The organism is Flavobacterium aquatile LMG 4008 = ATCC 11947 (assembly GCF_000757385.1).
Taxonomy (GTDB): domain Bacteria; phylum Bacteroidota; class Bacteroidia; order Flavobacteriales; family Flavobacteriaceae; genus Flavobacterium; species Flavobacterium aquatile.
In genome coordinates, this window is sequence record NZ_JRHH01000003.1 from 288358 (window position 1) to 403700 (window position 115343).

Here is a 115343-nt window from a genome sequence, read left to right on the forward strand (position 1 = left end):
GAAATGCATAAAAATGTACAATTTTTAAAGCCATTGGGTTTTAATGATTACAATGCATTGCAAATGCGTTCGTTTGCTGTTTTATCCGATTCAGGAACTATTTCTGAAGAATCTTCAACTTTAAATTTTAGAGCATTAAATATAAGAGATGCACACGAACGTCCCGAAGCTATGGAGGAAGCATCAGTTATGATGGTTGGCTTAAATCCTGAGCGCATAATGCAAGGTTTAGTTCAATTGCAATATCAAAAAATAGGTAAGGAACGAAATTTCAGATCTGTTGCCGATTATTCTATGCCCAATGTTTCAGAAAAAATGGTTCGTATCATTTTAAGTTATACTGATTATATTAAAAGAACCGTTTGGAGCGAAAATTAAAATGAAGGTACTTTTTCTAACTATGGTCAAAATTAATTCCTTTTCAGATAGAGGAATTTATACCGATTTACTTAGTAAGTTTCATGAAGAAGGGCATGAGGTTTTTGCCGTTTGTCCTGTAGAACGACGCGAAAAAAAGAAAACCGAGGTTAGAAAAGAAAAACAGGGAACTTTATTACAAGTACAAACATTGAATCTTCAGAAAACCAATATTGTTGAAAAAGGATTCGGAACTTTAGCCATTGAATATCAATTTCTAGCTGCCATTAAAAAGCATTTTTCTGAGGTGAAATTTGATGTTATTATTTATTCGACGCCACCAATTACCTTTTCTAAGGTTATAAATTTTGTAAAAAAAAGAGATTCTGCCTATTCCTATTTATTGCTGAAGGATATTTTTCCGCAAAATGCAATCGACATGAAAATGTTAAAAAAGAATGGAATTTTGCATAGAATGTTTGTCAAAAAAGAGCAGAAATTATACTCTATTTCAGATACTATCGGTTGTATGTCTGAAGCTAACAAAACTTTTTTATTACAACACAATCCTGACATTGATGCTGGAAAAGTAGAGATAAATCCTAATACTATTGAACCTTTTCTTTTTAATCAAAGTTTAGAACAAAAACAGACTATTAAATCGAAATACAATCTTCCTTTAGATAAAAAAATATTTGTCTATGGAGGGAATTTAGGAAAACCGCAAGGCATTGATTTTCTTTTGGATACCATTGCATCAAATACAAATAAAGCTGTCTTTTTTTTGATAGTTGGGTCGGGTACCGAATACAATCGAGTTGAAAAATGGTTTCAAAATTTTAAACCAAACAATGCTCTTTTGTTAGCAGGATTGCCAAAACAGGATTATGATTTGTTGCTGAATGCTTGCGATGTTGGGCTGATTTTTTTGCATAAAGATTTTACAATTCCCAATTTTCCATCAAGGCTTTTATCTTACTTAGAAATGAAAATGCCTGTAATTACTGCAACCGATTCTAACACAGATATTGGTGCTATAGTTGAAAAAAATAACTGCGGATACAAAGTCATTTCTGGAGATAGTAGCGCTATGCAAATTGCTATTGATAAAGTACTTTCTGACGAAGAGCACTATAACAAAATGAAAGAAAATGCCTGGAATCTTCTTCAAAATGATTATCTAGTTGCCCGTTCTTACAATTTAATTAAAGCTAAAATACATGTATAAATCGTACTTTAAAAATATACTTGATTTTTTTGCTGCATTAGTAGGATTTTTGCTTTTGAGTCCGATATTCATTTTAGTGACTATTGGTCTCTTTTTTGCAAATAATGGAAAGCCGTTTTTCTTTCAAACGCGTCCTGGAAAGAACGAAAAACTTTTTAAGATTGTTAAGTTTAAAACCATGAATGATAAAAAAGACGCTCATGGTACACTTCTTTCAGACGAACATCGGCTAACCAAAATAGGAAGTTTTGTTAGAAAAACATCTTTGGATGAAATTCCTCAACTACTTAATGTTCTCAAAGGCGATATGAGTATAATAGGACCACGCCCTTTATTAGTTAGTTATTTGCCTTTGTATAGTGACTATCAGAAACAACGGCATAAAATTCGACCTGGCATTACAGGTTGGGCGCAAATTAATGGAAGAAACGCTATCAGTTGGGAACAAAAATTTGAATATGATGTTTGGTATGTAAAAAATTGTAGTTTTTCATTAGATGTTAGAATACTGTTTTTAACAGTTAAGAAAGTTTTTATTAAAGAAGGAATAAGTCAAGAAGGACAGGCAACTATGGAAGTTTTTAAAGGTTCAAAATAATATAAAGTATGGAAAAAATTGTAATTGTTGGAGCAGGAGGTTTTGGTAGAGAAGTGAAAATGCTTATTGATCAAATTAATCGTGATGAGCAAAAATATGAGTTTCTTGGTTATTATGATGATGGATTTACAGTTGGGTCCAAGATCAATAATAATCTAGTACTGGGTTCCGTAGAAGATTTAGCAAAAATTAACAATAAAGTTAATGTGGTAGTTGCTATTGGTGCTCCTGAAATTAAAAGAAAAATAGTTGAAAAATTATCAAATCCAAATATTAATTTTCCAACCTTAATGCATCCTTCCGTATTAATAGGTAATGAATTTGTTTCTATTGGAACTGGCTGTATCATTTGTGCAGGAACGATTATTACTTGCAATATTGATATAAAAGATTTTGTAATTCTTAATTTGATGTGTACAGTAGGTCATGATACTATTATCAATTCTTTCGCATCGTTCATGCCTTCTGTAAATATTTCTGGTGAAGTTGTAATTCATGAAGAAGTTTATGTTGGAACTGGAGCCAAAATCATCAACCAATTAGAAATTGGAAGGCAAACTATAATTGGAGCTGGTGCAGTAGTTTCTAAAACATTACCTGAAAAATGTACGGCCGTTGGAATTCCAGCAAAGCCAATAAAATTTCATGATTAAATGATAATTAAGCGAATCTTTGATTTTATTTTTTCAATAATTGCTTTGTTCTTTTTTGGATGGATTGTTTTATTATGTGTTTTTATCGCAACTATTGACACTCAATCATTTGGAATTTTCACTCAAGAGCGTATTGGACAACATGGGAAAAAGTTTACCATTTTTAAAATAAAATCAATGAATGATCGTTTAAAAACCGTCACTTGGTTTGGGCGATTTCTGCGAAAATCTAAATTAGATGAGTTGCCACAGTTGTTTAATATTCTAAAAGGTGATATGTCCTTTGTCGGTCCAAGACCAGATGTGCCAGGATATTATGATTTGTTAGAAGGTGAAAACAGAAAAATTTTAGAATTAAAACCCGGACTAACGAGCGAAGCATCAATAAAATACAGAAATGAAGAAAAGTTGTTGCAAAGTGTAGTTAATCCGAAGTTCTACAACGATGAAGTGATTTTTCCCGATAAAGTTAAAATGAACTTAGAGTACTATTATAATCACAACCTACTTTTAGATATAAAAATTATTCTAAAAACCATTTTTGTGTAGTAATAATTCTACAAAGAAACACGTAGTTTTACGTGTATTTTTTTAGTTTTTTTTCTCTAATTTTGTAAAATCAAAAAAATGCAATGAATAAAGATAAAATCTGGTTGTCTTCACCTCATATGGGTGGTACTGAACAAAAATTTGTAAATGAAGCTTTTGCTACTAATTGGGTTGCTCCTTTAGGCCCAAACGTAACCGGATTGGAGCAAGATTTAGAGCATTATTTAAAGCAAGATAGCAATGTTGCAGCTTTGAGTTCAGGAACTGCAGCGATTCATCTGGGTTTAATTCTTTTGGGAGTCAAAGCTGGTGATGAAGTAATTTGTCAGAGTATGACCTTTTCGGCTTCGGCTAATCCTATTTTATATTTGGGTGCGACTCCTGTTTTTATTGACAGTGAAACTAGTACTTGGAATCTATGTCCGGTTGCTCTTGAAGCAGCAATTGTGGATCGAATTGAAAAAGGCAAAAAGCCAAAAGCTATAATAGGTGTTCATTTGTATGGCGTGCCTTACCAAGTTGATGCGGTTCATGCTGTTGCAAAAAAGTATGACATACCGGTACTTGAGGATAGTGCTGAAGCTTTGGGTAGCTCTTATAAAGGACAGAAATGCGGTACTTTTGGCGATTTTGGAGTATTATCGTTTAACGGAAACAAAATCATTACTACCTCTGGAGGTGGTGCTTTAGTGTGTAAAAATGCAGAAGACAAAGCGAAAGCTGTTTTTTTTGCTACTCAATCACGAGACACTGCACCCCATTATCAACATTCAGAAATTGGGTATAATTATAGAATGAGTAACATTTGCGCAGGAATTGGCCGTGGTCAAATGGAAGTTTTAGACCAGCACGTTCAAAAACGTCGTGAAATGCAGCAGTTTTATACGGCGCTTTTCAAGGAAATAGAAGGTGTTACAGTTTTTACCGTTCCTAATGACGATTATTTTGCCAATTATTGGCTGAGCTCTATTGTAGTTGATTCTAGCTTGACTAATGGAAAAACTAGAGAAGACCTACGAATTTATTTAGAATCCAAAAATATAGAAAGTCGTCCGTTGTGGAAACCTATGCATTTGCAACCTATTTTCGAAAAGTATCCTTATTACGGAACCTATATATCTGAAGGGTTGTTTAACAATGGATTGTGTTTACCATCAGGATCTAACCTTACTGATGAAGATAGAAATAGAATTCAAACTGAAATTCAAGCTTTTTTTAATTCCTAGTACGTTATTTAAAAATAGCTATTACGTTTAATTTTTGTAATACAATTATATCATTTGAAAAATTCATTTTTATCCAAATTTGCACCATTCAAATCTGATTTGATGCTCAGAATGAAATCCCTTACTGATTTTAGTAATTTGGGTTATCTACCTCGTTGGTTGATTCTAATTATCGATTTAGCAATAGTAGTTGTAAGTTTTTTATTGACGCACAAGCTGTTTTTAGAAATGGGCTTGCAGTACATGTTATTTTCTAAAATTGTATTTTATTTTTTTAGTTATCTAATTTTACACATAATCTTTTTTTGGGTTTTCAGAACGTATTCTGGAATTATAAGGCACTCTTCTTATATTGATGCCATAAAAATATTTACTTCTTTATTATTTGTACTGGTGCTTTGTGTGTTTTATAATATTATTCATACTTATTTTTTTAATGAAAAAGTATTTATGAATACGGGTTTATTTATAAACACCATATTTTCTTTCGTTGGATTGTTTATTTATCGTGTAGTAGTCAAACAAATGTTTGAGCATTATATTAAAGAAAAGAAGTCGGATCATCTAACTAGAGCTTTGATATATGGTTCTGACGCAAATGCTATCTCTATAGCTAAAGCCCTCGAACTGGAAACTCCAGGAAAATTTAGGATTGTAGGATTTTTAGACAAAGGCAATAAAAATGCTAGTAAACTTATTTTAAACCTTCCTATAATTAATGTCAAGAAGCGTATTCCTGTGATATTGCGCGCCATGAATGCTACTGCTTTGATTATGGCGGATAAGAATTTGTCTAAAAATGAAAAGCTAGCCATAGTTGACGATTGTTTAGAATACAATTGCAAGGTGTATACCGTGCCCGTTATTTCTGATTGGGAAAATGAGGAAGAAATTTCAAAAAGCATTAAAAGTTTTGAAATTCATGATTTATTAGAACGAAAACCTATTGTTTTGAATAACAATGCTATTTCTAAGCAATTATTCAATAAAGTTGTATTGATTTCAGGTGCTGCTGGTTCTATTGGAAGTGAAATAGTTAAGCAAGTTATTTCCTTTAATCCGAAGCATATTGTGTTATTGGATCAAGCTGAAACCCCTTTGCATCACATGAGTTTGGAGGTTGGCACTTATTTTCCAAAAGAGAAAGTAAGTTGTGTCATAGCCGATGTAAGAGAGCGTGACGGAATTAGGTCTGTTTTTCAAGAGTTTATGCCTGATGTGGTTTTTCATGCTGCAGCCTATAAGCATGTTCCTTTAATGGAAGACAATCCATCACAAGCTATTTTTGTTAATGTACAAGGTACCAAAAACATAGCTGATTTTTCTTATGAGTTTAATGTAGAAAGTTTCGTTATGGTTTCTACCGATAAAGCGGTTAATCCTAGTAATGTAATGGGCGCTAGTAAGCGAATTGCAGAGAAATATGTTCAAGCCTTGCATCACAAAGCCCTGAAAAATAATGATTGCACTACACGATTCATCACTACACGTTTTGGTAACGTATTGGGTTCTAACGGTTCTGTTGTGCCCTTGTTTACAAGTCAAATTGCAAAAGGTGGACCCATTACCATAACACATCCTGATATTATTCGTTATTTTATGACTATTCCCGAAGCTTGTCAACTCGTGCTTGAAGCTGGTGTTATGGGTAAAGGTGGTGAGATCTTTATTTTTGATATGGGTAAACCCGTAAAAATTATTGATTTGGCTCATAAAATGATACGCTTGGCTGGATACACTCCTGATAAAGAAATTAAAATCAAAATAGTTGGTTTGCGACCAGGAGAAAAACTATATGAAGAGTTATTGAACGATACTTCTAAAACCGTATTAACGCATCATGAGAAAATAACCATAGCTCAAGAAGAGTATGAAGACCTGGAATTAGTTCAAAGTTTGGTGAAGGAATTGATTAAGATATCCAAGGAATTTTCTAAAAATGAGATTGTAGCTAAAATGAAGGAAATTGTTCCCGAATTTAAAAGTATGAATTCCGATTTTGAATATTTGGATAAATAGGACTTTAGCAATAAAGCACTTCGATAGGCTCAACGCAACAGTTGATAGATTCACAAATGGTTTTATTTGATACATTTTGCTTTAATGTATCATCATTTCACTTAAATAAGTTTGAAAGTTGCTTGTAATAGCTTATAGTTTGTTAATTTATATTATGATTAAATAAATAGGATTATCTTTGCAAAAAAAAAATATTTATGTTAAAAAAGAATATTATAAGCTTCTTAGTAGTATTGCTGTTGTTAAATTCTTGCGCTTCAAGAAAAGATTTGGTGTATTACCAAAATGTAGATTCTGTTCAAATGGCTACTTCTTCTTATGAATCTATTTTACAACCAGATGATATACTTTCTATAATTGTAAGAGGAGATAATCCAGAGGCTGTAATTCCTTTTAACATGCCCAATGTTTCTTATGTTGGTAATGAAAGAAGTGGTATTGAAGTTCAACGACTTTTTACTTATTTAATTGATAATACAAGCAATATTAATTTTCCACTAATTGGTAAAATCAAGCTTGGTGGTTTGACAAGATCAGAGGCAGAACAAGTTTTAGTTACTGAACTATCTAAATATGTCACTAATCCTAAAATAGATCTTAAAATATTGAACTTTAAAGTTACAGTTCAAGGAGAAGTTATTAGACCGGGTACTTATCCTATAAATTCTGAGCGCGTTACTGTTTTGGAAGCCTTGAGTTTAGCAGGCGATTTAACCATTTATGGCAAGCGAAATAATATATTATTACTTCGTGAAGTTAATGGAACGAAAAAAGTGGTTCGTATGGATCTTACTAAAGCAGACTTTATAAACTCACCGTATTATTATTTACATCAAAACGACGTTTTGTATGTTGAACCGAATAAAACGAAGATAAATTCAGCTGTAGTCGGCCCGAATACTGGTGTCATTTTATCAGCAGTATCCTTACTTGTAACTGTAATTGCATTAACTATCCGATAATTTTATAATGAAAAATACTATTTATAACGACGAATCAGGTACTACGCAAGATAATTTTACACCCGATTTTAGCATCCGAGAAGAGTTAGATAAATATCTCTTTTATTGGCGGTGGTTTGTTTTTTCAGTTCTATTATCTTTTGTATTAGGGTATGTTTATTTACGATATACTACTCCTATTTACAGTGCGTCAACTACAGTGTTGGTGAAAGACGATAAAAAAGGCGGACTTGCTTCTGAGTTTTCAGGATTATCTGAAATTGGATTATTGGGTAAATCGAAATCTAATGTTGATAATGAAATTGAAATTTTAAAATCTAGAACTTTAATTAAGAAAACAATTAAAGATTTGCGATTAAATTATACTTACATAAGAGAAGGAATTGTTAAAACTGGCGAAGTTTACAAAGAAGCCGATGTTATAATTGACTTTACAACTACCATTGATGAAGGAAAAATTAGAACAAAAACAGTTAAAATAGAAGGTATATCATCTACAAAGTTTAATTTGTTTGGAAGTGATGGAAAAAGTATGGGTACTTTTAATTACAATCAAACTATTTCACTTGAAGATGGTAAACTAACTGTTGTCAAAAATCCAAGGATAGAAAGTAGCAAACGTTCTAATGAATTTTCTTTAGTATGTATTATCTATCCAGTTCATAGAGTTGTTCCTAAGTATACTCGAGGACTTTCGGTAGCATTAGTGGGAAAAAACACTTCGGTATTGCAATTAACTTTTCAAGATCCTGTACCGCAACGTGCTGAAGATTTTTTAAATGCCCTTGTTACTTTATATAATAATGACGCTATTGCTGATAAAAATTTGGTTTCAGAAAAAACTTCTGATTTTATTGCTAATCGTCTTCAGCTAATAACCGAAGAGCTTACAGTTGTAGAAAAAGATGTTGAATCTTTCAAAAAATCTAATAATCTAACTGACATACCTTCAGAATCAGTAATGTACTTAGAGAATTCATCGATGTATGAAAAAAGTATCATTGATACCCAAATTCAACAAAATGTAATAGCCTCTATTATCAATTTTTTTAAGAACAGTACTACTACTGATTTGATTCCTGCTAATTTGATTACCGGCGAATCAGATGCTAATGGATTAATTGAACAATACAATAAACTTGTTTTAGACCGTAATCGTGTTTCTAAAGGCGCGACTAATCTAAACCCAGTTGTTGCTAATTTGGACCAACAAATAAAATCCTTAAAGGTCAATGTTTCTCAAAGCTTAATGCGATTACAATCCAATTTAGAGATTAAACGTCGCAATTTAAATAACCAAGATAATCTATTATCTGGTAAAAAGAAAGCAGTTCCAACTCTTGAACGCAAGTTCCGTGTTATTGATCGTCAACAAAAAGTAAAAGAGGAATTGTATTTATACCTTTTACAAAAAAGAGAAGAAACAGCTTTAAGCTTAGCCGCTACCGAAAATAATGCTAAAGTTATTGACGTTGCTGAGGCTTCTAACATACCTGTTAGTCCTAAAAGAGCTAGTGTTTTTTTAATGGCATTCGTTTTTGGACTATTACTTCCTTTTATTGTTATTTACATTAAGGACTTGTTAAACACCAAAATTAAAACGCGTCTTGAATTAGACAAACGCCTTCAAATACCTTTCTTAGGTGACATACCACGCTCGGAGTCTCATGAAGAAATGATGAATACTAATAGTCGTTCGAGCTCTGCTGAAGCAATTAGAATTGTTCGTACCAATTTAGAGTTTATGTTGTCTAAAGTGGCGCCAGGAAAAGCTAAAACTATATTTGTTACCTCTACTATTCCTGGAGAAGGAAAAACTTTTGTGTCTGTAAATGTTGCAGGTACTATTGCGTTATCAGGTAAAAAAGTACTATTAATTGGATTGGATGTTCGAAATCCAAAATTGGCCGAATATTTACCAATTAATCCTAAAGGTGTAACCAATTATTTGTCAGGAAAAGAAGTTGATTTAGACAGTTTGATTACTCCATTAAAAAATTATAAGAATTTTGATGTATTGTCGTCTGGAATTATTCCTCCGAATCCAGTGGAGTTGTTGATGGATGATCGCATCACCAAAATGTTTGACGAATTAAAGTCGCGTTACGATTATATTATTGTTGATACGGCACCAGTGAGTTTGGTAACTGATACTATTCTGGTTGCTAATAATGCAGATGCATTTATTTATGTTGTAAGAGCTAACTATTTAGATCGTCGTATGTTGCGTATTCCAGAAATGTTCTATAATGAGAAGAAACTGCCTAATATGTCGATGGTTCTTAATGATACTAAATTAACCAACAAAGGTTATGGCTACGGCTATGGCTATGGGTATGGCAACGAGAACGAAACTAAAAAACCTTGGTATAAAAGCCTTTTTGGAATCTAAAATTCTAATAAATAAATAAAAAAAACTCCATTTTACATGAATTGTAGAATGGAGTTTTTTTGTTGAAAGTAGTTCTATTTAGAAATCGAAAAACTGATTTTTTTCCAGTAGTGCTTCTAATTCTTTAGATTCTGATATTATAAGTCTGGAACTAAAACTTTCTATATGTTTAGAGTGGTGAATGTCGGAGCCCGAAAACGAATACATCTTTTTTTGAAGTAAAGTATCGGCAATTTTAGCCACTTCTTTTCCGTAATAGCCTACAGTTGAAAGCAAGTTTAACTGAAACAAGCAACCCGAATGAATAAGTTTTTGGTATTCGTTAAATGACTTATGATAAAATAAATAGCGTTCTGGATGCGCTAAAACTGGTTGGTATCCGGCTATTCTTAAATCAAATAGAATTTCATATAATTGAATTGGTGGATTGATATAGGACATTTCTACTAATACATAATTCTCCTTTAACGTAAGTAGTTTTTCAGACTGAAATAATTTACTGAATTCCGAATCCATCATGTATTCTGCTGCTGCTTTGAAATGCCTATTTTCCTCTGGTAATTCGGGAACTGTAGTGTTTAAAGTATTTGTAATTGACTCATAGGTGTTTTCCCAAATACCGCTCATGATGTGCGGCGTAGTTATGCATTTAGAAAAACCCATTTGTTTCATTTTTCCATACAACATCTTGGTGTCATCTATGTTTTTGGCGCCATCGTCAATGCCAGGCAATAGATGGGAATGAATGTCAATGTAGTTAGAAGGAATTAATTCCTTCAAGATTGGTTTGGCTTTTTTAAAGAAATTCACGGTAATTTTTTTTCAAAGTAACAATTAATAATTATAATGAAGAAATCTAACGGAAATTATAGTAAAGTAGTATATTTGTTTTCAAATAATTTAAATAAAATCATTCATTCTACCGATGCAAAAGCAGGAAGATCAAGATTGGGATTTAGTCATAAAAGGACGTTCGTCACTTTTTGATCTACGACTTGGCGAACTTTGGAATTACCGAGATTTATTGGTCATGTTTGTAAAAAGAGACTTTGTGAGCTTCTATAAGCAAACTATCTTAGGACCACTTTGGTTTTTTATCCAGCCCATTTTTACAACTATCGTTTTTTCATTTGTGTTCGGAAACCTCGCAGGTATAAGTACCGATGGTGCGCCAAAATATCTTTTCTATTTAACTGGAATAACTTCTTGGGCCTATTTTTCTGACTGTCTTACTAAAACAAGTACTGTTTTTAAGGATAATGCCAGTATTTTTGGTAAGGTATATTTTCCAAGATTAATTATGCCTTTAAGTATTGTGGTGAGTAATCTAGTGCGTTTTGGAGTGCAATTATCATTATTACTTTGCATGATGACCTATTTTTATATTTTCCCTATGAAAGGTAGTAGTTTTCATGTGACATCTGCTTTAGTGTTATTTCCATTTTTGGTAATTTTAATGGCATTATTAGGTTTGGGATTAGGATTAATCATTACAGCTATGACCACAAAATATAGAGATTTAACTTTTTTAGTAACTTTTGGAGTACAATTGTTAATGTATGCCACGCCAGTAATTTATCCATTGAGTTACGCTAGAGAAAAGGGATACGCCACTTTGGTAGAATTAAATCCCATGACTGGGATTATTGAGACTTTTCGATATGCTTTTATCGGAACAGGCGAATTTAATTTATTAAGCCTAGGATATTCAGCACTAATAACTTTATTAATTTTAGTTATTGGAGTTATTATTTTTAATAAGACAGAGAAAAACTTTGTTGATACCATATAATGTAATCTACTACTCGCTAATGAATCAATTAAGACTGATATGAAAAAAATAATTGTAGCTCTTTACAACTACTTACGTTATCGTTTTTGGTTTTCGCCATTTAGAAGAAAGCTTATCGATTCTAATAATTCATTAGAAGGAACAATTACTTTATTCGATAAAAATTTTCATTATCATATTGGTTCAGCTTTTTACACAACTTACAAAGAGCTGTTTGAAAAAAATATTTATGAATTCAGATCAGATAATCCAAAGCCATTAATTATAGATTGTGGGGCTAACATGGGCTTAAGTGTTTTGTATTTTTCAAAATTATTTCCCAATTCAAAAATTATAGCATTCGAGCCAGATCAATCCGTTTTACCATTTCTTGAGAAAAATATTGTTGATCAGAAGTTGACTAATGTTACCCTTCACAAAAATGCAGTTTGGAGCAAAGAGGAAGAACTTACCTTTTACACCGATAAAAATATGGGCGGTAGAGTTGGAGTAGCCTACATTGATCAAACTCCGATAAAAGTTCAAGCGCTTCGACTTAAAGATTTTCTAAAACAACCAATCGAGATGCTAAAAATGGATATTGAAGGTGCAGAATATGAAGTGTTGGTTGATTGCGTTGATGAACTTTCTAATATAAAACATATCTTTTTAGAATATCACAGTTTTTATAATGAAGAACAACATTTAGATGATATTTTATCGATTTTAAAAAAACAAAATTTTAGATACCATCTTAAAGAATCTTTTTCACGTGGAAGACCATTTGTGAACAAAGGACTTGTTTGCGAAAAATATGATTTGGCAATAAATATTTATGCTTACAAAGAGTAATTTATACTTTTTCAATAAATACAACTATTAGTAATACAGACAAATTAGAATGACACCAGTAATAAAAGTCGAGAATATATCCAAAGCCTATCAAATTGGGCAAATTGGTACGGGTACATTATCGCGTGATGTAGATCGGTTTTGGAAAACTAAAATTTTAGGAAAGGAAGATCCGTTTCTTAAAATTGGAGAAACCAATGATAGAAGTATTAAAGGTGAGAGTGATATCGTGTGGTCATTAAAAGACATTAATTTCGACATTAATCAAGGTGATGCAGTAGGAATTATAGGAAAGAATGGAGCTGGTAAAAGCACACTTTTAAAATTATTATCACGCGTAACAAGTCCAACAACAGGTTCTATAAAAGTAAAAGGTCGAATTGCTAGTTTACTAGAAGTAGGAACAGGTTTTCATCCAGAATTATCAGGACGAGAAAATATCTACCTTAACGGTGCTATCCTTGGTATGCGTAAAAAAGAAATCACTAGAAAACTAGATGAAATAATAGATTTTTCTGGAGTAGAACGTTACATCGATACGCCTGTAAAACGTTATTCGTCTGGAATGTACGTGCGGCTGGCATTTGCAGTAGCAGCACATTTAGAAAGCGAAATTCTTATTGTAGATGAGGTTCTTGCCGTAGGTGATGCTGAATTTCAGAAGAAATGCCTTGGAAAAATGGGCGATATTTCAAAGGGCGAAGGTAGAACGGTACTGTTTGTGAGTCATAATATGGCGGCGGTAAAGAGCTTGTGTAATAAAGGGATTGTTTTAGAAAATGGAAAGGTTTTGTTCTCTGGAACTACTGATGATGCAATAACTCATTATCTGCAAGGTGATATGATTAATCAGCGTCTTATTGATATTAAACAAAGATCTGGGAATAGAAAAGTTATTTTTAAAAGTGTTAAAGTTTATGGTAAAGATGAAACTTTAAACCCAGTTACAGGAGATAAAATGACGCTGGAATTTGAGATTGAAAATCCACTAAATCTATCATCAAGTGATGTGCGATTTGATATGAGAATTGATGATAACTTTGGTCAGCGTTTGGCATGGGTAAGTACTTCTCTAAAAGATAATGTAGTAATTTTAAATACAAATAAAATAATTGTTTATTTCGATAAAAATCCTTTTGAGAGAGGTGTTTTCTTTGTAACAGTTTATTTAGGAGTGAATAATGAAGATTCAGATTTAATTGAAAATGCATTTTCTTTTGTAGTTGAAGAAGGAAATTATTTTAAAATAGGTTCGAAAGTTCCTGAAGGTCAGAGTAAATTGTTAATTGACTTCAATATAAAATACCAGTAAATTTAATTTAAGATGAAAAAATATATTTATAGACTTATAAATAAACTTGGTTATAAGATAGAAAACAGGCAACATACTTTAGATAAGGAAATGGTATATTTGTCTAAGTTTAAAATCATTGAAAATTCAAACTTGTTATATCGAGCAAGAGTCTATGTGAAAAAGATTGATAGTTTTTATCCAGATTTGAAAATTAAAAACCATTTAAACGGATTTATTTTTTCGTTTTCCGATGTTTCAATATTTGTCGAAAGTCCTGAAGAAATTTTTATTATAAGTGAAGTTTTTGTTGAATATGATTATAATTTTATTTCAACAGAAAAATGTATTGTGATTGATATTGGAGCTAATATAGGAATTTCTTCATTATTCTTTTCAAGATTACCCTTCGTTGATAAAATTTACTCTTTCGAGCCAGTTTCAGAAACCTATCAACAAGCAAAAAATAATCTTTCTTTAAATGAAAAAATTAATAAAGTTGAGCAATTAAATAATTTTGGGTTGGGTAAAAATAATAGATCAGAAATATTTATTTTTAATAAAGAAATGAAAGGAAATACTGGAGTTAGAGGTTTGTTAAGTCCAAGTTATGCTGCAAATTCAAATAATTTTATTGAAGTTGAAGTTTCAATTCGTGATACATCTGAAATTATTACTCAAATAAAAAATGAAAATAAAGTCGAGAAAATTGTAGTCAAAATGGATTGTGAAGGTGCAGAATATGAAATATTTGAAAATCTAACAAAAAGTGGTGTTTTAAACAATGTTGATATCTTTATGATAGAATGGCATGATAAAGGATCGTCAGTAATTGAGGAAGCTCTTAAAAAAGCAAATTTTAATTGTTTCTCAAGAAATTTAGGACCTAACTCAGGTATGATTCATGCCTATAAAAATTAATTAATGCATCCAATCGTTTCAATTGTTATCCCAACATTTAACCGTGAAAAGTTATTGGACGAAACTCTTATTAGTATTAAAAATCAAACCTATACTAATTGGGAATGTATTGTTGTTGATGATCAATCAACAGATGCTTCTTTGTTATTGTTAAGAAAGTTTGAAAAAGACGATTCAAGATTTAAAATATTTATTCGACCAAATGATAAATTAAAAGGAGCAAATTCATGTCGAAATTATGGGATTGAGAAAGTAACTGGTAAATTTTTGATGTTTTTTGATAGTGATGATCTATTGAAAGAAAATTGTTTAGAAAATAGAGTTACTGAGTTTAGTAAAAATTCGCAATATGATATGTTGGTTTTTTCAATGGGAATTTTTGATTATGATACAAAACCTCAAATTTACGAGCATCGTAAAATTATCAATTTTAATTTAAAATGTACAATAAATAATTTTATTTTTTCCGATACTTTACCTTGGAATGTATGTAGACCAATTTATAAAACTACTTTCATTAAAAATAGAATTGAATTTAACGAGAGAATACAAAATTTCCAAGATGATGAATTCCATCTAAGACTATTACATCAACTTAAACCAAATTATTTATCAATCGATTACACAGATTGCTTCTATAGATTTGATGCGGATAGCATAAATAAATACAACAATTTGAAAGGGAAACAAAATCTAGTTGATGCTCTATTCGAATATTACTCGACTGTTTTTGTTGTATTAAATGATGAAGTAAAGCATGAAAATAGAATTAAATTAATTGAAAAGTTATTTAATCAAATTCGCGCTTACGTTCAGCAAGAAGTGAATATTGAATCAGTAAATAAAACAATAAAATTATTTAGTAAAGAAATTAGCTTGAGTAAAAAGGAATATTATTTACTACACTTTATTAAGATTTTAAACAAATACTTCTTGAATACTAAAGGTTATTATTTTTTTTCAACAAAAACTAAAAACATATTACTTAATAATTAATTACTTAGTATGATTAATCCATTAATCTCAATAATAATTCCTACCTACAATCGCGCACTAATTATTGGTGACACTATTGCAAGCATAATGGCACAATCTTATATCAATTGGGAGTGTATTATTGTTGATGATGGAAGTACCGATAACACTGAAGAAATTATTGCTTCTTATTCTAAAAATAATCCTTCAATTTTCTATTATAAAAGGCCGAGCACCTTTCCAAAAGGGCCAAACTCATGCCGAAATTTTGGTTTTTCTAAATCCAAAGGAAGCATCATAAATTGGTTTGATAGTGATGATTTATATATACCCGATGCTTTTCAAACAATGGTAGCAAGATTTTCAGATGATGTTGATGTAGTTGTTGCAAAACTTGAAATTGTAGATTTATTGACAAAAAGAAAAATTAGAGAGAATATCATTGAGTCCAATCAAATTATAGAAGATTATTTTACAGGAAGAATTTCTTACTATGTATCTGGTCCATTTTGGAACAGATTGTTTCTTGAAAAACAGGATTTACTTTTTGATGAAAAACTACGAAATCTTGACGATTGGGATTTTAATATGCGAATGGTATTGCAAAATCCTAAAATCGTTTATCTTGATAAAGCACTAATACAATACCAATTTCATGAAAATTCACTTTCTCAAGAAATTAGGAAATTTAATTTTGAAGAAATTCAATCTGAGATTTATGCTAGAGAAAAAATGCTGAATATATTATCGAGTAACAGTAATTTCAATAAATCTATGGTTACTTTATTTTATCGTAATCGATGTAAGTACTTTTTGAAAGAAGCTTTACTCCAAAAACATCCAAAAAAATACTATTTGTTATTAAAAACTGTAAATTTACAATTCAAAAATTTACAATTCAAAGATGCTTTAAAAACTGTTTTTGGATTTACTTTTTTTAGTGTTTTCAACAAAGGATATAAATTAATCAAGCCATGAAAATTTTATTTATTTCAATGCCATCCATTCATGCCATTCGCTGGATGGAGAACTTGAAAAACACAAATAATGAATTGTTTTGGTTTGATGTTACCAACAAAGGTACAATTGATTCGCTACAAAACATTACTCAATTTGTGGATTGGAAACAAAGAAAGTTACCCACTTTTAAAGGTGAATATAAATTTTCTAAAAAGTTTCCAGATACTTACGCTAAAATCAAGCATCTCTTTGAGGTTACAGAAAACGAATATCTAGAAAAAATAATCAACGAAATTCAACCCGATGTAATTCATAGTTTCGAAATGCAATCTTGTTCGTATCCAATAGTAAAAGCAATGAATAAGTTTCCAAACCTAAAATGGATGTATTCTTGCTGGGGAAATGATTTGTTTTATTTCAAAAATTTTAAAAGCCATTTGCAGAAAATTAAAGCTGTTTTAAAAAGAGTTGATTACCTTCACACCGATTGTGAAAGAGATTATAGTCTAGCAAAAGAACTTGAATTTAAAGGCAAACATATAGGAGTAATTCCTGGAGGAAGTGGTTACGATTTAAAAGAATTAGAACAATATAAAACGCCAGTTCTAGATAGAAATATCATTTTAATTAAAGGCTATCAGCATATTTTTGGCAGAGCTTTAAACGTAATTAAAGCATTAGAAAATAGTTTAGAACATCTTGCCAATTTTGAAGTTGTAGTTTTTGGTGCGCATCAAGAAGTCATCGATTATATAAAAGAGAAAAATTTGCCATTTAATATTTTTCATAGAACTGAGTTGTCGCAATTAGAGTTAATTAAGTTGATGGGAAAATCAATGATCTACATTGGAAACAATATTTCAGACGGAATGCCCAATACGTTACTAGAGGCAATGATCATGAATGCTTTTCCAATCCAATCCAATCCGGGAAATGCAACTGCTGAAATTATTGAACGCGAAAAGAATGGTTTATTGATAAACGATCCTAATGATATAAAAAATATTGAAAGTTTAATAGTAGCAGCAATAAACGACAAAAGTCGAATTGCTCAAGCGGCCATAATCAATACAGAAATTGCTAAGCAGCGATTAGACTACACTAAAATTCAACCAAAAATTGTAGATTTATACAATCATTTATAGCAAATGCGAATAGGTAACAATCCACTTAAAGACCAATTTATAGAAAAATCTGATCATTTACATCAGATTATAATTCCTGTTTTTATACCTCATTTTGATGGTTATTTTAAGGACAGCTTTGCTATTTTAAAATTGTGTTTGCAATCGGTTTTCAATACGGTTCACAATAAAACCTTTATAACAATTGTAAATAACGGAAGTTGCTCTGAAATTAAAAATTACATAGACGAACTTCATAATGACAAAAAAATTCATGAAGTAATTCATACTGAAAATATAGGAAAACTTAATGCTATTCTAAAAGGATTAGCTGGAAACAATATCGAACTAGTAACGATTTCCGATTCGGATGTTATGTTTCTACAAGGTTGGCAAAAGGAAACAATAACAATTTTTAATGAGATTCCAAAAGTAGGTGTAGTCGGAATTGTTCCGCAATTTAACATGCACAAAGTCAATTCGTCCAACTTGCTTTTTGATACTTTTTTTTCGTCCAAAGTCAAATTTATTCCTGTAAAAAACAAGCAAGCACTGATTTCTTTTTATGATAGCATTGGTTGGAAACACGACTATAATCCAAATTATTTAGACTATATTTTAGGAATGGAAGTTACCAAAAACTTAAAAGTGGTTGTTGGTTCGGGTCATTTTGTTGCAACTTACAAAAAGGATATTTTTAGTGAAATTTTAAGTAACATTCCTTATAAAATGGGCGGAACTAGCGAACATTATTTAGATGATTTACCACTTAAAAAAGATTATTGGCGAGTTACCACAAATGATAATTTTGCCTATCATTTAGGAAATACACTTGAAGAATGGATGATTTTAGATTCAAATAAAATAGAAAATTCTTCACAAATTGAAGTGCCAAATGGTTTTCAAACAAATTCAAAATTCAGTAGTTTTAGTTACATAATCAAAAATAAAGTTTTTAAGAAACTGGTTTTAAATTCCTTCTGTTTGAAGTATTTTTACCAATGGAAGAAATTACCAAAATCGATGACAAAAAACTATTAAGATGGAAGATAGAAAGGTACAGTTTTCGATTTTAATAACCACCAAAAACAGACTACAAGATTTAATTTTTACATTAGATAAGATCAATTATTTGTTAGAAAGAGAAGATGTAGAATGCAGTATTTGTGACGATGGTTCTACAGATGGAACATTTGATTTTATCAAAGAAAATTATCCGAAAATTATAGTTTTTAGAAACGAAATTTCAAAAGGTTTAATTTTTAGTAGAAATCTGTTATTAGGTAAAACTACTGCAAAATATGCCATTTCACTAGATGATGATGCTCATTTTTTATCAGATAATCCATTAGAAGAAATAGAGAATTATTTCATATCAAATTCAAATTGTGGTGTAGTCAGTTTCAGAATTTTTTGGGGTAAAAATTCACCTTCTTCAACAGATACAGTAGAGCAACCTGCTCGAGTTAAAGGATTTGTAGGTTGTGGTCATGCCTGGAAAATGGAATCATGGAAATCAATTCCAAATTATCCTGATTGGTTTATTTTTTATGGCGAAGAAGATTTTGCAGGTTACCAATTATTTAAAAAAAATATTGAAATTCATTATTTGCCCTCTGTTTTAGTGCATCACCGAGTTGATGTTTTTGCTAGAAAAAAAAATCAAGATTATCAACTTCGATTAAGAAGAAGTTTTCGATCGGGTTGGTATTTGTATTTTATGTTTTATCCGTTTTCGGTTATTCCTAAAAAGCTGCTTTATACCTTATGGATTCAAATAAAAACAAAAACTTTCAAAGGCGATTTTAAGGCAACAATCGGAATTATTCAAGCACTATTTGATGTTATTCTTAATTTTCCTAAATTGCTGAAGCAAAGTAACCGATTGACAAATAATGAATATCAAGCGTTATTAAAATTACCGCCAACACAACTTTATTGGAAACCCGAAAATGAAAAATAAAACAATAGCAATAATTCCGGCTCGTGGCGGATCGAAACGTTTGCCTAATAAAAATAGTCTTTTGTTAGGGAATTATCCATTGTTGGTGCACAGTATTTTATTTGCTCAAGCCAATAACGAAATTATTGATGAAATTTATGTTTCTACCGATGATGAAAAAATCAAAGAAATTGCATTACAATTTGGAGCAAAAGTTATAGATAGACCAGAAGCAATTTCGGGCGATTTAGAACCAACAATTACAACATTACAACACGTTTTACAATCAATAAATGAAGTCGAAAATGTAGTTTTATTACAACCAACCAATCCGTTGCGACCACAAAATCTATTGAAGCAATGTTTTGAAAAATTTGTAGACAGCAATTCGGATAGTTTGTTTACAGTTTCACGAAATCATCATAAATTAGGGAAAATTAGCAACGATAAATTTGTTCCGTTCAATTATGAAATTGGCCAGCGAAGTCAAGATTTAGAACCACTTTATTTTGAAAACGGATTACTTTATATTACTAAATCAAAAGCAATTCTTGACAATAAAATAATTACCGAAAATGCGTTTCCTTACCTAGTAAATCATATTTTTGCCAATGTTGATATTGATACGCAAGACGATTTTAATTATGCGGAGTATCTTTTATTGAAGATGGGAGTTTGAAGATGGGAGTTTGAAGATGGAAGATGGAAGAAGAGATGTGGTGAAGATGCGATTGGTGCTTCTAAGTTCTCGATACATTTTTTATAAAATAGCTTGGTCGCTATTTTATAAAAAACACTCGAAGTGACGGTTGTTAAGTGTTAAGTAGATGGGAGATGGAAGTTTGAAGATGGGAGATGGGAGATGGGAGATGGGAGATCAAAGAGTGAATAGTGATTAGTGATTAGTGATTAGTATTTTTTTAAATTGAAGTTATGAACCCGTATATAGAAATTGTAGGAAGAAAAATTGGACCGGATTTTCCACCTTTAGTTATTGCCGAAATTGGTATTAATCATGAAGGTTCTTTGGCTGTTGCCAAGCAAATGGTTGATGCTGCAAAACGTGCTGGAGTTGAGGTTGTAAAACATCAAACCCATATTGTTGAAGACGAAATGAGTGGTGCTGCCAAGAAAGTAATTCCAGGCAATGCTGATGTTTCTATTTATGAAATTATGGAACGTTGTTCTCTTAGCGAAGCCGACGAATTAGAGCTAAAAAACTACGTAGAAAGTAACGGAATGATTTTTATTTCTACGCCTTTTTCTCGTGCTGCAGCCGAACGATTACGAAAATTTGATATTCCTGCGTACAAAATTGGTTCGGGAGAATGCAATAATTATCCGCTTTTGGAACACATCTGTTCTTTTGGAAAACCTGTAATTTTAAGCACTGGAATGAATACGATTGAAAGTGTAAGAAAGGCGGTTGCCATTTTTGATAAACACCGCATTCCCGTAGCTTTGTTGCACACTACCAATTTGTACCCAACGCCAATTCATTTGGTGCGCTTTGGCGCCATGACCCAGTTACACGAAGCTTTTCCTGATAAAGTTTTTGGATTATCTGATCACACTTTGAATAACAATGCTTGTCTTGGTGCTGTTGCTCTGGGTGCGAGTATTTTGGAACGTCATTTTACCGATCATATGCAACGAACTGGTCCAGATATTGTGTGCAGTATGGACGAAAAAACTACAGCAGAATTGATTGTATCTTCTAATGAAATGTGGCAAATGCGTGGCGGAACGAAAGAACCAGCCAAAGAAGAACAAGTTACTATAGATTTTGCTTTTGCGACTGTTTGCAGTATTGCCAAAATCGAGAAAGGCGAGAAATTTACTAAAGAAAACATTTGGGTAAAACGCCCAGGGACAGGAAAAATTTTAGCCGAACATTTTAATGATTTACTTGGGAAAGTGGCAACGAGAACTATTAAACATGACGAACAATTAGATTTTAATGACTTTAGCTAATAATAGACTTCGTGAATTAGATTTTTTAAGAGGAATTGCAATATTGCTTGTTTTTTTTAGGCATAAATATTTGATTTCCTATTTAGCTAAAATGGGTTGGATTGGTGTAGACTTATTTTTTGTTTTGAGTGGGTTTTTGGTTTCAAATTTGTTATTTAAAGAATACATAAAATTTGGCAATATAAAACCAAGCTTATTCTTAATTAGACGTGGTTTTAAAATTTATCCAATTTATTATATTTCTTATTTAATTTATCTTTACTACAAACTACCACTTGAAAAGGGACAATTAAAACTTGTACTAGCTGATTTAATTTTTTTACAAAATTATATTGTTGGTTTTGGCTTTGCTTATGTTTCTAGTTGGTCGTTAGCTATTGAAGAACATTTTTACCTTCTTCTAGTATTTATTTTATATTTTATTTATAATAGGAATGTTAAAATCGGTTTGTCAAAAATCATTTATGTCATTTTAATTTCTACACTTATACTACGAATTTTTACAAATTATAGTGTTGATAATGATGTGTTTAAATATACAATGACTCATTTAAGAATAGATTCTTTATTTGCGGGTGTATTAATAGCCTATTGGTGTAACTTTAAATTTAGTGCATTACAGAAATTTTATGATACTCACAGATTGAAGCTTTACGTAATAGCATTTTTAGTTTTATTGGTGACACCATTTTATGATTTTTCTGATTCATATTGGGTACGAACTTTTGGTTTCTCTTTCCTATATATTGCATTCGGAATTATCTTAGTTTCATTTTTATTGTCTAAAAATATAAATAAATTGTTGAATACTTTTTTCAGCGCTCCATTGGTAGATTTAATTAGTAAAATAGGCTACTGTTCTTATTCTATCTATATTATTCATATTCTGGTTTTAAAAACAGTTATTTTTGATATTAATTATTATTTACTCTTATTTTTGCAGTTAGCCATAACTATTTTGATTGGTTTTTTTATGACTTACTACATCGAGAAATATTTTTTGCAGTTGCGAGATAAATATTATCCAAAACGAAGTTTCTAATGAAAAATGATAAGAAAAAATTACTCTTTCTAACTGGTACTCGTGCCGATTTCGGTAAGATAAAGTCACTGATTTCAATTGCAGATGGAAGTTCCAATTTTGAAGTCCATGTTTTTGTTACTGGAATGCATTTGCAAAAAGAATACGGATACACCTTGATAGAAATTGAACGCTGTAATTTTAAAAACGTTCATACTTTCGAAAATCATACCCACGAAACTACGATGGACTTGACACTAGCTAAAACCATTGAAGGACTGTCGGCATATTGTAAAAAAGCACAACCCGATTTGATTTTGGTTCATGGCGATAGAGTAGAAACCTTGGCTGGAGCAATTGTAGGTTCGTTAAACAACATATTGGTAGCACATATTGAAGGCGGTGAATTATCGGGAACAGTAGATGAATTGATTCGTCATAGTGTTTCTAAATTGAGTCATATTCACTTTGTTTCTAATGAGGAAGCTGCAAAACGTTTGGTTCAAATGGGTGAAATGGAAACTTCAATTTTCACAATAGGTTCGCCCGATATTGATATTATGTTTTCTGACGATTTGCCTAATTTAGCAACTGTCAAAAAATATTATGAAATTGATTTTCAATATTTTGCAATCGTTCTCTTTCATCCAGTTACCACCGAAGCTAATGAGATGAATCATTATGCCGAAAATTTTGTCGCTGCTTTACAAAATGATACTCATAATTATGTAGTTATTTACCCCAACAATGATTTAGGAAGTCAGTTTATCATAGATGAATATTTAAAATTAAAAGATAATAAACGATTTAGAATTTTTCCTTCTTTACGTTTCGAATATTTTCTAACCTTACTCAAAAATGCCCAGTTCATACTAGGAAATAGTAGTGCCGGAATTAGAGAAGCACCTTATTATGGAATTCCGATTATAAATATTGGATCACGTCAGCAAAATCGAGCTGTTAATGCCGATATTGTGAATGTAGATTACACCAAGGAAAGTATTTTGAATGCTTTAAAAAATATTGATAGTCATAAAATTCAAAGAATTGATTCTACTTTTGGTGACGGAAATAGTACACAATTATTTGCTAATGCCATTGAAAATAAGGATATTTGGGAGATCAATCATCAAAAGCAATTTAGAGACTCGATCTAATGATTACATATTCAAATCTTGGAAAGAAAGGAAATCTAGGCAATCAGTTATTTCAAATTGCTTCGACAATTGGTATTGCCGAAAAAAACCACCAGGATTATTGCTTTCCATTTTGGGATTATAGCGAATATTTTGAATTCCAATTCAATGAATGCTCAACTGTTGAAAACTGGATCTCTGTAAAAGAAAATTCTTTTAACTATCATGATTGGGAAGTTTCAGATGGAAATTATGATTTGAATGGATGGCTGCAAACAGAACGTTATTTTTCTCCATCAAAAAGTAAAAGTATATTTCAATTTAAATCAGATTTTGAAAATAAACTTTTAGTAAAGTACAATTATTTATTCTCTAAAAAGACCATTTTAGTAACAGTTCGCAGAGGTGATTTTGTAAATAACCCCAACTATTTTCAGCTATCCTATAAATTTTATTTAACCGCATTATTACATCAATTTAACAATCTTCAAGAATATAATATTATTTTTACGAGCGATTCGATATCCTATTGTAAAAAGCACTTTTCATTTTTGCCCAATGTTTTTTTTCTAGAAAATTTAAAGCCAATTGAGCAATTGTGTTTGGGTTCTAAATTTGATCATTACATCATCAGTAATTCAACTTTCTCTTGGTGGATAGCTTGGTTCGGTGAAAAAAAAGAAACAAAAATAATTAGACCAATTAAGATTTTTGATGGTGCGTATTCAAAAATAAATGATGAATCTGATTATTTTCCACAAAGGTGGATATCACATGATGAAAATGAGTTTAAATTAGCAAATCGTTTTTGGAAGCTTAAAATTTATGGATGTCTATATGAACTTAAAGCCAAAATTAACTTCGAATTGAAGCGACAAAAAAAAATAATAAAGAATAGAATAAAGAAAGTTATTGGTTACAAATGAAAAAATTAGGTGTAGTTATTACCGATGGAGTAGGTTTTCGAAACTTTATTTTGAGTGATTTTTTGGTGGAAGCTGAAAGAACATTTGATGAGGTTGTTATTCTGTCTTGTTTGCCTAAAGAAGTATATAGTGGTTATGTAACTAATTCTAGAATAATTGAGTTGGAGGTTTTTGAAGAAACATTTTCAACTTGGTTTTTTAGAAAGGCCAAAGAAGTAGCTCACTTGCAACTTCATAAAAAAGATAATTTCGGAATTCAAGATAATTTACGCGCTAATGATTCTAAATCTAAAACAACAAGAGGTTATGCCACGCGATTAATTTTTAAATTAACTTCGGTTTTCCATTCAGAAAAATGGATTCAACTCTTTAATTTTTGGCAACAAAAAACATTTAGAAATAATCCAATAGTTGTAAATTACAAAACTATTTTAGAGAATGAAAAGTTTGATTTACTATTTTTTACACACCAACGTCCACCCTTTATTGCGCCATTGGCTTATCAAGCAGAACAGCTAAAAATTAAAACAGCTTCCTTTATTTTTTCATGGGATAATTTAGCTTCTAAAGGTAGAATGGCAGCTAACTTTGATTACTATTTGGTATGGAGCGATTTGATGAAAACCGAACTACAACAGTTTTACACATCTGTTAAAAAAGAAAGAATACAAGTCGTAGGAACGCCACAATTTGAACCTTATGTTTTGGATAGATATAAAGTTTCTAAAGAAGAATTTTTATTAAAATTCAATTTAGATGGCTCTTTAAAAACCATTTGTTTTAGTTGTGGTGATATTTCAACTAGTAAAAATGATGAATTGTATATTGAAGCCATTGCCAATGCTCTATTGGAAGAAAAAATACAAAATGTAAACTTAATTGTGAGAACATCACCAGCTGAAGATCCAATACGTTTTGCTTCTTTTGTCGAGCGATTTTCATTTATCAAATGGAACTATCCAAAATGGGATTTATCACGTGAAGGCCATCAAGAGGTTTGGTCACAACGTATTCCATCTGTTGAGGACGTGAAAGATTTAAGAAGTCTACTAGAGTTTTCTGATTTGAATATCAACATGTTGTCTACTATGAGTTTGGATTTTATTCAATTTGATAAACCCGTAATCAATACCGTTTTTGGTAACACTGAAAACGGATTATACAACGATCAACGTTTTTTAAACTATGCTCATATTGAAAATGTTGTTAAAAGCAGTGCTACAAAAATTGTAAAAAATCAAGAGGAATTGATTGCTGCAATTAATTTATATCTAGAAAATCCTAATTTAGATTCCCAAAATAGAAAACAATTATTGCAATTACAAGTTAGTAAATCTTTACCAAATACAGGAAAACGTATAGCCGAAACACTAGTAAAATGGATATAAACTCTAAGAAAATAGCCGTTTTATGTAATTATGAATTACTGCCAACACGAGTAGGTGGAATGGACTATTTCTTTTGGTTATTTGATGAAAAATGCAAACAGCATTCTATTGAAGTTGAGTGGTTTTTTCCAAACAAATCAGATCATGGTGCTTATTCTAAACTTCACATTATTGAAAGTAACTATCAAAATGTAGAAACTTTTTTTGCTCATTATTGTGAAAGGAATACGCAAAATTATAGTTTTATTATAACTCATTTTGTAGAGTTGTGCGCACCTGTTTTTAAAAAAATAAGCCAATTATCTAGTGCCAAAATTATTGCGGTAGATCATAATCCAAGACCATTAAACGGTTATCTACTCAAGAAAAAGATTGCAAAAAGAATCAAAGGCATATTTTACTCCAAATATATTTCTAAGTTTATAGGTGTTTCAGAATATACGACAAAGGAAATTCTTAACGATTTTGGAAACCATTTAAAGTCAAAGACACAAACGATTTACAATGGTGTTCTTATTGATGATATATTGAAAAGGAACAATAGAAATTTTAATAATCCTAGTTTCTTGGTCGCTTCGCATTTAAGAAAATCTAAAGGAATACAAGATTTAATTGATGCAGTTGCTTTATTATCAGAGGGAACAAAGTCTACAATTGCAATAGATATTTACGGTGATGGACCTTATAAAGCAGCACTATTAGAAAAAATAATAGAGAAAAAATTAGAAGAAAATTTTAATTTTAAAGGAAGTAAATCCAATCTCAAGGATATTTTTCACGATTATGATTATATGCTTCAACCAACACACATGGAGTGTTTTAGTTTGTCGATATTAGAAAGTTTAGCTGCAAATGTTCCTGTAATTACAACTAATGTAGGTGGAAATGAAGAGGTAATAACCAATGCAATGAATGGATTTATTTTTCCAGCAAAGGATGTAAAAGCTCTAAAAGAATTACTTGAAGAACTTGTAAATGGTACTAAAAAGATTGAGGTAAATACACGAAATTTGATTGAAGAGCACTTCTCGCTAGAGAAGATGGTTCAAAATCATTTTCAATTAATAGCAGTGACTGAATGATTACATTTTCTAAACTAGGTAGAAAAGGAAATATAGGCAATCAGCTTTTTCAGATTGCTTCTGTTATTGGTATTGCCAAAACTAATAATCACGAGTTTGCCTTTCCGAGTTGGAAATTTGCTGCGTATTTTGAAAACGATTTGCCGGTGTTAAAAGAAGATAATTTTAATCCTTTTTATGAAAAACATTATCATTATGAGCCGATTCAATTTGATGCTAAAAATTACGATTTAGAAGGTTGGTTTCAATCGGAAAAATACTTTGGTGATAGAGCAACTATTAAGGAATATTTTAAATTTAAAGAAGAATTAGTTTCAGAAATTAGACAACAATTTCAATCCTATTTTGACAAAAAAACTATTTTAATTTCGATTCGAAGAGGTGATTTTGTTAATCATAAGGATTATTTTCAGTTGCCAATTAATTTCTATTTGAACGCATTATTAGATCATTTTCCGAACTATAAGGATTGTTCTATTTTGGTTTTAAGCGATGATATCAATTATTGTAAATATCATTTTTCATCCTTAGAGAATGTTTTTTTTGGTGACTCTTTAAATGCTGTTGAGCAGTTAATTTTGGCTTCTTTATGTGATGATTTTATAATAAGTAATTCTACTTTTTCTTGGTGGTGTGCTTGGCTGGGAGAAAAAAAAGATTCAAAAATTATTCGTCCGTTGCATAATTTTTCGGAAGAAAAGCGACATACATTTGACGATAAAGACTATTTTCCTGATAGATGGATTGCTTATGATTTTGCTAATAAAAAAGTCAATCTTTCTAACGTAGCATTAGTTTTAAAAAAGCCAGATGCACTTTTAGAATCCTATGTAAAACACTATTTTAATTTTTTAAATCAGAATAATTTTGAGGATTATAAAGACAAGTTGGATGCATCATCAAGATTCATTTTTATAAACAATTGTGTGCCATCACCTGTGGCTATAAATCAAATTGCCACTTCAACTAGATATAGTATTTTTTATAGAAGAGGTAGCTGGCTCAAAATTTCGAAAGTATTAGACAAAGCTACTTTTACAAACCAGTTTGATTTCGGTATATTTGCGAGATTGCTTGGTAAAAAAGAATTGATTACTAATGAATTATTAATGATTTGCACTGAAAATGAAAAGCATTCCTTTAAAAATATACTTCAAAATGTAAGTAAGATTACGAACAATAATGAACGCGATTTTGATGTTAACTATTGTTTTTCAGGAAAGATAATTTCCTTTTTTGAATTCCGATTTTATTTGATTACTAAAATAGAGAAATGGATTAGAAGTGTAAAAAAGGATATAAAAAAACGCATTAATTATAAAAAGAAGTAGATGCATATTGCTTTTATTACCTCACATTATCCCTTTAAAGACGCCAAAAGTGTTGGTGGAATTGGTACAAGTATTAAAAATTTGGCCGAGGAATTAACGCATTTGGGACATAGCGTAAGTGTATTTGTCTATGCGCAAGAAAAAGACGATTTTGTAGTTGATGGCACAATTTCCATTTATAAAATTAAGAATGCTTATCTAAGAGGATTTTCGTGGTATTTGACTCGAAAAAAAATTCAAGAAAAAATAAATAGTGTAAATAAGACTAATAAAATTGATATTGTAGAAGCTCCAGATTGGGAAGGAATAACGTCTTTTATTAATTTAAAAATGCCAATAGTACTTCGACTGAATGGTTCTGATGCCTATTTTTGTTATCTTGATGGAAGAAAAAATAAATTCAAAAATCGATTTCATGAAAAAAGAGCTTTAGTTAAAGCAGATGGTATTATTTCGGTAAGCGATTTTACTGCAAAAATTACGCAACAAGTCTTTCATATTGATAAAGCTTATACCGTTATTCCAAATGGAGTTAATGTTGAAAAATTTACACCAACTACTATTGCTAGTGATGACAAAATCATACTTTATTTTGGTGGCATTATTAGAAAAAAGGGATTGCTAGAAATTCCTCATTATTTCAATATTGTTCATGAGCAATTGCCAGGCGCTGAGTTAGTACTAATTGGCAAAGACATGCCCGATATTAGTTCCGGAAACCCGTCAACTCAGGCAATGATGGAATCCTTATTTAGTAAAGAAGCACTAAATAAAGTAAAATTTTTAGGTTCGAAACCGTACGAAGAAATTAAAGATTATATCAATAAAGCAACCGTTTGTATTTTTCCTTCCTATGCAGAAGCGATGCCTGTTTCATGGCTTGAAGCGATGGCATTAGAAAAAGCAATTGTAGGCTCGGATATTGGTTGGAGTAACGAAATTATTGAAAACGGTAACAATGGCTTTAAAGTTAATCCTAAAGATTATACTACATTTGCTAACAGAATACTAGAGTTATTATGTGACAAAGAACTGAAAAATTCGATAGAAAAAGGAGCAAGAATTACCATACTAAAAACTTTTTCTACTCAAGTGACTGCATTGAAAACGTTAGAATATTATAAAAAAATAATAAGTAATTATTAATGATTGATTTTAAGGAGTATAAATCTAAAACTGGTGAAGTTGTACTATATGTTGGTACTCCAGATTTTGAAAAGTTGGAAACGCTAATTGCTGGTAATGGAGATATTTGGCATAGTTCTTTTGAGCAAGGATATAAAAATGCTTTTCAAGATATCGTTTATCAAACGGTAGTGTTTTTTTGGTATATCAACGATTTTGATAATCTCGATGAATGTATTAGTTGGCGACTAAATTCAAATTGCTTTGCAGTGCGAAAATCAGTTTGGGAGCAACTTGGCGGTTTTGATTCTGATTATACCAACAAACAACTTCAAGCATTAGATTTTGCTTATAATGCTTTAAGAAATTCGGCTGCTATTCCAATGTATGTCAATGGCTTATTTAAAGATACTGTTGTAGATAGAATTTCAATATCTGCAAAAGATAGGTATACTTTTTATATTAAAAATTATAAAATTGATCATTCCTTTTTTATGCTCTATCGCAAAGGTTTTTGGAAATTATCCGAATGGAATGCCTTATTTTATGCCAAGAAAAACTACAAAAAACGCGGAAAGTTACCTGTTGTTGCTCCAAGAAAACTCAACGAGATTCAAGGAAAGCCTGCAGTAAGTTATGTCATTCCAACGATGATGCGACAAGATTTTACATTGGCTTTATTGGAAGATTTAAAAAATCAAACTTATCTTCCCAATCAAGTAATTGTTGTTGATGCCACACCAGAACATAGTAGAGATGAAAGTTTATATGATGCTACTAACTATCCATTTGAAGTAATTTTCAAATGGCAAACCACCAAAGGAAGCTGTCGTGCTAGAAACGAGGCTATCGATTTGTGTAGTGGTGATTATATTGTTTTTGGCGATGATGATATTAGAATTCAACCCAATTTTCTTGAAAATCATATTAGATTACTTCAAACTTATAATGCTGGAGCTTGTAATGGTCTGGATATTATGGCCGAAAATATGCAACAAAATCTGGATGATTTAGCAAGACGGTTGGAGAAAATTGAGAATGAAAGGTGGTATGTTGGTGCAACACAGAGTTTTAGTAATGCTAATTCTTGCGTTAGCAGAGAATATGTTACCCAATTAGTTGGGAATGATATCAATTATGATGGAGGTTATGGTGAAGATAGTGATTTTGGAATTTCACTTACTAAAATTGGTGTGAGCGTTTTGCATAATCCTTTTTCGGTAAATTTACATTTAAAACCACCACAAGGAGGTTATCGATTTTGGGGAACACAAGCCAAAATTATGGGTAAGAAACGAAAAGCACAACCTTGGGAGTTGGATACTCCAGTTAAAAGAATTCGTCCTGTACCAAGCCCGACCATTATGTACCAAATTCACAAGCAATTCACTCCGCAACAGTTGATTGAATACAAACATAAATATTTTGCATTGTATCTTTTTAAAGGGAAAAAATGGTCAATTCCTTTAAAATTATTAAAATTGCCTTATCGTTTGTTGCAGTTTAATAAATCGGTTTTTTATGCCAAAAAATTAATTCAATTAGGGAAAAGAACCAAGTAGCATGATTGTAGTAACACTTCTTTCAAAAACAAATAAAGAAATTCGGAACTTAAATGTTCTCGAAAATAAATTGGTTATTAATTGTACTAAAGTTGCTGAAAACGCGAATTCATTTGCTATTGAAATTGTGTTTAATGCTAAAATTATTGGTTTTAGAGATCACGATTATACCTGGAAAGATCTAAAAGTTGACCTAAAAGCTAATGAGTTTACACCAAAAATTATAAAACTCGAAGACGGAAATTATGTTCAAGCCAATATCAATCAGGGTATCTGGGAAATTAGTAAAAAAAATCCGTATCAATTAGTATGGAAATTCAATCCAGAATTTTCTAAACCCATAACCGAATATGTTGGTACGACAGCTCAAAAACGGATTTATCAAGCCAGTAATCAAGTTGTTTTTATAGAAAATCCAACTTTACTTTTTTCTAAAAATGGTGCATTAGAAATCAGTCGTTCCAAAATTCCATTTTCTGCAACTGCCTGTTTTACGGATCATTGTGATTTTGATACTGCACAAAATTTGAAACTACAAAGGCAGCTTTTCAAAGAAAGTAATATTAAAGTCACTAAAGGTTTTTTCTTAAATCATTTTTCTAAAAGAAGCGATAATGCCTCTTATCAGAACGATAAAGACGAACTTAATTTATGGCAGTTAGATGGTCATGAACTGTGTTATCATTCGTTATCGCAATCTATAAAATCGGATGAAGAAAGCTTTTCGGATTTCGAAAATTTCGAAGCGCCATTTTATAGCAACGTTTGGATAGATCACGGATTTCAACCTTATAATTTTACGCTTTTCAAAAAAAACAGTATCGATAAAAGTGATTATGAGAATCAATTGTTTTCAAAGAAAATTAATACACTTTGGAACTACATCGATTCTGGTTCAGCGACAAAAGGTGTTTTAAATCAATTAAATACAAATCATTTTACTTTAAATTCGTTTTCGAAAGGAATAGAAAATTTCTCTTTTAAAACAAGGATTGTTCAGTTATTTAAGAATATTATTTTTCACTATGATAATGATGAACAACGTGTTCGGAATTATATTGATACCATTACCCACACCAAAAATGTGCTTATTAAACGAAAATTTAATAGTATTTTGCCTTTGATAAAAAATGCTATTCCACTTTTAAAACCAGTCTCTAAAGTGATTTTCTTTTGGAATTCTGAAAAAAATAAACCTTTTAAAGTGGCTCAGTATGCTCCATTAGTATTTAAACACACTATAGCTGAAAAAGAGTTTTATGTTTTTCAAACCATAGAATTGGTCGATTTTAAAAAAGCATTGCATCGGCAAAATATAGATTCGTTGATTGACGAAGCCGGGATTTTTATTGCACATACCTATTTTTCGGTTGACATGAAACACTATTCAGGGAAAATGTTTCATTCTGAAGGTAGATTTGATGAAGAAGTGGTGGCTAATTTTCATTATCTAGGTTCAAAAATTACCGAAAATAAAATTTGGAATCCAACGCTTTCCGAGCTAATTTCCTATTTTGAGGCCTATAATCAAACAATTATTTCGGTAGATGATAACGGAAATATCTATTTAAAAAACAACCCATCATTAGCAATAAGAACGATACACTAATGGAATTTTTATTTACTAGAGATAGCAATTGGTTAGAAAAATGGGATGACTTTCTCTTTAGGGAAGATTGTGGCAGCCATTTGTTATATACTGATTGGTTAAAGTCCTATACTTCCTACGGTTTTGATTATGAAGTTTTTTTAGTAGTAGAAAACGATACAATTATTGGAGGTTTTGGTGCTGTAATTGCAAAAAGCTTGTTTTTTAAGTTTTATATTATTCCTCATGGTCCGGTTTTTCTTCACAAAAATGAAACTGTTTTTCAAGAAGTAGTTCATAAAATGCAAATCCATGCTAAAGAAATTGGCTGTTGTTATATTCAATTTAGTTTGCCTGTTTCTGATGAAGCATTGGTTAATTCAAAGACATTTTCATCCGATTTTATAAAAACTCAAAAGCTTGAAGCAAAACAAGGCAATCTATTTAAGCATGTTTACAGTTCTTATGGGATTAACTGGGTTGATTTCAAAACCGTAAATTCATCGGATGAACTCTTAAATCAATTTACTGCTCAAGTTAGAAGAAACATCAATTTGTCGTATAAATGTGATCCCAAAATTCAATTTGCTATTACCGAAGAGGAATGTCGGAAAGCCTACCAACCGATAGAGGATAATGCTCTTGAAGGAAATTATAGTGTTCGTGAATTTGATGATTTTAAAAATACAATTATAGGATTAGTTACAAAGCGTAAGGCATTTTTACTCTATGTTATTGTTGATGGTGAAGTAAAAGGAGCAGGATTTGCAGTAGATTGTGGTAATTGTCTGACCTATATTTCTGGAGGAACAAAGAAACAAAAGCCTGATTTAAAATTGGGTTATTTAATTCATTGGGAATTTATTAAAAAGTCTATAGCATTGGGATATAATGGTTATAATATTTCAATGGGCGGTTCTAAAGGTGTAGTTGAATTTAAATCGAAGTTCAATACAACAACCATAAATTTTATAGGGCCACATTATCACTTAATTTTGAAACCATTTATTTTTAACATTTATACCATATTAAATTCTATTTTTGTTAAAAATAAAAAAACGATTTCTGTTTTATTAAAACGATTCAAATAGCAACAAAATGAAAATTGAGAATAAAGACTTTTGGGAAAAACAAGATATTATTGCAACTCAAGAAGTGCTTGTTAAGGCAACTAATTTTGAAGTTTTTATGTTTGAAAACGCTAGAGATCGATATCACAATGAAGGCGAAATTAAATCGGTTAAGATTTTTGGTTGCGGTACTGGAAGAGAAATTGAGTCTATTGCAGAATTTTTTTCACCTACTAAAATCGTTGCCTCAGATATTTCAGAAAACATGATTGCTAAGTGTAAAGAAAATCTGAAACAATGGAAGATTGATGGTATTACAGAAACTGTTGTTGGAGATGCCAAAGAGTACAATAAAGTAAATAATGCCTTTGATTTAGTAACTATTTTAAATAGTATGCTGACCTATGTCCCAAATAGAAATGATCGTCTTAAAATATTTGAGAATTCGTTTCAAATTTTAAAACCCAAAGCTACTATTATTGGAACAGTACACAACCAAGTAGGAAGTCCGGCAAAGACTTTATATTTCAAATTAAGAAGCTTATTTTCGTTTATTTTGGGTGATAAAGTAGGAAACAGAACAACAGGTTTTAATGGATTTAAAGTTCCAGGATATTATTACAATAAAAGAGGATTAATAAGGGACTTGTTAACCGCAGGTTTTAAAAATGTAGAAGTGTATTCGTTGGAAGATTACCATGCTTTAGATGACCAGTTTTATAATAGGAAAAAAGGATACAACAACCTTATTTTTGTAGCAACTAAACCTTAATAAAAGTGTCACATTCAACTAAATTTTCTTTAATAATTTGCACCTATATGCGTGCAAAGGCATTATTGAATTTATTGAATTCTATAAGGAATCAATCCGTTTATCCTGATGAAATTATCATTGTTGACGGATCTACAAATGACAAAACACAAGAAATTTTAGAGAAGAATAATTTTGTAAATCTTATTTACTATAAAGTTGATGAACAAAATCGCGGATTAACCAAACAACGTAATTTTGGAATTTCAAAAGTTGGTAGTGCATCAGAACTAGTTTGTTTTCTGGATGATGACACTATTTTAGAACAGGATTATTTTGAAAAGATTATTACTACGTTTATAGAAAAGCCAGATGCAATAGGTGTGGGCGGTGTCGCAATTAATGAGAATAAATGGAAAATTAATTCTCAAAACATTACTAAAAGCGATAAATTTTATATTTTAGAAAATTATTATATAAAAGAATCCTCCAGAAATTATTTAAGAAATTTGCTTGGTTTAGGATCTAATAAAATGCCTGGAGTAATGCCTGAGTTTTCTCATGGAAAAACGTGTTCCTATCCACTAAACCAAAAAACATATCCTGTCGATTTACTCGTTGGTATGGCAATGAATTTTAGAAAATCACTTTTTGATAAAATTACTTTCTCTACTTATTTTGAAGGTTATGGATTGTATGAAGATGCTGACTTTTCATTAAGAGCCTTAAAATTTGGTCAAAATTACATCAATACTTCCGCCAAATTAAGTCATTATCATGACAGCTCAGGACGACCAAATAAATATAATTATGGGAAAATGGTTCTTAGAAATGGCTGGTACGTATGGAGAATTAAGTACCCAAATCCAACTTTTAACAATAGAGTAAAATGGAATGCAATAGCTTTGCTACTAATCATTATTCGTTTTTCTAATACTTTTACAACAACACGTAAAAAAGAAGCCTTTACTGAAAGTGTGGGTAGAATAGTTGGTTGGTTCAGCTTACTCTACAATAAACCTTCGTTATAATGGATAAAATAATTAAATCTCAGTCTTTTATTGCATTCAATAAAAAAGCAGTTTCTTTCTTTGCAATTGCTTTTTTAGTTGTTAATCTAATTTTGCAGTTTCAGTTTTTTAAGTATTTCTTTTTAAATCCTTATAAAAATGGAGATGAGACAGGATATGTCTATTTAGTTACTAATTTGAAAACTTTTGATTTGTCGAATATCTCAAGTTTAAACGCCCAACCATTTGCTTTTGTCTGTTTTTTTTTCAATCAAATTTTTGATAATCCTAAATTTACAATTCGATTCGTTAGTCTACTAGCTTCACTTCTTTGTTTTGTTTTTGTTTTTAATTATTATAAAAAAAACAAATTCTGTTCATTAATTGGAGTTAATAAATTCTTGAATAATTTAGTTTTATTTAGTCTATTTTTCGGCATCTTTTTTATTGCATCAACTCATTTTGTTGGTTCATCAGATGGGTTTTCAGTAGCTTTTGCTGTCCCAGGATTTATTTTATTAACAGAGAATTTATTAAATAACAAGAGGCACCATTTTCTAGTTATTGGCTTATTGTTTGCCCTTTCTTTTACTTCAAGGCCAACTTTTATATTTGTTTTAGTTGCTTATTTGCTAAGTTTTATTCTATTTTTTCCGAAACAAATTTTTTCAAAAAAACTTATTTTTGCGGGTTTGTCATTTATTTTATTTACGTCTATTATTAATTTTAGTCCACTAATTAATACCGGGAAAATTGTTTTAGATGTAAAAGAAATTCCTGAAGAATTAGGAACTTCATGGTTTGAAATGAATTATCTAATGGCCAAAAAATGGGATGCCGGTGAAATCCCTAATACGCAATGGTTGTCCGCTTATGATGTAATAGCGTTTAAGAAGCAAAATCCCAACTTTATATTTCCTAAAAATCATTTAGATATTTTGAGAAATGATACAGGTTTATTTTTTCGTCAGATGGCTAGAATGTTTACTTTAGCTATGTATTCTTCGTTTAGATACATGTATTTTTTATTTCCTTTTTTACTGTTTTATGCATTTTTAAAAGAAAAAGGAACTAACCGTTTAGATGTAAGAAAAGTATATTTTACAGTAAGCTTTTATTTTATTTCTTTACTATTATTTATGATTTATGCATTTAAATTGATGGAATTCAGATGGATGAACATTTTGCTGGTCTTTTATACTTTTTATGCTATTGATTTTTCCAAAGGGATTTCAAATGAAAAAAGAATAGTTTTATTTAATAGTGTATTTGTAGTTGGAATTTCATTTTTTATTTTGAGAATATTAAAATAATTATTATCATGACTTTTTGCATCATAACTCACGTACTTCACACAAAATCCAATGGAGATTATTTTGGATATGCGCCGTATATTGATGAAATGAATATATGGTTAAAATATGTTGATAAAGTAGTAATTGTAGCGCCATTAAAGAATTTTGAAAATACAGCAATTCATCAAAAATACAAACATCAAAATATTGAATTTATAGTCGTTCCCGATTTTTCACTAACCAGTTTTGGAGCAATTTGTAAGACAATTCTAAACCTTCCTAAAATTCTTTTCTTGATTTTTAAAGCAATGAACAAGAGTGATCATCTTCATTTGCGTTGCCCTGGAAATATGGGATTGTTAGGAAGTTTAGTTCAAATTTTATTTCCAAAGAAGAAAAAAACGGCAAAATATGCTGGTAATTGGGATGCAAAATCTAAACAACCCTTTACCTACAGACTGCAAAAATACATTTTGAGTAGTACTTTTTTAACGAAGAATATGCAAGTCTTGGTTTATGGAACTTGGGAAAAACAAACAGGCAATATAAAGTCGTTTTTTACTGCTACTTATTTGGAATCCGATAAGGTTTTTGTTGATTCAAAAAGTTTAAATGATAGGATACACTTTGTTTTTGTTGGTTCGTTAACAGCTGGAAAGCAACCCATTGAGGTCGTTAAAATTGTTGAAAAGTTGAAATCATTAGACTATAATGTTGTATTATCTATTTATGGTGAAGGAGCAGAAAAGCAAAATTTAGAAGACTATATTGTTTCAAATAATTTATCGGAGGTTGTGTTTTTAGAGGGAAATGTAACTAAGGAAGCCATGAAAAAGGTTTATCAAAAAAGTCATTTTTTAATTCTTAATTCTAAAAGTGAAGGCTGGCCTAAAGTGGTTGCCGAGGCGATGTTTTGGGGTTGTTTACCGATTGCATCGCAAGTTTCTTGTATTCCTACCATGTTAGATTATGGAAATCGTGGTGTTTTGCTTACTAACTCTTTTGAGAATGATAGTATTGCTATTGAAATGCTCCTTAAAAATCAAACATTGTACGATTTAAAAATAAAAGAAGCCATAAATTGGTCTCGTAACTTTACAATTGATAAATTTGATAGCGAAATAAAGAAATTAGTTACTTCATGAGAATTCTTCAAATTATAGATTCGTTAGACATTGGCGGTGCCGAAAAAATGGCGATTAATTATGCTAATAGTCTTGCTAAATCTATTGAATTTTCTGGTTTGGTTGCCACTAGAAAAGAAGGGAATTTAAAAAATCAAATTAATGAAAAAGTCAACTATTTATTTCTCAATAGAAAAAGTACCATTGATTTTAAAGCCATTCTTAGGTTAAAAAAGTATTGCAAATCCAATAAAATCGATTATTTACAAGCCCATAGTAGCTCGTTTTTTACTGCTTTTTTAGTAAAATTACTTTATCCTAAACTTAATATTATTTGGCACGATCACAATGGGTTAAGTGAGTTTTTGAGCACTAGAAAATCGGTTGCATTAAAAATTGCATCCTATTTTTTTAAAGGAATTGTGGTGGTGAATTATCAGTTAAAAAATTGGGCAGAGCGAACATTGAATTGTAAAAATATTATTTATTTAGCCAATTTTACAATACTTAATCAGCATGAGCAAAAAGAAACTTTTTTAAAAGGCATTGATGGCAAACGAATTTTATGTGTAGCCAATTTACGTTTTCAGAAGAATCATTTTTTGTTGCTAGAGGTGGCGGAACAACTCAAAGAGTCGCATCCCGATTGGACGTTTCATTTAGTAGGTAAAGATTTTAACGATGATTATTCTGCCAAATTAAAAAGTGAGATTAATACGAAAAATTTATCTGATACTGTTTTTGTTTATGGTTCAAAATCCGATACTCAGAATTGTATTAATCAATCGGAAATAGCTATTTTAACATCACAATCAGAAGGTTTGCCTGTAGCGCTTTTGGAATATGGATTGAATAGCAAACCGGTTGTTTCTACAGAAGTTGGTGAAATTCCATTAATAATAACCAATGGAGTCAATGGATTTGTTGTTCCAAAATTTGATGCCAGCGTCTTTTGTTTATCTTTGATAAATTTGATTGAAGATGAGGCATTGCGAATAAAATTTGGCCAAGAACTTTACAAAACAATAGTTGCCAATAATTCGGAGCAAGCCGTAATTACAAACTATATAAACTGGTTGTAAGATATTTAGTATGCAGAATAAGGAAAAAAACTACCTTTTTTTAATTCTAATTCACCTTTTATTGGGTGTCCTGATTTATATTGCACCATTTGTTTCCAAGATTTATGGTTACGGTATTTTATTTGGAGGAATTTACTTTGTTGTGAAAACTCGAAACAAAAACAATGAAGTACTTCTTGCCGCCGCGTATATTGTTGGAAGTGAGGTGTTTTTGAGGATGACGGATGGAAACCCTAATCATGAGTTTTCCAAATATGGAGTAATGTTATTTCTTACAATGGGAATGTACTACAGTGGTTTTTCTAAAAATGCTGCACCTTATTGGATTTTTCTACTGTTGTTAGTTCCAGGAATTGTAATTGGCACACAAACGCTTAATTTAACAACATTAGACATTAGAAAAACCATCCTTTTTAATATATCGGGTCCTATTTGTTTGGGCTTTGCCTCCTTATATTGTTACAATAGAAAAATTAAAATTGAAGAGGTAAATAATCTTTTACTTGTGATGGGTTTACCAATTATTAGTTGTGCAATGTACCTCACTTTATTTACACCTGATTTAAAGGAAGCATTGGATGGTACAGGATCTAATGGATTGACCTCTGGTGGTTTTGGCCCCAATCAGGTATCCACTGCTCTTGGTTTGGGTATGTTTATTTTCTTCTCTAGAATTATACTTGCCTCTAGAACAAAACTGTTTTTTGCCATCAATTTGTTTTTAGTTCTTAATATTACTTACAGAGGATTGATCACTTTCTCACGTGGAGGAATGATTACCGGATTTGTAATGATAATTATTCTACTCGTTTATCTATATAAAATATCAAAATACCGTGGTAAAGTAAAATTGAATTATTTAGTGGTATTTATCACTGTTACTATGAGTCTAATTTGGGTTTATACTGAAAGTCAAACTGGCGGTTTGATAGGTAAAAGATATAATAACCAAGATGCTTTAGGTAGAACTAAAGAAAGTAGATTTACAGGTAGAGAAGAAATCGCTGCTACTGAAATTAATGCATTTTTAAAAAATCCATTTTTTGGAATTGGCGTTGCTAAAGGAACAGAATATCGATTGGAGGAAACAGGTGATGTGGTAGCCTCTCATAATGAATTGACTAGAATGTTAGGAGAACATGGATCCTTAGGTGTAGCAATGTTATTAATATTATTTTTTACACCAATTTTCTTGTATTTAGACAACAAGCAAAATATTTATCTATTTTGTTTTTTACTTTTCTGGTTATTAACCATAAATCATGCAGCGATGCGAACTGCTGCGCCCTCATTTGTTTATGCCTTATCACTTTTAAAAGTTAGATTTGAAGATGAAACACCTTCTGTACATAGGGAATAAACTTGCCGTTCATGGTAATACAGCAACTTCAATTGAAACTTTAGGGAGTTTTTTGGAGTTGGAAGGTTATCATTTGACGTATGCATCGTCCAAGAAAAATAAAATTGCTAGGCTTTTAGACATGGTTTTTGTGACCATTCAATCGTCAAAGAAAGTAGATTATGTTTTAATAGACGTTTATAGTACGCAGAATTTTTGGTATGCGTTACTTATAAGTCAGTTGTGTAGGATTCTGAATTTGAAGTATATTGCAAAATTGCATGGAGGTGCTTTGCCCAATAGATTAAAGCTAAGTCCATTGTTGTGCGATTTAATTTTTAAAAATGCCTATAAAATTACGGCGCCTTCTAAGTATTTACTGGAAGTATTTCAATTAAAATATTCCTCCAATTTAATTTACATTCCAAATACCTTAGAAATTGCAAAATATGAATTTTTAAATAGAGAAATTCAACATCCTAAATTATTATGGGTGCGTTCTTTTTCTAAAATCTATAATCCTAAAATGGCCATTACAGTTTTTTCTGAATTAAAAAAAGAATTTCCAAACGCTGAGCTTTGTATGGTTGGACCAGATAAAGAAAATCTCATTGAAGAATGTAAGGCATACGCTACTAGTTTAAATGTAGCTGTTACTTTTTCAGGTAAATTATCTAAAGAGGAATGGATTACTTTGTCTAAAAATTATACTGTTTTTATCAATACAACTCATTTTGACAATACTCCGGTAAGTGTTATCGAAGCAATGGCTTTAGGTTTGCCGGTTGTTTCTACCAATGTGGGCGGAATTCCTTTTCTTTTAGAAGCTAATAAAAATGCTTTGCTGGTTAATGATAACGATGTTGAAGCCATGGTAGATGCCATTAAATTGTTAGTGACTGATGTTAATTTGGCTTCAACTATTATACAAAATGCTAGAGATTATGTGGAAGAATTCGATTGGGAAAAAGTGAAATATAATTGGTTTGAAATCCTTACTTGATTTGAATAATTCAACCCAGATTTACTAACTTGCAGCTTTTAAAATAAAGATGAACAGCAATAAAAAAATACATTTTGAAGTATCCGAAAGAAAAATTCTTCTTAAGGGTTTTGATATTATTTTTGTTTTAGTTGCCTTATACTGCGTTAGTTCCGTATTTGATTTTAAATATTTCACGTTTTCTACCACCAATTTTTATTGGACTATCGTTTTAGCGTTTTACCTTCATGTATTTGGTTCTGTTTTTGAAATGTATAACTTACAAACATCAAGCAATCAGTTTCAAATTATAAAAAGCATTATATTAACGAGTTCTACTACTGTTCTAGTTTACCTGCTTACTCCATTATACACGCCAGTTTTGCCTTCTAATCGATTGCAAATTATATTTTTCTTCTTGGCAATCTTTATGGCTTTGTTGCTTTGGAGGATTTTTTATGTGAAGTTTTTAGCATCGCATCGATTTTATAAAAATGCCATCTTGGTGTGCGATAAAGAGCAACTTCAAGAATTAATATCCGGACTTCAAAATGCCGATCCACATTATAAAATTATTGGATTTGTGAATTCTGATGGTGAAGATTCTTTCGATATAAATCTAGATGGAACCGTAAATATTAAAGCAGACGAATTAGAATTTTATGTTAGAAACAATTCCATTTCAGAAATCGTAATTGCCTCTCAAAAAACCGAAGGAATTACAGTGAATTTATACAACCAATTAATTCATCTTCTAGAAAACGGAATAACCATTAAAGAATACACTCAAGTATATGAGAATTTAACGCAACGTATTCCTGTTCAATATGTTTCAAGAGATTTTTATAGGTATTTTCCATTTAGTCGTAGCAATCAAAATCAACTTTATCTATTAATTACAAGACTAATCGAAATTGTTTTTTCACTAATCGGATTACTAATTGGCTTGTTTGTATTACCACTAATTTTAATCGGAAATTTTATTGGAAACCGTGGCAACTTATTTTACATTCAAGAGCGAGTAGGCAAGAATGGGAAAGTATTTAAGATATTCAAATACCGCACTATGGTTAAAAATGCCGAAGCCAATGGTGCTGTTTTTACCACATTAAATGATCACCGAATAACACCTTTCGGGAAATTTATGCGTAAAACTAGATTGGATGAATTCCCACAATTTATCAATATCCTAAAAGGCGATATGGGTATTATTGGTCCGAGACCAGAACGACCATTTTTTGTACAAGAAATAGCGACAGTCATGCCGTTTTATGAAACACGTCACATAATTAAACCTGGGTTAACCGGTTGGGCACAAGTTAATTATGCCTATGGAGATTCTATAGAAGACAGTCTTGTAAAGCTTCAATATGATTTGTATTACATCAAGCACAGAAGTATTTTTCTCGATATTAACATCACTATAAAAACCTTTAGTACAGTACTTTTTTACAGAGGTCAGTAGATTTTTTTAAAACGAATGGCTAGTGAATTCTTGGTTTCCATTTTCCTGCTGTCCATTCTATCTTTTTCTTTAAGAACAATAAAGAAAAAGGATGCCATTCCCATCAGGGTTAATTAGTCAAATTTTTGGACTTTCTTGTAATCTCTCAAAAACCTCAGTAATAAAAATCCGTGAGCAAACATAAACGGAAGCATCAGAACAAAATGGGGTTTGCCAATCATAACTCCAAAGTAAATTAGCAACATTACTGTGCTTATTAGAATTAAATTTTTAAACCATTTTCCACTCAAAAAAGGCAAAATCAAAAACAACGGATTAAATAGTAACGCATTGTAATTCCACAAAAGTTCTTTGTGCAATGAATACAATCCTACCAAACAAAAGAATAATCCAAGCAAACCTATTATAAAAATATACGTAAAAGTCACTACGCGTTTGTTTACCAAAACAATTATTAATAGGAGTAAAGCAATAAAATAAATACTATTCACGAAAGAAAAACCCGATTCAAGCGGACTTCCTTTTACAATAACTTCCGTTTTAGTAACCAACGGCTTTCCATTTACAGCTGCTTTGTCAAGACTGTGCATTAACTCCACAGGAAGAAATAATTTCTCAGCTTTGCTATCTGTTTTTGCTCCAAAGATACTATTGATTCCGAGTTTGTAATAAAAGTGATTTTCAAAAAATGGATACAACAATGTTCTGTAAGAAATCGTTTTATCATCCACTTTCTTGATTAAATCGGTTCCAATGGTTTCATTGACCTTGTCAACCACCATTGTGGTACAATTCTTATCGATAAACTTGTAAGTATAATTGCGTTCTTCAGAGAATAAAGAAGCATTTAGTTTTTCGAATAATTCTTGCTTTTTTACTCGCGATAAATTCAATGTTTGCTCTACAACTTCTCTGTTCTCGTTGTAATATTCTACAATAAAATCTTCATACGAAGTCGCATTTATAAAATATTGTAAATCGCCTTTTACAAATTTTAAATAGAAATTGGGTGCTCTAAAATCGAATGCTCCATAATTGTAAACAACGTCTAGATTGTTGGTTTCATCTTTAATTCTAATAGCGGTATGACCGAAAGTGGTGTATAATTCATTTCCTCGTCCGCAAGTAAAAATACTAACCGCTGCATTTTCTGAAAGTGGCGGATTTTGAGCAAAACTTAAAAATTGGAAAAATAAAAACAGAAGACAAAGTAGTAGTTTTTTCATCAGAAGAATTTTATCTAAAAATACTCAAATCCACTTTAACCGAAAAAATATTAGAATACAAAGCCGCACTTTGATCTCCTAAATCGGTCAATGAATAATCAATTTGAATACCTTTATACTTGAAACCAATACCAATATTGGGCTGAAAACCTATTTTTTTAGAATTATCAATTTGCGTAACATTTTGAAAATTTCCAACTCCAGCTCTAAGAAAAACTAAGTTGGTATAGCCATATTCAAATCCGATTGCTGGATCAATACTCACAACATCAGTAGATATAATATCATTAGTTTTTGCAAACTGCATGTTCAAATTTGCAGCAGCAAGCAATGATGTTTCATTATGAAATTCAAATAATTTTGACATTCCGAGTTGTGCTTTTGGCAAAGTAATCTCAGTACTTTCTGGCAGTTCTTGATTTTCACCGGGAATAGCATCTTTAATTTTATTGTATTCGTCTTCGTCAATAGCCCAAATATTGTAGGTAGTTGTAATATCGCGAAGCATCAAACCATATTTCCAATTATTGCGTTCGAATTGTAATCCGAAATCAAAACCAAAACCCCAAGAATTAGCAAAGTCACCAATCACACGACGAATAACTTTGGCATTTACACCATATTGAAATCCGGGAACTTGTAGTTTTCTTGCGTATGAAAAAGTCAAACCATAATCGGCTGTAGAAAATAAACTAATTCGGTTATAATCAATATTTCCTTCGTTATCAATAAGTTGGGTTGTATTTAAGATGTCATCGACACCAAATCTTATTAGAGAAATTCCCCAAGCACTTCGGTCGTCAATTGGTTTTGCATAAGCTATGTAATCGTATTGAGCAATATTGGCAAAATAACTAGCGTGCATTAATGCCACTTGTCCGTCTTCAAGATTTATTAATCCAGCCGGATTCCAATAAACCGAGTTTACATCACTAGAGTTGGCAACCACAGCATTAGACATTCCCAACGCAGCAGCATCAACACCAATATTCATAAACTCATTAGAATACTTTCTAACTGCTTGACTATAAGCAACTGAGTATCCTAAAAAGAGGATTAAAAATAGAATTTTTTTCAAAGCAAATATTTTTTCAAAAATAGAAATTTTTATTGAGCTATCACGATTTACAATTCATAATAATTTCTCAACAAAATCTCTATTTACAAACGTACTTATGTATAAACTTATTGTATTACATTTGTCATTACAAAAAATAAAAGCATGAACATTAAAAAACACATTCCCAACTTAATTACCTTAATCAATCTTTTTTGCGGTTGTATTGCTGTGGTTTTTGCCTTTAATCAAAACGTTGAGATGGCTTTCTTCTTCGTTGCTTTAGGTATCTTTTTTGATTTTTTTGATGGATTTTTCGCGCGTTTATTTAATGTTACAAGTCCGCTAGGATTGCAATTGGATTCTTTGGCAGATATGGTTACAAGCGGTGTCGTACCCGGAACCATTATGTTTTTTATGCTTACCAATGCTTTGAATATCGATATATCGAATTTTGAAATCACTAATATAAACTTTTGGTTTGCCCTAAGTGGTTACCTAATTACTTTGGGTTCTTGTTTTAGATTAGCAAATTTCAACATCGATACACGTCAAACCGATTCTTTTATTGGTTTACCAACGCCAGCTAACGCACTTTTTATATTGAGTTTGCCTTTAATTTTGAAAAATACCGATTCGTTAATAATCTTAGGATTGTTAACCGATAAATGGTTTTTGTTGGTAGTAACACTTTTTAGTGCTTACATCCTGAATGCCGAAATACCGCTTTTTGCTTTAAAAATTAAGAATTTTAGTTTTCAGAAATACAAACTTCAAATTGGTTTTGTAGTATTTTCAATTATTATTATTGCTATGTTGCAGTTTCTTGCTATTCCGTTAATTATAATTAGTTATGTTTTATTATCGGTTGTAAATAATATGTTGGCGAAAAAATAGTTATTAAGTATTCAGTGTTCAGTGTTAAGTATTACGGTTTTTTACAATGTGATAACGTTTGGATTTTGGAATTTTAAACTTTGGAATTTCACTTATTTATGACAAAAACTACTACCCGAAAACCACCAGTTCGTAAAAAAACTACCAAGAAAAAGAAGTCTTTTTTTTCTACAAAATTTGTAATTATTAGTGTTTTGCTTCTAGGATTTTTCTTTGGAGTTTATCATTATCGCAATGCTATTTTGTATTATTTTAGTTTCAAATCAGATAAAGTTCTGAAGGCAGATAAAGTAGCGCAAGCTAGAATTTTCCAAATATTAGAAGATCACAAAAATCTAACTTTTGGATTAGATGTATCACAGTATCAAGGCGATATTAATTGGAAAGAAGTAGATTCTGTTGAAAATAAATTTCCCTTGCATTTTGTTTTAATTCGGGCAACTGCTGGTGATGACAAAGAAGATACCCAATTTGATGCCAATTGGAAAGGAGCAAAGGAGCATAATTTCATTCGTGGTGCCTATCATTATTATCGTCCCAATGAAAACTCCATTGATCAAGCCAATAATTTTATAAAAACCGTAAAACTTAGAAAAGGCGATTTGCCACCAGTTTTAGATATTGAGCAACTTCCTAAAAACCAATCTATTGATAGTTTGAAAGTGGGTTTAAAGCGTTGGCTAAAAAAAGTCGATGCACATTATAAGGTAAAACCTATAATTTATACAGGCGAACGCTATTATGAAGATTTTTTAAAAGAAGAATTTGAAGGCTATACTTTTTGGGTTGCCAACTACAATTTTTTTGAAGAAAACATTAAAGACGATTGGCTATTTTGGCAATTTACAGAAAAAGCGGTAATTAAAGGAATCAATCATAATGTGGACTTGAACATCTACAACGGAACTCCAAAAATGCTGGAATATTTGACTATCAATTAATTACTTTTTAGTCATAAGAATTATAAAAACTACAAATCCGAAAAAGCACAACATTCCAACAAAAAATAAGTAGGATTTTGGGTGCGCGAAATTTAGTGTTGCACCAAGATTTGGGTTCTTTTTATCAACAAACAATCGCTTGTCTTCTTTATTGTAATAGCATAAGTTCCACTTCCAATTATTTGGATCGTTGTGCCATTTTTCGAGAGTTTCTTTGCTTGGCGATTCCATGATTTATAAGTCTAAATCTACTTTCGGAGCGTTGAAATCGATTTTCGTTTTACGAAGTTCAAAATTCTGACCCAAATAAACTCTTCTTACCATTTCGTCTTCCACTAATTCTTCTGGTTTTCCAGCTTTTAGAATTCCACCTTCAAACATTAAGTAGGTTTTGTCGGTTATGGCCAAAGTTTCTTGAACGTTGTGATCGGTAATTAAGATTCCGATGTTTTTGTTTTTTAGTTGGGCAACAATTCGCTGAATATCTTCAACCGCAACTGGGTCAACTCCGGCAAACGGTTCGTCTAGTAAAATAAATTTTGGATCGGTTGCCAGCGCACGAGCAATTTCGGTTCTTCTACGTTCACCACCAGAAAGCAAGTCGCCACGATTGGTTCTGATGTGTTCCAATCCGAATTCGTGTATTAAACTTTCCATTTTTGCAACTTGCTCTTCTTTAGATAATTTGGTTAGTTGCAATACACTTAAAATGTTATCTTCGATACTCAATTTTCTAAAAACGGAAGCTTCTTGAGCCAAATATCCAATTCCGTTTTGAGCACGTTTGTACATTGGATAATCGGTAATATTCATGTCATCAAGAAAAATATTTCCCGAATTTGGCTTCACCAATCCTACAATCATATAGAAAGAAGTAGTTTTTCCGGCACCATTTGGTCCGAGTAATCCAACGATTTCTCCTTGATTTACTTCCACAGAAATGCCTTTTACAACGCTTCTTCCTTTGTAGGTTTTAACTAAATTTTCGGCTCTTAATTTCATTTTTTAGTTTATGAGTTTAGAAGTTTATGAGTTTAAAAGTATCGTATCGAATGAATACAATCACAAATAAACAAATAATCGTTTTATCTACTTAATAATTAACAATAATTTAGTTGCAAAGATTGGAAACTTCAAGCTTCCAACTACTAACTTCCGGCTTCCAATTCTTCCCAAAACTCGTAAGCTCTACGCAAATGCGGAATCACAATTGTACCTCCAACAAGCGTTGCAATTCCCATAGCTTCCATCATTTCTTCTTTGGTAACGCCTTCTTTGAATGATGTTTCCAAATGGTATTTCACGCAATCATCACATCGTAAGACAGTTGATGCTACTAATCCTAAAAGTTCTTTGGTTTTTACATCAAGTGCACCTTCGGCATATGCATTAGTATCTAAATTGAAAATTCGTTTTACAATTTTATTATTATCAGCTAATAATTTTTCGTTCATTTTAGAACGGTATTCGTTGAATTCTTTAACTTGCTGGCTCATTTTTTAATTTGTTTTTTACTACAACAGCCGATATAAAAATACTGGCTTCGTAAATTAATAACATTGGAATAGATACTGTAATCTGACTTACAACATCTGGTGGAGTTATGATTGCGGCTACAATTAGCACAATTACAATGGTGTATTTTCTGTTGTTTCTTAAAAATGTTGGTGTTACTAATCCTAATTTGGTAAGAAAATAAATGATAATTGGTAATTCGAAAAACAATCCGCTGGCAATAACCGACGTTTTTACCATACTGATATAGGATTCTGCTGTAAACGTATTTTCAACAATATCACTAATTTTGAAAGTAGCTAAAAAGTTAACCGACATTGGTACGATTACAAAATACCCAAAGGCAACTCCCATAAAGAATAAAATCGATGCCACAAAGATAAAAACAGTCGCATTTTTCTTTTCTTTTTCGTACAAAGCTGGACTGATAAATTTCCAGAATTGCCATAAAATATAAGGAAAAGCCATTATGAAACCTGCCATGATACATATCCAGACAAATATATTTACTTGTCCTTCCATTTGTGTGTTTATTATCTTAAAAGGAAGTTCGGTGACACAAATGTTATCGGCAAATCCTAAATAATTGGACGCATCACAAAAAAATCTGTAAGTGATAAAATCGGTTTTTGTTGGACCGAAAATCAATACGTCGAAAATATAATCTGCAAAAAAATAGGCAACTATTCCCATTACCAAAATTCCTGCAGAGCAACGCACTAAAACCCATCTCAATTCTTCAAGATGGTCTAAAAATGACATCTCTTTTATTGTTTTTTCAGTCATTATACTATTCCTTCTTTTAAAATATCATGCAAATGAATTACGCCTTTGTATTCGCCATTATCTACAACAACCAATTGTGTTATCGAAAAATCTTCAAGAATATTAAGTGCATCAACAACCATATCGGTTGATTTTATCGTTTTTGGATGAACCGTCATAATATCTTTGGCTATCAAACCAGTAATAGTTTCGGTTTTATTTAGCATTCTTCTAATGTCACCATCGGTTATAATTCCGACTACTTTATCATTTTCAATAACTGCTGCAACTCCAAGTCGTTTTTCAGAAATTTCAACAATAACATTTTTAATGCTAGAATCTGGATTGACGAACGGTTTTCTTGTTGTATCGAGCATGTCTTGAACGCGCAACAATAATTTTTTACCCAATGCGCCACCAGGATGGTATTTTGCAAAATCTTCGGGTTTAAAATCGCGCATTTCCATTAGGCAAACTGCAATGGCATCACCCATAACTAATTGCGCTGTTGTGCTATTAGTTGGAGCTAAATTATTAGGGCAAGCTTCACTTTCAACATAAGTATTCAAAGTGTAATGTGCTTCTTTGCCTAAAAATGAAGTTGTATTTCCAGTAATGGCAATTAATTTATTTCCGAATCGTTTCAATAACGGAACCAAAACTTTAATTTCTGGACTGTTTCCGCTTTTAGAAATGCAAATCACAGCATCGCCGTCTTGAACCATACCTAAATCGCCATGAATTGCCTCAGAGGCATGTAAAAACATGGATGGCGTTCCTGTAGAATTTAAAGTAGCTACAATTTTTTGAGCGATAATAGCGCTTTTTCCAATTCCGGTTACAATTAATCTTCCTTTAGAATTGTATATTTCTTGAACTGCATTTACAAACACATCATCAATAAAATCGGTCAGTTTTGCAATTGATTGACTTTCAGATACTATCGTTTTTTTTGCTGCAGTTATTATATTTTCTCTTGTTATCAAAATTGTTTTGTTATAAAATTTGTGTGAATAAAAGAAAGTTGTATATTTATGGTTGCAAATTTATGTAAAAATACCATTAAGTCAGAATGAATTCAAACGAAATTGACATACACAAAGAATTAAAAAAATATTTTGGCTTTAGCCAATTCAAAGGTTTACAGGAACGTGTTATAAAAAGTATTTTAGCAAAAGAAAATACTTTTGTGATTATGCCAACAGGTGGCGGAAAATCATTGTGTTACCAATTACCTTCATTAGTTCAGGAAGGAACAGCTATTGTTGTTTCTCCGTTAATTGCATTGATGAAAAATCAAGTTGATGCTATTAGAAGTGTTTCCACAAATGATGGAATTGCTCACGTATTAAATTCGTCTTTAACAAAAACTGAAATAAATCAGGTTAAAAAAGACATCGTTTCTGGAATTACCAAACTTTTATATGTTGCACCAGAATCATTAACCAAAGAAGAATATGTCGAGTTTCTTCAAAGCGTTAAAATATCTTTTGTTGCTATCGATGAAGCGCATTGTATATCAGAATGGGGACACGATTTTAGACCAGAATACAGAAATTTAAAAAATATAATTAAACAACTTGGCGATGTGCCAGTTATTGGACTAACTGCAACGGCAACGCCAAAAGTTCAGGAAGATATTCTGAAAAATCTAGATATGTCTGATGCAACTACTTACAAAGCATCATTCAATCGACCAAATTTATTTTACGAAGTACGTACCAAAACCAAAAATATTGAAGCCGATATTATTCGTTTTATCAAACAAAATAAAGGCAAATCGGGAATTATTTATTGCTTAAGTCGAAAAAAAGTAGAAGAAATTGCTCAGGTTTTACAAGTAAACGGAATTAGCGCTGTTCCTTATCATGCTGGTTTAGATGCCAAAACGCGAGCCAAACATCAAGACATGTTTCTTATGGAAGATGTTGATGTTGTTGTAGCGACAATTGCATTCGGAATGGGAATTGATAAACCAGACGTTCGTTTTGTAATTCACCATGATATTCCAAAATCATTAGAAAGTTATTATCAAGAAACTGGTCGCGCTGGTCGTGATGGTGGCGAAGGACATTGTTTAGCTTACTATTCGTATAAAGACGTAGAAAAGTTAGAAAAATTCATGTCGGGTAAACCAGTTGCCGAACAAGAAATTGGATACGCACTTTTGCAAGAAGTAGTTGCTTATGCAGAAACTTCCATGTCGCGTCGTAAATTTTTACTACATTATTTTGGTGAAGAATTCGATAGCGAAACCGGTGAAGGTGCCGATATGGATGATAACGTTCGTAATCCAAAAGCCAAAGTCGAAGCTAAAGATAATGTCATTAAATTACTTCAAGTTGTTCGTGATACCAAATATTTATACAAGTCCAAAGAAATTGTTTTTACTTTGATTGGAAGAGTGAATGCAACGATAAAAGCACACCGAACCGATGCACAAAGTTTCTTCGGATGCGGAAAAGACCAAGAAGAACGTTATTGGATGGCGTTAATTCGTCAGGTTTTAGTTGATGGAATGCTTACAAAAGATATTGAAACTTACGGAATTTTAAAAGTTTCTGATAAAGGACACTATTATATTAAAAATCCAACATCTTTCATGATGTCTGAAGATCATGAATACAATGAAGCCGAAGATGATGCAATAGTTACAGCAGCAAAATCATCTGGAACTGCCGATGAAGCTTTGATGGCAATGTTACGTGATTTGCGTAAAAAAGTAGCCAAAAAACTTAGCGTTCCGCCATTTGTTGTGTTTCAAGATCCATCATTAGAAGATATGGCTTTGAAATATCCAATAACTATGGATGAATTAATAAATATTCATGGTGTAGGTGAAGGAAAAGCTAAAAAATATGGAAAAGAATTTGTTGAATTAATCAATAGATATGTAGAAGACAACGATATTATTCGTCCCGATGATTTGGTTGTAAAATCTACTGGAGCCAATTCTGCCAATAAATTGTACATCATTCAAAATATTGATAGAAAATTATCATTAGAAGATATTGCCAAAGCTAAAGGTATGAATATGGATGCTTTACTGAAAGAAATGGAGCAAATTGTCTATGCCGGAACCAAATTAAACATAAGCTATTGGATTAATGAAATGCTCGATGAAGACCAACAAGAAGAAATTCACGACTATTTCATGGATTCTCAAACCGATAAAATTGAAGATGCTTTAAAAGAATTTGATGGCGATTACGACATTGAAGAACTTAGATTAATGCGAATAAAGTTTATCTCAGAAGTAGCTAACTAAAGTAAAATTCCAATTTTTTAAATTCCAAATTCCAAATTCCAATAGATATAGTGTTGGAATTTGGATTTTTTTTGAATCTAAACAGTGTAAAGTTCACCTCGATGTGGCTTCAACGCGTCACGAACCTGAATCATATTTTCGTCGGTAACTACCATAAAGGCTATTGCGTACATTTCGTTATACACTTCAAATCCAGTAATTTCTATTGTTAATTTCTCTATTGCGATGTATTCTTTTAAATGAATTTCATGATGTTGCGCAGTTTTCTCAGATGCTGGTCCACGAAAATCCCAAATAAGTTTTATTTTTCTTGACATATATTTTTTGTTCTACGGCAAAATTACAATAACAATTTTCAAATTACTATTTTTGTCAAAAATCTAATTATGCCTCGCGAAATTCAAACTCAAGTTGCACCCGAAGTTGCTCACAACGAATCATTGCTTAATGAACATGTTGCCAAGCTATTCAATACTTCTGTAAAGGAAATTCAAAAGGTTATTGTGCTAAAACGTTCGATTGATGCACGTCAAAAAGCTATAAAATTTAATATTAAAGCGGATGTTTTTTTTGCTGGAGAAGAATTTGTAGCTCAAAAAATAGCACTTCCAAATTATAAAGATGTTTCCAATGCACAAGAAGTAATTGTAATTGGCGCTGGTCCAGCCGGATTATTCGCTGCTTTACAATTGATAGAATTGGGTTTGAAACCAATAGTTATTGAGCGTGGAAAAGATGTTCGTGGTCGTCGTCGCGATTTAAAAGCCATCAATGTTGATCATATAGTAAATGAAGATTCTAACTATTGTTTTGGTGAAGGTGGAGCAGGAACGTATTCTGATGGAAAACTATACACGCGTTCTAAAAAACGTGGTGATGTAGATAGAATTCTAAAACTATTAGTTGCTTTTGGAGCTTCCGATGATATATTGGTTGAAGCACATCCGCACATTGGAACCAATAAACTACCTCAAATTATTCAAGATATTCGTGAGAAAATTATCGAATTTGGCGGACAAGTTTTATTTGAAACTCGCGTCACCGATTTTATTGTAAAAAGTAATGAAATTCAAGGAGTTGTGCTGCAAAATGGCGATATAATTTCTGCTAATAAAGTTATTCTTGCTACAGGACATTCGGCGCGTGATATTTTTGAATTATTAGATAAAAAGAAAATTTTTATTGAAGCAAAACCATTTGCGTTAGGCGTTCGAGCAGAACATCCGCAGGAATTAATTGATAAAATTCAGTATTCTTGTGATTTTCGAGGTGACTATTTACCGCCATCGCCATATTCTATTGTAAAACAAGTAAATGGTCGTGGCATGTATTCGTTTTGTATGTGTCCGGGTGGCGTAATTGCTCCTTGTGCTACAAGTAATGGTGAAGTTGTAACTAACGGTTGGTCGCCTTCTAAACGTGATCAAAGTACTGCTAATTCTGGAATTGTAGTCGAATTAAAACTAGAAGATTTTAAACCCTTTGCAAAATTTGGTGCTTTAGCCGGAATGGAATTTCAAAAATCAATCGAGCAAAAAGCGTGGCATTTGGCAGGACAAACTCAGAAAGTTCCAGCCCAACGAATGGTAGATTTTACCAAAAATAAAGTTTCCTCAGATATTCCAAAGACTTCTTATGTTCCTGGAACAACATCGGTAGAAATGGGACAAGTTTTTCCGGGTTTTCTTACTCAAATTATGAGAGAAGGATTTAATGAATTTGGCAAAACTATGCGCGGTTATTTAACCAACGATGCCATTCTTCATGCACCAGAAAGTAGAACTTCATCGCCAGTTAGAATTCCAAGAGATAATGAAACCTTAGAACATGTTCAAATAAAAGGTTTGTATCCTTGTGGAGAAGGCGCAGGTTATGCAGGTGGAATTATTTCGGCAGCAATTGATGGAGAAAAATGTGCTTTGAAAATTGCCGAAGTTTTAAAAATTTAAAAATAAAGTAGGGTGATTGATTTTTGAGTTGTCTTAGCTTTAAACACTAAAAATATAAATTATTATGAAAAAATTAAAAATCCTATTTTTGTTTACAGCTATTTCTTTAGCCACTTTGAACTCTTGTACCGATAACGATTCTGTTCAAAATGAAGTAGAAACTAAAAAAAGTTTTTCTTTAAGAACTACTTTGAATGAATTAAAAAAAGCCAACAATATTTCAGGAAAAAATACTGCAACTACACCAGCAGATCCATTTTGCTTTGAATTTATTTTCCCTTTAAATTTATCATACAACAATGGTACAGTAGTTTCTGTTTCTTCAATAAATGGAATTTTAGATTTATTAGTTAATGAAACTGCAACACTGTATATTGAGGGAATTGAATTTCCTTTTCAGGTGAATGTAGCTACAGCCGATTCTGCAAATCCATTAACAATTAATAATGAAGCCGATTTCGAGGCTCTAATTGAAAGTTGTGGATTCGAGAATTACGAAGACTATGTTGCCACAGGAATATGTTATGATTTTGTTTATCCCTATTCGATTGTGAATCAAGCTGGTGATACGATTGTTATTAACAGTGAAGCAGAATTATTTGCTGAAGTTAGTACAACAACAGGAAATGATATCTATGATTTAGTGTTTCCAATATCGGTGACTTATCAAGGACAAACGGTTGTTTTAAATACTGTTTATGATTTGGTTGATATGGATAATAATTGTGTAACGTCAACAGATCCATGTGATTGCGATTTAATTTATGCGCCAGTTTGTGTTGCGACAACAACTGGAATCGTTGAATTTCCAAATGCTTGTATAGCAGAATGTGAAGGATTTACTACTGCCGATTTTGTTAATTGCACTTCTTCACCTGGTCCTGGATTTGATGGACTTGGTACTTGTTTTACAATTCAATATCCAGTTCAAGTTCAATATCAAGGAGCATTGGTTACTGTAAATGATGATAATGAATTATTTAGTTATGCTAATACAACTACAGGAGAATTACCTATTAATTATCCAATAACAATTATTTCATTTGCAACTCCTACAACTCCAAGTCAAACGTATACTATTTCAAGCGAAGCTGCTTTAATAGATATTACAGCAACAATTTGTAATTAATTTTTTTAAATAAAGTTGGGTTAATTGAATTTCATTGCCATCTAATTTGAAAAAGAAATTAGGTGGTAATGATTTTAAAAATATGGATACATCAAATACAATATCTACTTCTTGTTTATGTTCTAATGCAGTTTTTAAATCGATTTTCGAATCGAATTATAAACTAATTAGAAACTATTTGATATACAAATATAAAGATGTTGATCGAGCTGAAGATGTAGCCCAAAATGCCTTTGTAATTCTGTGGGAAAATTGTTCAAATTTGAAGCCAGAGCAAGCCAAAAGTTTTCTTTTTACAACAGCAATTCGACTTTCGCTCAATGAAATTAAGCATGATAAAGTGGTTTCTAATTTTGAATTATTTTCTAATAAAAATGAATTAAATTCAGAATCACCTGAGTTTTTATTAGAAGAAACCGAGTTAAAAAAGCAACTTGAACTAGCCATAAATCAATTGCCAGAAAAACAGAGAGTAGTATTTTTAATGAATCGATTTGATAATCAATCTTACACCGAAATTGCTTTGTCATTAGGATTGTCTGTTAAAGCAATTGAAAAAAGAATGCATTTGGCGTTACTAACTTTAAGAAAAGTGATGAAAAGCATCTAATTACACTTTTTAAAAATTACAAAATGGAACATAATAACGATACATTTCTATCCGATTGGTTGGCTGATAAAATTTCAGACGATCAATTAAAGCAGTTGGTTTCTAATGAGGATTTTGTTGCTTTTCAAAAGCTGAAAAACGCTCTTAGTAATTATACTGTTTCTAAACCTGACATGGAACAAAGTTTTGCCAAAATCCAACATAAAATTGAAAGTAAAAAGACGAAAAAGCAACCCAAGATTCTTCATTTGTGGAAATATGTAACTGTTGCTGCCAGTTTGCTTTTGTTTTTTGGATTGTATCAAACGTTTTATTTTTCAAATAAGGTCGCAACCGATTTTGGTTCGACGGAATCAATTACTTTAAATGACAATTCGAAAGTTACTTTAAATGCCAAATCGGAATTGTCTTATCCTAATTTTTTTCTTTGGAATCGTTCCTTGAAATTGGAAGGCGAAGCTTTTTTTGAAGTGCAAAAAGGAAGCAAATTTACAGTAGAAACATCTCTTGGTAAAATAACCGTTTTGGGTACAAAATTTAATGCAACAAGTTTCGATGATTTTTTTGAAGTGGTTTGTTATGAAGGTAAAGTTAAAGTAGAAAATAAGGATAAAACTACTATTTTAACCCAAGGAGAAACGGTTAGAGTATATCAAAATTCGTATAGCAATCATCCTCAAAAAAATGCTCAGAAGCCAGAATGGATTTTGGGAGAATCGTCTTTTAAAAATGTTCCAATTCGTTATGTTTTAGATAAATTTGAAATGCAGTTTAATATCAAAGTTGACTATCCTAAAACTATAGAAAACATTAAATTTACAGGAAGTTTTAGTAATAAAAATATGGATACTGCCATTAAAACAATATGTATTCCATTGCATTTAAAGTACGTAATTAATAAACAAACCATCTCGTTATCTGAATGAAAAAACTACTCCTTTTTTTATTCATGAATCTTTTTCTTCAAAATTTATGGGCGCAAAAAATTGAGAAACATCAATTTTCCTATTCTTCCGAAGCATTAGATAAAGTGGTACTTGACGTTGAAAATAAATTCAGTGTCAAGTATTCTTATGTTGACGAAATTCTAAATGATAAAACGATATCATTAGTAAAAAAGAAGTATTCTTTAGACGAAATTAATTTAGAAATTGAAAAACAAACGCACTTAAAAATTGTAAAAATTGATAATAGATTTTACTCTTTAGTTAAAAATGAAGAAGAAAATAGTGAAAAAATCACTTACCTCGATGTTATTTTAATTGAAGGTTTTCTCGCTAAAGGAATCAATAAAACTAACGAAAAATACATCATCTATCCTCAAAAAGTAGAAACGCTTCCGGGCGTAACTGATGCTGATGTTTTATTGTCTTTGCAACAACTTCCAGGTGTAAAAAGTCCGAACGAAACTGCTACAGGTTTGCATGTTCGTGGTGGTACTTCCGACCAGAATTTGGTGCTTTGGGACGGAATTAGATTGTATCATCCAGGACATTTATTTGGAATGATTTCTGGCATTAATCCTGCTATTTCACAATCGGTTAATTTTTACAATAAAGCTGTTAATCCCAAATTTGGGGAACGAATTTCAAGTATAATCGATATAAAATCATCTGATAAAATTGTTGGCCAATTGGAAGGAAATGCTGGCTTGAATGCACTAAATGCTGACCTAGATATAAAAGCACCTTTGTTAAAAGAGAAGTTAGGTATTCAAGTAGCGGTAAGAAAATCAGTAACAGAATGGTTTCAATCGCCTACTTTTAGACAATTAGAAGACAAAGTTTTCCAGAATACCGTTTTTAATAATTTTGATGATCAAAATAAATTTCAGTTTCAAGATTTCTCTACCAAATTGAATTTTAAACCTACTGAAAATGCATCGATTTCTTTGTCTGGAATTTATATCGATAATGATTTGAAATACACAAATAAAACCAAAGATAGTTCGACAGATAATCAGCAAATGAATATTTCCAACTATGGTTTTAGCATTAATTGGAGTCAAAAATATTCTTCTAGATTCCATCAGAAAGTACTGCTTTTTTATTCAAATTATGATTTTGATTACGAAAAAAAAGAACAATTTTCTCCATCAGAATTTGAAGCCTATAAAAAGGTAAATAGAATAACAGATTCGGGTTTAGAAGCTAATTTTAATTATCTTTTTAATTCTAAATTTACTCTTGATTTTGGTTATCAGTTGTTTGGTAATGATGTGTCGCATTTATTCAATACATTCAATCAAGATTTGGGCGTTGTTTTGAGTTTGAAACAAGTTTATACCATCAACCATGTTGGTTATTCCTATTTAAAATTTGATGCTAAAAATTGGAGCCTGTATTCGGGTTTTCGATTGAGTAAATTCAGTACTAATGGCACTGTTTTTGAACCAAGAGTTTTAGTTCAAAAAAGATTTTCCGAACATTTTATTTGGCAAATTTCTTATGAAAGGAGAAGTCAGATTTTAAGCCAAGTTCGTGAGAACACGATTAATGATTTGAGTTTAGAAAATTATGTTTGGGCATTGTCAGACAATTCTAGTTATCCGATTCAAAAAGCTAATCATTTTGCTACAGGAATCATTTTAAAAAAGGACAATTGGCTATTGGATTTAGATATTTATCGTAAACAAATTGATGGAATTACTACATCTACTTTTGGATTTTCGAATCAGAATGTAACTTCAATTTACAAAGGAAACGGATTTACAAATGGTTTAGATTTATTGCTTCAAAAAACCGCTAGAGATTGGAGCGCTTGGATGACTTATACTTTTCAAGATTCACAAAACAGATTTGAAACCATCAATAACTTCAATTATTTTTTGGTAAATTCTAATGTAAAGCATGCGCTGAATTTGTCATTTAATAAAAAATGGAACAAGTATTCGGTAACAGCAGGATGGTTTTTGCATTCGGGAAAACCATACAGTTTATTGGATGAAAATGAACAAGCAACCGACTTAAATGCTAAAACACTTCCGGCTTATCACAGACTTGATGTGTCAGGATTTTATCAGTTTTACAACAAGGATAACAAAAACTTAAAAGTTGGTTTTTCAATCTACAATTGTTACAATAACCGAACAGTAATCAGTAAAGAATTTGAAAGAAAATTTTCTGATTTTGGTGATTTTGCAACTCCGAGATATGCTGTAAAAGATTATTATTCTCTCGGAATTACTCCTAATATTTTTGTTAGAATGAGTTTTTAAATCTTCCTTTATAAATAATTCATTTTAATTTTTAATACATCGTTTTAGTTAATTTCTTTCTATGTATTGATGTTCAACATATTCGTTTATTGAGTAATTTTATAAAAAATAAATTTTATGAACGCAATACCATTAGAATATCAAATAAAAGAACCATTTATTCAAGACACTTATTTAGTAAATGGCGTTTTAAAAAAATGGTCTGGCGAATTTACTTCAGTTTATTCAACTATTTCATCTACAGAAGAATATGCGCCAACGCTCTTAGGTAGTATTCCAGCAATGGGTGAAGCAGAAGGAAATGAAGTTACCAATGCAGCATTTGAAGCCTATGATAATGGTCAAGGTCTTTGGCCAACAATGAAAGTAATCGATCGAATAAAATGTATGCAAGATTTTGTCACGCAAATGAAAGCTACTCGAACTGAAGTAGTAAAATTGTTAATGTGGGAAATTGGAAAATCATTAGCCGATTCGGAAAAGGAATTTGATAGAACAGTCGATTACATTTATGATACAATTGAAGATTATAAAGAATTAGATCGAACCAATGCACGTTTTACTAAAAGTCAAGGAATTAATGCGATGGTTAGACGAGGACCGCTTGGCGTTGTGTTGTGTCTTGGACCTTATAACTATCCGTTAAATGAGACATTTGCTTTGTTAATTCCGGCAATAATAATGGGAAATACTGTTATTTTTAAACCTGCTAAACATGGCGTTTTATTGATTTCACCATTATTAGAAGCTTTTAAAAGTAGCTTTCCAAAAGGAGTTGTTAATATTGTTTACGGTAGAGGTAGAGATGTTGCATCGCCAGTGATGAAATCTGGAAAAGTGGCAGTTTTAGCTTTGATTGGAAATAGTAAATCAGCGATAGCGTTACAAGATCAGCATCCAAATAAAAATAGATTACGACTTGTTTTAGGATTAGAAGCTAAAAATCCAGCAATCATTTTGCCCGATGCTGATTTGGATTTGGCCATTCAAGAATGCGTTGCAGGAACATTGTCTTTTAACGGACAGCGTTGCACTGCTTTGAAAGTTTTATATGTTCACGAATCCATTGCGGCTGAATTTAACAAACGATTTTCAGAAAAAGTTGATGCATTACCTTTCGGAAATCCGTGGGAAAAAGGCGTGTTTTTGACTCCGTTGCCAGAAAAAGACAAACCAGCTTACATTCAAGAACTGATTGATGATGCTACCAGTAAAGGCGCTAAAATTTTAAATAAAAAAGGTGGTGAGCATTCAGAAAATTATATTTTTCCTGCCGTTTTATTTCCTGTGAATAAAGAAATGCGAGTATATCATGAGGAGCAATTTGGTCCAGTAATTCCGGTTTTATCGTTCAAGGATATTCAAGAACCATTAAATGACATGGCTGAGTCTAATTATGGTCAGCAAGTGAGTTTGTTTGGTAGAGATATAAAAACCATTGCACCACTAATTGATACTTTGGTAAATATTGTATGTCGTGTAAATTTAAATAGTTCTTGTCAACGTGGTCCAGATGTTTATCCTTTTACTGGACGAAAAGATTCGGCAGTAGCCACATTGAGTATTCATGATGCCTTGCGCTCTTTTTCAATCCGAACGTTTGTTGCATCTAAAGATAATGCTTACAACAATGAGATTTTGCAAGCTTTATTAAATAGCAAGGAATCTAATTTTATAACAACAGATTATATTTTATAAAAAAAGTCTCCGTTTGTAGCGGAGACTTTTTTCTTATTTTTTCTTCAATCGGTTTTTGAAAACTTTTTCAAATTTTTCTATTTTCGGTTGAATTACCATTTCACAATAAGGTTTGTTTTTATTATTTTCGTAATAACCTTGGTGGTATTCTTCGGCTTTATAGAATTTTTTTAATGGTTCAAGTGTTGTCACAATTTTATTAGAAAACACTTCGTTGTTTAAATCTTTAATCAAGTCTTGAGCAACTTTTTTCTCGTTTTCATTTTTATAGAAAATTACTGATCGGTATTGTGTACCAACATCGGCTCCTTGGCGGTTTAATGTTGTAGGATCGTGAACAGTGAAAAATACTTTAAAGATTTCATCCAAATTAGTTTTGGTTTTATCGTAAGTAATTTCAACAACTTCTGCAGCACCAGTTCTACCTGTTGAAACTTCTTCATAACTTGGGTTTTCAACTGTTCCGCCTGCATAACCAGAGTACACACTTTTTACACCATCAAGATTTTGATAAACCGCTTCAACACACCAAAAACATCCGCCGCCAATCACTACAGTCTCAAAATCTCCAGAAGTAGAAACTACACCATCTGGAACAAAATCAAGAGAAATTGCGTTCATACAATATCTTTTTCCAGTTGGCTCAGGACCATCGTCAAATAAATGACCTAAATGGCTGTCACATCTTCCGCAATTTGCTTCAATTCTTCGCATTCCATACGAATTATCGTCTTTAAAAGTGATGCTTTCTTTACTGGTTTGTTCAAAAAAGCTTGGCCATCCACAACTGCTTACAAACTTTTGGTCTGATTTAAATAGTTTATTTCCGCACGTTGCACAGTAATAGGTTCCTTTAGTTTCACTTTTCCACATAGTTCCTGTAAAAGCTCTCTCTGTATCGGCTTCACGAGCAACAGCATATAAGTCTGGAGATAGAATTTTCTTCCATTCGGCATTCGGAACATTTAATTTTTTTGTGTCGGTATTTGAGTAATACGGATTTTCAGGTTTGCTGATAACGTTTTCCATTGCAATTGTTTTTGTTGTTGTGTTTTTTTGTTTGTTATTCGATTGACCGCAGGCGTTTAAAACAAACAGCGGAATGATAACTAAAAGATTCAAGATTTTTTTCATAACAATCTTATTTAAATAGAGTACAAATTTACAACAGATATACGCTGTAAAATGTCTTACAGATTACAAAATGAGTGGTTTTAAGTAAAGTTTAACTGTTGTTGAAAATTTAAAAATAACATAGCAATTCTTTTTTTGTATTTTTGACCATCATAAAAAATCTATGAAAGAAGAACAGGTAATATTAGTTAACGAAAAAGACGAACCCATTGGTTTGATGAATAAATTGGAAGCTCACGAAAAAGCAGTATTGCATCGTGCCTTTTCGGTTTTTATATTGAATGATAAAAATGAAGTGATGTTGCAACAACGCGCTCATCACAAATACCATTCGCCTTTGTTGTGGACTAATACTTGCTGTAGTCATCAACGTGCTGGAGAAACCAACATCGAAGCTGGTAAAAGACGACTATTTGAAGAAATGGGTTTTAAATCGGAGCTTAAAGAACTTTTTCATTTTATCTACAAAGCACCTTTTGATAATGGTTTAACCGAACACGAACTCGACCACGTGATGATTGGTTATAGTAATGAAGAACCTAATGTTAATGAAGAAGAAGTCGAAAGTTGGAAATGGATGACCATTGAAGACATCAAAGACGACATGATTGTAAACCCACATATATATACGGTTTGGTTCAAAATTATATTCGATGAATTTTATCATTATTTAGAAGATCACAAATTATAAAATTTCAAAATTTAAATTCCAAATTCCAAAACATGAAAGTTACAGTTTCTAGAAAAGCACATTTCAATGCCGCACATCGATTGTATCGAAAAGATTGGACGATGGAGCAAAACGATTTGGTTTTTGGCAAATGCAATAATCCCAATTTTCACGGACATAATTATGAGCTTATAGTTTCTGTAACTGGAGAAATCGATCAAGAAACTGGTTTTGTAATTGATGTGAAAATTCTTTCCGATTTGATAAAAGCGCACATTGAAAACGCATTCGATCATAAAAATCTAAATTTAGATGTTTCTGATTTTGTCGATTTAAATCCAACTGCCGAAAATATCGCGGTTGTAATTTGGAACAAACTTCGAAAATTTATTGATGCCAATAAAGAGTTAGAAGTGGTTCTTTATGAAACACCTCGCAATTTTGTAACCTATAAAGGAACCTAAAATGGCACTAAAAGTAGGCGATAAGCTACCCAATTTTAAAGCGAAAGATACCAACGGAAATCTCTTTGATAGTCAAGATTATATAGGAAAACAACCGCTTGTGATTTATTTTTATCCAAAAGATGAAACCAAAGTTTGCACCGAACAAGCTTGCAGTTTTAGAGATAATTACGAAGAATTTAAAGAATTTGGTGCAGAAATTATCGGAATTAGTGCCGATTCGGTTCAGTCACATTTAAAGTTTAAGAGTAAATTCAACTTGCCTTTTATCTTACTTTCCGACAATGATAAAAAAATCAGAAAACTTTTTCAGGTAGAAAACGATTTTTTAATTATTCCGGGTCGTCAAACTTTTGTAGCCAATAAAGAAGGAGAAATTGTCCTGGTTTTTAATAGTATGTCGGGAAAAATTCATATCGAAAAAGCATTAAAAATAGTGCAGAAAATGACAAAATAGTATTTTTAAAATTTTGCATCTTTGTATTTTATAACTATCAAATGAAACTCTATCCATTGCAATTCCAACCCATTTTAAAAGACAGAATTTGGGGTGGAACAAAACTAAAAACTTATTTAAACAAACCCATAACTTCAGAAATCACTGGAGAAAGTTGGGAGATTTCTACTGTAGAAAATGATGTAAGTGTTATTGCAAATGGTTTGTATGAAGGAAAATCGTTGAACGAATTGATAAATGAATTTCCAGAAGCTGTTTTGGGGACAAAAGTTTTCAAGCAATTTGGGAAACAATTCCCTTTACTTTTTAAATACCTTGATGCCCGTGAAGATTTATCAATTCAAGTACATCCCAATGATGAATTGGCTAAGAAACGACATAATTCATTCGGCAAAACCGAAATGTGGTATGTGATGCAAGCGGATAAGGATGCAAGATTGATTGTTGGTTTTAAAGAAAAGTCTTCTCCAGATGAATATTTAGAAAGTTTAGAAAATAAAACGATAATTGATATTCTCGATACTAAGAAAGTAAAAAAAGGTGATGTTTTCTTTTTGGAAACCGGAACCGTTCATGCTATTGGTGCTGGAACTGTAATTGCCGAAATCCAACAAACATCGGACATTACCTATAGAATTTACGACTTCGATAGAGTTGATGCATCAGGAAATTCGCGTGAGTTGCATGTTGATTTGGCTTTGGATGCCATCAATTATAATGTTGTTAACGCTCAAAAAAAATATTCAAAAGAAAAAAATAAAGCTAACGAAGTTATAAATTGTCAGTTTTTTACAACGAATTTCATTCCGCTTGACGGAAATTTAAACGTTTCTAAAAACAAAGAATCATTCACAGTTTACATGTGCGTTGAAGGAAGTTTTGATTTGAAGTTTAAAGGAGAAACTTTTCATTATAAAACAGGAGAAACTATATTAATTCTAGCAGAAATGACACAATTTGAAATAGAAGGTACAGCTTCTCTATTAGAAATATGCATTTCTTAACTTGAATTTGAAAGATTATGCGTAATTTTGCATCAAATTTTAAAAAATAAAAGAAAATGCCAAGCGTTAAAAATTTAAAAAAAGACATCAACTTCGTTTTAGGAGATATTATTGAAGCTGTTTATATTCACGAGATGACAAGCGAAGGAAAGCCTACAGAAGCTACCAATGCTGTTATAGATGAAGCAATTACATCTTTTGATGCTTTAATCGTTAAGGTTAATGCTAAAAAAGTTGAAAATAAGAAAGCACATTTCAAGCAAATCAATGCAGAATTGGAACAAACTGCTAGTCAATTGGTTGCTAAAATCAATGCACTTTAATTGAAAAAAATACGAAAAAAGTGTAAAAATATTTTGGAGATTTAAAAATCGCTATTATATTTGCACCACTAAAGAGTTGCCAGCGTAGCTCAGTTGGCTAGAGCAGCTGATTTGTAATCAGCAGGTCGTGGGTTCGAGTCCCTCCGCCGGCTCTTCGTAAAACCATCACAGCAATGTGGTGGTTTTTTTTATTTTATAAAATTTGAAAATAAAAAAAGACTTCAAAACTGAAGTCTTTTAATGAATATATTCAAAATTCGAATTTATTTCTCGTTTGCTTTTCTTTCTTTGATTAAAGCGTCTAATTTCTTTCCGTAAATCGATTTAGATACCTTTGGAGTTAATGATTTCTGAATTGTATCAAGGTATTTCAAATTGATATCGTAAATTTCTGCCAAAGCTAAATAGGGTGCAACCTCAGAATCTTTGTGATTTACTGCAAAGTTGGTTGTAAATAAATACTTTCTCTTTAATAGATTTTCTTGTTGTGCGTTGATAGTTACCACTTCCTCTGTTTTACCATCCTTATAGGCATTAAACTTTTTTTCTAATAATGCTAAATCTTGATCGATTAATCTAGAAGCTATTTTTTTATACTCTTCATAAACGTCATGATTTTTAGATCCTGTAATTTTTGTATCGGCTGTGAAAAAATCTAATGAAGTTTCGATATTTATTTTACCTTTTTCGGCAAAGAATGCTATGTTGTTATCTATTGAATTGGTAACACCTCGGTCTAAATAAAGATAATACATCTCTGGAGATTCAATATCCAATTCGCTTGTAAAATGAGAATCACCATTTATTTTAATAGTGTCAAGCGCCACTAAGGTTGTGTCTTTTAATTTTTGAATGTAAAGTGTACCTTTTTTTAATCCTTTAACGTATCCGGTAATTACTAAGTCCTTTTCCTCTTTTTTTTCTGAACAAGAGCTCATAAGAGCTACAGATAGTAAAGCTATAATTGTTTTTTGCATGGGTGGTTTTATTTTTGGCAAAATAATAAAAAAATCCCCAATCTATAGCATAAATTGAGGATTTAAAAATGGATATATTCAAGTTTATCCTTTTAACCAAGCTTGTTTTAAATTATTCTTGCTTGCATCAGCGGCGTTGTAGCCTTGTGATTCTGTGATTGGAATTATTGCTTTTCCAGTAAGTGTTTGTTCTTTTCCAGCTCTTTTTATTTTCATTGTAACTGTTTCTCCTTCTTTCCATGCTTGAACTGATTGCATCATTTCTGAAATGGAGTCTAAATTATAGTCCTTACCATTTAAAGAAAGAATAACATCTTCTCCTTTAGCACCGATATTTGTCAGAAATGGTGTCAAATCTGTATTAGCTCTAACAACAATTTCTTTTGTAGCAGGAATTCCAGATATACTTGGTGATGTACCATTTAAAAATGGATTACCCGGTTTTTTAATAGTGGTATTTGCAACTCCAACTTTAGCAAAATACTCATCATACGGAATTGGAGTTTCGCCATCTACATAAGTAGTTAGAAACGTTCCAACTTCTGGATAAGTTAACGCTACAATTTTATCGAATAATTCGTCGTCGCTAAAAGGTTTAGACGACCCAAATTCGTTAGATAATTTTTGCATTAAATCTAAAATTCCTCTTTCTCCATTACTTTTTTCTCTAATTGTGATATCGATACACATTGCAATTAAAGCTCCTTTTTCATACACATTTAAGTATTGGTCTTTGTATGGCTTATCAAGAACATTGGCGCTCATTTTTGTGAACGGCATTTTGTCATTTAGTCTTTTAGCGTTTTTAATTTTACTAACCATTCTTTGGTAGAAATCGTCTTCATCAATTAAGCCTTGATTTATTTGAAATAAATTGGCAAAATATTCAGTAACACCTTCATACATCCACAAGTGTTTTGACATTTTTGGTGTGTTGAAATCAAAATAGTGAATCTCGTTAGAATGCACACTTAACGGAGTTACAATGTGAAAAAATTCATGCGAAACCACATCTTTAATTTGTTCTCCAAGTGAACCTGCTGGCATCATTTCTGGAAAAACAACCGTTGTAGAAGTATTATGTTCTAGAGCTCCAAAGCCTTTTGCGTCTTTCTTTTTCATATCAGAAAGATATAAAAGAACCGTATATTTTTTATTGCTGTTTATCGGACCAAGGAATTTCTTTTGTGCACGCATTGTTTTCTCTAAATCGCCCGAAAGTGATTTTGCAGTATGCTTTCCATTAGCAGAATAAACACTGAAAAGTATTTCCATTCCGTCTACAGTAAATGAAGTGAAATCTGGTTTAGAATACATAATTGGATTGTCAACTAAATCATTGTAACGTTGTGTTACAAATAAATCTGAAGTCGCACTTGCATCAGTATCGGTTAACGAAGTTGCACCAAAAAGTGTTTCAGGATGTAAAACGGTTACTTTATAAGTTAAATCTTTTTTATCTGAAAAATAACCAACAAATCCGTGGTTGTTCAACATGAAATTTTTCCCTGCATCGATATTTGTTCCGGCAGGAGAGAATACTTCGTTACCACCAAAACCACCACCTTTTTCAATATCGTAGGTGTCGTTTACTAAATAAGTTACTTTATCAAGGTTTTTTGCATCGGCAATGGTCCAAGAATTCACATCTTTTTTAGTAACTGCAATCGGATTTCCTTTTTTATCAAATGCTTTTAAATCGTCAATATATTTACCATAATCATCTTCAGAATACGTTCCTGGGATAATTTTTGGCAATTGGTATACAATTTCATCCGACGTTATAGTTGGCACTTTTACAGTAACTAAAACTTTATCATCTACTACATTATTCAAATCTATTGTAACACCAATTTCGTTTATTTCTTTTTTCGAAACGGTATTGGAACCCGATTTACAACTTAAAACCAAAGCTGCAATTGTTAAACTTAAAAGTATTTTTTTCATTAGTGTATCTTTTATTTGTCTATTGGTATTTCAAATTTAGATTTTGTTACAAACAGAATAAATTATTTTACCTGAATTTTTATCCAATTTACTATTTCATTCAAAGCAGTTGGAGAAAATGTTTGTTCAATTTTATCATATTCACTAGGAGCACCTGTTGTACATTCTTGAAACAAATGATTTAGATTAGGAAGTTCTTTGGTTGTAACTTTTTTGTTTTTTGATTTAGCTAATGCATTTTTTATGGCTTCCAAATTTTCTTTTGCTGGAACTTGCAAATCTTTTGATCCATTCAGTGCAAGAACAGGGCATTTTACTTTTTCTAAAGCAATACTTGGGTCTAATTTTATAAAATATTTCGTCCAAATAGTAGTATATTCACTTATTTGAAATTTAATGTATTGTTCTTTGGTCATTCCTTCTGGATATTTCACATCAGGAGTTTTACTAATTGCCTCTTCAAAAAGAATGGTTAAATCAGTATTAAGTTTAGAATCATCAGTAGATCTAATTATTAAATCAAATATTTTTTCATTGAAAATTTTTGCTTCATTTATGTTTTCTTCAGTTGCACCTTGAACTCTCGCAATTAATTCTTGTTGTAATAAAAGAAGTTTATCTCCTCTTAATCCAGTTCCTGCTAGTAATACTATATAACTTATATTCTTATTTCTACTTGCTACCATTGGAGCTACAACACCACCTTCACTATGACCAATTAGTCCAATGTTTTTTGTGTTTATTTCTTTTCTGCCTAGTAAATAATTTACTGCTGCTTCTGTATCATAAGAAAAATCTAATGTAGTTGAAGCGTTATAGTTGCCTTTTGAAGCTGCAGTTCCTCTGTCATCGTAACGTAAAACACCAATTCCGTTTCTTGTTAAATAATCTGCAATTACCAAGAATGGTTTATGGCCAAGAAGTTCCTCATCTCTATTTTGCGGGCCACTTCCTGAAATTAAAACTACAACAGGAAAGTTTCCTTCTTTATTGGGTAGCGTTAAAGTTCCAGCTAGAGTTACTCCATCTTTCTTGTTTTCAAAAGTTACCTCTTCGCTATAATAAGGATATGGTTTTATTGGTTCTTGAGGTCGAACTAATGCTGTCTTTTTAATTTTTTCTCTAGTAAGTTCCATTGGAAATGCTTGTCCAGCTTGCTTGAAAACTCCTTTTATTTTATTATTTTCAAACGTTCCTTCATATTCAATTCTGCCAGCTGGAATAGCAAATTTGAATGTAGTATTTTCAAAACTAGTTGTTGCAATTGGTATGTCAAATGCTTTTTGATCTGGGCTATCCATAGTTGATTTATATCCAGTATCAGTTTTAGTTACATTGATTTCAATAGGTAATTGTGTACCTGGAACTTTTAATAATCCATACCATTTGCCTGTGATATCTTGTCCGAAAGTTGTTACTGACAAGAAGAATGTAACGATTGTTATTGCTATTTTTCTCATTTTATTTAATAGTTTAAGTTTAATATAATAATTTTTGATGCCACTTCTGCAAGAATTATTGCTAAAGCAAAAAGCAGTATATGTTTGGTTTCTTTTAAATTAGTTGCAGTTCTAAACCCATTGAAAAGTAAAGCAATAGACCAAATTAAGCAAGCAAATGTTGTGATACCAGAAGACATCAGGAAAATAATATCTGGTGTTTCAATATTTGTTGGTTTATTAGTTGAAACCATTTTCATTAAATTTTCAGTAACCAAAAACATTTTATTGTTTATGTTAAAAAATAGTAGAAAGAAAAAAGGAATTTTAGAAATAAAACATGTAGCTAAAATGTCTATTAATCGTGTTTTCTTATTTATCACTTTACCAAAAAGAAACAAAATTGATGCTAGTATAGAAAAGCTTATTATTAAATCAAGTGCTGTTGTTGCAATCGTAGTTTTTTCTGTAAAATGTAAATCAAGTACACCGTCGAATCTTCCATTAAATAGTAATGATAACAAACCTCCGATTACTGTTGCTGAAATTCCAAATGCTATTAATTGTTTCTCTGAAAATTTTTGAAAAGGATTAAGTATTATTGTTTTCATACCCATTATTTAGTTTTTAATTGATTGATTTTGTTGATAATATCATCCAGTTTATTTCTAACCGTTGGATAACTATTCCCCATTTGAGTTGCCATTTCTTTCAAACTACCACTAGTTAGAAAGAACTGTAAGATAAAGTTTTGTTCTTCTTCAGTAATTTGAAGAAGTAAAGGAAGAGTATAATTGCCAGAAACAGAAGTACTGCAATTGCTGCAACTTAATTGTGTTACAGAAAGGGAACTTTCACAACTTGGGCATTGTATTGGAAGTTTTGGTTGCATATTATTAAAGTTAGAATAAATAAAATTAAATAATATTTAATTATTAATTAATAAAATTTATATTTAATTTAAATAAATTAATAAAATTATTTTTTTTAAGCAACTAAATAGGAGATTAATAGGAATAAAAAAAGCGATAATTTCTTATCGCATCGTTATTATATTTTGTCTTTGAAGTAACAAGTTAATCTAACTTATTTTTCATGTAGTATTTGCCGTCTAGTTCATCAAAGTCATCGTCAACCATAGGTTTTGGCTTCGGTTTACTTGCTGCAACTTTTTTCTTCCAAAGTTCAAATTTGTCTTTGGGCAATCTTTTTCGCATTAATTCGGTCACTTCATTTTCGGTGATGCCAAATTCAGCTTTTAATACTTCAAAAGGTTTTCGTTCCTCTTGCGCCATACTGACAACACGTTCTAGCTGTTCGCTGTCAAGTTCTACTCTTTTACTTTTTTTCATTAGTTGAAAAGCCACAATTATTGTTAATTACTTCTTTTATTCTCAAATTGTATACCAATATTAAGAAAAAAAATAATCACTTTTTAAAATGGAGGTTAATTTTTACACATTTTGTGCAGAACGAGGTTTTTGAAACGGAATTTTAAGCAAATTTTTCAGTCGATTATTTTCCTCTGGATTCATGTGTGTGTCCACTCCGTAAATTATTTTTTCTCGTTCAAGATACAAGAATGTGCCAAAAATTCGATCCCAAATAGAAAAAATATTTCCATAATTACTATCGGTGTAAGGCAATTGATAATGATGGTGAATTTTGTGCATGTCTGGGGAAACCATAAAGTAGCTAAGGTATTTGTCAAACTTTTTCGGCAGACAAATATTGGCATGTGTAAATTGTGTTGCTACAACAGAAAGTGTTTGGTATAAAAAAACCATCCACATTGGACATCCAACAATTAAAACTCCAAAAGTTGTAAAAATAAATCGAATGACACTTTCTCCAGGATGATGTCTGTTTCCAGATGTTGTATCGATATAAGTATCGGTGTGATGTATCAAATGAAATCGCCAGAGAAATTTAACTTTATGTTCTACAAAATGGGCGAGATAAGCACCAAAAAAATCAAGTAAAAGTAATCCGATAATGGTATAAATCCATAAGTTGAATTTGGGCAACCAATTCAGAATTCCGAATTTATGTGTTGTAACAAAATCGGCAGATTGTAATAGAATAAAAGCTAAAGCAAAATTGATTACAATTGTTGTAAGTGTAAAAAACAGATTGATTCCTGCGTGTTGCCATTTATTATATTGGAATTTAAAAAACGGATAAGCACTTTCAATCAACCAAAATAAAGCAATTCCGCCAGACAAGATTAAAGCTCTATGTACTGACGGAATTGATTCGAAATAGCTAATTATATTTTCCATAAAATTGATTTAGAATCAAATATAAGGAAACTTTTAATTCAATTTCTATACGTTAAATAAAAATAACTGGCTTTGTTGCTTTTGGAATTTTGTAGATGTGAAATGGTTGCGTTATAACTGTAGTAGCAAATCCTTCTGAACCAGTTTTTACTATAGAAACGATATAGTTGTCTTCATTTTCAGCAATTTCGTCAATAGCTATTGTATAACCACCGTAACCTTTTATTTCATCAAAGATTGCAATTACGTCATAGTTTTGAAAATCAATAGTTGTTTCTGCAAAGCCTTCTGATACTGGATTAACGCTATCCATGCTGTCTTTTAGTGCATTCCAGTCTGCAACATTTGTAATAAGTAATCGGCTTTCTTCAATTCCCTCGTCACCATTACCATATAAATCTCCACCAGAAATTTCGGTTGCGGTTAAAGCAGGTGTTTCATTATTGTCGTCAGAATTGGAACAACTAATGAAAACGGCTGCGAATAAGATTAATACTAATTTGTTCATGTTTTTTTGTTTTTGTTTGTAGTATTAAGATGTAAAAAGTGAAAAAAGGTTGCGTCAAATTTACTTTATAATTCTGAAAGTTAGATTAATTCTTGATCCAATAGGCTTTGCTGTTTTCGGAATTTGATGCTTCCAAAAGTGCTGTGTTTCACCTTTCATCAGTAGGAGACTTCCGTTTTCTAATGTAATTTTTTGCTTGGCATCTGGAATAGAATTGTGTTTTAAATGAAAACTTCTTTCAGCTCCAAAACTCACGGATGCAATTATTGGATTTCTGCCAAGTTCTTTTTCGTTGTCGGCATGCCAACCGTTGCTGTCTTTTCCGTCACGGTATAAATTTAATAAAACAGTTGTGAAATTTTCATCGCAAATAGTTTCAATTTCATTTTTAATAAACATCAAAATCGGATTCCACGGATTTGGTTGCATTATAATATTAGAATAGGAGTAAGGTTTACCCTCGTTTCCAAAAAGTGCCGTTAACCTTGGTTGTGGATGCGTTTTTCCAAAAATGGTAATGTAGTCCAATTGCCACGGAATTTCATTCAATAATTTAGCAAACAGTTGTTCTGAATGAGATGTGTCAAAGAAATTTGGATAATATTCTATTGAAGCATTAGGTAAATCGAATGAAATTTTTTCTTTTGGAAATAGCGAATTCATATTTCAAAAGTATAAAAAAACGACGAATATAAAATCCGTCGTTTTAAAAAAAATGGTTAGGTCTATTATTCGTTATCTGTTTTTTGCATTAAATTTTTATAAATCAATCCGGCAACGATAGCTCCCAAAATTGGTGCTACCCAAAACAGCCAAACTTGACCCATTGGCTCGCCCTGTACAAAAACCGCTTGAGATAAAGAACGCGCTGGATTTACAGATGTATTTGTAATTGGAATGCTAATTAAATGAATTAAAGTTAATCCTAATCCAATTGCAACACCGGCAAATTTTCCGTTAGCAAATTTATCTGTTGCACCAAGAATTATTAATAGGAAAAACATTGTAAGAACGAATTCTGCGGCAAAGCATGAAATCATAGAATAACCTTCGGGCGAGAATTTATCATAACCGTTAGATGCAAATGCACCAGCTTTGGTATTATCAATTACATTTCCAGTCTTTCCAGACCAAATAAATAACAAGGTTCCTGCGGCAGCAATAGCTCCAGCACATTGAGAAAGAATGTAAGGAAGCAAATCTTTGGCAGAAAATCGTCCTCCAGCCCAAAGCCCAAAAGATACGGCAGGATTAAAATGTCCGCCGGAAATGTGACCAACAGCATAAGCCATTGTTAAAACAGTAAGTCCGAAAGCCAGAGAAACTCCAGCAAAACCTATTCCAAGATTTGGAATTCCAGCTGCAAATAGTGCGCTTCCGCATCCGCCAAAAACCAGCCAATAGGTTCCGAAAAATTCAGCAAATAGTTTTTTCATAATGTAATTTGTTAAGTTAGTATTCAGTTTTATTTTAGGTGTATTGATATGCCCAATAAATTAATATAAATTGAAGAGGCAATCGCAATAATAATATCCAAGTTGGTATTCCTAAACTGGCTTTTTTATTAATTGTCATGTAAATATTTGCAGGAAAAATGATGACTAAGAGTCCAATAATAGACCATGCAGCTAAATTTGAAAACATAGGAATGAATAAGTAAATTCCGAATAATATTTCAAGAAATCCCACTAATTCATTAGTGTAATTTTTATAAGGAATAAAGGGTGGAATTATTTTTTCGTAAAATTTCGGTTTTCTAAAATGATTTAATCCAGCGAGTATATAGAGTACCGCCATAAGATATAAATGCCAAGGTTTCTCCATGCGTATTTACTTTTATATAACGAATATATAAAAATATTAACATAAAAAATGAGTTTGTAGTACAAGTTCTACAAATTTATCGATTATTTTGTATTTTTTGAAAGTTTAAGTTCATAATAACGATAGCCGCAATTATTAAAACTATTCCAATCCATTGCATGAAGACTACTTTTTCATTCAAAATTAAGTACGCCATTAAGACCGAAACAGGCAGTTCTAATGCAGAAACGATACTTCCAAGACCAATTCCTGTTATAGGAAAACCAGCATTCATAAGTAGTGGCGGAATGATGGTTCCGAATAGGGCAAGAAAGATTCCCCATTTTAAGAAAATAGCAAAATTGAATGGTGTATTTTGAGTAAATAATGCAAATAAAAACACAATAATTGCGCCGCCAAGAAGCATGTACAAACTTCGTTGTGCAGATGAAATTCCAACTGCAACTCTATTGGCAGTAAACATTGTTGTTGTAAAAGAGGCTGCTGCCAATAATCCCCAAACGATTCCTCTCCAATCTATGGTAACGGAATTATTCAAGATATTTGTTGCTAAAATTGTACCCAGTAAAACTATGAATACTGCAATAGTTTTTTGCGATGATGGCTTCCTTTTCTCAAGAAACCATTCTAATAAAACGCCCATCCAAACGGTTTGCATCAATAAAACAATCGCTATCGAAACATCTATATAGCGAACACATAAATAATAGAAAACACTTGTCATTCCTAACGAAGTTCCAGCTAACATCAATTGAAAAATATTTTTTGAAGTAGCTTTTTCGACAGGTAGATTGTTTTTTGCTTTTTGAAAAGCATTAACTATCAACATTCCAAGAATTCCGTATATAAATTGAGAGGTTGTAACTTCTGCAGTAGTAAATTTCTCATCGTAGGCCAATTTCACAAAAGTGGCTAACATTCCGTAACTAGATGCACCAAGACCAACTAAAAAAACTCCTTTTACGATACTATTTTTCGACATTTTTTAATTTTTAAAAAGCCGACAAAGATAGTTGTTTGTTTAAGGGTTCAAAACTTTATCAGATTAAATTTAGAATAATCCTTCAATAATTTTGTTGTTGATGCCAATTTTTGTGTAATCAAAATTCATTTTTTGTTGTAGCAAAGTGGAATAAACACTTCTAAAATCAATTTGATGTTTCAAATCGCCATTGTCTAAATCAGATAAATTTGGATTAGTTCCAATAACATTCGATTTGTTGTTTCCTCCAATAATAAACATGGGTGCAGCGGTTCCGTGATCGGTTCCATTTCCATTGTCTTTTACTCTTCTTCCAAATTCAGAAAAGACAACAATAGTTACATTTTGAAGTAATTGTGCTTTCTTCAAATCGGTGTAAAAACTAAAAATTGCATCGTTCAACTCGGTTAATTTTCGTTTATGAATTTCTAATTGATTGTCGTGTGTATCAAATCCACCAAGTGATGTGTAATAAACTTTCGAGTTCAAATTTCCTTTCACCAAACGAGCAATCCATTCTAAATTTTTTGCCAAACCAGTTTTCGGATAACTAATTTCAGAAGTCGATTTTGATAAAGCTTTCTGAATATCATCTGAACCTTCTGTAACAGAATTGGCAATTTTTCTAACAAAATCCAATTGCGGATTATCAGATAATTTTACATTCTCATCTTTATCATTTCTAATTTTGAATTTATTAGGATCTTTAACTGTGATAGAATTTGGTTCAACACCTTTCAAAGCTAAATTGTCGATTGAATCTAAGTTTATTCCAGCTGTTGGTTGGTGTTCATTACATTGTAAATCTAAATATCTGCCAAGCCAACCTTCGTTCAAGTATTTATTTGAATCGGTCGCTGTTTGCCAAATTTCTTGACTTCTAAAATGTGAACGAACTGGTTCTGGATAACCTACATTTTGAATTACTGACAAATCACCATTTTGCTGTATTTGAGCAAAATCTTTCAAAGCTGGATGAAACGCCATGCCTTTATTTTTACCGATAACTTCATTTTTATTGATAGCGATTTTAGTTCGAAGATCATAATACAATGGATTTTCATACGGAATAAAGGTATTCAAACCATCATTTCCGCCATTTAATTGGATAAAAACCAAACATTGTTCACCAATAACCAAATTGTTTTGAGAACCAAAAGCATGTAAAAATTCAGGTAGCACAAGCATTCCACCAGTAAAGGTTCCCGTAAGCGATAAAAAGTTTCTTCTGTTCATATTTTTAGCTTTAAATCAGTTGGTATTCAGGCGTTTTTGTAATGTAATTGAATAATCTTAAAACGGCATAATTTGCATTTTCGCTTTTCGGATCAAAATCATATTTTAATAGGTTTTCCATGTCTTTTTGCATGGTTTCATCTACTTTAAATAGCAATCTGTTGGACAATTCCGTAATTATTTGTTTGTTATTTCCATTTTTATCAAAATCAATTTGGACGTTAATTTTCTCCAATTTAATTTCAGGTTCTTCACCTTCTTCTGGCATTTTTTCAAATACTTTTCTGCTGATGTTACGTCCATTGCAAAGTAAATCACTAGCATTATTTCTTTGTAAGTAAATTTGTGAAGTTAGCCAAGAATTTCCGCCATCCCAACCTTTTACATTGGGTTGATTGAATAAATCCATACCTTGCTGTTTTAAGAAAAAAGGAATCAAAGTAGTATTAGAGTTTGCAATATTTAATTCATCTGTTAGTTGAAATAAATAAGTTAACGGATCTTTTATTTTACTTCCAGAATTCTCTTTTGCATATTCTTCCGTAAAAATTTTGGTCAGCAATGGCTTGATTTCGAAGTTCATTTTTCTGAAATAATCACCATAATAAATTACCAGATTTTCTGATGGATTGTCGTAAATAAACCATTTTAATATTTTTCTTGTAATTAAATAAGGCGTATTTTTTTGTTCGAATATGATGTCAACTAAATCATCTGCTTTAAAATTTCCTTGTTTTCCAAAATAGGTTTTTGTCGAATTATCTTCTAATAATCTTCTGTAAACGGCGCTTTCTTCCCCAAGATTTAATCCGGCTAATGCTTTTGCACCTTCTTTAATATCGTTTTCAGTATAATTTCCAATTCCGATGGTGAAAAGTTCTAATAATTCTCTACTTAAATTTTCATTGATTTTATCTTTTCGATTGTCAACATTATCTAAATAACGAACCATTGCATTCGATTTTACAATCATCTTCGTTAGCTCTTTGAAATTTCCAAAGGCATTTTCACGCAAAATCATATTGTGTTGGTAAATCCAATAAGTAGATTTTACTTTTTGAGAAGTCGCGACAAAATGATTGTGCCAAAAGCAGGTCATTTTTTCTCTCAACGGATATTTTTCGGTAAGAAATTTATCAATCCACCATTTTTTTAGTTCGGTTGCATTTTTAATTTGCTTCTTGATGACTTTCTTTTGATCATCAGCAGAACCATTTTTAATTGATTGTCGGTATTCTCTAAGTTCGGCGATAGTTTTGGGTTCATCCTCAAGAAAATTTGGAAGCGTTTTATCAAAAGTTGTAGCGAATGATTTATTTAGGAATTTTTCAAATCCAATTTCCTCAATAAGTTGCGCTTGTTTTCCCGAAAAACCTAGTCGTAGTGACCACAGATTGCTTTTGTTCATAACCAATGATTTGAATTATAAATTTAGACTTTATTTAACAAGAAAGGTTTAAATATAATTCAAATTTTAACGTTGAATAATGATAAAAATACTCCATAATATGAAAAATAGTTTACTTGTTTTATTCTTGAGTTTTATTTGTTGTAACAATACCAAAGTTGAAACTCCAATCAAAGATTACAGTTCAAATAATGCAGTAGCATTAGAGTATTGCAAGAAAAATGAATTTAATGAAGACTATTATTTTCTAGTGGATTTAAGTATTCATCCAGGAAAAAATCGATTTTTCATTCATGATTTTAAGGAAAATAAAGTTTCAGATAAAAATCTAGTTACTCATGGAAGCTGTGATCAATTGGAAGAAAATCCAGACAAATGGGAAAAAGTAAAATACAGTAATACAGTTGATAGTCATTGTTCGATGAAAGGAAAATATAAAATAGGAAAACGTGATTACAGCTCTTGGGGAATAAATGTGAAGTATTGGTTGCACGGATTAGAGAAAACCAATGAAAATGCTGTTAAAAGAGTGGTAGTTTTACACTCGTGGGATGCTGTTTCAAATGGAGAGATTTATCCGAAAGTGTCGCCTTTAAGTTGGGGTTGTCCTGCAGTTTCTAATGCATTTATGAGAAAACTAGACGCCAAATTAAAACTTACCAAAAAGCCAGTATTACTTTGGATAATTGAATAAAAAAATCCCACAGCCTTTAATAACTATGGGATTCACTCCAATTTAATATTCGTAACCTTTTATCTTCTATTTCTTACTTTTACTCTATTTGGACGTTTTTTTACTTTGACAGCTTTCACAGTTCCATTATTGTTTTTTCTAACTACTGTTGTGCCACGACGATTATGAACTATAACTGTTGAGGAATTTCTTCTTGGAGAATATACTTTTCTCGCTACAACAACGCGGTTTACATTCGTTCTGTGGTAGTAAACTCTATGTGGTGCACATCTTGTGTAAAAAACTTTGTATCGATAGGGTTTCCAAGGTTTCCACCAACGCGGATAAACATTCCAACGCCAAGGTGAACGCCAAACTACATATCCAGGTGAATAAATATAGCGAACGCTTGGCCAAAACCAAACATTAATAATAATTGGTGTAGTAGTGATTTCAAAATTATTCGGACCTTTAGATTTTACCGCCTTTTCATCAATGTCTAATGGTTCAACTATGGTATTTACTGCATACAATTCCTCGTCTCCAATGATTTGTAATTGCGCTTGTTCATTACCGGTTTTTTCTATTCCAATAGTAGCAATGTCTTGTTTTTCAGTTTCATTTATATAGGAACTTAAAACGATGACGTGAGTTTCACCATCTTTAATATCTTCTACTGTAACATAATCAATTTCGCCATCGCCATTGAGATCAATATTATTTACATTATTGTTCTCTTCGTTGATTGCTTTTTCAAAATCTTCAAGGGATTTGGCATTTTTAAATAGTGCCAATGCGCCTTCTAAACTAAAATTATCGCCAGTATTTTCTGGACGATCATCTTCTTGACCAATTACTGTTGTTATTGATAAAACAGCAAGCATTAAAGTGAGTGTTTTTTTCATAATAAAATAAGTTTTCTTATAAGACAATGAAAGATATAAATGGTTTAATTTGTTTTATCTTTTTCAATTAAATCACTTAAATGAACGCGTAAGGCGTTTACAGAAATGCTAATTTCCCAGAAAGAAATTCCCAACGAAGCTAATAAGCACAGCATACTTGCGCCAAAAATATAGATACCAATAAGTTGCCATTCGACAAATAAAACCAACATTCCAAAAACAGAAAGAAACAAACTCAATACACCAAATAGTTGCATATATCGAATTAAAGTCAGCCGTAAATTAAGGTTTTTAATTTCTATTAAAATGCTTTTATTGTGTTCCATATCGTAGGTTTTTTTAAGTCCGCGCACGATTTGTGCAATAGTTAAAAACCTATTGGTGTAGGCTAACAAAATTAGAGATGTCGCTGAGAATAGTAAAGCAGGTGTTTCTATATTTAATGTCATATAAAGTTGTATTAAGCATTTTTTGATCTAAAAAACCTGCAAATTTTCACTTGCAGGTTTTTTAGATTTTTTTAGATTATGATTTTAATTTCATCCATAAATAGGAAAAGTACAAAGCGTTGAATTTGGCTCTTTGTTCGTTGGTTGATGAACCTCCATGTCCACCTTCGGTATTTTCGTAATAATAGATTTTGTGTCCCATATCTAGCATTTTTGCAGCCATTTTTCTGGCATGTCCAGGATGCACACGATCATCTCTTGTTGATGTCATAAAAAATACTTCGGGATATTTTGTGTCTTTTTTTAAGTTTTGGTATGGAGAATATTTTTTTATAAAATCCCAATCGCTCGTATCTGGATTTCCGTATTCACCCATCCAACTTGCTCCAGCTAATAATTTATTGTAGCGTTGCATGTCTAATAATGGAACTTGACAAACTACCGCATTGTATAAATCTGGACGTTGTGTGAAGGCAACTCCCATTAATAGTCCGCCATTGCTTCCTCCCATAATTCCGAGATGTTGGCTTGATGTAATTTTTTTTGCAATTAAATCTTCGGCAATTCCATGAAAATCATTGTAGATATTTTGTCGTTTTTCTTTCAAACCTGCTTGGTGCCATTTTGGACCAAATTCTCCGCCACCTCGAATATTTGCCAATACATAAACGCCACCTTTATCAAGCCAAGATTGTCCAATTCCACCAGAATACGATGGTTGCATTGAAACTTCAAATCCTCCGTAAGCATATAATAATGTTGGATTTGTACCGTCATACTTAATGTCTTTTGAGGCAATTACAAAATAAGGAATCATTTCACCATCTTTCGACTTCATCTTATATTGATCTACTTTGTATTTGCTACCATCGAAATAATTTGAAAGTGACTTTACTTTTTGAACAGTATTATTTTTTGCATTGGCGCTAAATAAAGATGTCGGAGTTAGAAAATTTTGATAATTGAAATAGTAATCATCACTAAATTCATCGGTTGCTGTGATTCCGATAGTTCCGAAATCTGGAGCATCAATTTTTGTTTTTGTCCATTGTCCATTTGCGAAAGCACACGAATAAAGTTCGTTTTTTACATTGTTTAAAATATTCAACAACAATAAATTTTTAGTACTTGAAATTTCGTCAATGCTACTGTAAGTGTCTGGTTCGTAAACTAGTTGAAGCTCTTTTTTTCCTTCAAGAAGTGCTGTGAAATTGGCACTAATTGCCGAACCTTGCTTGTAGGTTTTGCCATTTACAGTCCAATCTGATTTTAACTTTACTATCAATTGATTATTTAAAATGGTATTGATGTTTGCGTCTTCCGGAAGGTCTAATTTTATAAGTTTATCGTTGAGGTAAACAAATGTTTTAGATGAATAAAAGGTCTCACCTTTTCCAATCATAAGATAACTTTTATCACCATCACGCATCAAGTAACCTGAGTCAGAAACATCGGTGGGATCGCCTTCATAAATAGTTACTGCATTTGATAAAGGTGTTGCTCTTTTCCAAAGTTTTACAACTCTAGGATATCCCGAAGTAGTCATGCTTTTATCACCATAATTAGTGCCAACAATAACTGTATTTTCATCAAGATAACTTATATTAGTTTTAGATTCTGGCAAAGTAAATCCATTTGGCATGAATTTTTTAGTTGTGGCATCATATTCTTTTACAACAACAGCATCGCCGCCACCTTTAGAAAGATAAACTAAAAACTTATTGTATTTGGGATACAAACCTTGTGCACCCTTAAATACCCATTTGGTTCGTTCTTCTTTGCTTAATGCATCAATGTCTAAAAGTGTTTCCCACACTGGATTTTTTGTGTTATAACTAGCTTTAGTAGTTCTTCTCCAAATTCCTCTCACGTGGTTCTTGTCTTGCCAAAAGTTATATATTAAATCTCCGTAAATTCCTGGATAAGCAATTTTATCAGTATCATTTAAAATGGTTAGATTTTTATCGTAAATCTCTTGATATTCTTTTTGTTTTGTTAAAACATCGAGCGTTGCATTATTTTTTTGTTCTACAAAATCTAGTGCTTTTTTTCCATCAACTTCTTCAAGCCATAAATAGGAATCTTCTTGTGCCATTAAATTGAAAATATTAGTGAGCAGTAATAAGGTTATTAGAATACGATTTTTCATATAAACTAGTATTAAATATTGGATATCAAATGTAATAAAAAAACCTGCAAGTTTTCACTCACAGGTTTAAATCTTCCATCTTCAAACTTTCGTCTTCCGACTATTTTATTAACTCAAAACTTCTTTTTACGAAAGCGGTTAGTTCTTCTCCTTTTAAAAGTCCTTGCGAAATTTTGGCTAAATCTAACGCTTGTTTTACCAAACTTTTTTGAACTGATTTGTCAGATGTATTTAAGATTGTTGTAGCTAATTCTGAATTAGTGTTTACCACTAAATTGTACATTTCTGGGAAATTACCCATTCCGAACATTCCGCCACCGCCAGATTGACTCATTTCTTTCATTCTTCGCATGAATTCTGGTTGCGTAATTAAGAATGGCGCAGCATTGCTATCCATTGGTTCTAATTGCACAGAATAATTGGTTTTTGGAACAATTTCTTCTAAAACTGTTTTTAGATTTCCTTGCTCATCTTCCGATAATTTAGAAATTTGAGTTTCTTCTTTCTGAATTAATTTTTCGATAGAATCACCATCGACACGAACGAAAGTTAGGTTTTCATTATCTGATTCTAATTTCTGAATTAAATGCGATATAATTGGTGAATCCAATAGTAATACTTCGTATCCTTTATCTTTTGCAGCAGCGATATAACTGTGTTGTGCATCTTTGTTAGAAGCATAAAGTATTACTAGTTTTCCGTTTTTATCGGTTTGATTTGTCGTTAAAGCTTCTTTCAATTCTGATAACGTATAGTATTTGTCATCAACTGTTGGATACAAAACAAAATCGCCTGATTTTTCGTAGAATTTAGGTTCCGATAACATTCCGTATTCAAGAACAATTTTGATGTCGTTCCATTTTTTCTCAAAATCTTCGCGGTTTTCATTAAACAAACCTTTAAGTTTGTCGGCAACTTTTCTAGTGATGTAGTTAGAAATTTTCTTTACATTACTATCGGCTTGCAATCCAGAACGCGAAACATTCAATGGAATATCTGGTGAATCAATTACACCTTTTAACATTCCTAAAAATTCGGGAACAATTCCTTCTACATTATCAGTTACAAAAACTTGATTCTGATACATTTGAATTTTGTCTTTTTGCAACTGTAAATCGGCACTCATTTTCGGAAAATACAAAATACCAGTTAAATTAAACGGATAATCTACATTTAAATGAATATTGAACAACGGATCTTCAAATTGCATTGGATACAATTCGCGATAAAATGATTTGTAATCTTCATCAGATAAATCCGTTGGTTGTTTAGTCCATGCTGGAGTTGGATTGTTGATGATGTTATCTACTTCAACTTCTTCTGGTTTAGCATCTTCTGCAGCATCTTCTGCCAATGGGAGTGCTTCTTTTCTAGTTCCAAATTTAATTGGAATAGGCATGAATTTGTTATATTTTGTAAGTAATTCTCTAATTTTAAATTCTTCTAAAAATTCTAATGAATCTTCAGCAATGTGAAGAATAATTTCGGTACCACGTGAAGTTTTGTCAGAAGGTTCTAAAGTAAATTCTGGGCTTCCGTCGCATGTCCAATGTGCTGCTGGTTCGTCTTTGAATGATTTTGTTATGATTTCAACTTTTTCTGCAACCATAAACGCCGAGTAGAATCCTAATCCGAAATGACCGATAATTCCTGAATCTTTGGCAGAATCTTTATATTTTTCTAAAAATTCTTCAGCTCCAGAAAATGCAACTTGATTGATGTATTTTTCAACTTCGTCAGATGTCATTCCTAAACCTTGATCAATAATGTGAAGTTTTTTTCCTTCTTTATCGATTTTTACTTCAATTATTGGGTTGCCATATTCTACTTTGGCTTCACCAATACTTGTTAAATGTTTTAATTTTAAAGTTGCATCTGTTGCATTTGAAACCAACTCACGAAGAAAAATCTCGTGGTCATTGTAAAGAAATTTCTTAATTAAAGGGAAAATGTTTTCTACTGAAACATTAATTTTTCCTGTTGACATATTTTGAACTTTTAAGTTAAACAATTTTCAAGTAGTAGTCAAATTCAATACCAAAACTTCTTTTCTGACAAAATGACGTAGTAGTAATTCTACAATTTTTGAATATAATTGTATAAAAAGTTTCCGTAAATTTGCAACTATATTTGTAGTATAAAATTCTAAAACTTAATTTATATGAAAAAAAGTATTTTTTTAATGTTGTTTTCAATATTTATTATGGGTTGTAAATCTAAAACACCTGTAACAAGTACTGTAGTTGACAACAAAACAGAGCGAGCAATTAAAGGTAATTACGTATTATCTTCTGTGAGTTATCCGGGTTCAGATTATATCAAGGTTTCATCATTTGATGTAGCCGATTCTAAATGTTTTGTGGGAAGTAAATGGAAATTTGTTTCTAACAATAACAAAGGAAATTTCGCATTGGACAATGCAAGTTGCACTAGTTTTGTATCAGATATTACTTGGTACATTAATAAAGACGGTAAATTTGTAATGAAAATTCTTAACGATAGCAAATCGAAAAAATTAAAAGAAGGTTATATTTTGAGAGTTCAAAATGTAACAGAATCTTCATTTCAATTGGTTGATTTAGGCGATGTAGGTGGAAAATCGATAGATATAGTTTATCAATTTCAAAGAAATTAATAATTTAAATAATAAATAGATATGAAAAAAGGTACGATATATTTTTTAGTAAGTGTTTTTGCTTTCGGTACAGTTTTTACAAGTTGTGAGGCTGTAAAAAATACAAACAACACACAACGTGGTGCTGGAATTGGTGCTGTTGCCGGTGGAGTTCTGGGAGCAGTTCTAGGAAATAACCTTGGAAAAGGTGGTAACGGAGCAATGGGTGCCGTTCTTGGTGGCGTTATTGGTGGTGTTGCTGGTGGAGTAATTGGTAACAAAATGGATAAACAAGCGAGAGAAATTCAAACTGCTTTGCCTGGTGCACAAGTAGAGCGTGTTGGTGAAGGTATTCGTTTAGTACTGGGTGAAAACGCAGTACGTTTTGATACTAATAAATCTACGTTGACAACTGCTGCTAAAGCAAATTTAGATAAATTGGTTCCTGTATTTCAAAGTTATGCAGATACTGATATTGTAATTTATGGTTATACAGATATTACTGGAAAACCTGAATATAACTTGACTTTATCTGAGCAAAGAGCAGCTTCTGTAAAAGCCTATTTAGCTGGTAAAGGATTAAATACTTCACGTATTAATACAACTGGTTTAGGTATTGCAGATCCAATTGCAACTAACGATACTCCAGAAGGAAGAAGCCAAAACCGTCGTGTAGAATTTGCAATTACTGCAAATGCTAAAATGGTGGAAGAAGCTAAAAAAGAAGCAGGAAACTAAAGAAAATAGTTTACATAAATGAAAGCGTTCCTAGAAATTAGGAGCGCTTTTTTGTTTTCAAATATTTTGAACGACATTTAACAAATATTTTTGTTTACTTTATTTCTCTATTAGTTAAACAATAACTAACTTTACATCAAATTCAATAAAATGGAAACTACAAAGAAAACAACTGCAAAGAAGAAACTGATTGATGATAATCAAATCATTTCTAAGTACATGGATTATGTGTTGGAAAAAAATGAAGAACCAAAAAATGTTTTTTCGTTTTGTAAGGAGCATAAAATTGAGGAAAAAGATTTTTATACTTTCTTCGGATCAATTGATTCTTTAAAACAAGAAATTTGGGTGAAATTTTTCGAAAATGCTGTAGAAACTATATCTAAGGAAGAAGCATTTGAAACATACACCGATAAAAATAAATTGCTAACGTTGTATTTCACTTTGTTTGAATTACTTACACTAAATAGAAGTTTTATCTTATTTAACTTGAAGGATAATAAGGAAGGTTTAAAGAATTTGAAAAATTTAAAACTTTTTAGAAACCATTTTAAAGATTTTATCGTAAATATCATTAATAACAACGAAACTATAGTTAGTGATAAAGTTACCAAAATCACTAAACCTGTATTTTCTGAAGGTGCATGGATTCAGTTCTTATTTTTATTGAAATTTTGGATGGATGATACTTCAAAAGGTTTTGAAAAAACGGATGTTTTAATTGAAAAATCGGTGAATACAGTAGTCGATTTATTAGATACAAAACCATTAGAAAGTTTATTCGATTTAGGTAAATTCCTTTGGAAAGAAAAAATGAATTAGTACATGAAAACATTAGATAAAATTCCAACAGGAAAAATAGAGCGCGCCAGTCAATTAGTAAAAACCGGATTTAAAGTTGGAGGAAATTATGTTGCTTATTATGGTGAGAAAATTGTAAATCCGTCTTTAAATCGTGATAAATTAAACGAAAGTAATGCCGAAGATATTTATGACGGATTAAAGAATTTAAAAGGAAGTGCGTTGAAAGTTGCTCAAATGTTGAGTATGGACAAAAGCATTATGCCGCAGCAATATGTAGACAAGTTTTCGTTGTCGCAGTTTTCGGTTCCGCCATTGTCTGCGCCATTAGTTAGAAAAACATTTAAAAAATATTTAGGTCAATATCCAGAGAACTTATACGATTCATTTACGCCAGATGCTATGAACGCTGCGAGTATCGGTCAGGTACATAAAGCGACCAAAGATGGGAAAAATCTTGCTGTGAAAATCCAATATCCAGGTGTAGCTGATAGTATAAGTTCGGATTTGGCTTTAGTAAAACCGTTTGCCATCAGAATGTTTAACATTAAAGGAAAAGATTCTGATAAATATTTTAAAGAAGTTGAAGATAAATTATTAGAAGAAACCGATTATAACTTAGAATTAAAACAAAGTTTAGAAGTTTCAGAATGGTGTAAGCATATTACGAATTTACGTTTTCCAAAATACTATCCAGAATTATCTTCTGAGAAAATATTGACAATGGAATGGATAGATGGAGAACATTTATCAGAATTTGCAGCACAGAATGAAGATAGAGAAAAAGGAGATAAAATCGGTCAGGCACTTTGGGATTTTTATATGTATCAAATGCATCATTTAAAACAAGTTCATGCCGATCCGCATCCTGGAAATTTCTTGATTGACAAAAATGATATGTTAGTTGCAATAGATTTTGGTTGTATAAAACACGTTCCGTTAGAATTTTATGTTCCGTATTTTGAATTGGCAAAACCAGAAGTAATTGATAATTCGAAGTTGTTCAATGAGAAATTGTACGAATTAGAGATTTTAAGATTAGACGATTCAAAAGAAGAAATCGTATATTTTACAAAGTTATTTCATGATTTATTGAGTTTGTTTACCAAACCATTTCATGGCGATTATTTTGATTTTTCAGATGATGATTTCTTTGGACAAATTGCCACAATGGGTGAAGAATTTGCAAAAGACACGCAATTAAGAAAAATGAATGGGAACAGAGGTTCCAAACATTTTTTATACATAAATAGAACCTTTTTTGGTTTGTATAATTTACTTCATGATTTAAAGGTTAGAGTAGATACCAAAGCTTATGAGAAGTACATTAATTAATGATTAGTTTGTTTATTGGTTAGGTTGAAAGAGCGGTTCTCTACTTTAGAATCGCTCTTTCTTTTTTTTAAATTACTACTTTTGCAGTATAGAATCATCAAGAAAATGCTCCAAGTAAAATCCATCTCCTTTTCGTATTTAAAAGAAAAAACCATTCTAAATGCTTCATTTTCGCTAGAAAAAGGAAAATCACTTGCTATAATTGGCGAAAGTGGTTGCGGAAAAAGTACGCTTTTAAAATTAGTTTACGGTTTGTATGACTTAGATGAAGGAGCCATTTTTTGGGAAGATACCGAAGTTTTAGGTCCGAAATATAATCTTATTCCAGGAATGGATTTTATGAAATACCTCGCACAAGATTTTGATTTAATGCCTTACATAACTGTTGCAGAAAATGTTGGAAAATATTTATCCAATATCGATTCTGATAAAAAATGGAATAGGGTAAAGGAGCTTTTAGAAATTGTAGAAATGGAAGATTTCTTTGATGTAAAGGCCAAATATTTAAGTGGCGGACAAATGCAAAGAGTCGCCATTGCTAGAGTTTTAGCGCTGGAGCCAGAAGTTTTATTATTCGACGAACCTTTTAGTCACATCGATAATTTCAGAAAAAATAGTTTGCGAAGAAAGTTGTTTGCTTACTTAAAAGAAAAGCAAATTACTTGTCTGGTTGCCACTCACGACAGCACCGATGTTTTATCATTTGCAGATGAGGTTTTGGTAATGAAAAATGGTGAAATCACAGAATACGGAACTCCAAAAACATTATACCAAAATCCAAAATCCAAATATATTGCCTCACTTTTTGGTGATGTAAATGAGTTGAAAATTGATGGAAAACAAAAATATATTTATCCGCATCAATTCGAAATTGTCGATAAATCGGATATAAAAGTCGAAGTTCTAAATTCCTATTTCAGAGGAAGTCATTATTTGATTGAAGCAAAATTGAATAATGAAATTCTATTTTTCGAAAATAATTCTGAAATTAAAAAAGCAACGCAGGTTCATCTAAAAATAAAATAGACCTTTAAAAATGATTAAAGGTCTATTCTCTATTTTCTATTCTCTCTTTTTAGTTTTTCAAATATTTTTCTAAGAACTGATCTTGTTCCCAAAGCAAGTGCAAAATGTTTTCTTTAGCAGCATAACCATGTGATTCTTTTGGTAAAATCACCATTCTTGTCGGTGCGCCCAAATTTTTCAATGCTTGAAAGTAACGCTCTGTTTGCAAAGTAAAAGTTCCCGGATTATTATCGGCTTCACCGTGAACTAAAAGTAAAGGTGTCTTCATTTTATCGGCATTCATAAAAGGCGACATTCCGTTGTAAATGGCTGGAACATCCCAATAATTACGTTGCTCGCTTTGAAATCCGAAAGGCGTTAAAGTTCTGTTGTATGCACCACTTCTTGCAATTCCGCAAGCAAATAAATTAGAGTGTGTAAGTAAATTTGCGGTCATAAAAGCACCATACGAATGTCCGCCAACAGCTACTTTTTTACGATTGATGTATCCTAAATTATCGACAGCATTTATTGCAGCTTCGGCATCATCAACCAATTGCGTAATAAAAGTATCATTTGGTTCTGTTGTTCCTTCACCGATGATAGGAAACGATGCATCGTCAAGAACGGCATAACCTTTAGTAACCCAATATACAAACGACCCATAATTCGGAAATGTAAATTCATTCGGATTTTTGTCGTTTTGTCCAGCCGAGTTTTTGTCTTTAAATTCTGCAGGATAAGCCCAAATTAACAACGGTAATTTCTCTTTTTTAGTTCGGTCATAATTTGCAGGCAAATATAAAGTTCCCGATAAATCTACACCGTCTTTTCTTTTGTACTTAATCACTTCTTTGTACACATTTTTGATACTTTCAAACGGATTTTGAAAAGCAGTAATAGGCGTCAATTTACCCGATTTAATATTTCTGAAATAGTAATTCGGATAATCATTTTTAGATTGAATCATAACCAAAACATCACCTTTTTTAAAATCTTCAATCGACATCAAATCTTCTTTTTTGTCTTTAATTTTTGAGGTGTAAAGTCGTTTCGTTTTTAATGTTTTCAAATTCATTTCATCAATAAAAGGAAACTGACCTTCTTTGGTATGTCCATCACCAATTAAATAAGCATTTCCGTTTTCTGTTGCAATAACGTATCTTCCAAATTCATTTTTCTTGGTTTCAAAATTTCCTGGATCAGAATAAATATCTTGCGAATTTCTATCCGAAATTACTTTTGGAACTTCATTTGGATTGGATGGATTTAGCAAATAAGTTTTCGTATTTCTTGTATCGTACCAACTGTCATAAGCAATTGCAAACGAATCATTTCCCCAAGTTATACCACCAAAACGTTGTTGTGTCTTCATCATTGAAGTTGGAGCCGAATTAAAAGGTGCATTCCACTGAAAAACTTCATCTCTGTAATCTACTTTTTTAGCTTGGTCACCTTCATCAAGTGCTTCAACGTAAACCAAAGTTGCTGGTTTGTCTGCTCGCCAACTCATGCTTCTTTTTCCTTTTCTAACCGATGAAAAACCTTTTGGCATAATTTCGGTTAGCGGAACTTCGTTTACTTGTTTCACCTCTTTTCCAGTCAAATCATAAACTACAGATTTCTGAGGAAAACGGCTCAAAGGAACAATGTAAGAATAAGGTTTCTGGATGGTTGTTAGCATCAAATAATTTCCATCTGGCGAAAAACTTTCTCCGGCATAAATATCGGCCGATTTAAATAAACTCGCTGTTCCAGAAGTAGTGATTTTATACAATTCAGAAGTTACTAATGCATCAAAATTTGCTTCATCCGATTTATTTTTCAGCAAATCTTGATACGTTCTATTTTGCGATTTTGAACCATCACTTACAGAAACTGTTGGTCCTTTTGGCAAATCTTTTTTCTCATCAATTAAAGCTGGTCGGTTTTTAGGCAATACTTTTACTAATAAAGTTTCGTTGTCTTTCATCCAGCTAAATGGACTTCCTAAATTGGCATTTAGATTATCAGAAGTTATTTTTTTTGCAGCAGCAGAAGCTACATCAATAATCCAAAGTTCTACTCCAGAATTAGTCGTGTTGGTAAAAGCAATTTTCTTTTCGTTTTGCGACCAAGCTACATTCGAAATCTTAGCATTTGATGGTAATCCACTAACTTGAGTTTCATTTTTATCGCTAATTTTTCTAAGTTTCAAATTGTTAACATACGTAACCGTACTCGAAATATTAGTCACAGGATTAATACGTAATCCACCCAAACGCATTTCTTCTTGATTCAAATCGTCTAGCGTTTTGTAAGTGTTTCTGTAACTCAATAGCATGTATTCTTTTTTAGAATCCATACTTACAGACGGTGCTCTTTCATAATCGGCAAGTGCCATAATTTCGGACGAAGGCTTTTTATAAGTAAGATTCTCTTGTGCAAAACTTGAAAATCCTAACCCAATTAAAAACAATGATAAAATTCTTATTTTCATGGACGTTTGGTTTTAGTAAAAAATATTGGTCTAAATTACTATAATTGTGTTACAAATTGAACGAAGTTTTAGTTAAAAATTAAAATCAAAAAAGAAGTTGTAATCGTTCATAGTAATCCAATTTTTTCTAATTTTATAAAAAAATTGAAATGAAAAAAATTACTTTCTTGATTGTGTTGTTTACCAATATTCTAGTAGCGCAATACACATGGAATCCATTAACTTCAATTCCTGCTAATGGTGGCGGACAGCGATTTGACGATGTTTTTTTTCTCGATGAAAACTTGGGTTGGGCTGCCAATGGCGGATTTGCAGCAGTTTATAAAACTACAGATGGAGGTGCTAATTGGACGCTTCAAGCCAATAATACAACTTTAGGAAGCAGTCATTATTTTAGAAATATTGAATTTCTAAACAGTAACATTGGTTTTTTAGGAACGCTAAATAATAAATTTTACAAAACTGTTGATGGAGGAACCAACTGGACTTTGGTCAACAACATTACACCCAATCCGCAAGCAATATGTGGTTTAGATTGCGTAGGAACTTCTACCGTTTATGGTTGTGGCGCCTATTTTTCTCCAGCGTATGTTATAAAATCTACCGATAGCGGCGCAACTTGGCAATACATCGATATGAGTGCTTATGCCAATGCGTTGGTCGAAGTTTTATTCGTAGACGAAAACATCGGTTACGTATCTGGGAATAATAATTCTGGAGCTGTAATTTTAAAAACCACGAATGGCGGATCAACTTGGACGACAATTTACAACGGAACAATTCCGGGTGAATATGTTTGGAAACTTCAAATTTTGGCTAGTAATCCCAATGTGTTTTTTGGTTCAATAGAATCGATTGCACCCAATTCGGGAAAAATGATAAAATCTACCGATGCTGGAGTTACGTGGATAAGCAAGAATTTTCCAGATGTCGATGTTCAAGCCATTGGTTTTGTTACTGAAAATCATGGTTGGATGGGCGGACACAATTCGGGATTTTACGAAACTTTCGATGCTGGAACCACTTGGACCAATACGTCTGTTGGAAGCAATTTAAATAGAATTTTCTTCATCGGAGATATTGCTTATGCTTCGGGTACAACCATTTATAAAATGTCAAATGCCTTGTCCAATGGCGATTTTCAAGAAGTAGATAGAATTCCTTTAAAAGTTAGAGTTGCTCCAAATCCAATCAAAGATAAATTGAATTTAGAAATTGATTTTCTTGGAACCGATCATTTACTTCTAGGCTTATATTCCATCGACGGAAAATTAATCAAGCAATGGAAACCAGAAGAAATTACCACAGCTGGAATAAGAAAATACACCTTTGATTTTCCTTATCCAAAAGGAGTTTACATTCTAAACTTACACACCAATACAGGAAGACAATCGGTTAAAGTAATAAAATAACGGAACACTTTTTCAAGTAGCTATTTCCTGCTTTCCACTACAAGTCCTCAGTACAACAACAATTTTTCTAAGCTGTAAAAAGAGCTTCCGTTGGTCGCTTTTTTACAGCAAGAAAAATAAGTTGTTGTACTTCCGGGCTTTTCGTTGCAATCAGGGCTAGGCTTTTACGTAGTAAAAAACTATTTTTTTTAAAAGATATTCTGTTTTAAAGTTTAAAATAAAATTTGGAAAGTAAGAGATGTTTTGGGGTTTTTGAATAGTTTACACTTTTTGTATTATTCTTTTTGTGTGCACCAAAATGAAGATTGAGCTAGCTATACGTTGGCTCAGATTATAATTTTAAGATTTCATAAAGGATAATCATGATGCCAAACATCGCTAATACTAACGCTCCTAAAAAAACTTGAAGCTTTGTCGCGAATAACATATCACTAGTTTTATATTTATAAAATTTATATTTTCTTAATAGAAAGATAGCAATAATTAACGAAATAATTCCAATTAGTAAAAAGTTATAGCTCATAATTAATTCTTTTTTATTTACACGTTAGCCCAGATTTACAATCCGTTCCTAATAAAACATCATCAACAAATCTAACAAAATAATCCTCAATAGATTTACAAATCTTGTAGAATTAATTCGATTAATTTGCTACTTATAAATTGTTTTCTTAATTTTATTATCCAATTAATAATCAAACAAATACACTATGGGAAAATTTGTAATTACAACTCGTAAAAATGGAGAATTTCAATTCAATTTAAAAGCTGGAAACGGTCAAACTATTCTTGCAAGTGAAGGTTATTCAACAAAAGCTGCTTGCGAAAACGGAATAGAATCGGTTAGAAAAAATTCACAAGATGATGCTCGTTATGATCGTCTTGAAGCTAAAAGTGGTCAAGTTTATTTTAATCTAAAAGCTGGAAACGGTCAAGCCATCGGAAACAGTGAAATGTACGAAAGTGCAGCTTCAAGAGAAAACGGAATCGAATCGGTAAAGAAAAATGCACCAGATGCAACTGTAGAAGATCAATCGGCATAATATTTATAAATAGCTTATAAAAACCATCTTTTTTAGGATGGTTTTTTTATTTTTACACTGCATTGTCAATTAACAAATCTAAAATTTAAGCCAATATTTAATCGTATTTTTTAAAAGATAACTAAATTTGTGCTGTCAATTTTGCTAAAAATATAATATATGTATCATTCAAAAATATCGGGATTAGGATTTTATGTTCCTGAAAATGTGGTTACTAATGATGATTTATCCAAACTTATGGATACCAATGACGAGTGGATTCAAGAACGAACCGGAATTAAAGAAAGACGTCATATTATTCGTGGTGAAGATACCACAACATCCATGGGTGTAAAAGCCGCCGAAATAGCTATAAAAAGATCTGGTGTTGCTAAAGAAGACATCGACTTTATTGTTTTCGCTACATTAAGTCCAGATTATTATTTTCCTGGTCCAGGAGTTTTGGTACAACGTGATTTAGGTTTAAAAACCGTTGGCGCATTGGATGTTAGAAATCAATGTTCTGGATTTATTTATGCTTTGTCGGTTGCCGATCAGTATATTAAAACCGGAATGTATAAAAATATTTTGATTATTGGTTCAGAAGTACATTCCACAGGTCTTGACATGACCGATAGAGGTAGAGGCGTTTCTGTAATTTTTGGTGATGGAGCAGGTGCGGCTGTCTTGAGTAGAGAAGAAGATTTATCGAAAGGAATTTTGTCAACTCATTTACATTCAGAAGGATTGCATGCTGAGGAATTGATTGTAAAAGCACCAGGAATGGGCGATCGTTGGGTTACCGATATTATTGCAGATAATGATCCAAGTGATGACAGTTATTTTCCTTACATGAACGGACAATTTGTTTTTAAAAATGCCGTGGTGCGTTTTAGTGAAGTTATTATGGAAGGATTAACTGCCAACAATTTGCAAGTATCAGATATTGACATGTTGGTACCACATCAAGCCAATTTGAGAATCTCGCAATTCATTCAGCATAAGTTCAAACTGTCTGATGATCAAGTTTTTAACAACATTCAAAAATACGGTAATACAACTGCAGCTTCCATTCCAATTGCTTTAACAGAAGCTTGGGAACAAGGAAAAATTAAAGAAGGCGACACACTTGTTTTGGCTGCTTTTGGTAGCGGATTTACGTGGGCAAGTGCTATCATTAAATGGTAATAATTCAAATTAATTTATAAATTCAAAACTCGGAAAGTAATTTTCGAGTTTTTTTATTTTTAGAATAACATCAATTAAATCTATCACATTAAGTTGAAATTCGTGCAATCTGTATCGAAAATTCGTTCATTTTTCCAATAAAATCCTATCTTTGCAACCTTAAAAAAATAACAAAATGTCACTACAAGAAATTCTAAATCCGAGTATTAAAGAAGCTGTTCAAAAAACATTCGATATCGCTATCGAAAAAATTGAATTTCAAGCTACTAGGAAAGATTTTGAAGGTGATATTACAATGGTGATTTTTCCATTATTGAAAATTATCAAAGGAAATCCGGTTGAAATCGGAACTAAAATCGGGAATTATTTGGTTGAAAATGTTGCACAAGTGGAGAAATTCAATGTGGTTGCAGGATTTTTAAACATCGTAATTTCGGATGCTTATTATGTCAATTTCTTTAACGAAATTCAATCCAATGACAAGTTCGGATTTGGTACTGCTTCCGCAAATGATAAAGCGGTTATGGTAGAATATTCGTCTCCAAACACCAATAAACCCTTGCATCTTGGTCACGTTCGAAACAATTTATTAGGCTATTCTGTTGCTGAAATTATCAAAGCATCAGGAAAAAAAGTATATAAAACGCAAATCATCAACGATAGAGGAATTCACATTTGTAAATCGATGTTGGCTTGGCAGAAATTTGGAAACGGACAAACTCCAGAAAACTCAGGTTTGAAAGGCGATAAATTGGTTGGAAATTTTTATGTAGAATTTGATAAAGTTTACAAAACCGAAATTGCGGCTTTAATGGCCGAAGGAAAATCAGAAGAAGAAGCTAAAAAACAAGCGCCAATTATTCAAGAAGCACAACAAATGCTACTAGATTGGGAAGCTGGAAAACCAGAAGTTATAGAACTTTGGAAAACTATGAACCAATGGGTTTACGATGGTTTTGCTCAAACGTATAAAAGTTTAGGCGTTGATTTTGATAGTTATTACTACGAATCAAATACGTATTTGCTTGGGAAAGAAGTTGTTCAATTTGGACTAGAAAAAGGTATTTTCGAAAAAGATGCTGATGGTTCGGTTTGGATTGATTTAACGCCAGACGGATTGGATAGGAAAATCGTGCTTCGATCTGATGGAACTGCGGTTTATATGACGCAAGATATTGGAACCGCTATTCAACGTGTGAAAGATTTCCCAGATGTTGGCGGAATGGTTTATACCGTTGGAAACGAGCAAGATTACCATTTTAAAGTTTTGTTTTTAATTCTGAAAAAATTAGGTTTTGAATGGGCAGAAAACTTGTATCATTTGTCTTATGGAATGGTAGAATTGCCATCAGGAAAAATGAAATCTCGTGAAGGAACTGTGGTTGATGCCGACGATTTAATGGAAGAAATGACTACAACGGCAAAATCAATTTCGGAAGAATTAGGAAAATTAGACGGGTATTCTGATGAAGAAAAAGCCAATTTATACAAAACCATCGGACTAGGAGCTTTAAAATATTTTATGTTGAAAGTAGATCCAAAGAAATCGATGATGTTCAATCCAGAAGAATCGGTTGATTTTGCTGGAAATACTGGACCATTTATTCAATATACTTATGCGCGAATTCAGTCTATTTTGCGTAAAGCTACCTTTGATACCACTCAAAAAGTAACTATCGAATTGCATCCGAAAGAAAAAGAATTAATCAAACAAATTGAGTTGTTTCCAGAAATAATTCAGAATGCTGCTCACAATCATAGTCCGGCTTTAGTTGCCAATTACACTTATGATTTGGTGAAAGAATTCAATTCGTTTTATCAAAATGTATCTATTCTTGGTGAAGAAAATCAAGATAAAAAAGTATTCAGAGTTCAATTGTCTAAAAAAGTAGCCGATACTATAAAACTAGCATTTGGACTATTAGGAATTGAAGTTCCTGAACGAATGTAAATACCAAACCCGATCAGTAAAATTACTCATCGGGTTTTTTTAAACAAAAACAAAAACTAAAATAAAACTAACTAACTTTCTCCTAATATAAATTGGGTAGATAATTTAACTTCTTTAGAAATTTTGTCTTTTACCAAACTAGGAATTTCTATATTGTAATCGGAAAGTTTAACTGAAAAATCTGATTGTGCATTCACTTTGTTGGCATCTTTACTCAAATAAATTTTGGTTTTTATTTTTTTTGTGATACCGTGAATGGTTAAATCTCCTTCAAGTTCATAAGCGGTTTTAGAAGTTGTAAGCTTAGATTTATCGAAATTCAGAACTTTTCCTTTAAAGGTTGATTTTGGAAATTTAGAAGATTCTAAGTAGTTTTCATTGAAATGTTCTTCCATTAAAGGCGATTTAAATTTGAATCCTTTTACAAGAACTAATGTTACAAAATCTCCTGTTGTTTCATTGAAAATGCAAGAAGCTGTTGCATTAGAACCTGCTATTTCCTCAAGAGCGGATGGCATTGTTGCTTCAAATTTTACTGCTCCATTTCGCGTCAATAATTTTTGCGAGAAAACAGTAGTTCCTGCTAAAAAGCATAGTGTAATAATTGCTATTTTTTTCATTTTGTGTTTTAATTTAGTTAACATATCCTTGCGTTTTCCATAGTTTAATCATATCAATTGTGGTTTGTGGCATTCTACCAGTTGGCGGCATAATGTTGTCACTAAAACATTGCGACGGATTATCAATATAGCACAAAACACCACCTTCGGCTGGATTAGTGTCAACGCTTAGTTTCACTTCGTCATAAGTTGTTAAATTTGGAAATTGATCATCGTTTTTATGACAAGTAACACACTGAGAATCAAAAAGCGGCTTAATGTTTTTTGTATAAGTAGGATTGGTTACAGTGGAAATCTCGGAGTAGGTATTTGATTCACAAGAAGTTGCTGCAAATACGCATAATAGTATAATCGCCAGTAATATTGTTATTTTTTTCATTTTTAAATTATTTTAGTATTAAAAAACTCGGTACATGTTAAATCCAAAATAGATGCCACCACCTTTTGTTAAACTCCAATCTCCTTTAGTATTTGAAAATACGGCAACGTCATTCATAGGTTGACTATTAGAGAAAATCATTTGAAAAACATGGCCACCAGTTTCAATATCAAATCCTACAGAAAGAGGATTATTATAAGGAGAATCGAAATCTTTAGAAGTATTTAATCGCGCTGCATATTCCATATTTAAACTTATTCTTTTTGATAGTTTATATCTTCCTCCAGCACCAATTAAAAATAAATCTTTTTGCTCCGTGAAGTCATCATATAAGTTTTTGTGAACATAGATAGGAGCAACTTCAAATGAAAATGATTCAGAAAATTTTCTAGATATAATTAGTTGAGAAGTATACGCTAATCGGTTAGAAAATTTTAATCCTGGATTAACCTCTTTTTTCAATTCACTGTTGATGTCCATTGTGTTATAACCAACAATTGTAAAAGGAAATCCTTGGTCAATTTGGTTTACCAATTTATATTTTGCAGCCAATTCATAGGTTTTATTATTTCTATGTCTCGATGCACCAATTGACAACCAGTTAGTTGCGCCATAAATTGCACCAATTTTTGTAATGGCTTCGTCTAGTCCAAAGAAGTTTTCAAATCCGTTGGTTACATCACCAAATCGATGTGAAATTAGGATATACCATTCTCCTTTTACAGGCAACTTTGTTGATTGCATGTTGCAAATTTGTAATGCTTTAAAAGCGTACGGAGTAATTGTCTTTTCTTTGGTTTTTAATGAATCTAGTTCATTTAGTAAATCATCTTGTGCGATTGCAGTTCCAGTAAATAGAAATACTAAAGCAATAGTTAAAAAGTTTTTCATGTGTTTTATTTATTAATTATTTGGCATTGGTCAAGTTTTACTTCTCCCATTAAATCATCAAATCCAACAATTCTACCTTTGATAGTTACTTCTTTGTTTTGTTTTATTGTTGCATTACTTTCTTTTAAATTGCAGATTACGGTGTTATCAAGAATGACTTCTAATTCAGAGATGTTTGTAATTTTACCTGAAATTGCGACCGCTTTTTCTAAATACTTTTTATTAGATATTTCAGTGGTATTGATAAATTCGTTAGTTATATTTTTTGCTGTTGTTGTAAAAACGGTCTCTTCAGAAGATACATCTCTTGCTCCGCCATGCATGACATAATTGTAGCCGAGAATACCTATAAAAAATAGTATAAAAAGGCCGATTGATAGTTTTTTAAATTTACTCATAGTTGTTAAATAGGAATTGTTAAGTTATTTGAAAATAGTATGATTTGCAGTTGTTATCTTGAAGATATCAAGTGATAAATTATTTATCAATAATCACTTCATAGTTAGAAATTCCATAATCGTTTTCTAAACTAATAACATAATTTCCATTACTTAAATTAGTAAGGTCGAGTATTTTTATTGTTTGATAAGAAGGCGTAATATTGTTTTCAGAATAAACAATTTGTCCTAGAAGATTAAAGACTTTTATGTTTTTTAAATCATTTTTCAGACTTAAATTAAAAATTCCAGAAGATGGAACAGGATAAATTACAACAGATGGTTCTTGGAATTGAACATCTGCAACAGAAAGCGCGGATGGAACCCAATCTATAACCACACCATTTATATAAGTGTCGCCAGTTGGTGTTAAATGCACACTTGCTGGACCTTTTGTAAAAGTAAAACCAATTAATTCGTTATGATTATTAGACCCAGAATCTACCCAAGAGCTTTCAACCCAGACTTTATAAGTTCCGTCTGCGACTGTTGTTCCATTAATTGTTCCAACTACATTTTTTCCATCCCAAGTTATTGTTTTAGTTCCAAATGCGGTTGGTCTAATTGAACCTGCAGGAATCGTTCCTGCTGTAGTTGCTGTTGCCGTGCAAGTCGCTCCAGAAATAGCATCGGTAGTATTGCAAGTTGCTGTAGTCGCATTTGTTAACGCACCACCAGATTTTACTGCCCACGTTGGTAAATGGTCTTTAGTTGAATTCGATACAAACCTGTATTTGGTTTTTATAAAAGTTCCAGTGCCATTCTCAATCCAAACGGCTAAAACGTTTTTAATTCCTGCATTTGGTGCAGGACTTGTAGGTTGCGGTTGATTGTAAGTAAAGGTTAAAGTTCCCGGAGTTTGTGCATAAGCACTAAATGTAACTAAAAAAAGTGCTGTACAATTGATAGCTTTTAACAAAGTTTTTTTCATAATTAGAAAGATTAAATTTTAGAAATAGGTTTTATTGTGCGACTAAATTTTAACGTATTTAGTTGCTACTACTTAAAAACATTTCCATTAATTTTAACCCTACTAAGTATTGCTTAAGATTGTATTAAGATCGTTTAACGACACATTTCATTTAAAAATTGTACCTTAAAAAAGCATTAAAAGTTCTTTCTAAGGCAAAAGTATTTACTTGTTCAATAGAATTCGTATTGGTATTTACGCGGTAATTTTGATTGATTATAATTTTAGAATCCAATAAATTTTGGACAGAGAATCCGAAAAGTAAATTCGATTTTTCACTGATTGAAATTTTATAACTACTGGAGAAATTCATTTGAAAATAGTCTTCAAGATTAGTAGAATTTGGTTCTTGATAGCCAATTTGGGGATTGTCTGGCGTGTTAAATATTGGTAATGAACTTGAGGGAAGCGTGTTGGGTTTTCCGGTAAACCATCTTGAACCAAGAGCTATTTTTAGTTTTTGATAATCATAAATGACTGCCATTCCTACATTGTGATTGATTTCATAATTATTCGGAAAAGCATTAGTTGAAAAACTTTCGAAATTGTAATTGTTATTCGTGTAAGTGTAACTTAGCCACGCTGTGAAATTGTAAAACTGCTTTTGAATTAAAAATTCTGAACCTAGAACGGTATATTTTCCGTTAATTCTTGAAAATTCCAATTGGTTTTGAAATCCTTGACTCATGCTGGTAATTCCGTTTACCGATTTGTAAAAATTGTCTAAAGTTAGTAGCCAATTGTTCTTTTTAAAAGTAAATCCAACCGAAACCTGATTGCTTTTTACTACAGGAATTGTTTCGTTATTTGCTAAAATCCAACGACGTTTTTCTACACCAAGAAAATCTTGCTGCAAATCGACAATTTGTGAAGTTACTTGGCTTTTTCTCTCGGCTAAAATTTCTGCAAAAAACGATTTAGAAAATGAATAATTAAATTGTAATCTTGGTTCAAATAAATATTCTTCGAGTTGCGTAATGTAGGTTTGACGTAAACCAACAGCAGTTCTAAGTTTTTTATTTTGAGAGGAATACTGTAGTTCTCCAATTAACGAATGACTGTGTAAAACATCTTTAATTCTTCTTGAAAAAATGGGGCTGTTGATTCGGTCAAAATTTCTAATTCCGATTTCGTTGAATTGATAACCGTTGTTGAATTTCCAATTTGTAGCGATTTGATGACTATTTTTAATTTTAATTCCAGTATCTAAAATAGTATTTTCTTGATTCAAAATTTGATTACTTTGTATCGATTCATTTTCAGATTCAATAGTGTAATACGAAGTATAAACATTTATTTCTGATTGGTTTTTCTTATTCCAATTCACTTTTAAAGTAACATTTCCTCCAAGAGTATGTTGTTCTAAAGAACTATTTTTAGCAATTAAAATAGCGTTTTCTTGCTTGGATTCATTAAACTCTAAAAGATTATTAATTGAAATTAAATCGATGTTGAGATCCATTTTCGAATTAATTTTTTGGTCAAATTGTAATGAGAAATCGTAAAAATAAAAATCTTCATTGTTCATGTAATTAATTACTTCATCGTTGGTAAGATTGGTTACGGCTGTATTTTGAAAAATTCTATTGTAATAGTTTTTGTAAGTTGGCGAATTGATAAAATCGGTATGTGAACGGCGCGCACTTAATTCGAGATTTGAATTTTGTGAAATTTTAAATTTGGCGTTAACATCGGCACTAATCATATTTATTCCAATAGAACCGTTGGTTTCCTCAGATGTATTTTTGTGAGTAGAAATATCGACAACGCTTGAAACGCTTTCACCATAAAAAGGAGAGCTTCCGTTTTTAGTAATTTTAATGGTATGCGCCAAATTCGGATTTAAAGCAGATATCAATCCGAAGAAATGTCCTGTTTGAAAAAGTCGAATTCCGTTCCATAAAAACAAATTTTGATCATGTGTTCCGCCACGAACGTTGAGGTTCGAGATGGTTTCGTCTGTACTTGCAATTCCGGGAATTTGTTTTAAAGTTTCAAATACATCTGGCTCAGTTAAGCCAGGAAGAAGTCCGAATTTTTTAGGTTTTATTTCAAAAGTTCCGTCTAGTTTTTTTGTAATTCCCTTAGTTAAATAGGTTTGAGTTACAACTTCAGATAATTCATTTAAAACAGGTTTTAATGTTAAAGTCGGACACTTATTTGTGTATAATTCAATAGATTGTATTGTGAGTTTTTCGTAATTTACGTGAGAAAACTCTATTGGATTTATTGATTTTATGTTTAATTCAAAATATCCATTTTCATTACTCGATGTTGAATAGTTTGTTCCAATTACTTTTATGTTTGCATATGCAATTGGTTGATTAGAAAAAACGTCTACAATAAAGCCGCATAAGGGTTTGTCAAGGTCTTTATTGTTAACAACAGCTATATAACTTTTAGATGTAAATTGAAATTTTAAGCGCGTTTTATCTGAAATATAATCGAGTTTTTCGTTTAAAGTTAGAGCGTTTTTTGGAGGAATAATTTTGAAAATAGCAATTTCTTCATCTATATAATTAAAATTCACACCATGTTGTTGCTCTATTTTTTCAAGAATTTTTATCAATAAAATGCTATCGCTTCTATCTTGAGCATTTGCACTCAAAACACAAACAAAGCACATCAACAAAGACGCAAAATACTTTTTTATTTTCACTTTATTTCTTCAATAACATAGTTTGAATTAGTAGATTTTGAATACTTTAAGTGATAGATTGAGGTGATTGTTTTTAATGCTATATCAATATTGTTCGTCGGAATTTTACCCGTAAACAATTGATCTGATTTGATGTTTTTAGCATCAATTGTAACATTATATTGTCGTTGAATTTCTTCTAAAACTGCCGTTAATTTTTCTTTTTCGAATGATAATTCTTTAGAAAGCCATACTGGTTTCGCATCGGAAATAGTCTTGCTTACAATTTTTTCATTGCCTTCAAATGAAACCATTTGACCTGGAGTTAAAATTACTTCTTGAGTGTTGAAGTTTACTTTTACTTTACCTTCGAAACAAACTACGTCAAATCGATCTTTTCTTGCTTTAACATTAAATTGTGTGCCAAGGACACTTACCTTTCCAAGGTTGGTGTTGACTTCAAACTTTTTTCCTTTGGCAACTTTAAAGTAGGCTTCGCCATTTAATTTCAACTTTCGATTACTATCCCAGTTCCATTTTTTAAAATCAATTTGCGAACCAGAGTTTAATATTACTTCAGAATTATCTGGTAATAAGAAGGTGGTTTGTTTTCCATTTTCTGCCAATTCTGTTGTAGGAGTGAAAGTATTAAAAGCAAAAAATAATCCAAATCCTATTACTAAAACAGCAGCAATTCTCATGAACCAATTTGGTTTTAAAGTAACAACTTTTGGAGTTTGTTTTTTGGTTTCTAATACCGTGTTCAATATTTTATTTTCATCAAATTTAGGTGTTTCTAATTGTGATGAATATAATTTTATTTTTTCATATAATGGGAAGTCAGGATCAGCTTGAAATTCTTTCAATTCTGCATCAGTCATTTCTCCATCAAGCCATTTTGCTAATTTATAATTTTCTTCCATTTTTTTTCTTCCTTATTCGAAGGTATCGAATTGTTATTTAATTTACAAATTCAGCTTATTTTTTTATAAGCTTTATTGTTTTTTGATTATTGTTTGAAACCAACCTACAAATGTACATTCCGCTATTTACGTTTGATAAATCAAGTTCATTATTAATTTTATTAAGTTTCTTTTCTAATATTAATTTTCCAGAGACATCATAAATTGATAGATTTGAATTATTTTCATTTTCGTAGAGTTGGATATTTACTTTATCTGAAAATGGATTTGGATAAACTTTTGTATTCTTAAAAATGTCCTCTTGATTTGATAATACTACAGGATTGTAGTGGTATACAGTCATATTATGCTCACTTATTGCAAAAAGACTTTCGTCGTTAGCAATTTTGCAATATATTCCGCTTCCACCATAGATATTTGGTGTACTTATCCATTGTTGGACTCCATTGTTACTATATTTTAAAACTACCATTTGAACTGTTGACATAGAAGTACTGGCTGTTGGTCCGCCTTTACCAATCACTATTGGTTCTCCAAGTGTATTAGTTGTTATAAAATAGGGAATTTCATCAACACTACTAACGGCGTCGTATACTGTATTCCATAATAAATTTCCATCGGTATCAATTTGTAATGTTCTCCAATTGGGTTCAAAACCATATGAAGCCGAAATAATGCTGACTTTATTTCCTCCGAGTGAAAATCGTTGAGGAAAATCGTTTCCTCCAAAATCGTAATTTTGTTGCCAAAGTAATGTTCCAGTTGAACTTACTTTTTGAACTAAAATATCAATATTATTTGTTGGAACTGACATTGAATGATTGGTTCTTCCTAAAATATAAATATTTCCCGAATCGTCAACTTCTAAATCTTCACCAAAACCACTAAAAAAGCCAGGATTGATATTGTTAACATGAATGAATCCTGCGGAAAAAACTAGATTTCCCAAAGTATCCCAAACTACTAATGGAGTTCCATGAACAGTATCTCCTGATCCGGTCATGTATATTTTGTCATTTTTTAATCGCATTGATCCAAAACCATAAGCACTATTTGTAGCATTACTTGTTTGAAATACTATTGTACCACTTGGATTTAGTTTTATCAAAGTTAAACCATATGGTGTTAATTGAGATGTTCCAATATATAAATTTCCATCAGCATCAACTTCACTTCTTAAGGTGAAACTTGGAGAAATTCCAACAGTTGATGCTGTAACTGGAATAGTATTTTTCCACAGTAAAACTCCTGAAGGATTATATTTTAAAACTACAATTGCATTTGCATATTCTTGAATCCCAGACGATGTAGTACTAAATGTATATCTTTTTCCAACAACGTATACGTTTCCATTTGAATCACAATTGCTCCAAATAGGTTTTTGATAATTGCTAGCAATTCCTGACGCATCTGAAACTTCCCATAAAAAAGTCCCTGAAGGAGAATACTTTCGGGTATAAATGTTGCTATGAAGCCAATGACCTGTCACAAATGCATTATTAGAATTATCAATAGCCATCATTACAGCCGATTTATTATATTCTGATGCGTCTTGCATCCAATCAAAAGTATATTGAGCAGAAATTATCTGACTTGTAAATAGCGATAAAACAATAATAAGTAAAGTTTTTTTCATGATTGAGCTAATTAAGTTAGGAACTAATTTGTTTGTTGCTAAGTTTATAACAAATCAAAATATAATTACCCTACTTAAAGTTTTCAAATTCTTTTCGTAATTCAACTAGAGCTAAATGAATACGTTTTTCTACAGCTTTTACACTAATATTTAGTTCCTCGGCAATTTGAGCATATTTTTTTCCGTCTATTCGGTGCATTAAAAAAGCGACACGCTGCGTTTCATTCAATCGATCAATGGCATTTAATAATTTAGATTTAAATTGTTCTTCCTCTAATAAAAATTCTGGATTTTCATTGGATCTGTCATTTAGAGAATTATTCTTTTGATAATTTACAACCACTTTTTGATGGGCAATTACATTTAGAGATGTATTATTTGCAATAGTGTAAATATAAGATTTGGCTTTTTCTAGAGGAACATCAGCACAATTTTGCCATAGTTTAATGAAAGCTTCTTGTGTTGCATCTTCTGCCTGATCTTGGTTGCCAAATTTATAAAGCAGAAAATTTCGTAACTGTTTTACATGGTTTTTAAAGAATTCTGAAAAAACATTTTCTTGGCACGTATCACTCATTTTATTTCTATGGAATTTAATGATGTATAAAGTAGCGTAAATATAATTATTTTTTTTATTTTTCGGTAGGGTTTTATTTAAGTCAATTGTTTTTAATTAAATACGTGCATATTATGAAAGCGAGTCAATTTATTTTTCTAGGTTTTTTATCCATTTTATTTTTCTCTTGCCAAAAAGAAGAAAACGAAGTGATACAAGATCCAACACAAAATCTAAATAAAACTTCACCATTAGTAAATTTATTATCGAGAGTTTCTCAAAATGCTACTTCGCAGGATAATGTTTTAGATAATTCTAGTTGTTTTAGTGTTCAATTGCCAGTAACAGTTATTGTTAATGGTGATAATGTAGTTGTTCAAACCGAAGCTGATTATCAAACGGTTCAAGATGCCATCGACGCTTTTTCTGATGATGATGATATTGTGAATTTTATTTATCCAATAACTATTCAGTATCAAAATTTTTCTACTCAAGTTATAAATAATTCTGATGCTTTAGATGATGTTTTGGACGACTGTGAGGACAACGATGACGATTTTGACGAAATTGATTGTATTACTTTAAATTACCCTGTTGTTTTAAATATTTATGATAGTAATAATCAATTAGCTAGTACATTGACAATAACTAATGATGTTCAGTTTTATAATTTTATTGAGAATTTAGATGATAACGAATTTATTGCAATCAATTATCCAATTTCTATTGTTGATTCCAACGGAAATAATATTGTCATTACTAGCAACAGTCAGTTAGAAGACATTATCGAAGAATCTATCGATGATTGCGATGATAATTCTGGTGGTGGCGGAAGTGCTGATTTCTCTGATGTTATTACAAATGGAACTTGGTATGTTTCTTATTTTTTCGAAGGCGATGATAATGAAACAAGCGATTATGTCGGTTATAATTTTACCTTTTCTGCAACCGGAACGATTACTATTGTTAAAGCTTCAACAACAACCAATGGAAGTTGGAGTAATTATATTGACAGTGGTGATGATATATTAAGCTTAAATTTTGATGATTCCAATTTAGATGAATTAGAAGAAGATTGGGAAATTACAGAATATTCTTCAACAGTAATAAAACTCAAACATATAAGTGGAGGAGATGGTGAAACCGATTATTTATATTTTACAAAAAACTAAAAACCAACAATAAATAAATTAATATTATGAACACAAAAAAACTAAAAAAAAGTACCAATTATTTATTAGAAAAAGGAAAAAAAATCGCTATTATTCCTTTTTTATCGGTCGTATTTTTTATGAATATGGCATCGACTTGTAGTAGTGATGATGATAACAATAACTCTTCTTCAGATCCAACTCCAGTGGTTAATACTGTAACTTCTGGAACATGGCGAGTAACCTATTATTTCGATACTGATTCTGATGAAACTAGTGATTTTGCAGGATACAATTTCACTTTTGGTTCGTCTAATGTATTAACGGCAACCAATGGAACAAATACTTACACAGGTTCATGGTCGGTTACAAATGATGATAGTAGCGATGATGATAGTCCAAGTAGTGATTTAGATTTTAATATTTTATTTTCATCACCAGCTAATTTTCAAGATTTATCAGATGATTGGGATATTGTTTCAAGAACTTCAACTAAAATAGAATTAATTGATGTAAGCGGAGGAAACGGTGGAACAGATTATCTAACTTTTGAAAAGAATTAAATTAACCTACATATGCATGCTAAAAACCATTCAAATTTTGAATGGTTTTTTTATAAAATAAATCCGTCAAGTTTTTAAACAAGACGAATTCATTCAACCTAAACAAATAAACAAAATAATTTAATTTTGTAGTTAATTATAAATGATTTTATAATTAATTTCTCCTGATTTTAAAAGTTGTTTTAGTGTTTTAAAATCTAATAAAATTCGCAATTCATTCAATTCATTTCTATTCAATAAAATAATGAAGTTGGATTGCAAAGTCGGAATTGGAATTTTCTTTTCATAAATAGAATTCTCATATTCTTTTTCCCAATAGTTTGTGTCAATTTTATCCAAAAAACTAATAAAACTAAACATTTCTGAAGGATCAAAATTGAATGTCAAATTGTTGAATGATACGTTGTAAAGATTCCTTTTCGGACAAAAAAGCAAAAATCCATTGCTCGTTCTGTTTATGATTTTAAAATGGCACATAATTATAATGGTTTTATTTTACTATAAAACGGTCAATAATTGCATCAACTTCTGCTTGTAACGCATCTGGTTTTAAATCGAATAAATAAGAATAAAGTGGTTTTCCATCCACTAATTTTTGTAATGATAAATCGTTGTCTTTTTGGTAAACCAATTCCCATTTGTTTCTAACTTTTAACCAAAGCTCATTATTTTTTTTCCAATAATTTTTAGCAACTTGACATTTGCTATCATCTACTTTCGTGTAAACATCAATTCCTTTTTCTTGTGCTAATAACACATCGTTTCCTTTGTCATCTCTAACAATCTTGTCGTTATCTTGCTCGTGAATCCAGCCAAAGTTGGTAATTTCATGAATGTTTCTTCTTTTAAGAACATTATAATCGTTACGAATGGTATGCTCTCTTCTTGGTAAAGGTGCGTCGGTAGTGTTTTTCCAATACGTACTTCCATCAACCATTACCCAACTTGCGGTTCCTTCATATCTCGGACTATCATCAACTTGATATACTTTTTGTGTCCATTGACCTTTTACGTTTTTAGCTGATAATTTTTCAAATTTCCAAGTTCTTTCTTTAAAGAAATCGTAGAATTCAGTGTTTTCATACAACCAATCTTGACGCCAGTGTTTTACAATTGCATCGTCAGTTTTTCCAACAATTAGTAAATGTTGAAGCACAATTTTATTCGATTTGTCTTCAACTAATTCTACCCATTCTAATCCGGAATCGTGTTTGGTTTTAGATGGTTTGTAGCCAATTGAGTCTTTAGAATACTCGAAAGTTTCAGCAAAATTGAATTTTACTTCATAACAGCCACACATCGATTTAATGGCTTTAATGTCTTGTTGTTTTTTTAAATCTTGACTTTTTCCAGATAGGCTAGCCAACAAAAATGTAGTTAATAATAGAATGGATTTGATTCTCATAATGATATAATTTAGTTAAATAATAATTTCGACAAAAATATTAAATTTATTTAGAATAAATAAAAATAACATATATATTTGCAAAAAAAAATTATTAAGAACAATTCTAAACAATGAGAAAATCATTTTATATATTGATCGGTTTATCTGTATTTTATTCTGTAACTGCACAAAAAAAAGTTACAGATTCTATAAAGGTAAATGAGTTGGACGAAGTTGTAATTACTGGGCAATTTGAACCTCAATCTATAAAGAAATCAGTTTTTAATGTGCGTGTAATTACTGCTAAGGATATCCAAAATTTAGCGGCTAATAATTTATCAGATGTATTAAATCAATACTTAAATATTACGGTTAGACCAAGTGGCAATGATGGACGTTCTACAGTTTCATTATTCGGACTTGATGCAAGATATTTTAAAATAATGATTGATAATGTTCCTTTAGTGAGCGAAGCTGGTTTAGGAAATAATACCGATCTGTCTCAAATAAATCTAAATGATGTAGAACAAATAGAAATTGTTGAAGGATCGATGGGTGTAACTCATGGAGCCAATGCAGTAAGTGGAATTTTGAATATAATCACCAAAAAATCATCAAAAGATAAATGGAATATTTCTGCAACTGCACAAGAGGAAACAGTAGGAAAAGAGTTTGAACTTTTTGATAAAGGTCGTCATATTCAATCGTTAAAGGTTTCTAATTCTATAAACAAAAAATGGTTTGCAAGTGTTAGCGCAAATCGAAATGATTTTCAAGGTTTTTTAGACGGAAAACAAGGAAAAGATTATATTGAAAATGATGGGTTGCGTGGTTATCGTTGGCTTCCAAAAGAGCAACTTAACGGTACTGCTTTACTTGCTTACAGTAAAAATCAGTTTCGAATTTTCTACAAATTTGAATATTTAGACGAGAATATCGATTTCTATAACAGCACAGTTCAGTCTGGTTTTAATACAGAGTTGGGTTCTTACAGATATGCAGATGATAGAAGATTTTTAAACAACAGGTATTTTCATAATTTGAATTCTACTGGTAAAATCTTAAATAAATTGAACTATAATGTTTCGGTTTCTCATCAAAAGCAAGAACGAATTATAGAAGATTTTAGATATTATTTGTTAACACAAAATGAAGCAAATAGTATTAAAGTTAAAGACCAATCAATGGAAACATTTTATTCAACAGGAACAATTAGTAATTTTTTCTCTGATAAAACCGTTGCATTGCAGTTAGGATATGAAATTGTAAACAATAGAGGGTTTTCATTACCAGTTCATGAAACGTTAGAGAATTACGACTTTTTTGTTTCATCAGAAATCAATCCAGCCGAACGATTTTCTATTCGACCAGGAATGCGATTTTCGGCTCAATCAAAATTTAAAGATCAATATGCATCGTCGTTAGGTTTACGCTATTTATTTAAAAATGATTTTGAACTTCGTGGTTCATATGGAAACTCATTTAGAACACCAACTTTTGAAGAGTTATATTATTTTTTTGTTAATGATAGTCATTTCTATATTGGAAACGAAAACTTAATTCCAGAAACAAGCACATCGTATGAAATTAGCATAAAAAAAGCAAAATCATTTGATTCAGGATTGCAAATTTCAACAAGTTTTGCAGGAAGTTTTCTTGATATAGATGATAAAATTGATATGGCATTAATCAGAATTAATCCAAGTACATTAATTAGAGAATTTCAATATATCAACATTAGTAAATATCAAATGTGGAATTTTTCTACAATGAATCAATTCAAAAAAGGAAATTGGAACTTAAATTTTGGCGCAGCATTGGTTGGAATTTCTCAAAAAATAGAAAATCAAATTTTTGCTTCAAACGAAAAATTTCTGTATTCATTTAATATAAACACCAATATTTCTTATTTACTTCCAAAATGGCAAACTACATTTTCTGCTTACTATAAATATAACGGAAAAACACAACAATTTGTGGAAGGAAGTTCAGAATATATTATTTCAACAATTGATGATAGCAATTGGCTTGATGTTTCCACCAGAAAATCATTTTTCAAAAAACAACTTGAAGCAACCATCGGAGCAAGAAATATTTTGGATATAACCAACATCAATCAAACCAGAGCAAATGATGGCGCAGCACACGGAACATCGTCTAATGTAATGCTTGCTTATGGTCGTTCTTATTTTTTAAAACTAACGTATAATCTTAATTTTTAATATATAAATATCATGAAAAAACAATTTTTAACTTTAGCTATTGCATTAGTAACACTTGCTTCTTGTTCAAGCGATGATGATGGACCAACAATTGAAGTTCCTTCTGTTGGTGCAATTATTCAACCAACTGTTGGTGGGCCAAATCAGCCAAACCAAGTTTATTTAGATTTAAGTTCAGAAGCATCTTCAGCTGTTAATAGAGCATCTTGGGATTTTGGATTTTCTACCGATACCGATTTTAGAGTTGTAATCAATGGTTCTTTGAAGATGGCAGTTAAAAAACTTGAAACATCAGATATTACTTTAACTCAAGTATCAGATGATGCTGTTGCTGTTGGCGCAGGAACTAATCCTTCAAGCAATGGTTATTGCGATAATCCTACAGGAGTTTTGGCTGGTTCTGGAGCTGGATTCGGAACTGCAATTGCCGAAGTTTCTGTCAATGATGCCGATAATAAAGTATATTTAGTAAATCTTGGTTTTGCCGTTTCAACAACAACACCAACTGTTGGTTCTGTTAGTGTTGATGGAGAAGCTCGCGGATGGAAAAAAGTTAGAATTTTACGAAATGGAAATGGTTATAAAATTCAATATGCCGATTTAGCATCAACAACTTTTCAAGAGGAAACGATTTCTAAAAACGATGACTTCAACTTTATATTTTTTAGTTTAACATCAGGAACTACTATTGAGGTTGAACCTAAAAAAGACAAATGGGATTTGAATTTTACAACTTTCACCAACTATGTAAATTTTGGAACTGAAGTAACTTATGGATATTCTGATTTTATCGTTTCAAATATGAAAGGTGGAACAAAAGTATATCAAGTTTTAGTTGCAGATGGTGGAAGTTATGAAAATTTCACGTTGAATAATGTTGTTGAAAATAACTTCATCGTTTCAGAAACAGATCAAAGAATTATTGGTTCAAACTGGAGAAATGGTGGTGGACCAGGAACTTTGCCAAGTGTTAGAACTGATCGTTTTTATGTAATTAAAGATGTAGTAGGGAACTATTATAAAATTAGATTTCTTGCAATGACAAACGATGCAGGTGTGAGAGGAAATCCAACAATTGAATATTCAATTTTGAATTAATAGCGAGTTAATTAATTACAAATTATCACAAAAAAAGGTCCAAATGGTATTTCATTTGGACCTTTTTAAATTTAAAACGTTATTTATTTTACTGATTTAATTCTGTCGTCATCATCGCTATCGTCATCGTCGTCATTTCCGTCATCATCATTATCATCATACAAATCGGTTGCATCTTTAATTTTATCTTTAATTAAGTTAGCTAATCCGTTGTTTCCATCGGTATCAATTGGGCTAATTTCAATAAGACCATCATTATTTCCATCAGTCGCCGAAGTTAAATCGACAGAAGCTAAAATTACATCCAAATTAAAATCAAAAACTATTGTAGCACTATTGTTTGTAATAGTTAGATTTTGATTAGCATCATCGTAGTCAATTTCGAATTCTTCACTAATGTCATGCCAAAAAACAAAAGGGATATCATTAATTGTACCTTTTATTTGAACCGATTTGTTAAATAAAGGACTGGCTGCATTGACACTTTTTTGCATGTTAAATTCTACTTCTTCATAAACTCCGTTTGGAATATCAAGAGTTGTAATTGTAGTAACTCCATTCAATAAATCCAATTCAAATGGACCACTAAGTTTAAATTCATCGTCATCGCCATAAAAACCATCGCCGTAGTTTTCATCGTCATCATCATAAAAATCGTCATCCAATTCAAATTCAATGTTTTTCAAATTGATTTTGAATTCTGTAATACTAACAGCGTTTGTTGTTTTAGCTGAAGTTCCAGAATAAGTAGCTTTTGCTTGAATTTTTAAATTATCAGATGACCGATTGTCATCGGTACTGCAAGAAGTTGTACTGGCCAAAATCACGGCAACAAGACCAAGTAATGTTTTTCTGTTTTTCATAATAGTATTTTTTTTATGTTTATGAGACTAAAACATTTCATATTGAAATTACCCTACCAAATAGTTTTAAAAATTTGCATAAATCATTTTTTGATGCTCAAAACCTTTACCTTATATTTGCAACTTAATAAAACAGAAAACTATGTTCAATAATTTAAGCGATAAATTAGATAAAGCATTTCATATCCTAAAAGGACACGGAAAAATAACCGAAGTAAACGTTGCCGAAACTCTTAAAGAAGTTCGTCGTGCCTTACTTGATGCCGATGTTAACTTTAAAATTGCCAAAGATTTTACTACAACTGTAAAAGAAAAAGCAATTGGACAAAACGTTTTAACTACACTTGAGCCAGGTCAATTACTTGTAAAAATTGTTAAGGACGAACTAGTAGAATTAATGGGTGGCGATGCTGCAGGAATCAACCTTTCTGGAACGCCAACTGTAATATTAATGTCGGGTTTACAAGGTTCGGGTAAAACTACGTTTTCTGGTAAATTGGCTAATTATTTAAAAACTAAAAAGAATAAAAAACCACTTTTGGTAGCTTGTGATATTTATCGTCCTGCGGCAATCAATCAGCTGCATGTTGTTGGAGATCAAATAGGAGTTGAGGTTTATTCTGAACCAGAAAACAAAAACCCAGTTTCAATTTCTCAAAATGCAATTGCTTATGCTAAAGCCAATGGGTTTAACGTAGTAATTGTCGATACTGCTGGTCGTTTAGCAGTTGATGAAGAAATGATGAACGAAATTGCCAATGTTCACAAAGCAATTCAACCACACGAAACCTTATTTGTTGTAGATTCTATGACAGGTCAAGATGCTGTAAATACTGCAAAAGCATTCAACGATAGATTAAATTTTGATGGAGTTATCCTAACAAAATTAGATGGTGATACTCGTGGTGGAGCTGCAATTTCTATCAAATCGGTAGTAAACAAACCAATAAAATTCATCGGAACCGGTGAAAAAATGGATGCTATTGATGTGTTTTATCCGTCGCGTATGGCCGATAGAATTCTTGGTATGGGTGACGTTGTGTCGCTTGTAGAAAGAGCTCAAGAGCAATACGATGAAGAAGAAGCAAGAAAATTACAGAAGAAAATTGCTAAAAACGAATTCGGTTTTGATGATTTCTTAGTGCAAATCCAACAAATTAAAAAAATGGGTAGCATGAAAGATTTAGTTGGAATGATTCCTGGCGCAGGAAAAGTAATGAAAGATGTAGAAATTGAAGACGATGCTTTTAAACATATTGAGGCGATCATCCATTCAATGACGCCAGTTGAAAGAACAAAGCCAGCAATTTTAGATATGAAAAGAAAAACTAGAATTGCAAAAGGTTCTGGAACCAAAATAGAGCAAGTAAATCAGCTTTTAAAGCAGTTCGATCAAATGAGTAAAATGATGAAAATGATGCAAGGTCCAGGTGGAAAAAACATGATGCGCATGATGGGCAACATGAAAGGCATGAAATAAAAAATTAGACGCGATGTACCGCGTCTTTTTTTATTAAATAAATTATCATATTATCAATTTATTGCGACTTTTTTATTGAATTCATTTTATTGGATTTACAATTTTAAATATCACACAACATAAATAACTACACAAAATGCAAATTCTAGACGGAAAAAAAGTATCGGAAGATATTAAAAATGAAATAGCAGCCGAAGTCCAAAAGATGAAAGACAACGGTGAAAAAGTGCCACATCTTGCAGCAATTATTGTTGGAAACGATGGTGCAAGTTTAACCTATGTAGGAAGTAAAGTAAAAGCATGTGAACGTGTTGGTTTTGAATCAACTTTAGTGAAAATGCCAAGCACAACATCTGAAACGGAATTGCTTAAAAAAATTAAGGAACTCAATCAAAATGATGATATTGATGGTTTTATAGTGCAATTGCCTTTACCAAAACAAATTGATACTCAAAACATCATTATGTCAATCGATCCAAGCAAAGATGTTGACGGATTTCACCCAGAAAATTTCGGAAAAATGGCTTTGGATATGAGTACTTTTATTCCAGCGACACCTTTTGGAATTCTAGAATTATTAGAACGTTACAATGTTACAACCGAAGGAAAACACACCGTTGTAATTGGTAGAAGTCATATTGTTGGTCGTCCAATGAGTATTTTAATGGGAAGAAAAGGTTTTCCAGGAAATTCAACTGTTACTTTAACGCACAGCCATACTAAAAACATCAACCAAATCACTTCTCAAGCCGATATTATAATTACTGCTCTTGGGGTTCCTAATTATTTAAAAGCCGAAATGATAAAAGA

General features: G+C 31.5%; 109 protein-coding genes and 1 tRNA gene (2 of these 110 only partly in view). 69 read left to right on the forward strand and 41 right to left on the reverse strand.

What is annotated here, in order from left to right:
• The 9 genes from wecB to LG45_RS07255 all read left to right on the forward strand — a co-directional run.
• Positions 1–378 carry the end of a non-hydrolyzing UDP-N-acetylglucosamine 2-epimerase gene (gene wecB, locus LG45_RS07215; protein ID WP_035125736.1) on the forward strand. Its footprint begins 762 nt before the window's first position, so the window shows 378 of its 1140 coding nt (coding positions 763–1140); its start codon lies beyond the left edge, outside the window; it ends in the stop codon at positions 376–378.
• 22 nt (positions 379–400) lie between these two features.
• On the forward strand, positions 401–1585 hold the full coding sequence (locus LG45_RS07220; protein WP_240471834.1) for a glycosyltransferase family 4 protein: 1185 nt from the start codon (positions 401–403) through the stop codon (positions 1583–1585).
• Positions 1578–2183: a sugar transferase gene (locus tag LG45_RS07225; protein WP_035125740.1), complete on the forward strand. Its 606-nt coding sequence runs from the start codon at positions 1578–1580 to the stop codon at positions 2181–2183. Before LG45_RS07220 ends, LG45_RS07225 begins: the two co-directional genes overlap by 8 nt.
• 8 nt (positions 2184–2191) lie before the next feature.
• A complete protein-coding gene (locus LG45_RS07230; protein WP_035125742.1) occupies positions 2192–2836 on the forward strand; it encodes an acetyltransferase in 645 nt (214 codons plus the stop codon).
• Positions 2837–3385, forward strand: a complete 549-nt coding sequence (locus LG45_RS07235; protein ID WP_035125744.1) for a sugar transferase — start codon at positions 2837–2839, stop codon at positions 3383–3385.
• A gap of 83 nt (positions 3386–3468) precedes the next feature.
• A complete protein-coding gene (locus LG45_RS07240; RefSeq protein WP_035125745.1) occupies positions 3469–4611 on the forward strand; it encodes a DegT/DnrJ/EryC1/StrS family aminotransferase in 1143 nt (380 codons plus the stop codon).
• 54 nt (positions 4612–4665) lie between these two features.
• Positions 4666–6630, forward strand: a complete 1965-nt coding sequence (locus LG45_RS07245; RefSeq protein ID WP_373862623.1) for a polysaccharide biosynthesis protein — start codon at positions 4666–4668, stop codon at positions 6628–6630.
• Positions 6631–6869: 239 nt separating this feature from the next.
• Positions 6870–7592 carry a polysaccharide biosynthesis/export family protein gene (locus LG45_RS07250; RefSeq protein WP_240471836.1) on the forward strand — a complete coding sequence of 241 codons (723 nt, stop codon included), beginning with the start codon at positions 6870–6872 and terminating at the stop codon, positions 7590–7592.
• 7 nt (positions 7593–7599) lie between these two features.
• On the forward strand, positions 7600–9984 hold the full coding sequence (locus tag LG45_RS07255) for a GumC family protein (protein ID WP_035125750.1): 2385 nt from the start codon (positions 7600–7602) through the stop codon (positions 9982–9984).
• Positions 9985–10062: 78 nt separating this feature from the next.
• Here LG45_RS07255 and LG45_RS07260 read toward each other — a convergent pair whose 3' ends face one another.
• A complete protein-coding gene (locus LG45_RS07260) occupies positions 10063–10794 on the reverse strand; it encodes a tyrosine-protein phosphatase (RefSeq protein WP_035125751.1) in 732 nt (243 codons plus the stop codon).
• A 115-nt stretch (positions 10795–10909) separates the two neighbouring features.
• Between LG45_RS07260 and LG45_RS07265 the strand changes: the two genes are divergently transcribed.
• From LG45_RS07265 to LG45_RS07405, 29 genes are all read left to right on the forward strand, one after another.
• Positions 10910–11776, forward strand: coding sequence for an ABC transporter permease (locus LG45_RS07265; protein WP_035125753.1), 867 nt, complete (start codon positions 10910–10912; stop codon positions 11774–11776).
• A 39-nt stretch (positions 11777–11815) separates the two neighbouring features.
• Positions 11816–12607: an FkbM family methyltransferase gene (locus LG45_RS07270; RefSeq protein WP_052087517.1), complete on the forward strand. Its 792-nt coding sequence runs from the start codon at positions 11816–11818 to the stop codon at positions 12605–12607.
• A 49-nt stretch (positions 12608–12656) separates the two neighbouring features.
• Complete coding sequence (locus LG45_RS07275; RefSeq protein WP_035125754.1) at positions 12657–13919, forward strand: ABC transporter ATP-binding protein; 1263 nt, start codon at positions 12657–12659, stop codon at positions 13917–13919.
• A gap of 12 nt (positions 13920–13931) precedes the next feature.
• Positions 13932–14819 carry an FkbM family methyltransferase gene (locus tag LG45_RS07280; RefSeq protein WP_035125756.1) on the forward strand — a complete coding sequence of 296 codons (888 nt, stop codon included), beginning with the start codon at positions 13932–13934 and terminating at the stop codon, positions 14817–14819.
• Between the two features lie 3 nt (positions 14820–14822).
• Entirely contained in the window at positions 14823–15815 is a 993-nt protein-coding gene (locus LG45_RS16065; protein WP_052087518.1) for a glycosyltransferase family 2 protein, read from the forward strand.
• Positions 15816–15824: 9 nt separating this feature from the next.
• Positions 15825–16772, forward strand: coding sequence for a glycosyltransferase family 2 protein (locus LG45_RS16070; protein ID WP_052087519.1), 948 nt, complete (start codon positions 15825–15827; stop codon positions 16770–16772).
• Complete coding sequence (locus LG45_RS07295; RefSeq protein WP_035125758.1) at positions 16769–17899, forward strand: glycosyltransferase; 1131 nt, start codon at positions 16769–16771, stop codon at positions 17897–17899. The genes LG45_RS16070 and LG45_RS07295 overlap by 4 nt, the downstream gene beginning before the upstream one ends.
• Before the next feature lie 3 nt (positions 17900–17902).
• Positions 17903–18919, forward strand: coding sequence for a glycosyltransferase (locus LG45_RS07300; protein WP_035125759.1), 1017 nt, complete (start codon positions 17903–17905; stop codon positions 18917–18919).
• 1 nt (position 18920) lies between these two features.
• Positions 18921–19841, forward strand: a complete 921-nt coding sequence (locus tag LG45_RS07305) for a glycosyltransferase family 2 protein (protein WP_035125761.1) — start codon at positions 18921–18923, stop codon at positions 19839–19841.
• Positions 19831–20499 (forward strand): acylneuraminate cytidylyltransferase family protein, encoded by a 669-nt coding sequence (locus LG45_RS07310; protein WP_035125762.1) that lies wholly within the window; start codon positions 19831–19833, stop codon positions 20497–20499. The genes LG45_RS07305 and LG45_RS07310 overlap by 11 nt, the downstream gene beginning before the upstream one ends.
• A gap of 254 nt (positions 20500–20753) precedes the next feature.
• Complete coding sequence (locus tag LG45_RS07315) at positions 20754–21794, forward strand: N-acetylneuraminate synthase family protein (RefSeq protein WP_035125763.1); 1041 nt, start codon at positions 20754–20756, stop codon at positions 21792–21794.
• Complete coding sequence (locus LG45_RS07320) at positions 21781–22836, forward strand: acyltransferase family protein (RefSeq protein WP_035125765.1); 1056 nt, start codon at positions 21781–21783, stop codon at positions 22834–22836. The genes LG45_RS07315 and LG45_RS07320 overlap by 14 nt, the downstream gene beginning before the upstream one ends.
• Positions 22836–23972 carry a UDP-N-acetylglucosamine 2-epimerase gene (gene neuC, locus LG45_RS07325; protein WP_035125766.1) on the forward strand — a complete coding sequence of 379 codons (1137 nt, stop codon included), beginning with the start codon at positions 22836–22838 and terminating at the stop codon, positions 23970–23972. Before LG45_RS07320 ends, neuC begins: the two co-directional genes overlap by 1 nt.
• Positions 23972–24877 (forward strand): alpha-1,2-fucosyltransferase, encoded by a 906-nt coding sequence (locus tag LG45_RS07330; protein ID WP_035125768.1) that lies wholly within the window; start codon positions 23972–23974, stop codon positions 24875–24877. Before neuC ends, LG45_RS07330 begins: the two co-directional genes overlap by 1 nt.
• Positions 24874–26265, forward strand: a complete 1392-nt coding sequence (locus LG45_RS07335) for a hypothetical protein (RefSeq protein WP_035125769.1) — start codon at positions 24874–24876, stop codon at positions 26263–26265. Before LG45_RS07330 ends, LG45_RS07335 begins: the two co-directional genes overlap by 4 nt.
• A complete protein-coding gene (locus LG45_RS07340) occupies positions 26256–27347 on the forward strand; it encodes a glycosyltransferase family 4 protein (RefSeq protein WP_035125771.1) in 1092 nt (363 codons plus the stop codon). Before LG45_RS07335 ends, LG45_RS07340 begins: the two co-directional genes overlap by 10 nt.
• The gene (locus LG45_RS07345; RefSeq protein ID WP_035125773.1) at positions 27344–28678 is read left to right on the forward strand and encodes an alpha-1,2-fucosyltransferase; all 1335 of its coding nucleotides are present in this window, start codon (positions 27344–27346) and stop codon (positions 28676–28678) included. Before LG45_RS07340 ends, LG45_RS07345 begins: the two co-directional genes overlap by 4 nt.
• A complete protein-coding gene (locus LG45_RS07350) occupies positions 28679–29824 on the forward strand; it encodes a glycosyltransferase family 4 protein (RefSeq protein ID WP_035125774.1) in 1146 nt (381 codons plus the stop codon).
• The gene (locus LG45_RS07355; RefSeq protein WP_035125776.1) at positions 29824–31365 is read left to right on the forward strand and encodes a glycosyltransferase family 2 protein; all 1542 of its coding nucleotides are present in this window, start codon (positions 29824–29826) and stop codon (positions 31363–31365) included. The genes LG45_RS07350 and LG45_RS07355 overlap by 1 nt, the downstream gene beginning before the upstream one ends.
• Position 31366: 1 nt before the next feature.
• Complete coding sequence (locus LG45_RS07360; RefSeq protein ID WP_035125778.1) at positions 31367–32974, forward strand: hypothetical protein; 1608 nt, start codon at positions 31367–31369, stop codon at positions 32972–32974.
• The gene (locus LG45_RS07365) at positions 32974–34044 is read left to right on the forward strand and encodes a lipid II:glycine glycyltransferase FemX (RefSeq protein WP_035125780.1); all 1071 of its coding nucleotides are present in this window, start codon (positions 32974–32976) and stop codon (positions 34042–34044) included. The genes LG45_RS07360 and LG45_RS07365 overlap by 1 nt, the downstream gene beginning before the upstream one ends.
• 7 nt (positions 34045–34051) lie before the next feature.
• Positions 34052–34795 carry a class I SAM-dependent methyltransferase gene (locus LG45_RS07370; RefSeq protein WP_035125781.1) on the forward strand — a complete coding sequence of 248 codons (744 nt, stop codon included), beginning with the start codon at positions 34052–34054 and terminating at the stop codon, positions 34793–34795.
• Between the two features lie 5 nt (positions 34796–34800).
• On the forward strand, positions 34801–35805 hold the full coding sequence (locus LG45_RS07375) for a glycosyltransferase family 2 protein (protein WP_255318230.1): 1005 nt from the start codon (positions 34801–34803) through the stop codon (positions 35803–35805).
• Positions 35805–37097 (forward strand): glycosyltransferase family 39 protein, encoded by a 1293-nt coding sequence (locus LG45_RS07380; RefSeq protein WP_035125785.1) that lies wholly within the window; start codon positions 35805–35807, stop codon positions 37095–37097. The genes LG45_RS07375 and LG45_RS07380 overlap by 1 nt, the downstream gene beginning before the upstream one ends.
• Before the next feature lie 8 nt (positions 37098–37105).
• Positions 37106–38224: a glycosyltransferase family 4 protein gene (locus LG45_RS07385; RefSeq protein WP_035125787.1), complete on the forward strand. Its 1119-nt coding sequence runs from the start codon at positions 37106–37108 to the stop codon at positions 38222–38224.
• Positions 38221–39285: a glycosyltransferase gene (locus LG45_RS07390; protein WP_035125789.1), complete on the forward strand. Its 1065-nt coding sequence runs from the start codon at positions 38221–38223 to the stop codon at positions 39283–39285. Before LG45_RS07385 ends, LG45_RS07390 begins: the two co-directional genes overlap by 4 nt.
• A gap of 10 nt (positions 39286–39295) precedes the next feature.
• Positions 39296–40645, forward strand: a complete 1350-nt coding sequence (locus LG45_RS07395) for an O-antigen ligase family protein (protein WP_035125790.1) — start codon at positions 39296–39298, stop codon at positions 40643–40645.
• Positions 40617–41627 carry a glycosyltransferase family 4 protein gene (locus LG45_RS07400; protein WP_035125792.1) on the forward strand — a complete coding sequence of 337 codons (1011 nt, stop codon included), beginning with the start codon at positions 40617–40619 and terminating at the stop codon, positions 41625–41627. Before LG45_RS07395 ends, LG45_RS07400 begins: the two co-directional genes overlap by 29 nt.
• A gap of 49 nt (positions 41628–41676) precedes the next feature.
• Entirely contained in the window at positions 41677–43071 is a 1395-nt protein-coding gene (locus tag LG45_RS07405) for a sugar transferase (protein WP_035125794.1), read from the forward strand.
• 113 nt (positions 43072–43184) lie between these two features.
• Here LG45_RS07405 and LG45_RS07410 read toward each other — a convergent pair whose 3' ends face one another.
• Positions 43185–44297: a lipoprotein N-acyltransferase Lnb domain-containing protein gene (locus LG45_RS07410; protein ID WP_035125795.1), complete on the reverse strand. Its 1113-nt coding sequence runs from the start codon at positions 44295–44297 to the stop codon at positions 43185–43187.
• Positions 44298–44307: 10 nt separating this feature from the next.
• Positions 44308–45375, reverse strand: coding sequence for a putative type IX sorting system protein PorV2 (locus LG45_RS07415; RefSeq protein ID WP_444979490.1), 1068 nt, complete (start codon positions 45373–45375; stop codon positions 44308–44310).
• 144 nt (positions 45376–45519) lie between these two features.
• Here LG45_RS07415 and LG45_RS07420 point away from each other — a divergent pair, with 144 nt between their 5' ends.
• Together LG45_RS07420 and LG45_RS07425 are read left to right on the forward strand one after the other, a co-directional pair.
• Positions 45520–46251: a CDP-alcohol phosphatidyltransferase family protein gene (locus LG45_RS07420; protein ID WP_089046917.1), complete on the forward strand. Its 732-nt coding sequence runs from the start codon at positions 45520–45522 to the stop codon at positions 46249–46251.
• Between the two features lie 98 nt (positions 46252–46349).
• On the forward strand, positions 46350–47192 hold the full coding sequence (locus LG45_RS07425; protein WP_035125797.1) for a glycoside hydrolase family 25 protein: 843 nt from the start codon (positions 46350–46352) through the stop codon (positions 47190–47192).
• Here the strand turns inward: LG45_RS07425 and LG45_RS07430 are convergent, their stop codons facing one another.
• The 5 genes from LG45_RS07430 to LG45_RS07450 form a co-directional block, all read right to left on the reverse strand.
• Positions 47193–47423, reverse strand: coding sequence for a DUF5808 domain-containing protein (locus tag LG45_RS07430; protein ID WP_035125798.1), 231 nt, complete (start codon positions 47421–47423; stop codon positions 47193–47195). It lies immediately after the preceding gene.
• A 3-nt stretch (positions 47424–47426) separates the two neighbouring features.
• Positions 47427–48194, reverse strand: a complete 768-nt coding sequence (gene lptB / locus LG45_RS07435; protein ID WP_035125800.1) for an LPS export ABC transporter ATP-binding protein — start codon at positions 48192–48194, stop codon at positions 47427–47429.
• A gap of 146 nt (positions 48195–48340) precedes the next feature.
• On the reverse strand, positions 48341–48688 hold the full coding sequence (locus tag LG45_RS07440; protein WP_035125801.1) for a carboxymuconolactone decarboxylase family protein: 348 nt from the start codon (positions 48686–48688) through the stop codon (positions 48341–48343).
• The gene (gene tatC, locus LG45_RS07445; RefSeq protein ID WP_035125803.1) at positions 48672–49493 is read right to left on the reverse strand and encodes a twin-arginine translocase subunit TatC; all 822 of its coding nucleotides are present in this window, start codon (positions 49491–49493) and stop codon (positions 48672–48674) included. The genes LG45_RS07440 and tatC overlap by 17 nt, the downstream gene beginning before the upstream one ends.
• A complete protein-coding gene (locus tag LG45_RS07450; RefSeq protein ID WP_035125804.1) occupies positions 49493–50458 on the reverse strand; it encodes a KpsF/GutQ family sugar-phosphate isomerase in 966 nt (321 codons plus the stop codon). The genes tatC and LG45_RS07450 overlap by 1 nt, the downstream gene beginning before the upstream one ends.
• Before the next feature lie 86 nt (positions 50459–50544).
• Here LG45_RS07450 and recQ point away from each other — a divergent pair, with 86 nt between their 5' ends.
• On the forward strand, positions 50545–52740 hold the full coding sequence (recQ, locus tag LG45_RS07455) for a DNA helicase RecQ (protein WP_035125806.1): 2196 nt from the start codon (positions 50545–50547) through the stop codon (positions 52738–52740).
• A gap of 77 nt (positions 52741–52817) precedes the next feature.
• Here the strand turns inward: recQ and LG45_RS07460 are convergent, their stop codons facing one another.
• Positions 52818–53057, reverse strand: a complete 240-nt coding sequence (locus LG45_RS07460) for a hypothetical protein (RefSeq protein ID WP_035125808.1) — start codon at positions 53055–53057, stop codon at positions 52818–52820.
• A 69-nt stretch (positions 53058–53126) separates the two neighbouring features.
• Here LG45_RS07460 and LG45_RS07465 point away from each other — a divergent pair, with 69 nt between their 5' ends.
• The 6 genes from LG45_RS07465 to LG45_RS07490 all read left to right on the forward strand — a co-directional run bounded on the left by LG45_RS07465 (position 53127) and on the right by LG45_RS07490 (position 61343).
• Complete coding sequence (locus LG45_RS07465) at positions 53127–54689, forward strand: NAD(P)/FAD-dependent oxidoreductase (RefSeq protein ID WP_035125809.1); 1563 nt, start codon at positions 53127–53129, stop codon at positions 54687–54689.
• Between the two features lie 64 nt (positions 54690–54753).
• On the forward strand, positions 54754–55818 hold the full coding sequence (locus LG45_RS07470; protein ID WP_035125812.1) for a hypothetical protein: 1065 nt from the start codon (positions 54754–54756) through the stop codon (positions 55816–55818).
• An 82-nt stretch (positions 55819–55900) separates the two neighbouring features.
• Positions 55901–56428 carry an RNA polymerase sigma factor gene (locus LG45_RS07475; RefSeq protein ID WP_035125813.1) on the forward strand — a complete coding sequence of 176 codons (528 nt, stop codon included), beginning with the start codon at positions 55901–55903 and terminating at the stop codon, positions 56426–56428.
• A gap of 23 nt (positions 56429–56451) precedes the next feature.
• Positions 56452–57354 (forward strand): FecR family protein, encoded by a 903-nt coding sequence (locus tag LG45_RS07480; protein WP_035125814.1) that lies wholly within the window; start codon positions 56452–56454, stop codon positions 57352–57354.
• Entirely contained in the window at positions 57351–59645 is a 2295-nt protein-coding gene (locus LG45_RS07485) for a TonB-dependent receptor plug domain-containing protein (RefSeq protein ID WP_081932055.1), read from the forward strand. The genes LG45_RS07480 and LG45_RS07485 overlap by 4 nt, the downstream gene beginning before the upstream one ends.
• A 117-nt stretch (positions 59646–59762) precedes the next feature.
• A complete protein-coding gene (locus LG45_RS07490; protein WP_035125818.1) occupies positions 59763–61343 on the forward strand; it encodes an NADP-dependent glyceraldehyde-3-phosphate dehydrogenase in 1581 nt (526 codons plus the stop codon).
• Between the two features lie 33 nt (positions 61344–61376).
• On the opposite strand, the gene LG45_RS07495 is transcribed toward LG45_RS07490, so the two are convergent.
• Positions 61377–62477, reverse strand: coding sequence for a bifunctional methionine sulfoxide reductase B/A protein (locus LG45_RS07495; protein WP_035125820.1), 1101 nt, complete (start codon positions 62475–62477; stop codon positions 61377–61379).
• Positions 62478–62640: 163 nt separating this feature from the next.
• On the opposite strand from LG45_RS07495, the gene idi reads away from it, so the two are divergent.
• From idi to LG45_RS07525, 6 genes are all read left to right on the forward strand, one after another.
• Entirely contained in the window at positions 62641–63168 is a 528-nt protein-coding gene (idi, locus tag LG45_RS07500) for an isopentenyl-diphosphate Delta-isomerase (RefSeq protein WP_035125822.1), read from the forward strand.
• 32 nt (positions 63169–63200) lie between these two features.
• Positions 63201–63611 (forward strand): 6-pyruvoyl trahydropterin synthase family protein, encoded by a 411-nt coding sequence (locus LG45_RS07505; RefSeq protein ID WP_035125824.1) that lies wholly within the window; start codon positions 63201–63203, stop codon positions 63609–63611.
• A gap of 1 nt (position 63612) precedes the next feature.
• Positions 63613–64068 carry a peroxiredoxin gene (locus tag LG45_RS07510; RefSeq protein ID WP_035125826.1) on the forward strand — a complete coding sequence of 152 codons (456 nt, stop codon included), beginning with the start codon at positions 63613–63615 and terminating at the stop codon, positions 64066–64068.
• Positions 64069–64109: 41 nt separating this feature from the next.
• Positions 64110–65072, forward strand: coding sequence for a type I phosphomannose isomerase catalytic subunit (locus LG45_RS07515; protein ID WP_035125828.1), 963 nt, complete (start codon positions 64110–64112; stop codon positions 65070–65072).
• Positions 65073–65128: 56 nt separating this feature from the next.
• Positions 65129–65395 (forward strand): hypothetical protein, encoded by a 267-nt coding sequence (locus LG45_RS07520; protein WP_035125830.1) that lies wholly within the window; start codon positions 65129–65131, stop codon positions 65393–65395.
• Between the two features lie 78 nt (positions 65396–65473).
• Positions 65474–65547 (forward strand) — tRNA-Thr (locus tag LG45_RS07525).
• 111 nt (positions 65548–65658) lie between these two features.
• Here LG45_RS07525 and LG45_RS07530 read toward each other — a convergent pair.
• The 14 genes from LG45_RS07530 to LG45_RS07595 all read right to left on the reverse strand — a co-directional run bounded on the left by LG45_RS07530 (position 65659) and on the right by LG45_RS07595 (position 77998).
• Positions 65659–66372, reverse strand: a complete 714-nt coding sequence (locus LG45_RS07530) for a DUF4369 domain-containing protein (protein WP_035125832.1) — start codon at positions 66370–66372, stop codon at positions 65659–65661.
• Positions 66373–66456: 84 nt separating this feature from the next.
• Positions 66457–68319, reverse strand: coding sequence for a M61 family metallopeptidase (locus tag LG45_RS07535; protein WP_035125833.1), 1863 nt, complete (start codon positions 68317–68319; stop codon positions 66457–66459).
• Between the two features lie 62 nt (positions 68320–68381).
• Positions 68382–69779 carry an alpha/beta hydrolase family protein gene (locus LG45_RS07540; protein WP_035125835.1) on the reverse strand — a complete coding sequence of 466 codons (1398 nt, stop codon included), beginning with the start codon at positions 69777–69779 and terminating at the stop codon, positions 68382–68384.
• Positions 69780–69784: 5 nt separating this feature from the next.
• Positions 69785–70369 carry a YIP1 family protein gene (locus tag LG45_RS07545; protein WP_165570797.1) on the reverse strand — a complete coding sequence of 195 codons (585 nt, stop codon included), beginning with the start codon at positions 70367–70369 and terminating at the stop codon, positions 69785–69787.
• Between the two features lie 5 nt (positions 70370–70374).
• On the reverse strand, positions 70375–70650 hold the full coding sequence (locus LG45_RS07550) for a DUF2089 family protein (protein WP_035125839.1): 276 nt from the start codon (positions 70648–70650) through the stop codon (positions 70375–70377).
• A gap of 184 nt (positions 70651–70834) precedes the next feature.
• Positions 70835–71110: a TIGR03643 family protein gene (locus tag LG45_RS07555; RefSeq protein ID WP_035125841.1), complete on the reverse strand. Its 276-nt coding sequence runs from the start codon at positions 71108–71110 to the stop codon at positions 70835–70837.
• 102 nt (positions 71111–71212) lie between these two features.
• A complete protein-coding gene (locus LG45_RS07560; RefSeq protein ID WP_035125843.1) occupies positions 71213–72040 on the reverse strand; it encodes a sterol desaturase family protein in 828 nt (275 codons plus the stop codon).
• 52 nt (positions 72041–72092) lie between these two features.
• Positions 72093–72548, reverse strand: coding sequence for a protease complex subunit PrcB family protein (locus LG45_RS07565; RefSeq protein ID WP_035125845.1), 456 nt, complete (start codon positions 72546–72548; stop codon positions 72093–72095).
• Positions 72549–72608: 60 nt separating this feature from the next.
• A complete protein-coding gene (locus tag LG45_RS07570; RefSeq protein ID WP_035125846.1) occupies positions 72609–73211 on the reverse strand; it encodes an alpha-ketoglutarate-dependent dioxygenase AlkB family protein in 603 nt (200 codons plus the stop codon).
• 65 nt (positions 73212–73276) lie between these two features.
• Positions 73277–73984, reverse strand: a complete 708-nt coding sequence (gene aqpZ / locus LG45_RS07575; protein WP_035125848.1) for an aquaporin Z — start codon at positions 73982–73984, stop codon at positions 73277–73279.
• A gap of 34 nt (positions 73985–74018) precedes the next feature.
• Entirely contained in the window at positions 74019–74372 is a 354-nt protein-coding gene (locus LG45_RS07580; protein WP_035125849.1) for a DoxX family protein, read from the reverse strand.
• 76 nt (positions 74373–74448) lie between these two features.
• The gene (locus tag LG45_RS07585) at positions 74449–75354 is read right to left on the reverse strand and encodes an EamA family transporter (protein ID WP_035125851.1); all 906 of its coding nucleotides are present in this window, start codon (positions 75352–75354) and stop codon (positions 74449–74451) included.
• A 69-nt stretch (positions 75355–75423) separates the two neighbouring features.
• On the reverse strand, positions 75424–76590 hold the full coding sequence (locus LG45_RS07590; protein WP_035125853.1) for a DUF1501 domain-containing protein: 1167 nt from the start codon (positions 76588–76590) through the stop codon (positions 75424–75426).
• Between the two features lie 10 nt (positions 76591–76600).
• Complete coding sequence (locus LG45_RS07595) at positions 76601–77998, reverse strand: DUF1800 domain-containing protein (protein WP_035125854.1); 1398 nt, start codon at positions 77996–77998, stop codon at positions 76601–76603.
• A 100-nt stretch (positions 77999–78098) separates the two neighbouring features.
• Between LG45_RS07595 and LG45_RS07600 the strand changes: the two genes are divergently transcribed.
• Positions 78099–78692 carry a murein L,D-transpeptidase catalytic domain-containing protein gene (locus LG45_RS07600; protein ID WP_035125856.1) on the forward strand — a complete coding sequence of 198 codons (594 nt, stop codon included), beginning with the start codon at positions 78099–78101 and terminating at the stop codon, positions 78690–78692.
• A gap of 59 nt (positions 78693–78751) precedes the next feature.
• Here LG45_RS07600 and LG45_RS07605 read toward each other — a convergent pair whose 3' ends face one another.
• From LG45_RS07605 to htpG, 4 genes are all read right to left on the reverse strand, one after another.
• Positions 78752–79576 carry a hypothetical protein gene (locus tag LG45_RS07605; protein WP_052087520.1) on the reverse strand — a complete coding sequence of 275 codons (825 nt, stop codon included), beginning with the start codon at positions 79574–79576 and terminating at the stop codon, positions 78752–78754.
• 44 nt (positions 79577–79620) lie between these two features.
• Positions 79621–80025: a DUF2721 domain-containing protein gene (locus LG45_RS07610; protein ID WP_035125858.1), complete on the reverse strand. Its 405-nt coding sequence runs from the start codon at positions 80023–80025 to the stop codon at positions 79621–79623.
• A 76-nt stretch (positions 80026–80101) separates the two neighbouring features.
• A complete protein-coding gene (locus LG45_RS07615; protein WP_035125859.1) occupies positions 80102–82174 on the reverse strand; it encodes a prolyl oligopeptidase family serine peptidase in 2073 nt (690 codons plus the stop codon).
• Between the two features lie 100 nt (positions 82175–82274).
• On the reverse strand, positions 82275–84161 hold the full coding sequence (htpG, locus tag LG45_RS07620) for a molecular chaperone HtpG (protein WP_035125860.1): 1887 nt from the start codon (positions 84159–84161) through the stop codon (positions 82275–82277).
• A 174-nt stretch (positions 84162–84335) separates the two neighbouring features.
• On the opposite strand from htpG, the gene LG45_RS07625 reads away from it, so the two are divergent.
• The 5 genes from LG45_RS07625 to LG45_RS07645 all read left to right on the forward strand — a co-directional run bounded on the left by LG45_RS07625 (position 84336) and on the right by LG45_RS07645 (position 88688).
• Complete coding sequence (locus tag LG45_RS07625) at positions 84336–84809, forward strand: lipocalin family protein (protein ID WP_035125861.1); 474 nt, start codon at positions 84336–84338, stop codon at positions 84807–84809.
• A 21-nt stretch (positions 84810–84830) separates the two neighbouring features.
• Positions 84831–85526: a YiaD family glycine zipper/OmpA-like lipoprotein gene (locus tag LG45_RS07630; protein ID WP_035125863.1), complete on the forward strand. Its 696-nt coding sequence runs from the start codon at positions 84831–84833 to the stop codon at positions 85524–85526.
• Between the two features lie 150 nt (positions 85527–85676).
• Complete coding sequence (locus tag LG45_RS07635) at positions 85677–86348, forward strand: TetR family transcriptional regulator C-terminal domain-containing protein (protein ID WP_035125865.1); 672 nt, start codon at positions 85677–85679, stop codon at positions 86346–86348.
• A 3-nt stretch (positions 86349–86351) separates the two neighbouring features.
• A complete protein-coding gene (locus LG45_RS07640; RefSeq protein ID WP_035125867.1) occupies positions 86352–87662 on the forward strand; it encodes an ABC1 kinase family protein in 1311 nt (436 codons plus the stop codon).
• Between the two features lie 105 nt (positions 87663–87767).
• Complete coding sequence (locus LG45_RS07645; protein WP_035125869.1) at positions 87768–88688, forward strand: ABC transporter ATP-binding protein; 921 nt, start codon at positions 87768–87770, stop codon at positions 88686–88688.
• Between the two features lie 49 nt (positions 88689–88737).
• On the opposite strand, the gene LG45_RS07650 is transcribed toward LG45_RS07645, so the two are convergent.
• Positions 88738–91146: a prolyl oligopeptidase family serine peptidase gene (locus LG45_RS07650; RefSeq protein WP_035125871.1), complete on the reverse strand. Its 2409-nt coding sequence runs from the start codon at positions 91144–91146 to the stop codon at positions 88738–88740.
• Between the two features lie 149 nt (positions 91147–91295).
• Between LG45_RS07650 and LG45_RS07655 the strand changes: the two genes are divergently transcribed.
• From LG45_RS07655 to argS, 4 genes are all read left to right on the forward strand, one after another.
• Positions 91296–92558 carry a T9SS type A sorting domain-containing protein gene (locus LG45_RS07655; RefSeq protein ID WP_035125873.1) on the forward strand — a complete coding sequence of 421 codons (1263 nt, stop codon included), beginning with the start codon at positions 91296–91298 and terminating at the stop codon, positions 92556–92558.
• Between the two features lie 710 nt (positions 92559–93268).
• A complete protein-coding gene (locus LG45_RS07660) occupies positions 93269–93601 on the forward strand; it encodes a YegP family protein (protein ID WP_035125874.1) in 333 nt (110 codons plus the stop codon).
• 159 nt (positions 93602–93760) lie between these two features.
• Positions 93761–94768, forward strand: coding sequence for a 3-oxoacyl-ACP synthase III family protein (locus tag LG45_RS07665; protein WP_035125876.1), 1008 nt, complete (start codon positions 93761–93763; stop codon positions 94766–94768).
• A 175-nt stretch (positions 94769–94943) separates the two neighbouring features.
• The gene (gene argS, locus LG45_RS07670; RefSeq protein WP_035125877.1) at positions 94944–96719 is read left to right on the forward strand and encodes an arginine--tRNA ligase; all 1776 of its coding nucleotides are present in this window, start codon (positions 94944–94946) and stop codon (positions 96717–96719) included.
• A gap of 71 nt (positions 96720–96790) precedes the next feature.
• Here argS and LG45_RS07675 read toward each other — a convergent pair whose 3' ends face one another.
• The 9 genes from LG45_RS07675 to LG45_RS07715 form a co-directional block, all read right to left on the reverse strand.
• A complete protein-coding gene (locus LG45_RS07675; RefSeq protein WP_035126704.1) occupies positions 96791–97339 on the reverse strand; it encodes a YceI family protein in 549 nt (182 codons plus the stop codon).
• 13 nt (positions 97340–97352) lie between these two features.
• Positions 97353–97718, reverse strand: a complete 366-nt coding sequence (locus LG45_RS07680; RefSeq protein WP_035125879.1) for a hypothetical protein — start codon at positions 97716–97718, stop codon at positions 97353–97355.
• An 18-nt stretch (positions 97719–97736) separates the two neighbouring features.
• Complete coding sequence (locus LG45_RS07685; RefSeq protein ID WP_035125880.1) at positions 97737–98609, reverse strand: DUF5777 family beta-barrel protein; 873 nt, start codon at positions 98607–98609, stop codon at positions 97737–97739.
• A gap of 5 nt (positions 98610–98614) precedes the next feature.
• Positions 98615–99007 carry an OB-fold protein gene (locus LG45_RS07690; RefSeq protein ID WP_081932056.1) on the reverse strand — a complete coding sequence of 131 codons (393 nt, stop codon included), beginning with the start codon at positions 99005–99007 and terminating at the stop codon, positions 98615–98617.
• 79 nt (positions 99008–99086) lie between these two features.
• The gene (locus tag LG45_RS07695; RefSeq protein WP_035125882.1) at positions 99087–99977 is read right to left on the reverse strand and encodes a T9SS type A sorting domain-containing protein; all 891 of its coding nucleotides are present in this window, start codon (positions 99975–99977) and stop codon (positions 99087–99089) included.
• 151 nt (positions 99978–100128) lie between these two features.
• Positions 100129–102675 (reverse strand): TonB-dependent receptor, encoded by a 2547-nt coding sequence (locus LG45_RS07700; protein WP_131494643.1) that lies wholly within the window; start codon positions 102673–102675, stop codon positions 100129–100131.
• Entirely contained in the window at positions 102672–103577 is a 906-nt protein-coding gene (locus tag LG45_RS07705) for a FecR family protein (RefSeq protein WP_035125885.1), read from the reverse strand. The genes LG45_RS07700 and LG45_RS07705 overlap by 4 nt, the downstream gene beginning before the upstream one ends.
• A 55-nt stretch (positions 103578–103632) precedes the next feature.
• Positions 103633–105213, reverse strand: coding sequence for a T9SS type A sorting domain-containing protein (locus tag LG45_RS07710; RefSeq protein ID WP_035125886.1), 1581 nt, complete (start codon positions 105211–105213; stop codon positions 103633–103635).
• A gap of 70 nt (positions 105214–105283) precedes the next feature.
• Entirely contained in the window at positions 105284–105790 is a 507-nt protein-coding gene (locus LG45_RS07715) for an RNA polymerase sigma factor (RefSeq protein WP_035125891.1), read from the reverse strand.
• Positions 105791–105903: 113 nt separating this feature from the next.
• Between LG45_RS07715 and LG45_RS07720 the strand changes: the two genes are divergently transcribed.
• Together LG45_RS07720 and LG45_RS07725 are read left to right on the forward strand one after the other, a co-directional pair.
• Positions 105904–106941: a hypothetical protein gene (locus LG45_RS07720; protein ID WP_035125893.1), complete on the forward strand. Its 1038-nt coding sequence runs from the start codon at positions 105904–105906 to the stop codon at positions 106939–106941.
• Between the two features lie 26 nt (positions 106942–106967).
• Positions 106968–107483 (forward strand): hypothetical protein, encoded by a 516-nt coding sequence (locus tag LG45_RS07725; protein ID WP_240471838.1) that lies wholly within the window; start codon positions 106968–106970, stop codon positions 107481–107483.
• Positions 107484–107615: 132 nt separating this feature from the next.
• On the opposite strand, the gene LG45_RS07730 is transcribed toward LG45_RS07725, so the two are convergent.
• Positions 107616–107960 (reverse strand): DUF6686 family protein, encoded by a 345-nt coding sequence (locus tag LG45_RS07730; RefSeq protein WP_035125895.1) that lies wholly within the window; start codon positions 107958–107960, stop codon positions 107616–107618.
• Between the two features lie 13 nt (positions 107961–107973).
• Positions 107974–108888, reverse strand: a complete 915-nt coding sequence (locus tag LG45_RS07735; protein WP_052087523.1) for a DUF6607 family protein — start codon at positions 108886–108888, stop codon at positions 107974–107976.
• 113 nt (positions 108889–109001) lie between these two features.
• Here LG45_RS07735 and LG45_RS07740 point away from each other — a divergent pair, with 113 nt between their 5' ends.
• Together LG45_RS07740 and LG45_RS07745 are read left to right on the forward strand one after the other, a co-directional pair.
• Positions 109002–111092: a TonB-dependent receptor plug domain-containing protein gene (locus LG45_RS07740; protein ID WP_035125896.1), complete on the forward strand. Its 2091-nt coding sequence runs from the start codon at positions 109002–109004 to the stop codon at positions 111090–111092.
• A 12-nt stretch (positions 111093–111104) separates the two neighbouring features.
• A complete protein-coding gene (locus LG45_RS07745; protein WP_035125898.1) occupies positions 111105–112190 on the forward strand; it encodes an HmuY family protein in 1086 nt (361 codons plus the stop codon).
• Between the two features lie 83 nt (positions 112191–112273).
• Here the strand turns inward: LG45_RS07745 and LG45_RS07750 are convergent, their stop codons facing one another.
• Positions 112274–113053 carry a hypothetical protein gene (locus tag LG45_RS07750; RefSeq protein ID WP_052087524.1) on the reverse strand — a complete coding sequence of 260 codons (780 nt, stop codon included), beginning with the start codon at positions 113051–113053 and terminating at the stop codon, positions 112274–112276.
• A 142-nt stretch (positions 113054–113195) separates the two neighbouring features.
• Here LG45_RS07750 and ffh point away from each other — a divergent pair, with 142 nt between their 5' ends.
• Both ffh and LG45_RS07760 read left to right on the forward strand, forming a co-directional pair.
• Positions 113196–114533: a signal recognition particle protein gene (gene ffh, locus LG45_RS07755; protein ID WP_035125900.1), complete on the forward strand. Its 1338-nt coding sequence runs from the start codon at positions 113196–113198 to the stop codon at positions 114531–114533.
• Between the two features lie 136 nt (positions 114534–114669).
• Positions 114670–115343, forward strand: partial view of a bifunctional 5,10-methylenetetrahydrofolate dehydrogenase/5,10-methenyltetrahydrofolate cyclohydrolase gene (locus LG45_RS07760; RefSeq protein WP_035125902.1) — the 5' portion only. It continues 211 nt past the right edge of the window; only the first 674 of its 885 coding nucleotides appear in the window; it begins with the start codon at positions 114670–114672; its stop codon lies off the right edge, out of view.

Excerpts from the sequence above, each read along its gene's own strand:
- LG45_RS07220 (WP_240471834.1), top strand. The coding sequence starts at position 401 with ATGGTCAAAATTAATTCCTTTTCAGATAGAGGAATTTATACCGATTTA.
- LG45_RS07305 (WP_035125761.1), top strand. The coding sequence starts at position 18,921 with ATGGAAGATAGAAAGGTACAGTTTTCGATTTTAATAACCACCAAAAAC.
- LG45_RS07460 (WP_035125808.1), bottom strand. The coding sequence starts at position 53,057 with ATGTCAAGAAAAATAAAACTTATTTGGGATTTTCGTGGACCAGCATCT.
- LG45_RS07340 (WP_035125771.1), top strand. The coding sequence starts at position 26,256 with ATGGATATAAACTCTAAGAAAATAGCCGTTTTATGTAATTATGAATTA.
- LG45_RS07230 (WP_035125742.1), top strand. The coding sequence starts at position 2,192 with ATGGAAAAAATTGTAATTGTTGGAGCAGGAGGTTTTGGTAGAGAAGTG.
- LG45_RS07405 (WP_035125794.1), top strand. The coding sequence starts at position 41,677 with ATGAACAGCAATAAAAAAATACATTTTGAAGTATCCGAAAGAAAAATT.
- LG45_RS07535 (WP_035125833.1), bottom strand. The coding sequence starts at position 68,319 with ATGAAAAAAATACTTTTAAGTTTAACAATTGCAGCTTTGGTTTTAAGT.
- LG45_RS07350 (WP_035125774.1), top strand. The coding sequence starts at position 28,679 with ATGCATATTGCTTTTATTACCTCACATTATCCCTTTAAAGACGCCAAA.
- LG45_RS07735 (WP_052087523.1), bottom strand. The coding sequence starts at position 108,888 with ATGAGAATCAAATCCATTCTATTATTAACTACATTTTTGTTGGCTAGC.
- LG45_RS07750 (WP_052087524.1), bottom strand. The coding sequence starts at position 113,053 with ATGAAAAACAGAAAAACATTACTTGGTCTTGTTGCCGTGATTTTGGCC.
- LG45_RS07390 (WP_035125789.1), top strand. The coding sequence starts at position 38,221 with ATGAGAATTCTTCAAATTATAGATTCGTTAGACATTGGCGGTGCCGAA.
- LG45_RS07560 (WP_035125843.1), bottom strand. The coding sequence starts at position 72,040 with ATGGAAAATATAATTAGCTATTTCGAATCAATTCCGTCAGTACATAGA.
- LG45_RS07585 (WP_035125851.1), bottom strand. The coding sequence starts at position 75,354 with ATGTCGAAAAATAGTATCGTAAAAGGAGTTTTTTTAGTTGGTCTTGGT.
- LG45_RS07655 (WP_035125873.1), top strand. The coding sequence starts at position 91,296 with ATGAAAAAAATTACTTTCTTGATTGTGTTGTTTACCAATATTCTAGTA.
- LG45_RS07610 (WP_035125858.1), bottom strand. The coding sequence starts at position 80,025 with ATGACATTAAATATAGAAACACCTGCTTTACTATTCTCAGCGACATCT.
- LG45_RS07635 (WP_035125865.1), top strand. The coding sequence starts at position 85,677 with ATGGAAACTACAAAGAAAACAACTGCAAAGAAGAAACTGATTGATGAT.
- LG45_RS07705 (WP_035125885.1), bottom strand. The coding sequence starts at position 103,577 with ATGGAAGAAAATTATAAATTAGCAAAATGGCTTGATGGAGAAATGACT.
- LG45_RS07485 (WP_081932055.1), top strand. The coding sequence starts at position 57,351 with ATGAAAAAACTACTCCTTTTTTTATTCATGAATCTTTTTCTTCAAAAT.
- LG45_RS07490 (WP_035125818.1), top strand. The coding sequence starts at position 59,763 with ATGAACGCAATACCATTAGAATATCAAATAAAAGAACCATTTATTCAA.
- LG45_RS07550 (WP_035125839.1), bottom strand. The coding sequence starts at position 70,650 with ATGCAACCAAAACTTCCAATACAATGCCCAAGTTGTGAAAGTTCCCTT.
- LG45_RS07740 (WP_035125896.1), top strand. The coding sequence starts at position 109,002 with ATGAGAAAATCATTTTATATATTGATCGGTTTATCTGTATTTTATTCT.
- LG45_RS07265 (WP_035125753.1), top strand. The coding sequence starts at position 10,910 with ATGCAAAAGCAGGAAGATCAAGATTGGGATTTAGTCATAAAAGGACGT.
- LG45_RS07395 (WP_035125790.1), top strand. The coding sequence starts at position 39,296 with ATGCAGAATAAGGAAAAAAACTACCTTTTTTTAATTCTAATTCACCTT.
- LG45_RS07530 (WP_035125832.1), bottom strand. The coding sequence starts at position 66,372 with ATGCAAAAAACAATTATAGCTTTACTATCTGTAGCTCTTATGAGCTCT.
- idi (WP_035125822.1), top strand. The coding sequence starts at position 62,641 with ATGAAAGAAGAACAGGTAATATTAGTTAACGAAAAAGACGAACCCATT.
- LG45_RS07680 (WP_035125879.1), bottom strand. The coding sequence starts at position 97,718 with ATGAAAAAAATAACAATATTACTGGCGATTATACTATTATGCGTATTT.
- LG45_RS07480 (WP_035125814.1), top strand. The coding sequence starts at position 56,452 with ATGGAACATAATAACGATACATTTCTATCCGATTGGTTGGCTGATAAA.
- aqpZ (WP_035125848.1), bottom strand. The coding sequence starts at position 73,984 with ATGAAAAAACTATTTGCTGAATTTTTCGGAACCTATTGGCTGGTTTTT.
- LG45_RS07685 (WP_035125880.1), bottom strand. The coding sequence starts at position 98,609 with ATGAAAAACTTTTTAACTATTGCTTTAGTATTTCTATTTACTGGAACT.
- LG45_RS07730 (WP_035125895.1), bottom strand. The coding sequence starts at position 107,960 with ATGTGCCATTTTAAAATCATAAACAGAACGAGCAATGGATTTTTGCTT.
- LG45_RS07545 (WP_165570797.1), bottom strand. The coding sequence starts at position 70,369 with ATGAAAACAATAATACTTAATCCTTTTCAAAAATTTTCAGAGAAACAA.
- LG45_RS07745 (WP_035125898.1), top strand. The coding sequence starts at position 111,105 with ATGAAAAAACAATTTTTAACTTTAGCTATTGCATTAGTAACACTTGCT.
- LG45_RS07310 (WP_035125762.1), top strand. The coding sequence starts at position 19,831 with ATGAAAAATAAAACAATAGCAATAATTCCGGCTCGTGGCGGATCGAAA.
- LG45_RS07235 (WP_035125744.1), top strand. The coding sequence starts at position 2,837 with ATGATAATTAAGCGAATCTTTGATTTTATTTTTTCAATAATTGCTTTG.
- LG45_RS07320 (WP_035125765.1), top strand. The coding sequence starts at position 21,781 with ATGACTTTAGCTAATAATAGACTTCGTGAATTAGATTTTTTAAGAGGA.
- LG45_RS07520 (WP_035125830.1), top strand. The coding sequence starts at position 65,129 with ATGCCAAGCGTTAAAAATTTAAAAAAAGACATCAACTTCGTTTTAGGA.
- LG45_RS07400 (WP_035125792.1), top strand. The coding sequence starts at position 40,617 with ATGAAACACCTTCTGTACATAGGGAATAAACTTGCCGTTCATGGTAAT.
- LG45_RS07275 (WP_035125754.1), top strand. The coding sequence starts at position 12,657 with ATGACACCAGTAATAAAAGTCGAGAATATATCCAAAGCCTATCAAATT.
- LG45_RS07690 (WP_081932056.1), bottom strand. The coding sequence starts at position 99,007 with ATGAGTAAATTTAAAAAACTATCAATCGGCCTTTTTATACTATTTTTT.
- LG45_RS07710 (WP_035125886.1), bottom strand. The coding sequence starts at position 105,213 with ATGAAAAAAACTTTACTTATTATTGTTTTATCGCTATTTACAAGTCAG.
- LG45_RS07590 (WP_035125853.1), bottom strand. The coding sequence starts at position 76,590 with ATGAACAGAAGAAACTTTTTATCGCTTACGGGAACCTTTACTGGTGGA.
- LG45_RS07365 (WP_035125780.1), top strand. The coding sequence starts at position 32,974 with ATGGAATTTTTATTTACTAGAGATAGCAATTGGTTAGAAAAATGGGAT.
- LG45_RS07570 (WP_035125846.1), bottom strand. The coding sequence starts at position 73,211 with ATGAATTCGCTATTTCCAAAAGAAAAAATTTCATTCGATTTACCTAAT.
- LG45_RS07475 (WP_035125813.1), top strand. The coding sequence starts at position 55,901 with ATGGATACATCAAATACAATATCTACTTCTTGTTTATGTTCTAATGCA.
- LG45_RS07335 (WP_035125769.1), top strand. The coding sequence starts at position 24,874 with ATGAAAAAATTAGGTGTAGTTATTACCGATGGAGTAGGTTTTCGAAAC.
- LG45_RS07495 (WP_035125820.1), bottom strand. The coding sequence starts at position 62,477 with ATGAAAAAAATCTTGAATCTTTTAGTTATCATTCCGCTGTTTGTTTTA.
- LG45_RS07295 (WP_035125758.1), top strand. The coding sequence starts at position 16,769 with ATGAAAATTTTATTTATTTCAATGCCATCCATTCATGCCATTCGCTGG.
- LG45_RS07630 (WP_035125863.1), top strand. The coding sequence starts at position 84,831 with ATGAAAAAAGGTACGATATATTTTTTAGTAAGTGTTTTTGCTTTCGGT.
- LG45_RS07225 (WP_035125740.1), top strand. The coding sequence starts at position 1,578 with ATGTATAAATCGTACTTTAAAAATATACTTGATTTTTTTGCTGCATTA.
- neuC (WP_035125766.1), top strand. The coding sequence starts at position 22,836 with ATGAAAAATGATAAGAAAAAATTACTCTTTCTAACTGGTACTCGTGCC.
- LG45_RS07540 (WP_035125835.1), bottom strand. The coding sequence starts at position 69,779 with ATGAGAAAAATAGCAATAACAATCGTTACATTCTTCTTGTCAGTAACA.
- LG45_RS07385 (WP_035125787.1), top strand. The coding sequence starts at position 37,106 with ATGACTTTTTGCATCATAACTCACGTACTTCACACAAAATCCAATGGA.
- LG45_RS07425 (WP_035125797.1), top strand. The coding sequence starts at position 46,350 with ATGACAAAAACTACTACCCGAAAACCACCAGTTCGTAAAAAAACTACC.
- argS (WP_035125877.1), top strand. The coding sequence starts at position 94,944 with ATGTCACTACAAGAAATTCTAAATCCGAGTATTAAAGAAGCTGTTCAA.
- LG45_RS07280 (WP_035125756.1), top strand. The coding sequence starts at position 13,932 with ATGAAAAAATATATTTATAGACTTATAAATAAACTTGGTTATAAGATA.
- LG45_RS07315 (WP_035125763.1), top strand. The coding sequence starts at position 20,754 with ATGAACCCGTATATAGAAATTGTAGGAAGAAAAATTGGACCGGATTTT.
- LG45_RS07470 (WP_035125812.1), top strand. The coding sequence starts at position 54,754 with ATGAAAAAATTAAAAATCCTATTTTTGTTTACAGCTATTTCTTTAGCC.
- LG45_RS07380 (WP_035125785.1), top strand. The coding sequence starts at position 35,805 with ATGGATAAAATAATTAAATCTCAGTCTTTTATTGCATTCAATAAAAAA.
- htpG (WP_035125860.1), bottom strand. The coding sequence starts at position 84,161 with ATGTCAACAGGAAAAATTAATGTTTCAGTAGAAAACATTTTCCCTTTA.
- LG45_RS07720 (WP_035125893.1), top strand. The coding sequence starts at position 105,904 with ATGAAAGCGAGTCAATTTATTTTTCTAGGTTTTTTATCCATTTTATTT.
- LG45_RS07675 (WP_035126704.1), bottom strand. The coding sequence starts at position 97,339 with ATGAAAAAAATAGCAATTATTACACTATGCTTTTTAGCAGGAACTACT.
- tatC (WP_035125803.1), bottom strand. The coding sequence starts at position 49,493 with ATGACTGAAAAAACAATAAAAGAGATGTCATTTTTAGACCATCTTGAA.
- LG45_RS07410 (WP_035125795.1), bottom strand. The coding sequence starts at position 44,297 with ATGAAAAAACTACTACTTTGTCTTCTGTTTTTATTTTTCCAATTTTTA.
- LG45_RS07600 (WP_035125856.1), top strand. The coding sequence starts at position 78,099 with ATGAAAAATAGTTTACTTGTTTTATTCTTGAGTTTTATTTGTTGTAAC.
- lptB (WP_035125800.1), bottom strand. The coding sequence starts at position 48,194 with ATGAAATTAAGAGCCGAAAATTTAGTTAAAACCTACAAAGGAAGAAGC.
- LG45_RS07615 (WP_035125859.1), bottom strand. The coding sequence starts at position 82,174 with ATGAAAAATCGTATTCTAATAACCTTATTACTGCTCACTAATATTTTC.
- LG45_RS07430 (WP_035125798.1), bottom strand. The coding sequence starts at position 47,423 with ATGGAATCGCCAAGCAAAGAAACTCTCGAAAAATGGCACAACGATCCA.
- LG45_RS07440 (WP_035125801.1), bottom strand. The coding sequence starts at position 48,688 with ATGAGCCAGCAAGTTAAAGAATTCAACGAATACCGTTCTAAAATGAAC.
- LG45_RS07370 (WP_035125781.1), top strand. The coding sequence starts at position 34,052 with ATGAAAATTGAGAATAAAGACTTTTGGGAAAAACAAGATATTATTGCA.
- LG45_RS07660 (WP_035125874.1), top strand. The coding sequence starts at position 93,269 with ATGGGAAAATTTGTAATTACAACTCGTAAAAATGGAGAATTTCAATTC.
- LG45_RS07355 (WP_035125776.1), top strand. The coding sequence starts at position 29,824 with ATGATTGATTTTAAGGAGTATAAATCTAAAACTGGTGAAGTTGTACTA.
- LG45_RS07505 (WP_035125824.1), top strand. The coding sequence starts at position 63,201 with ATGAAAGTTACAGTTTCTAGAAAAGCACATTTCAATGCCGCACATCGA.
- LG45_RS07255 (WP_035125750.1), top strand. The coding sequence starts at position 7,600 with ATGAAAAATACTATTTATAACGACGAATCAGGTACTACGCAAGATAAT.
- LG45_RS07270 (WP_052087517.1), top strand. The coding sequence starts at position 11,816 with ATGAAAAAAATAATTGTAGCTCTTTACAACTACTTACGTTATCGTTTT.
- LG45_RS07555 (WP_035125841.1), bottom strand. The coding sequence starts at position 71,110 with ATGAAAAAAAGTAAAAGAGTAGAACTTGACAGCGAACAGCTAGAACGT.
- LG45_RS07465 (WP_035125809.1), top strand. The coding sequence starts at position 53,127 with ATGCCTCGCGAAATTCAAACTCAAGTTGCACCCGAAGTTGCTCACAAC.
- LG45_RS07360 (WP_035125778.1), top strand. The coding sequence starts at position 31,367 with ATGATTGTAGTAACACTTCTTTCAAAAACAAATAAAGAAATTCGGAAC.
- LG45_RS07665 (WP_035125876.1), top strand. The coding sequence starts at position 93,761 with ATGTATCATTCAAAAATATCGGGATTAGGATTTTATGTTCCTGAAAAT.
- LG45_RS07605 (WP_052087520.1), bottom strand. The coding sequence starts at position 79,576 with ATGAAAAAAACACTCACTTTAATGCTTGCTGTTTTATCAATAACAACA.
- ffh (WP_035125900.1), top strand. The coding sequence starts at position 113,196 with ATGTTCAATAATTTAAGCGATAAATTAGATAAAGCATTTCATATCCTA.
- LG45_RS07695 (WP_035125882.1), bottom strand. The coding sequence starts at position 99,977 with ATGAAAAAAACTTTGTTAAAAGCTATCAATTGTACAGCACTTTTTTTA.
- LG45_RS07650 (WP_035125871.1), bottom strand. The coding sequence starts at position 91,146 with ATGAAAATAAGAATTTTATCATTGTTTTTAATTGGGTTAGGATTTTCA.
- recQ (WP_035125806.1), top strand. The coding sequence starts at position 50,545 with ATGAATTCAAACGAAATTGACATACACAAAGAATTAAAAAAATATTTT.
- LG45_RS07645 (WP_035125869.1), top strand. The coding sequence starts at position 87,768 with ATGCTCCAAGTAAAATCCATCTCCTTTTCGTATTTAAAAGAAAAAACC.
- LG45_RS07300 (WP_035125759.1), top strand. The coding sequence starts at position 17,903 with ATGCGAATAGGTAACAATCCACTTAAAGACCAATTTATAGAAAAATCT.
- LG45_RS07715 (WP_035125891.1), bottom strand. The coding sequence starts at position 105,790 with ATGAGTGATACGTGCCAAGAAAATGTTTTTTCAGAATTCTTTAAAAAC.
- LG45_RS07240 (WP_035125745.1), top strand. The coding sequence starts at position 3,469 with ATGAATAAAGATAAAATCTGGTTGTCTTCACCTCATATGGGTGGTACT.
- LG45_RS07345 (WP_035125773.1), top strand. The coding sequence starts at position 27,344 with ATGATTACATTTTCTAAACTAGGTAGAAAAGGAAATATAGGCAATCAG.
- LG45_RS07420 (WP_089046917.1), top strand. The coding sequence starts at position 45,520 with ATGAACATTAAAAAACACATTCCCAACTTAATTACCTTAATCAATCTT.
- LG45_RS07565 (WP_035125845.1), bottom strand. The coding sequence starts at position 72,548 with ATGAACAAATTAGTATTAATCTTATTCGCAGCCGTTTTCATTAGTTGT.
- LG45_RS07640 (WP_035125867.1), top strand. The coding sequence starts at position 86,352 with ATGAAAACATTAGATAAAATTCCAACAGGAAAAATAGAGCGCGCCAGT.
- LG45_RS07625 (WP_035125861.1), top strand. The coding sequence starts at position 84,336 with ATGAAAAAAAGTATTTTTTTAATGTTGTTTTCAATATTTATTATGGGT.
- LG45_RS07725 (WP_240471838.1), top strand. The coding sequence starts at position 106,968 with ATGAACACAAAAAAACTAAAAAAAAGTACCAATTATTTATTAGAAAAA.
- LG45_RS16065 (WP_052087518.1), top strand. The coding sequence starts at position 14,823 with ATGCATCCAATCGTTTCAATTGTTATCCCAACATTTAACCGTGAAAAG.
- LG45_RS07515 (WP_035125828.1), top strand. The coding sequence starts at position 64,110 with ATGAAACTCTATCCATTGCAATTCCAACCCATTTTAAAAGACAGAATT.
- LG45_RS07330 (WP_035125768.1), top strand. The coding sequence starts at position 23,972 with ATGATTACATATTCAAATCTTGGAAAGAAAGGAAATCTAGGCAATCAG.
- LG45_RS16070 (WP_052087519.1), top strand. The coding sequence starts at position 15,825 with ATGATTAATCCATTAATCTCAATAATAATTCCTACCTACAATCGCGCA.
- LG45_RS07510 (WP_035125826.1), top strand. The coding sequence starts at position 63,613 with ATGGCACTAAAAGTAGGCGATAAGCTACCCAATTTTAAAGCGAAAGAT.
- LG45_RS07595 (WP_035125854.1), bottom strand. The coding sequence starts at position 77,998 with ATGAACAAAAGCAATCTGTGGTCACTACGACTAGGTTTTTCGGGAAAA.
- LG45_RS07580 (WP_035125849.1), bottom strand. The coding sequence starts at position 74,372 with ATGGAGAAACCTTGGCATTTATATCTTATGGCGGTACTCTATATACTC.